Below are 110,411 nucleotides of genomic sequence, written 5' to 3'. Positions count from 1 at the left end.
CTGCAAATGCGTGAGCGGGGTTTGCCTGAACCTCGCGCGTGGGTGTCGTGAACGAACATGCTGCAACCACAAAAATGACAAGAAGGCGTCGGCAACTTCTGCTTTTGCTGCGGTGTCATAACTGGCAAAGGTAGCGCTGTCTGCGCGCTGAGGTGTTACATGAACAATCCCATCACCGCCCTGGTCATCATGGGCGTTGCCGGTTGCGGCAAAACCTGTGTCAGCCAGGCCCTGTGCCAGTTGAGCGGCGCCACCGCCATCGAAGGCGACACCTTCCACCCTGCGGCCAACATCCAGAAGATGAGCGCCGGTATTCCCCTGAACGACGACGACCGTGCCGGCTGGCTCGACAGCCTGTGCGACGAGTTGCGCCGCGTCGATGCCACCGGCGAACGTCCGGTGCTGACCTGTTCGGCCCTCAAGCGCAGTTATCGCGAACGTCTGCGCAGCGCCTTGCCGGGCCTGGGCTTCGTATTCCTCGAACTGACCCCCGAAGTGGCCGCCGACCGCGTGTCCCATCGTCCGGGCCATTTCATGCCGTCGACCCTGATCGACAGCCAGTTCGCCACCCTCCAGTCCCCTGTCGGCGAGCCCCTGACCCTGGCTCTGGACGCGTCCAGCCACAGCGTCGACGAACTGGCCCAGCAAGCCTACGCCTGGTGGTTGGAACACGGCTTGAAGCTGGCGAGCTGAGCCCCACTGTTTTGCGTCAGAAAGATAGCGCTGTCCCGACGGCTTACAACTAACTGCTTCAATAACAACAACAAATCAGGAGACACCCCTCATGTTTGGCATGTCCCACGAGACGTTCCTACTGCTCGATGCAGTGGTCACGGTGATCGGACTTATCCTCCTCATCACCCAGTTCAAACTCCACCCGTTCATTGCCCTGACCATCGCCGCCGCGTTTCTCGGCCTGACCTCGGGCATGCCGATCGGCACCATCATCAAGGCGTTCCAGGACGGCTTCGGGGGTGTGCTGGGCTTTGTCGGGATCATCCTGGCGCTGGGCACGATGCTCGGCAAGATGATGGCCGAGTCGGGCGGGGCCGACCAGATCGCCCAGACCCTGATCCGCGCGTTCGGCAAGGACAAGGTGCAGTGGGCCATGATGTTCGCCGCGTTCCTGGTGGGCATCCCGCTGTTCTTCGAAATCGGCTTCGTGCTGTTGATCCCGCTGGTGTTCATCGTGGCCCGGCGCACCGGCGTGTCGATTATCAAGATCGGCATCCCGCTGCTCGCCGGCCTGTCCGCCGTGCACGGCCTGGTACCGCCGCATCCGGGGCCGCTGCTGGCCATCGGCGTGTTCGGCGCCGACATCGGCAAGACCATCCTCTATGGGCTGATCGTTGCCTTGCCGACCGCCATCATTGCCGGTCCGATTTTCGGTACGTTCATCGCCAAGCACATTCCAGGTCACGCCAACCAGGAACTGGTTGACCAACTGGCCCGCGAACCCGATGCCAAGGAACTGCCGAGCTTCAGCATCACCCTGGTTACCGTGCTGCTGCCGGTGTTCCTGATGCTGCTCAAGACCTTTGCCGATGTGGTGCTGCCGGACGGTAACGTCTTTCGCACGTTCATGGACCTGATCGGCCACCCGATCTCGGCGTTGCTGCTGGCGCTGCTGCTGTCGCTGTACACCTTCGGGCATCGCCAGGGCATCGGTTCGAACCAGATCCTGAAGTTGCTCGACGCCAGCCTGGCGCCCACCGCCGCGATCATCCTGATCATCGGTGCCGGTGGTGGCTTCAAGCAGATGCTGGTGACCAGTGGCGTGGGTGATGTCATCGGCCATATGGCGGTGAATGCGCAGATCTCGCCGATCCTGCTGGCCTGGCTGGTGGCGGCAGTGATTCGTATCGCCACCGGTTCGGCCACCGTCGCGACCATCACCGGTGCTGGCATCGTGGTCCCCGTGGTGGGGATGATCCCGGGTGTGAACCGCGAGTTGCTGGTGCTGGCAACCGGCGCCGGTTCGTTGATCCTGTCCCACGTCAACGATGCAGGCTTCTGGCTGGTCAAGCAGTACTTCAACATGACCGTGGCCGAGACGTTCAAGACCTGGACCGCGATGGAAACCATCCTGTCCGTGGTGGGCCTGGGCTTTATCCTGTTGTTGTCGTTGGTGGTCTAAGGGCCGACACATAACAACTGTGGGAGCGAGCTTGCTCGCGATGGCGGAGTGTCAGTCAGTCTGAATGCAACTGACCTATCGCCATCGCGAGCAAGCTCGCTCCCACAGTTTTGAATGATATTGCCCACAAGTTCTGTGTCAGGCGTTGGTTTTTTGCACCCACCCATCGGCCCGGAACATCGCCCGAATGCCCCGCACTGCCTGACGGATCCGGTCCTGGTTCTCGATCAGCGCGAAGCGCACGTGATCATCCCCGTATTCACCGAACCCCACCCCTGGCGAGACGCAGACCTTGGCTTCGGCCAGCAGCTTCTTGGCGAACTCCAGCGAGCCCAGGTGCGCATACGCCTCTGGAATCTTGGCCCAGACGTACATCGAGGCCTTGGGGTTTTCCACCATCCAACCCAGTTCATGCAGGCCCTTGACCAGCACGTTGCGGCGTTGGCGGTACTGCTCGGCGATGTCGCGCACGCATTGCTGGTCGCCTTCCAGCGCGGCGATGGCGGCCACCTGCAAGGGCGTGAAGGTGCCGTAGTCGTGGTAGCTCTTGATCCGCGCCAGGGCGCTGACCAGTTCCGGGTTGCCGACCATGAAGCCGATGCGCCAGCCGGCCATGTTGTAGCTCTTGGACAGGGTGAAGAACTCCACCGCGATGTCCTTCGCGCCCGGCACCTGCATGATCGACGGGGCTTTCCAGCCGTCGTAGACGATGTCGGCGTAGGCCAGGTCGTGGATCACCAGCACGTCGTACTGCTTGGCGAGGGCGATGACCCGCTCGAAGAAATCCAGCTCGACGCATTGCGCCGTGGGGTTGGACGGGAAGCCCAGGATCATCATCTTCGGCTTCGGGATCGAGCCGCGAATGGCCCGTTCCAGTTCGTCGAAGAAGTCCACGCCCGGCACCAGTGGCACCGAGCGCACCTGGGCGCCGGCGATCACCGCGCCGTAGATGTGGATCGGGTAGCTGGGGTTGGGCACCAGCACGGTGTCGCCCTGGTCCAGGGTCGCCAGCATCAGGTGGGCCAGGCCCTCCTTGGAACCGATGGTGACGATGGCTTCGCTTTCCGGGTCGATGTCCACCTCATAGCGGTCCTTGTACCAGCGCGAAATGGCGCGGCGCAGGCGCGGGATGCCCTTGGAGGTGGAGTAGCCGTGGGTGTCTTCCCGCTGGGCGACGGTCACCAGTTTCTCCACGATGTGGGGAGGCGTGGCGCCGTCGGGGTTACCCATGCTCAAGTCGATGATGTCTTCGCCGCGCCGACGCGCAGCCATCTTCAGCTCGGCAGTGATATTGAAAACGTAAGGGGGGAGTCGATCGATGCGCGCAAAGCGGCGCGGCGAACCTTGTTCGGCCATTGTTGCCTCGAGATACGTGAGCGCCCGGAACCGTCCGAGCGACGTTGGCCACTGCGGTGGCCTGCGGCGCAAGATAATGGCCGCCGTGGCCGCTTGTCCAGTGGCGCCCCACAACTATTTTCGACGACACTGTCGACCCGCCCGCCGCACGCGTGCGGATAGTCGCAATTCGCCATACCTACTCGAACGGAACGATGATGGAATTTTCCAGCGGTTTTTTGCTGAGCCTCTCCCTGTGCCTGGACATCGGTGTCGCCAACATCGCGATGATCACCCTGGCCATGCAGCGCGGTTACTCCCAGGGGTTTGCCCTGGGCCTGGGTACGTGCGTGGGGGACCTGACCTATGCGGTGCTGGCCCTGGCGGGCATGACCGTGCTGTTGCAATACGAAACGGTGCGCTGGGTGCTGTGGATCGGCGGTTCGGCGTTATTGCTGTATTTCGCGGCGAAGATGATCCACGCGGCGATATATCACAGTGCCGTCCTGGCCGAGGCCGGCGAAGTGCGTGGGCAGTCCTCCCGGCAGGCGTTCCTGCGCGGGATTTTCCTGGCCATGTCGTCACCCAGCGCCATTTTGTGGTTCGCGGCGGTGGGGGGCACGCTCATTGCCCGTGCGGGCGGCGGGACCGTCCTCAGTTCGGCGCTGTTTCTCAGTGGTTTTCTCTGCGCCGGGTTGCTATGGAGCGCGGGCCTGTGCCTGGCGGCGACCCAGGGCGGCAAATTGCTGGGGGATAAGCTGTTGCGCTACTCCTACTGGGCATCCGCGGCGATCTTCTGCTATTTCGCCGTATACGTAATTGTTTCTGGCTACGACGAGTTCGTTGCAAAAACCGCCATGCCGGCCTTGCCGGGGTTCTGACGAGCGAAACGGTGCTGGCAATCACGTGTTGGCTTTCTATACTGCCAAGCCCGACTTCACGTTTTTCCGGAGTGTTGACGCATGGAAAAGCACGCACGCGATTACGCCGCCGAGCCACGCCTCGAACAAGGTCGCTTTCTACTGATTGCCGGTTTTGGCGCACGTTTTACCGCGTGCACGATGCAGGACATCCCGCTGGTCTGGGAGAAATTCCTGCCTTGGCTCGGCAAGGTGCCAGGGGCGAAGGATGAAGTCACCTACGGCGTGGGTTGCAACCCGGACGGGGAGGGCGGGTTCGAATACATCGCCGGCGTGGAAATCAGCCGGCTCGACGACTTGCCCGAACAATTCCGCTGGATCGAGATCCAGCCTGCCCGCTACGCGGTGTTCGAACACAAGGGGCCGCTGAAACAACTGCCGGAGACGTTTCGCTACATCTGGGATGTCTGGTTGCCCCAGTCAGGCCATACCGCGGCGGATGCCCCGGAATTCGAACGCTACAGCGAAGATTTCAACCCAAAGACCGGCGAGGGCAGCCTGGAGATCTGGATACCGCTCCAGCCGTGACCGGCGGCTAGAACCTCAACCCCATCCGCCGCTCATAACCGATACGGCCCCTGTATGCCTCGCCGCTGTCGACCCAGCCCAGTCGGGTGTACAGGCCGATGGCCGCTGCGTTATCGGCATCGACCGAAAGCTCCAGCCCCCTGATTTCCGGCCAGGCCGCCCGTGCCACGGCGGGCAGCGCCTCCAGGCAGGCTTTGCCGTAGCCCTGGCTCTGGACCCGATGATCGACCTGCAGGGCGTGCAGGGTGGCGCTGTGTTCATTGGCCCAGGCGGGCAGTACCGGCGGGCGCTTGAGCAGCAGGAAGGCCACGGGCACGTCGTTGGCCACCAGGGCAAAGCCCTTGACCCCGGGGCCGGGCTTGGACAGCAAGGTGTGCAGCGCACCGTGGATATCACCGGCGTACTGCACCTGTGCGGGGTGGATTTCGATGGCTTCGACCTGTTCGCGTTGCCGCGGGGTCAGGGCTTGGTAGGGTACGAGTCGGGCGGTCACAAAAACGTCCTTGGTTTGCCGGCAGTGTAGGGTCGGGATTCTAGCGTTTTTTTGCCTCGAATTATTTTTGCCAGGGTTGTCGATTCGCCGTTTCTCCAGACGACAAGGGGTGTCTTCCACAAAAAATGCGGAGAATCACCATGAATACCCAAGCCACCGAAACCACCGAAACCCAGATCCAGGCCTTGATCGACACCTATCGCGAGGCGGTCATGAGCAAGGATGTCGAAAAAGTCATGGCCCTCTATGACGAGGACATCGTCTCGTTCGATGCCATCCAGGCCCTGCAATTCAAGGGCAAGGCCGCCTACCGGGCGCACTGGCAGGCGTGCATGGAAATGTGCCCCGGGCCGCACAAGTTCGACTTCCATCAAGTCCGTATCACGTCCGCCGACGCCATTGCCTTCGCCCACTGGCTGGCCTATTGCGGCGGCACCAACGACAAGGGGGAGGAACAGGCCTGCTGGATGCGCGTGACGGCCTGCTACCGGCGCGTGGCCGGCCAATGGAAGATCGTCCACGAGCACTGGTCGGCACCATTCGACCCGATGGCCGGCACGGCGATCTTCGATTTGCAGCCCTGATCGTCGGTTTTTTCGCCAACGGTCTTTCTGCCGTCCATAGTTGATCCGTTCGATCACGGAGTTTGTCATGAAGTACTTATGCCTGGTCTACAGCAACGAACACACGCTGCACAACGCCCCCGACAGCCCTGAGGATGCCGAGTGCATGGCCTACGCCGAGTCGATCCAGGGCAGCGGACGGATGCTTGCCGCCGAGGCCCTGGCGTCGGTGCAGACGGCCACCACGGTGCGCATGCGCGGCGGCAAGCTGTCGATCACCGACGGCCCGTTCGCCGAGACCAAGGAGCAACTGGCGGGCTTCTACCTGATCGACGCGAAGGACTTGAACGAAGCCATCCAGGTCGCCGGCCATATCCCGGCGGCCCGGGTCGGCTGCGTCGAAGTGCGACCGGTACGTCAACTGAACCCCTGAACAACAATCACAAGACAGGATTTGACCCATGAACCTCAAGCCAGCCACTCATGCGTTGTCCATCAGCCGAATGATCGACGCGCCGTGCCAGAAGATCTTCCGTGCCTGGACCGAGCCGGCCTTGCTGGTGCAGTGGTGGGGGCCCCACGGCATGACGACGCCGGAGTGCGAAATGGACCTGTGGGTCGGTGGCCAGTTTCGCACCTTGATGCGCGCGCCGGACGGCAGTGAGTACCCGACCATGGGCGTGTTCCTGGAAATCCTTGCACCTCGACGGCTGGTGTTCACCGATGCATTCGTGCCGGGCTGGATACCGTCGGGCAAGGCTTTCATGACCGCCGAAGTGGTGCTCGAAGAGGTCGGTGACAAAACCCGCTACACCGCCCGGGCATTGCACTGGAGCGAGGAGGATCGCCAGGCGCACGAGGCGATGGGTTTCCATGACGGCTGGGGCCAGAGCCTGGACCGCCTGGAAACGCTGGTCACCCAAGGCATGCCCGACTGATGTCGGCCGAGGCGGTTCGGGCACGAGTCGAGCAGGTGTACCGGCAAGACTCGCGGCGCATCCTCGCCACGCTGATTCGCTTGCTGGGAGACTTCGACCTGGCGGAAGAGGCCTTGCACGACGCCTTTTTCATCGCCGTCGAACGCTGGCAGCGCGACGGCATACCGGACAATCCGCGGGCCTGGCTGGTGTCGGCCGGGCGGTTCAAGGCCATCGACAGCTTGCGCAGGCGTGCGCGCTTTGCCGCGTCCCGGCCTCTGTTGATCGCTCAACTGGAGGCGCTGGAGCAGGCCGACTGGAGTGATGAAGACGTGGAAGACGATCGCTTGCGGCTGATTTTCACCTGCTGCCATCCGGCCCTGGCCGCCGATGCACAGGTGCCGTTGACGCTGCGAGAAGTCTGCGACCTGAGCACCGAGCAAATCGCTCGTGCATTTCTTGCCGCCCCGGCGGCCATTGCCCAGCGCATCGTGCGGGCCAAGGCGAAGATCCGCGACGCGAAGATCCCCTATCAGGTGCCGTCCCGCGCGGAGTTGCCCGAGCGGTTGGACAGCGTGCTGCGGGTGATTTACCTGGTGTTCAACGAGGGTTATTCGGCCTCGATGGGCGCCGAATTGACCCGCGAAGACCTGACCCGCGAGGCCATTCGGCTCGGGCGATTGCTCCTGCAATTGTTGCCCGAGGCCGAGGTCATGGGCCTGTTGGCGTTAATGCTGCTGCACGAATCCCGGCGCCTGGCGCGCACGTCGTCCACCGGGGAGTTGATCTTATTGGACGAGCAGGACCGCACGGTGTGGGATGCCGAGCTGATTGCCGAAGGCTGTGCCTTGGTGGAAGCGGCGCTGGGCACCCGACGGTTCGGGCCGTATTGCCTGCAAGCGGCGATAGCGGCAGTACACGCCGAAGCGCCGACGGCCCTGGAAACCGACTGGCCGCAGATCGTCGGGCTCTATGACGTGCTGTTGCGCGCCATGCCGTCCCCCGTGATCGAACTCAACCGCGCCGCCGCCCTGGCCCAGCGCGATGGCCCGCTGGCAGGCTTGCGCTTGATCGACGCGATCCTGGGCCGTGGCGAACTGCAGGACTACCACCTTGCCCACTCGGCGCGGGCCGAATTCTGCCGCCAACTGGGGCGGGACGACGAGGCCAGGGCCGCGTACGAGCGCGCCCTTGAACTGACGCAACAATTACCGGAGCGGCGGTTTATCGAAGGGCGACTTGCGAAATTAGCCAAGCCATAGCCGGCCCGGTAAAAAGTCGGGTTTAACTCGGTCATTGTGGGAGCGGTGATCACCAATGCCAGCCCCGCCTTGGAACCCTGTGGGAGAGCTTGCTCGCGAAAGCACAGTACCAGTCACCATCGATGTCGAATGTGCCACCGCCTTCGCGAGCAAGCCCGCTCCCACAGTTGGCGTTGCGGTGATCACCAATGCCAGGTCCACCTTGGAACCCTGTGGGAGCGGGCTTGCTCGCGAAAGCGGTGGACCAGCCGACCGAGATGTTGACTGGCATACCGCAGTCGCAAGCAAGCCCTCACAAACCGCTCCGATTTCTCCAGGTACAAAAAAGGCGACCCGGGAGGTCGCCTTTTCAGTTTGCCGGCGTCGATCAGAACTCGTGATCGGCGTTGTCCGGGTTCAGGTCGCTGATGCCCAGTTTGCCGGCCGCTTGTTCGATCGAACCGGTCTGCTTGACCAGTGCGGCGATGGCGTCGCGCACGATCTGGTTACCGGCGGTGTTGCCGGCGGCGATCAGTTGATCGTAGTGCTCGCCCTTGTTGGCGTGATCGACCATGACCTGGATCTTGGCCTCGGTGTCGGCCAGGTCGGCCTTCAGCGCGGTGTCCGCCGCCGGGTCGGCCTTGGCGACCAGGGACGACAGGCTGGCGCCAGTCATCTTGGTGCCGTCGACGCGGGTGTATTCACCCAGGTACACGTTACGCACGCCCTTGGCGTCGTAGAAGTGCGAGTTGTGGGTGTTGTCGCTGAAGCAGTCCTGCTCGTCTTCTGGCGAGTTGGCTTCCAGGGACACCTTCATGCGCTCGCCCGCCAGCTCGCCGAGGGACAGGCTGCCCATGCCGAACAGCATCTTGCGCAGGCCGCTTTCGGCCGGTTCCGCTTCCAGGGTGGCGCGGTAGTTGTCAGCCACGTTCGGCTTCCAGTTGCCGACCATTTCTTCCAGGTCGCTGACCAGCAGTTGGGTCACGGACTTGAGGTAGGCACGACGGCGGTCATTGTGGCCACCGGTGGCGCCGGCGCCTTGCAGGTAGTCGGACGCCGGACGGTTGCCCGCACCCGGGCCGGTGCCGTTGAGGTCCTGGCCCCAGAGCAGGAATTCGATGGCGTGGTAGCCGGTGGCGACGTTGGCCTCGGAACCGCCCAGCTCGTTCAGGCTGGCGAGTTTTTCCGGGGTGATGTCCTTGACGTCGACCTTGTCTTCACCCACCTGGACTTGCGTGTTGGCGATGATGTTGGCGGTGGCGCCCGGGTTGCCCAGGGCGTGCTCGTAGGATTTGTCGACGTAGTCGATCAGGCCTTCGTCCAGGGGCCAGGCGTTCACCTGGCCTTCCCAGTCGTCGATGATGGTATTGCCGAAGCGAAACACTTCGCTCTGCAGGTACGGCACGCGTGCCGCGATCCAGGCAGTGCGGGCGGCGCCCAGGGTCTCGGCGTTCGGCTTGGCCAGGAACGCGTCGACGGCGGTTTGCAGGGTCTTGGCCGTGGATTCGGCATCGCTGTAGACGGCGTAGACGATGTCGGCGTAGTGCGCGACAACGGCCTTGGCGGCGGCTTCATCGACTTTGCCGGCGGCAGCAGGGGCGACCGGTGCCGCAGTGCTGGCGGCAGGCGTTGGCGCTTGCGGCGCGGCGGCCTTGTCTTTGCCTTCGCCGCAACCGGCGAGGGAAATAGCGATGGCCAGCAGACTGGCGGTAGCCAGAGGCATACGAATCATGGCGAACATCCTGCTTCGGAAATGGATGGGACAGGCGCGAGGGTGCGCAAAAACTGCGACATAATGCGAAAGATTTGCATTATGTGTAAAGGGTTGCGGCTGTAAATATTTCTTATTTAATCAATGCCGATCGCAGCCTCCGACCACTCCGACAGAACGGTTCGGAACCGTTGTAGGAAATGTCGAAGGCTGTGATGGATCAAGGAATCAGAGGATGGAGGCCTTGCTGCGCTCCGCCTGCTTCAGGTAAGCGCCCAGTTCCCGTGCCGGCAGCGGCTTGCTGTAGTAGTAGCCCTGACCTTCGTGGCAGCCCTCGGCGATGATGTAGGCTTCCTGCTCGACCGTCTCGACGCCTTCGGCGATCACCTGCATGCCCAGGCTTTTGCCGAGCTGGATGATCGCCCGGACGATGGTTGCGTCGTCTTCGTCTTCGAGCAGGTCCTGGACGAAGCTCTTGTCGATCTTGATCTTGTCCAGCGGCAGGCTCTTGAGATAGCTCAGGGACGAATAGCCGGTGCCGAAGTCGTCGATGGCGATCAGTGCGCCGGAGCGGCGCAGGCTCAGCAGGTGTTGGGCCGCGGTGGTGATGTCTTCCATCAGGCCGGTCTCGGTGACTTCCAGCTCCAGGCTGCGAGGCGGCAGCCGGTACATCTGCAGGAGGTTGTTGACCACCCGCGGCAGCTCCGCGTGGTGCAACTGCACCGTCGACAGGTTGACCGCCATGCGCAGTTGGGTGAAGCCCTGGTCATGCCATTCGCGCAGTTGCCGGCATGCCTGGTCCAGCACCCATTCGCCGATGGCGATGATGGTGCCGTTCTGTTCGGCCAGCGGGATGAACAGGTCCGGCGGCACCAGGCCGTGCTCGGGATGATGCCAGCGAATCAGGGCCTCGGTGCCCACCACCCGCAGGTCGCGGTAGCTGATTTGCGGTTGGTACACGAGGGTGAACTGCTCGCGGATCAGGGCCTCGCGCAGGTCTTTCTCCAGTTCGCGGCGCCGGCGCATCTCGCTGTCGACGCTGGCGATGTAGAACTGATAGCGATTGCGCGAGCGGCTCTTGGCCAGGGTCATGGTCTGCTCGGCTTTTTGCAGCAGCTTCTCGGTGCTGTCGCCGTCTTCGGGGAAGAGGGTGATGCCGATGGTCGCCCGCAGTCGGATCCCGTGGTCATCGAGGGCGAACGGCGCCTCCAGGTCGTCGAGGATGCTCTGGGCCAATTCGGCAGCCTCGTAGGGCTGTTCGATGTCGGCCTGGACCAGGGCGAACTGGTCGCCCCCCAGTCGCGCCAGGGCACCGAGGCGACCGCTGTGGGCGCGCAGTCGGTCGGCGAGGGCGAGCAGCAACTGGTCGCCGGTCTGATAGCTGAACTGCTCGTTGATGCCCTTGAAATCATCCAGCCCGACACACAGCACCGCCACCCGACGTTGCAGACGGCCGGCATCCACCAGGATCTTGTCCAGTTGCTGTTGCAATTGCTGGCGATTGGGCAGACCGGTGAGAAAGTCGTACTGGGCCATGCGCAACAGGCTGTCTTCCGCTTCGTGGCGCAGGTGCGTGTTGCGCTCGATGGATTCGAGCAACTGGTTGGCGGTATTGATCCACAGCCCCAGTTCGTTATGTTCGTGACCGCGCAGTTGCGGGATCTTGTGGGCGCTGGGGCGATCAGGGTTGATTTCGGTCAGGTGCTCGATGATCCGCGACAACGGCTTGGTCAGCAGCCAGTGGTAGACCAGGTACAGCACCAGGCCCATGGCCAGGGCCCGAAGCATGCCGGAAATGAAGATGATCACCGAACTGACGATGAAGCTCTCGCCATAGGTGGCGGTGTCGAGGGTAATGCTCAGGTCACCGTAGTATTCGCTGTAGGGCCCGCGCCCCACCAGTTGCGTGGTGAAGGTGCGCTCCTTGCCCAGGATCAGGTCGGTCAACCAGCGGCTTTCGGACGCCTGCAGGGCACGGCTTTTTTCGGCGAGCATGGTTTCGCGGGGATGGCCTATGGAGGCCATGCGTACGGCTTTGTCCTGGAACAGGCCTTCGATCACCTGCATGCCCATTTCCCGGTCCAGGCTGTAGACGGCCTGGGTCGACGGATCGCGGAACATGTCGAGGATACGCTGGGCGTCGTTGGCGACGGCCTGGTTGGTTTTGTAGGCATCGAACACGATCTGGGCGCAGCTCAAGAGCACGCCAACGATCAATGCCGAGAGGAGCACGACCCGGAGCAACTTCACAGACAAGCTGTTCTTGAGTTCCAGCTTCAAAGAGTGGTTCCTTGTTCCGTGCGGTAGCGTCAAGTTGCCATGAGTATTGGCAATCCTGTGATGTCAGTCAAAGGGACAATCAAACACCAGGGTTTTCGCCGATGAACATGGCCGATGGACGGTTCTTTCAGAGTGATTGCTCTATGCCCATTGTGTCGGTTGCAAGGGAGCGCAACTTGAGGCCTGGCGGGAATTTTTATTGGTGCTCAAGGCGCACGGTGTCCCCGGCACCGATCGATACCCCGCCATTGGCGCCGGGCACAAAAAACCCGGCAAGGTGCCGGGTTCTTTGGTCTGGCTACGGGCTTAGGCGGTGAAGGTCTTGCCTTCGAACTGCTCGGCCACGAATTTCCAGTTGACCAGGTTCCAGAACGCTTCGACGTATTTCGGACGAACGTTGCGGTAGTCGATGTAGTAGGCGTGTTCCCAGACGTCGCAGGTCAGCAGCGGGGTGTCGCCGCTGGTCAGCGGGTTGCCGGCGCCGATGGTGCTGGCCAGGGCCAGGGAACCGTCAGCCTTTTTCACCAGCCAGCCCCAGCCGGAGCCGAAGGTGCCGATGGACGTCTTGCTGAACTCTTCCTTGAACTTGTCGAACGAACCGAAGGCCTTGTTGATGGCTTCGGCCAGTGCGCCGGTAGGTTCGCCGCCGGCGTTTGGCGCCAGGCAGTTCCAGTAGAAGGTGTGGTTCCAGACCTGAGCGGCGTTGTTGAAGATACCGCCCGAGGAGGTCTTGACGATTTCTTCCAGGGTCTTGCCTTCGAACTCGGTGCCAGGTACCAGGTTGTTCAGGTTCACGACATAGGTGTTGTGGTGCTTGTCGTGGTGGTATTCCAGAGTTTCTTTGGAGATGTGCGGCTGCAGTGCATCGTGTGGGTAAGGCAGCGGCGGCAATTCGAAAGCCATGGTGATTCTCCTAATCAGGTCAGTTGCGGTGAGCGCAAGGCCGATCACGGGCGGCCCGACTTGCGCCGGGGAGTTTGTACTCTTTGCGGCGCAGGAGTCGGATCATAGCACCGGGGGTGCGGCATAACCACGCAACAACTGTGTGGGATAGAGGTTCCAGAGCGGTTTGGAATAATCAGCCACTGACGATCAATTGCCCGGCCACGGTGAACATCATCGCCGCGACCAGCAGGTCGAGGATCCGCCAGGTGGCGGGACGAGCCAGCCACGGGGCCAGCCGTGCGGCACCGAAGGCGAGGGTGAGGAACCACAACAGCGACGCACTCGCCGCGCCGATCACGTAGGCACCGGGCATGCTCTGCTGGGCGCCGAGGGAGCCGATCAACAGCACGGTGTCGAGGTACACGTGGGGGTTGAGCAGCGTCACCGCCAGGGCGCTGAGCAGCACTGCCCGCAAGGAGCGCACGGCCTGGTTCTCACCGTGTTGCAGGCTTTGTTTCGAACAGGCCCGGCGCAACGCCAGGCTGCCATACCAGAGCAGGAAGGCGGCGCCGCCCCAGCGGGCGATCGACAGCAGCAAGGGGCTTTGGGCCAGCAGCGTTGCCAGGCCGAAGACGCCTGCCGCGACCAGCAGCGCATCGCAGGTAATGCACAGGGCGGCCACCGGCAAGTGGTGCTCGCGGCGCAGGCTCTGGGCCAGGACGAATGCGTTCTGGGCACCGATGGCCATGATCAGCCCGAGGGCCATCAACAATCCGTTCACATAGCTTTGCCACATGTTCGTCACTCCCCGCTGGCGGCCAGTTGCCCCAGTACGTCCATGGCCCGCTCGGCGTCGTCACGGCCGACGAACAGATGGTCGTGGTAGTAGCCGGCAATCACGTTGCAACTGATCCCGGCATTGCCCAGGGCTGTGGCGAAGGCGGCGGTCAGGCCTACGGCTTGCAGCGCCGAGTGCACGTTGAGGGTGATCCAGGCGGCGACGTAGTCCCAGCCCAGGCCGGCCTGCTGTGCCTGGGATTTTTCCAGGATGACGGTCAGCCCCTCGCGTTCGAGAAAGCTGCCGATGATCTCGATGCCGGCCGGCACCTGGCCGTCGGGCAGGCAGCAGAACACGTAGTCGCCGTGATTGAGCTGCGGGCTCAGGCCGCGGATCAGGGTGGTCAATGATGTTTCGCCAGGCATGGCTCGCTCCTTCAAATGATGCTGGCCATTGTCCGGTGGGGCGCTGTATAAGAAAAACCAATCCTGCTGATTACTCATTAGGAAAACTGATGTTCGACTACAAATTGCTTTCCGCCCTGGCCGCCGTGGTCGAGCAGGCCGGTTTCGAGCGGGCGGCCCAAGTGCTGGGCTTGTCGCAATCGGCCATCTCCCAAAGGATCAAGTTGCTGGAGGCACGCGTCGGCCAACCGGTCCTGGTGCGTGCCACACCACCGGCGCCGACGGAGATCGGCCGGCGCCTGCTCAACCACGTGCAGCAAGTGCGTCTGTTGGAGCGAGACCTGCAAAGCCTGGTGCCGGCGCTGGATGAAGAAGGCCTGCCCGAGCGCTTGCGCATCGCCTTGAACGCCGACAGTCTGGCGACCTGGTGGGCGGCGGCGCTGGGCGATTTCTGCGCCCGGCAGCATGTGCTGCTCGACCTGGTGGTGGAGGACCAGACCGTTGGCCTCAAGCGCATGCGTGCGGGCGAAGTGGCGGCGTGCGTCTGCGCCAGCGAGCGTCCGGTGGCCGGTGCACGCAGCGTGCTGCTGGGTGCCATGCGTTACCGCGCGCTGGCCAGCCCGGCGTTCATCGCCCGGTACTTCCCCGACGGTGTGCGCGCCGATCAACTGGCCCACACCCCAGCCCTGGTGTTCGGCCCGGACGACTTCCTGCAACACCGCTACCTCGCGTCCCTGGGCGTCGAAGGCGGTTTCGAACACCATTTGTGCCCGTCGTCCGAAGGGTTCATTCGCCTTGCCGAAGCCGGTCTCGGCTGGGGCCTGGTGCCGGAATTGCAGGTGCGTGAACAGCTGGCCCAGGGCACGCTGGTGAACCTGCTGGCAGATAAACCGATCGATGTGCCGCTGTACTGGCATCATTGGCGCAATGGTGGGCAGTTGCTCGGTGCGTTGACCGAACAGTTGATCCGTTCCTCCCGGCAGTGGCTGGTGCCTTGGGCACCGTCCTAGACGTCAAGCAACAGGTCGCAAGCGACGCACAGTTAAATTGGCAGGTTGTTGTAGCTTGACGCTCGTAACCGCCCTTCCAAGGAGCATTCATGAAAATTCTGGTTACCGGCGCGAGCGGCTTCATCGGCGGGCGCTTTGCGCGTTTCGCCCTGGAGCAAGGCCTGGATGTACGGGTCAACGGTCGCCGGGCCGAGAGCGTGGAGCACCTGGTGCGTCGCGGTGCGCAGTTTGTCCAGGGGGACCTGAGCGATCCGCTGCTGGCGCGTGACCTGTGCGTGGATGTCGAGGCCGTGGTGCATTGCGCCGGGTCCGTAGGGCTGTGGGGGCGTTACCAGGATTTTCACCAGGGCAATGTCGAGGTCACGGAAAATATCGTCGAGGCTTGCCTCAAGCAGAAGGTCCGGCGCCTGGTCCACCTGTCGTCGCCGTCCATCTACTTCGACGGTCGTGACCACCTTGGGTTGACGGAAGAGCAGGTGCCCAAGCGCTTCAAGCACCCGTATGCCGCCACCAAGTACCTGGCCGAGCAGAAGGTGTTCGGTGCCCAGGAGTTCGGCCTCGAAGTACTGGCCCTGCGCCCGCGTTTCGTCACCGGTGCCGGCGACATGAGCATTTTCCCGCGCCTGCTGAAGATGCAGCGCAAGGGGCGGCTGGCCATTGTGGGCAACGGATTGAACAAAGTGGATTTCACCAGCGTGCAGAACCTCAATGAGGCGTTGCTCAGCAGCCTGCTCGTCACCGGTTCGGCCTTGGGCAAGGCCTACAACATCAGCAACGGCGCGCCGGTGCCGCTGTGGGATGTGGTCAATTACGTGATGCGCCAGATGCAAGTCCCACAGGTCAGGCGTTACCGTTCCTACAGGTTGGCTTATAGTGTCGCCGCCCTGAACGAAGGGGTCTGTACGTTATGGCCGGGCCGCCCCGAACCGACGCTGTCACGTTTGGGGATGCAGGTCATGAACAGGCACTTCACCCTGGACATCAGCCGGGCTCGGCAGTATCTCGATTACGACCCTCAGGTCAGCCTGTGGGCCGCGCTCGATGAGTTCTGTGCCTGGTACAAAGCCCAGGATGCCCGCTGATCGGCCCGTCATGAACCGAGTGCCGGGTTCGGGGTCAATCGGTGCGGCGGGCGAGGGGGTTATACTCGCCGCACCCAGTCATCACCGGTTTCCCAAAGGTTGAACCATGCCCATGCGTAACGATGCCAACGACGACTTCGACGATGTACCGAGCCTGCGGATGCGCGCCGACATCCCCGATGACGATGACTTCCCCACCCACCGCCCGGCCCACGCGCAGGCGCGGCCGGCAGCCGTTGCCGCAGCCAAGGTCAAGGGCCCCAGCACCGGGCCGTTGTGGGCGTTGATCGGCGCCTTGGTGTGTGCGTTCGGCTTCCTGGCCTGGTGGAGCTTCCAGCAGATTTCCCTGATGGAACAGCAACTGGTGGCGACCCAGGAAAGTTTTGCGCGCATCAGTGAGGATGCGGCAGGGCGGCTGCAGGATATTTCCGGCAAGGTGGTGGCTGGTCAATCCAATGTCATGAGCGACAGCGAAGCCTTGAAGCTGCAGATCAAGCAGCTGGAAGGCAAGCTCCAGGACCAGGCTCGGCAGTTCGACAGCAAGTTGCAGGAGCAGTACAAACTCCAGCAGGCCACGTTCGGTCCGTCCGCCGACCTGGACAAGGAGCTGGCCCAGCTCATTGCCCAGGCCACTGAGCAGCAGAACACCAGCACCCAGTTGCAGGCTGCCAACAAGGAGCTCCAGGCCCAGGTCAAGGCGTTGTCGACTGAAGTGACGGCCCTGAAGAACCAAGGCGAGGGCGGCGCCCTGGATGCCCAGCTCAAGAGTATCGGCGCCGACATCACGGCCCTCAAGCGAGCCACCTCCAACTCGGCCCTCGAACGCCTGGAACAGGACGTGATCGTTCTCAAGAGCCAGCAGGACAACGGCGGCAACACCGCCGAATTCGACGCCTTCCGCGGCCAGGTCACCCGCAACATCAACACCCTGCAAGCGCAGATCCAACACCTGCAACAGCAACTCAGCGCTCGGGCCCAGTAAAGCCTTCGCGAGCAAGCTCGCTCCCACAGTGGTCTTGTGGTGCTGGCGGGAATCAAGTCCACCTCCATCCCTTGTGGGAGCGGGCTTGCCCGCGAAAGCGTTGGATCAGTCACGAAGATGCTGGCTGGCCTGACGCTTTCGCGAGCAAGCCCGCTCCCACAGTGGTCTTGTGGTGCCGGCGGGAATCAAGTCCACCTCCATCCCTTGTGGGAGCGGGCTTGCCCGCGAAAGCGTTGGATCAGTCACGAAGATGCTGGCTGGCCTGACGCTTTCGCGAGCAAGCCCGCTCCCACAGTGGTCTTGTGGTGCTGGCGGGAATCAAGTCCACCTCCATCCCTTGTGGGAGCGGGCTTGCCCGCGAAAGCGTTGGATCAGTCACGAAGAAGTTGGCTGGCCTGACGCCTTCGCGAGCAAGCTCGCTCCCACAGTGGTCTTGTGGTGCCGGCGGGAATCAAGTCCACCTCCATCCCTTGTGGGAGCGGGCTTGCCCGCGAAAGCGCTGGATCAGTCACGAAGAAGTTGGCTGGCCTGACGCCTTCGCGAGCAAGCTCGCTCTCGCACGGTGTCGTGTTTGCACCGTGTTTTGCTGAATGCTTCCACATCAGCCCATGCCAGCTACTCTCTTGAAATACCCACAAGAACGAGGGCGCGCGTATGGGGTGTTTCCGCAAGATGGCCTGGCTGGGCGCAGTGTTGTTACTGGGGCTGACGCAAGTGCATGCCGCGACGCAAGAGGACGGCCAGGCGGCCCGGGCGTTGCTGGAGAAGGCCTTGGCCTATTACCACGATAACGGCGACAAGGCTTTTGCTGCGTTCAGTCGCCAAGGGGAATTCGTCGATCAGGACCGCTACGTCTTTGTGGTGGACACTCGGGGCGTGATGCTCGCCAGTGGCGGGCCTTCCTCGGCGCTGATCGGGCGGGACGTTTCCGAAATGCTCGGGCCTGACCTGCGCAAAGCGTTCAAGGATGCCCTGAAGACTCCCGAGGCCAGTGGTATCCAGCAGGCCGAGTATCGCTGGCAGAACTGGGCGGACGGCAAGGTCGAGCGCAAGCATGTGTACTTCCAGCGGGTTGGCGAGCGAATCCTCGCGGTCGGCTATTACTTGCCACGGGCCTCGGCCGATCAGGCCCGGGCGTTGCTGGACAAAGCCTCCAGCGACCTGCAGAAGGACGAGAAAGCCACGCTGACGGCGATCAACGCCCTCAAGGGTGGCTACTTGCAGGATGACCTGTATGTCTTCGTGGTGGATTTGGTAACCCAGCGCTATGTCGCCCACGGCACCAATCTGCGGTTGGTCAACACCGATTTCGCCAAGGTCAGGGATCCAGCAGGCAAGCCGGTGGGCGAACCGATCCTGGCCATGATCGGCAAGCAGCCGACCGGGGAGTACGCCTATCGCTGGAAGAACCCGGTCACTGGCAAGGTCGAGGACAAGCACGCGTACCTGAGGAAGGTCGGGCATTTCCTGGTGGCGGTGGGGTACTACAGCCCGTGAAACGAAGCGCTGGACATCGTGGCGAGGGCGCATGTCCTCGCTGGAGTGCGCAGCGCTCCCCAGGAAAGGGGGCCGCTTCGCAGCCCAGCGGGAGCAAGCTCCCTCGCCACAGGTGAATCCAGGCAGCCTTCAGCCAGTGGCAATCAACCTGCCACCAGCACCCGGATCGCTTCCAGGCGCAACGCCGCCTTCTCCAGCATCGCCAGTCCCTGTTCGCGCTGTTGGCGCAGCGCTACCAGCTCGCTGTCGCGCACGGTCGGGTTGACCGCTTGCAGGGCGCTCAGGCGTGCCAGTTCTTCGTCGGTATCGGCCGCCAGGCGGCGTTGGGCCTCGGCCACGCGCTCGGCGTGACGCGGGGCGACTTTCTCTTCACCGGCGTTGATCCGTGGCGTGAGCTGGTCGCGCTGGGCCTGGATGAACTTGTTGGCGCTGGCGCGAGGCACGCTTTCGAGCTGGTCGTTCAGGGTGTCGAACGAGACCCGGGCGGCCAGGTCGTTGCCGTTGGTATCGAGCAGGCAGCGCAGGGCGGCCGGGGGCAGGTAGCGGCCCAGTTGCAGCGAACGCGGGGCGACCACCTCGCTGACGTAGAGCAGCTCCAGCAGCACCGTGCCAGGCTTGAGCGCCTTGTTCTTGATCAGCGCCACGGCGGTGTTGCCCATGGAGCCCGACAGCACCAGGTCCATGCCGCCTTGCACCATCGGGTGCTCCCAGGTGATGAACTGCATGTCTTCGCGCGACAGCGCCTGGTTGCGATCGTAGGTGATGGTCACGCCTTCGTCGTCGCCGAGCGGGAAGCTGGCGTCGAGCATCTTTTCACTCGGCTTGAGGATCAGCGCGTTTTCCGAATGGTCCTCGCTGTCGATGCCAAAGGCGTCGAACAGGGTTTCCATGTAGATCGGCAGGGCGAACTGGTCGTCCTGTTCGAGAATGGCTTCCACCAGCGCGTCGCCTTCACCGGCACCACCGGAGTTGAGCTCCAGCAAGCGGTCGCGACCGGTGTGCAGCTCGGTCTCCAGGCGCTCGCGTTCGGCGCGGGCCTCGTCGATCAGCGTTTGCCACTGGCCATCGTCGGCCTCTTCCAGCAACGGCAGCAGGCGCGGGCCGAACTGGTGCTGCAGGGCGTTGCCGGTCGGGCAGGTGTTGAGGAAAGCGTTCAGCGCCTCGTGGTACCACTGGAACAGACGCTCCTGCGGACTGGTTTCCAGGAACGGCACGTGCAGCTCGATGGTGTGCTTCTGGCCGATCCGGTCGAGACGGCCGATCCGCTGTTCCAGCAGGTCGGGGTGGGAGGGCAGGTCGAACAGCACCAGGTGATGGGCGAACTGGAAGTTGCGCCCTTCACTGCCGATTTCCGAGCAGATCAGCACCTGAGCGCCAAACTCTTCGTCGGCGAAGTACGCGGCGGCACGGTCGCGCTCGAGGATGTTCATGCCCTCGTGGAACACCGTGGCCGGGATCCCGGAACGCACGCGCAGGGCGTCTTCCAGGTCCATGGCGGTTTCGGCGTGGGCGCAGATCACCAGCACCTTGGTGCGCTTGAGCATTTTCAGCTGGTCGATCAGCCACTCCACGCGCGGGTCGAACTTCCACCAGCGTTCTTCGTCATTGGCGTCCGGCTGCGCCTGGAAGCTGACTTCCGGGTACAGGTCGGCGTGATCGCCCAGCGGCAATTCGAGGTATTCGTCCGGGCACGGCAGCGGGTAGGCGTGCAGCTTGCGCTCCGGGAAGCCCTGCACGGCGGCGCGGGTGTTGCGAAACAGCACGCGGCCGGTGCCGTGGCGGTCCAGCAGTTCGCGCACCAGGCGGGCACTGGCTTGGACATCGCCATCGTTGACGGCGGTCAGCAAGGCTTCGCCTTCGTTGCCCAGGAAACCGAGGATGGTCTGGTGGGCTTGCGGCGAGAGACGGCCCTTGTCCAGCAGCTCCTGCACGGCTTCGGCCACCGGGCGATAGTTTTCGCTCTCGGCGCGGAAGGCCTTGAGGTCATGGAAGCGGTTCGGGTCCAGCAGGCGCAGACGGGCGAAGTGGCTGTCCTGTCCCAGTTGTTCCGGGGTCGCGGTGAGCAGCAGCACGCCGGGGATGGTTTCGGCCAGTTGCTCGACCAGCGCGTACTGCGGGCTGACCTGGTCCTCGTGCCACACCAGGTGATGCGCTTCGTCGACCACCATCAGGTCCCAGCCGGCGGCGAACAGCGCGTCCTGGGCCTTCTCGTCGTCCACCAGCCATTCCAGCGCCACCAGGGCCAGTTGGGTGTCTTCGAACGGGTTGCTGGCATCGCTTTCAATGAAGCGTTCTTCGTCGAACAGCGCGACCTGCAGGTTGAAGCGTCGGCGCATTTCCACCAGCCATTGGTGCTGGAGGTTTTCCGGCACCAGGATCAGGACACGGCTGGCACGGCCGGACAGCAGTTGACGGTGGATGACCAGGCCGGCTTCGATGGTCTTGCCCAGCCCCACTTCGTCCGCCAGCAAGACGCGCGGTGCAATGCGGTCGGCCACTTCGCGAGCGATGTGCAGTTGGTGGGCGATGGGTTGGGCGCGCACGCCGCCAAGGCCCCAGAGCGAAGACTGCAACTGGCGGCTGGTGTGTTCCAGGGTGTGGTAGCGCAGGGAGAACCAGGCCAGCGGGTCGATCTGGCCGGCGAACAGGCGGTCGCTGGCGAGGCGGAACTGGATGAAGTTCGACAGTTGGGTTTCCGGCAGGGTCACGACTTCGTTCTGCCCGTTGAGGCCGTGGTAGACCAGCAATCCATCGACATCGTCGACTTCACGTACGGTCATCTTCCAACCTTCGAAGTGAGTGATCACGTCGCCCGGCGAAAACCGTACACGAGTGAGGGGCGCATTCCGTAGCGCGTACTGGCGAGTGTCGCCAGTGGCCGGATAGAGCACGGTCAACAAGCGGCCATCCTGTGCCAGAACGGTGCCTAAACCCAGCTCGGCTTCGCTGTCACTGATCCAGCGTTGCCCCGGTTGATACTGCTGCGCCATGCTGCCTGACTCCCGCCTTGAAAAAGCCGGTTATCTTAACGGAATGATCCTTCAGACCAAAGGATTTACGTACACGGCCCCTCGACAGCAAGGCGATTTGTCACCTGACGGCAGGGAACTTAAGCGTGCTCAACGATCAAACAGGCTCGGCCCCGGCTTTTTGTTGCAATGCCAACTGGGTCACAAGTTTCGGACCGGCGGTTCAAGCTGCGGCGCACGCCGCCGACAACCTGAAGACAGGAGACCTTTATGTTGCTACCTACGCTCCCTTTGAGCACCGTGCCCGTCACCGCGCAGCAGGATCCGGTTCGTCCACGACCGGACATACCGCCCGTGGTCCCGGTGCAGCAGAGCTCCAGCGAGAGCACCATCGACCTGCAAAAGCGCGATCCGGAAGAGGGGGCGTTATTGCTGCGCGAGGAGCAACGTCGCCAGCAGGAACGCGACCGCCGTCGCCGCGAAGCCGACGAAGACCCCGAGGAACACCTGGCCGTACCGGGCACCGAGCTCAACGCCGATAACACCGTGCCCGTGGTGCCGCTGATGGAAGAAGAATCGCGCCAGGGCCTGTGGGTCGATATCCAGATCTGACCCAGCCATTGGCCGACGTACGCAGGCTGGTCAACGCCGCCAACAGCCCGCATCATGGGCGCATCCGACTTTCACTGCACGATGCCGACACGCCATGAGCCAAGACGCCAAACTGATCGACCTCAGCGCTGAGCGCGCCAAGCGCGTTCATGACCTCAACGACAAGCGCCTCAACGAAGTCCGCCAGGCTTTCGAGCAAGCGATGCCTTTGGCCAAGCCGAAGAAAAAGCCGAAAAACAAACCGAAAAAGCGTTGAACCCCTTCGATCCATTGATGCAGATCAGTTATTTCCCCACCTTTTCGCCCCGTTGCGGGCGTTATTGACCCCGGTCAATTTCCATCCAGGCCTGATTGGTTAACTTGAACCCATCGCAACAGGGACGAGACCAGGAGGCCAGTCATGTTTTTCGATAATGTGGTGTTTGCCGGAGTGTTGACGGTCGGCCTCATGTTCGTGTTCTTCGCAGGGTTTGGATTATTCATCTGGAAAGACGCCCACAAGCGCAAAAAACCATAGGTCTTTCCGGTTACAACGAGCACGCAAGGCATTTTGGGCGACTTCGGTCGCCCTTTTTTTTTTGCGCAAAATTCCCGCCCCATGCACCCGCTTCCACAGGGGATAACGTTTCAGGCAAAAAAAAAGGTGCGACCCGCCAGGATCGCACCTTTTTTTCAAGCCGCTGGAATCAGCTGCCCAAGGCTTTCGACGCCAGCCAGAACAACCCGGCCGACAGTGCCACTGTCGCGGGCAGGGTCAGCACCCAGGCCAGGAGGATGTTGCGCACCGTGCCACCTTGCAGGCCGCTCTTGTTGGCGACCATGGTGCCGGCCACGCCCGAGGACAGCACGTGAGTGGTGGAAACCGGCAGGCTGAAGATGTTCGCCATGCCGATCATGCACGCGGCGGTGATCTGTGCCGACATGCCCTGGGCGTAGGTCATGCCTTGCTTGCCGATCTTCTCGCCGATGGTCAGTACCACGCGCTTCCAGCCAACCATGGTACCCAGGCCCAACGCCAGGGCTACCGCCAGGATCACCCAGAACGGGGCGTATTCGGTGGTGGTCGTAAGGTCCTTGCGCAGCTTGTTCAGGTCGTCCTTCTCACGTGCCGCCAGGTTAGGCAACTTGCCCACCTTCTTCGCCGTGTCGTCCAGGCAGAGCAGGTAGCGACGTACTTCAATGCGGCTTTCCGACGGCAGCGAATGGTAGTCCGACACGCCCTTGAGGGTATCGAGCAGCGCGTTGATGGTCGGTTCTGTCTGCTGCGGGTTGCAGCGGAATTTCTCCGGCAGGTCGCCTTCCACGCTCTTGCCCAGGGCAAGGAATTCGCCCAGCGACTCACTGTTGCGTGTGTAGAACTGGCTCAGGTGCAAGGTCGCGTCGCGGGTCCGTTCGATCTGGTAGGTGGTGCTGCCCAGGTCGAGGACGAATTGCGCGGGCACGATGCCGATCAGCACCAGCATGATCAGGCCGATGCCTTTCTGGCCATCGTTGGAGCCGTGGACGAAGCTGACGGCCATGGCCGAGATCACCAGGACCAGGCGGTTCCAGAACGGCGGGTGCTTCTTGTCGTCGATCTTGCGGCGCTGTTCCGGCGTCTTGTGCATCTTCGACAGCGGGCGCCACCATTTCAGGCCGATCAGCACTAGGGCGGCTATCAGGAAACCGGCCATGGGCGAGAACACCAGGGACGCGGCGATATCGATCGCCTTCTGCCAGTTCACGCCGTCGGCCAGGGGGATATCGTTGATCAGCGCGTTGGCCAGGCCCACGCCGAGGATCGAGCCGATCAGGGTGTGGGAGCTGGAAGCCGGGATACCGAAGTACCAGGTGCCCAGGTTCCAGGTGATGGCCGCCGCGAGCAGCGAGAACACCATGGCCAACCCGTGGCCGGTGTTCACGTTGATCAGCAGCTCCACGGGCAGCAAGTGGACGATGGCGTACGCCACCCCCACACCGCCCAGCAGCACACCGAGAAAATTGAACACCCCGGAAAAGAACACCGCCAGGTGCGGCGGCATCGCTTTGGTGTAGATAACAGTGGCAACCGCGTTAGCGGTGTCATGAAAGCCGTTGATGAACTCGAAGGCGAGGACAAAAGCCAGGGCGAGCAAGAGGCTCACAAGCACCCAAGCATCCAGTCCGCTGAATAAATCGATCATGAAGGTTTTCTGACCCGGTCGTAAGGGGGCGCGATTATGCCAGAAAACCTCGGTAATCGATGCACTGCCTGCTCATCGGTAACATTCTTCAACGAAATAATTTGTAGGAAACCCTTCGGGACGAAGGGCCCCATGGGGGGCGCAACCCTTTGATTTCGGGGCGCAAAGCGCAGCGACGGGGGTGGCCGGAATGGTGAAACTCACCCCCAGAGCTGTATGAAATTTCTGAAAGAAGGTCGGCCTCGACCGCTCACGACCGGCGGTCGCGAGGCGCTGGCAGCCCGCTTGTGGCGGGCGTGCGGTATCAGCCTGCGGCCTGGGTGTGGGCCGCCATCCTTCGACAAACCCCTCAGGCGTCGGGCATCAAATGCTCTTCGGCCTTGAGTTCCTTTTCCATCTTTTGAAGTTCCTGGGTAAAAGCCTGGTCTTGAACGGTGGCGCGTTTACGCCAGGGTTTGCGTTCCGGTTCAGGTTGCGCGGCGTAGGTGGTGATTTCTCCGCCGTAAACTTCCTTGTAACGTTGTTCCTGGCGCTCAAGTTCCGCGCGCAGTTCGTCTTTCGTCACAGTTGTACCTAATTAATTGAAATTTATTCTGGTGATACGCACTGCATGTCGTCATGCAGACGGCCACGGCACCAGAGCTGACAGCTGACGTAGCATCAGGGGTTCGTGTTGTTGCCGTTACGGGGAAGCGGCCATCAGGCGCTTCGGGCACCGCAGCTTGGCTACAGTGCCGGCGGACGATAGCGGTTGAAAGCCGTACCGTCGCTGAAGCGCATTATAGCGGTCCCGTCGAATAACACTATCGGCAAAAGTTAAAGGGGGTTGTTCTAGTGTGAATCATTATTTGTAGAGGCAACTTAAACGCCGCGGGTTTTCCACAGGCGTCGATATCCTGACGCCGGCGGGTTCGACAAGTTCAATAAAACTCCTACCTGAAGAACGGCCCGCACTGTTTGCCAACTTTGTATCGGATCCGAAATGAAAGGACCGATCGACGACCGTGCATTGCGATTATCGGTCGCCGGTTCGATAATCGCACGCTGTTGGCGGCCGCCGCTTGCCGGCCTGTCAAGCTGCGGCTTGTAATAGCCCTCCACCCGGGGAAGGACCAGACATGAACGACCAATTGCGCAACGCCTTCACTTCAGTCGCGCCACCGATCGTGGCCTCTGCGGCCAAGCGGATCCAGGCCCTGACCGGTGACCCGGACTTCATGACCTCCCTGGCCCGTGGGCTGGCCGTGGTGCAGGCCTTCCAGGAGCGCAAGCGGCATCTGACCATCGCTCAGATCAGCCACCGTACGGAAATTCCCCGGGCGGCCGTCCGCCGCTGCCTGCATACCTTGATCAAGCTTGGCTACGCCACCACGGACGGGCGCACCTATTCACTGCTGCCCAAAGTGCTCACCCTCGGTCACGCCTACTTGTCCTCGACGCCCCTGGCCGTTTCCGCGCAGCCGTACCTGGACCGCATGAGCGAGCAGCTGCATGAAGCCTGCAACATGGCCACCCTCGAGGGCGACGACATCCTCTACATCGCCCGATCGGCCACCACTCAGCGATTGATCTCGGTGGACCTGTCGGTCGGCGGGCGGCTGCCGGCCTATTGCACGTCCATGGGACGGATTCTGCTGGCGGCGCTGGACGATGCGTCGCTGCGCGATTACCTCGATCATGCCGACCTGCAAGCCAAGACCAGCCGCACCCTGCACACCCCCCAGGCCCTGCTCGAATGCCTGCAACAGGTGCGGCAACAGGGCTGGTGCATTGTCGACCAGGAATTGGAGCAGGGCCTGCGCTCGATTGCCGTGCCGGTGTACGACGCTTCCGGCCAAGTGGTGGCGGCGTTGAACGTCAGCACCCATGCCGGGCGCGTCAGCCGCAACGAGCTGGAGCAACGGTTCCTGCCTGGTTTGCTGGGGGCCAGTCGCGACCTGAGCGCGCAGTTGTTCACCTAAGTGTTCGATAAACGCACACAGTCGCTTGCGGTGAATTGACGGTGTTTGTCCGGCCTCATTAATGTCGCGCCAGCGTCATCCGGCGTGCTGGAGCCTCCTGCTCCGGCCATGGGTGGGCGACTCGACACAATAATAATGAGAGACACGATGAACCAGCCACAGACCTCCGTAGGCCACTGCCTCGACGTGCAGTCCTTCATCAATGCCCAGCCCATCTCGCGCTACCAGTGGCGGGTAGTGATCCTCTGTTTCCTGATTGTTTTCCTCGACGGCCTGGACACGGCAGCCATGGGCTTCATCGCTCCGGCCCTGTCCCAGGATTGGGGAATCGACCGCGCCAGCCTGGGCCCGGTGATGAGTGCCGCGCTGATCGGCATGGTTTTCGGCGCACTCGGTTCCGGGCCCTTGGCTGACCGCTTCGGGCGCAAAGTGGTGCTGGTGGGCGCGGTCCTGCTGTTTGGCGCGTTCAGCCTGGCTTCGGCCTACAGCACCAACGTCGACCAACTGCTGGTGCTGCGCTTCCTCACCGGCCTGGGCTTGGGGGCCGGGATGCCCAACGCCACCACCTTGCTGTCCGAATACACCCCCGAACGCAAGAAATCGCTGTTGGTGACCAGCATGTTCTGCGGCTTCAACCTCGGCATGGCCGGCGGCGGGTTCATTTCCGCGAAGCTGATCCCGGCGTTCGGCTGGCACAGCCTGTTGCTGATCGGCGGGATCCTGCCGTTGCTGCTGACGGTCGTGCTGGTGTTCTGGCTGCCGGAGTCGGCGCGTTACCTGGTGGTGCGCAATCGCGGCACCGACAAAGTGCGCAAGACCCTGGCACCCATTGAGCCGCACACGGTTGCCCAGGCCGCGAGCTTCAGTGTGCCGGAACAGAAAACCGTGAAGGCGCGCAACGTGCTGGCGGTGATTTTTTCCGGGACCTACAGCGCCGGCACGCTGCTGCTGTGGCTGACCTATTTCATGGGGCTGGTGATCGTTTACCTGCTGACCAGTTGGCTGCCGACACTGATGCGCGACAGCGGCGCGAGCATGGAGCAGGCCGCGTTCATCGGCGCGTTGTTCCAGTTTGGCGGGGTGTTGAGCGCGGTGGGCGTGGGCTGGGCGATGGACCGGTTCAACCCGCACAAGGTCATCGGCCTGTTCTACCTGATGGCCGGGGTGTTTGCCTACGCGGTCGGGCAGAGCCTGGGCCACATCACTTTGCTCGCGACGCTGGTGCTGGTGGCCGGCATGTGCGTCAACGGCGCGCAATCGGCGATGCCGTCCCTGGCGGCGCGTTTCTACCCGACCCAAGGCCGCGCCACCGGGGTGTCGTGGATGCTCGGCATCGGTCGCTTCGGCGCGATCCTCGGAGCCTGGATGGGGGCGACCTTGCTGGGCCTGGGCTGGAACTTCGAACAGGTGCTGACCGCCCTGGTCATTCCCGCCGCACTGGCTACCACGGCGGTGGTGATCAAGGGGTTGGTCAGCCATGCGGATGCCACTTGAGCGGCTGCGTAAATCCCGGTGGTAATGACTGTGGGAGCGGGCTTGCCCGCGAAGGGGCCGGTACATCCAACATCTTTGCAAGCTGAGCCAGCGCTTTCGCGAGCAAGCCCGCTCCCACAGCAGTTCATCGTTGAACCAATCGTTAGCCAAACAACAATCTGTTCGATAAACGAACACTCAGTCGATTATCGGATTGTTTGGCGTTTTGTCGCGGCTTACTCTTGGGTCACTCCGGCGCTGAACCTCGCGCCTTTTTCTTCATGTCGGTCTACTGGAATACGGGAGCCTGCACCATGGCTGAAATCCTTTCGCTGCACGATGCGGTGAAGCAGTTCGTCAACGACGGCGATACCGTCGCGCTCGAAGGCTTCACTCACCTGATCCCGACCGCAGCGGGTCACGAAATCATTCGTCAGGGCAAGAAAGACCTGACCCTGGTGCGGATGACCCCTGACCTGATCTACGACCAGTTGATCGGTGCCGGTTGCGCGCGCAAGTTGATTTTCTCCTGGGGCGGCAACCCGGGCGTGGGATCGTTGCACCGGCTGCGCGATGCGGTGGAGAAGCAGTGGCCGCGACCGCTGGAGATCGAGGAACACAGCCACGCCGACCTGGCCAATGCCTACGTCGCCGGTGCCTCCGGCCTACCGTTCGCGGTCCTGCGGGCCTATGCGGGTTCCGACCTGCCCAAGGTCAACCCACTGATCAAGAGCGTCACTTGTCCGTTTACCGGGGAAGTGCTGGCCGCCGTGCCGTCGGTGCGCCCGGACATCACCGTGATCCACGCCCAGAAAGCCGACCGCAAGGGCAACGTGCTGTTGTGGGGCATCCTCGGCGTGCAGAAGGAAGCGGCCCTGGCTGCCAAGCGTTGCATCGTCACCGTGGAAGAAATCGTCGACGACCTGAATGCGCCGATGAACGCCTGCGTGCTGCCCACCTGGGCCCTCAGTGCGGTATGCCTGGTACCGGGCGGCGCGCATCCGTCCTACGCCCATGGCTACACCGAACGTGACAACCGTTTCTACCAGGCGTGGGACCCCATCGCCCGCGACCGTGAGACGTTTACCGCCTGGATCGACGAATTCATCCGTGGCACCCAGGATTTCACCGAATTCCAGGCCCGACTGGCTGCCGCTTCGGAGGCGAAACAATGACGTACTCCACCAACGAAATGATGACCGTGGCCGCGGCCCGTCGCTTGAAGAACAACGCCGTGTGTTTTGTCGGCATTGGCCTGCCGTCGAAAGCGGCCAACCTGGCGCGGCTGACGTCGGCACCGGATGTAGTGTTGATCTACGAGTCCGGCCCGATCGGCGCCAAGCCTGGCGTGCTGCCGCTGTCCATTGGCGACGGCGAGCTGGCGGAAACCGCCGACACCGTGGTGCCGACCGGTGAGATCTTTCGCTACTGGTTGCAGGGCGGGCGTATCGACGTCGGCTTCCTGGGCGCAGCCCAGGTCGACCGTTTCGGTAACATCAACACCACGGTGGTGGGGGATTACCACCAGCCCAAAGTCCGTCTGCCAGGTGCCGGTGGCGCACCGGAAATTGCCGGCTCGGCCAAGAGCGTGTTGATCATCCTCAAGCAGTCGGCGCGTTCGTTTGTCGACAAGCTGGACTTCGTCACCTCGGTCGGCCATGGTGAGGGCGGTGATTCACGCAAGCGCCTGGGCCTGCCGGGTGCGGGCCCCGTGGGCATCATCACCGACCTGTGCATCATGGAGCCGGAAGCCGACAGCCATGAGTTCGTGGTCACCGCCTTGCACCCTGGCGTCACCCGCGAGCAGGTCATTGCTGCGACCGGGTGGGCGATCCGCTTCGCCGACCAGGTGCACACCACCGCCGAGCCGACCGACGTGGAGCTGCGCGCCCTGCGCGATCTGGAAGCTCGCACGGCGGCGGCCCACGGCCAGGCACCGGGAGAAGCCTGATGCGCGACGTCTATCTCTGTGATGCGATTCGTACCCCCATCGGCCGCTTCGGCGGTGGCCTGGCCGCTGTGCGCGCCGATGACCTGGCGGCCGTGCCAATCAAGGCACTGATGGCGCGCAACCCGTCGGTGGACTGGGCGGCGGTGGACGAGGTCTTCCTCGGCTGCGCCAACCAGGCCGGCGAGGACAACCGCAACGTCGCGCGCATGGCGCTGTTGCTCGCAGGCCTGCCGGAGAGCATTCCCGGCGTAACCCTCAACCGTCTTTGCGCCTCGGGCATGGACGCCATCGGCACCGCGTTCCGCGCCATTGCCAGCGGCGAGATGGAACTGGCCATCGCCGGCGGCGTGGAGTCGATGTCTCGCGCACCGTTCGTGATGGGCAAGGCCGACGCGGCGTTCTCCCGCAACATGAAGCTGGAAGACACCACCATCGGCTGGCGCTTCATCAACCCGTTGATGAAAGCCCAGTACGGCGTAGACGCGATGCCGCAGACCGCAGACAACGTGGCCGATGACTACGCGGTGTCCCGCGAAGACCAGGATGCCTTCGCCCTGCGCAGCCAGCAGCGCACGGCGGCGGCCCAGGCGGCGGGCTTCTTCGCCGAAGAGATCGTGCCGGTACGGATCGCCCACAAGAAGGGCGAAACCGTGGTCGAGCAGGATGAACACCCGCGCGCCGACACCACGCTTGACGCCTTGGCCAGACTCAAGCCGGTCAACGGCCCGGACAAGACCGTCACCGCCGGCAATGCCTCTGGGGTGAACGACGGTGCGGCGGCGCTGATCCTGGCGTCCGCCGACGCGGTGAAAAAACATGGCCTGACCCCGCGCGCCAAGGTCCTGGGCATGGCCAGTGCCGGCGTGGCGCCGCGGGTCATGGGCATCGGCCCGGTGCCGGCGGTGCGCAAACTCACCGAGCGCCTGGGCCTGGCGGTCGCCGACTTCGATGTGATCGAACTCAATGAGGCCTTCGCCAGCCAGGGCCTGGCGGTGCTGCGCGAATTGGGGCTGGCCGACGATGCGCCTCAGGTCAACCCAAACGGCGGCGCCATCGCGCTCGGTCATCCGTTGGGCATGAGCGGGGCGCGGCTGGTGCTGACGGCGTTGCACCACTTGGAAAAGACCGGCGGCAAGAAAGGCCTGGCGACCATGTGTGTCGGCGTCGGCCAGGGCCTGGCATTGGCTATCGAACGCGTCTGACGCGTCGCACTACTAATAAGAAACCGAGGAATGCTTCATGACTGACAAGCCTGGTTATCGTCGCCCTCAAGCGGGCACCCAGCCGCAATACCTGCACCCGCCGTACCAGTCCACCAACTTGCGCTCGCCGTCCAAGCCGCTGGTGTTCCTGCCCCATTCGCTGTCGGAAATCACCGGCCCGACCGTCGGCGCCGACCGCGTGCAGGAGAAGGACAACGACCTCACCGCCCAGCATGCCGGCGAGCCATTGGGGGAGCGGATAATCATTCACGGGCGCGTGCTGGATGAGCACGGGCAGCCGGTGCCGGGCATCCTGGTGGAGATCTGGCAGGCCAACGCCGCCGGTCGCTATCACCATGACCGCGACAAGCACGATGCGCCGCTGGACCCGAACTTCACCGGCACCGGTCGCGCCATCACCGACGCCGACGGCTGGTATCAGTTCCAGACCATCAAGCCCGGCGCGTACCCCTGGGGCAACCACCACAACGCCTGGCGCCCGGCCCATATCCATTTCTCGCTGTTCGGGCCCAGCATCCTCACGCGTCTGGTGACGCAGATGTATTTCCCCGGCGACCCGCTGCTGGCCTACGATCCGATCTACAACTGCGTGCCGGACACCCGCGCCAAGGAACGTCTGATCGCCAGCTTCGACCTGGAAAAAACCATCCCTCACTACGCCCTCGGTTATCGCTGGGACATCGTCTTGCGCGGCCGCGATGCCACGCCGATGGAGAAATAAGATGACGCTCACCGCCACCACATCCCATACCGTCGGCCCTTACTACCACATCGGCCTGACCTGGCTGAACCGCGAAGACTTGACCGTCGCCGAAACCCTCGGCCAGCGCGTGGCGATCACCGGGCAGGTGATCGACGGCAATGGCGAGTTCGTCAACGACGCCATGCTGGAAGTCTGGCAGGCCAACGCCGCCGGCAAATATGCCCACCCCGAAGACGATCAGGACAAGCCCCTGGACCCCAGCTTCGACGGCTTCGGCCGGGTGCCGGTGGACGCCGAGGGGCGCTTTCGCTTCACCACCATCAAGCCGGGCACCGTACCGGGGCTGGGGGGCACGACCCAGGCGCCGCACCTGGTGGTGCTGGTGTTTGCCCGCGGCCTGGTCAAGCACCTGCTGACGCGCATCTACTTCGACGGCGAGCAGGCCAACGAAACCGATCCGCTGCTAGCTTGCGTACCCGAAGAGCGTCGCGCCACCCTCGTGACCAAGCCCGATGCGTCGGGGGTGTACCAATGGAATGTGGTGTTGCAGGGGACGGATGCCGAGACGGTGTTTTTCGATTATTGAGTTCACTGGAGACATCGCGAGCAAGCTCGCTCCCACAGGTGATCTGCATATTGTGTGGGAGCGAGCTTGCTCGCGATGGCGACGGTACAGGCGCTGCTGCTTGAAAGTCTGTTTGTGGAACGGGACTGTTACGAAGTGTGTCTAGACTTTGTCAGTCCCTAACGAGTGAATAACCCATGACCACCCCAACCAGCCACTACACCGGCGAAGAACGCAGCAAGCGCATTTTCGCTATCGTCGGCGCTTCGTCCGGCAACCTGGTCGAATGGTTCGACTTCTACGTCTACGCGTTCTGCGCGATCTATTTCGCGTCGGCGTTCTTTCCCTCGGACAACCCCACGGTGCAACTGGTCAACACGGCCGGGGTCTTCGCCGCCGGGTTCCTGATGCGACCCATTGGCGGCTGGATATTCGGCCGAGTGGCGGACCGTCATGGGCGTAAGAACTCGATGATGATCTCGGTGCTGATGATGTGCTTCGGCTCGTTGCTCATCGCCTGCTTGCCCACCTACAAGGACATCGGCGTCTGGGCGCCGGTGCTGCTGTTGTTCGCGCGTTTGCTGCAAGGCCTGTCGGTGGGGGGCGAGTACGGCACCACGGCCACCTACATGAGCGAAGTCGCCCTCAAGGGCCAGCGTGGCTTCTTTGCCTCGTTCCAGTACGTGACGCTGATCGGCGGGCAACTGCTGGCGGTGTCGCTGGTGGTGATCCTGCAGCAGTTCCTCAGTGAGGAAGAATTGCGTGCCTATGGCTGGCGGATCCCGTTCGTGGTCGGTGCCGTGGCCGCGCTGATCTCACTGTTCCTGCGTCGCTCCCTCAAGGAAACCAGCAGCAAGGAAATGCGCGAGAACAAGGACGCCGGCAGCATCGCCGCGCTGTTTCGCAGCCACAAGGCCGCGTTCATCACTGTGCTGGGCTACACCGCTGGCGGCTCGTTGATTTTCTACACCTTCACCACCTACATGCAGAAATACCTGGTGAACACCGCCGGCCTGCCGGCCAAGACCGCCAGCTACATCATGACCGGCGCGCTGTTCCTGTACATGTGCATGCAGCCGCTGTTCGGCATCCTGGCGGACAAGATCGGCCGACGTAATTCCATGCTCTGGTTCGGCGCCCTGGGGGCGTTGTGCACGGTGCCGATCCTGCTGACTCTCAAGAGCATCAGCAGCCCGTTCCTGGCGTTTATCCTGATTACCCTGGCCCTGGCGATCGTCAGCTTCTACACCTCCATCAGCGGCCTGGTGAAAGCCGAAATGTTTCCACCCGAGGTGCGCGCGCTGGGAGTAGGGTTGGCCTACGCGGTGGCGAATGCGATTTTTGGCGGTTCGGCCGAGTACGTGGCCTTGAGCCTGAAGGCCCAGGGCATGGAAAACGCCTTTTACTGGTATGTCACGGTCATGATGGTGGTGGCGTTCTTGTTCAGCCTGCGCCTGCCCAAACAACCGACGTATTTGCATCACGACCTTTGATTTCACCTGATCATTTGAGGCTTGTTTGATTCATTGTGGCCATAGGGCATCCACTTCCCAAGGATTGTTTATGAGCGAACGACCGGGCAATCAGCTGTTCGATGCCTATTTCACCGCCCGCGACATGCGCGAGGTGTTCTGCGATGCGGGCCGGGTCCAGGCCATGCTCGACGTCGAGGCGGCACTGGCTCGGGCTGAGGCGCGGGTGGGGGTGATTCCCGCCAGTGCGGTGGCGCCGATCGAGCAGGCCTGTCGCGCCCAGTGCTATGACTTTTCGGCGCTGGGTGAGGCCATTGCCAGTGCCGGCAACTCGGCCATCCCGTTGGTCAAGGCGTTGGGCAAGCGCATCGCCGCCACCGACGCCGAGGCTGAGCGCTATGTGCACCTGGGCGCCACCAGCCAGGACGTGATGGACAGCGGGCTGGTGCTGCAATTGCGCCAGGCGCTGACGTTGATCGAAGACGAACTGGCGCAGCTGGCCGACACCCTGGCCCGCCAGGCCGAGCATTACGTCGCCACGCCGCTGGCCGGGCGCACTTGGCTGCAGCATGCAACGCCGGTGACCCTGGGCATGAAAATCGCCGGTTGGCTGGGGGCGATCACCCGCAGCCGCCAACGGTTGAAAGAGCTGAAGCCGCGCTTGCTGGTGCTGCAATTCGGCGGCGCCTCGGGGACGCTCGCTGCGCTCGGCGAGCAGGCGTTGCCCGTCGCCCAGGCCCTGGCCGCCGAGCTGCAACTGAGCCTGCCGGAGCAACCGTGGCACACCCAGCGCGATCGCCTGGTGGAGTTCGCCGCGGTGCTCGGGCTGATCGCCGGCAGCCTTGGCAAGTTGGGCCGCGACATCAGCCTGCTGATGCAGACCGAGGCCGGCGAAGCGTTCGAGCCATCGGCACCCGGCAAGGGCGGTTCATCGACCATGCCCCATAAGCGCAACCCGGTGGGCGCGGCGGTGTTGATCGGTGCGGCGACGCGGGTGCCTGGCCTGGTCTCGACGCTGTTCAGCGCCATGCCCCAGGAGCATGAGCGCAGCCTCGGCCTGTGGCACGCCGAATGGGAGACCCTGCCGGAGATCTGCTGCCTGGTGTCCGGCGCCCTGCAACAGGCTCGGTTGCTGGCCGAAGGGCTGGAAGTGGACGCGGCGCGCATGGCCCGCAACCTCGAACTGACCCAGGGCCTGGTGCTGGCCGAAGCGGTGAGCATCGTCCTGGCCCAGCGGGTCGGGCGCGACACCGCGCACCATCTGTTGGAACAATGCTGCAAGCGCGCCGTCGCTCAGCAACGGCATCTGCGCGAGGTGCTGGGGGACGAACCCCAGGTCACTGCGCAGTTGTCCGCCGCCGAACTCGATCATTTGCTCAACCCCGCCCACTACCTCGGCCAAGCCCGCACCTGGGTTGCCCGAGCGGTGGCCGAACACCGTGCCTTGAAGGCCTGAAAGGAGACTGTTGTGGGATTCGTCAAACTCGCCGACGGCGAACTGAATTACCGTTTCGACGGGCGGCAAGACGCCCCCGTGCTGGTGCTCTCCAACTCCCTGGGCACCGATTTGCACATGTGGGACGACCAAGTGGCGGCGTTCGGCGAGTATTTTCGCGTGCTGCGTTTCGACACCCGGGGTCACGGTCAGTCGTTGGTCACCGAAGGCCCCTACAGCATCGAGCAGTTGGGCGGCGATGTGCTGGCGATGCTCGATGCGCTGGACCTCGACCAGGTACATTTCTGCGGATTGTCCATGGGCGGGCTGATCGGCCAGTGGCTGGGGATCAACGCGGGTGAGCGCCTGCGCAAGCTGGTGGTGTGCAACACCGCCGCCAAGATCGGCGATCCGTCGGTGTGGAATCCGCGAATCGAAACCGTGCTGCGTGACGGCAAGGCGGCAATGGTGGCGTTGCGTGACGCCTCGATCGCCCGCTGGTTCACCCCGGACTTCGCCGAGGCTCATCCAGAGAAAGCCAGAAAAATCACCGACATGCTCGCCGCCACCTCGCCCCAGGGCTACGCCGCCAACTGCGCCGCGGTGCGCGATGCCGACTTTCGCGAACAACTGGCGGCGATCCGCGTGCCGTTGCTGGTGATCGCCGGCACCGAAGACGCCGTGACGCCGCCGTCGGGTGGGCACTTTATCCAGGAGCGGGTCAGTGGCGCGCAATACGCCGAGTTCCGTGCCGCACACCTTTCCAATGTCCAGGCCGGTGCCGCATTCAGCGCTCGGGTGCTGGATTTCCTGCTCGGCGCCTGAGGAGTTTTCTGTGGACGAGAAACAACGTTACGACGAAGGCATGCAGGTACGCCGCGCGGTGCTGGGCGATGCCCATGTCGACCGCAGCCTCAATGCCCTGAGTGAATTCAACAGCGAATTCCAGGAGATGATTACCCGCCACGCCTGGGGCGACATCTGGACCCGCCCGGGCCTGCCGCGCCACACCCGCAGCCTGATTACCATTGCCATGCTGATCGGCATGAACCGCAACGAAGAGCTCAAGTTGCACCTGCGCGCCGCGGCCAACAACGGCGTGAGCCGCAGCGAGATCAAGGAAGTGATCATGCAGAGTGCCATCTACTGCGGCATCCCGGCGGCCAACGCCACCTTCCACCTGGCCGAGTCGGTGTGGGACGAGCTGGGCGTCGAATCACGGGAGTAGATTCACCGCAACCCCTGTGGGCGTGGGCTTGCTCGCGAAAGCGGTGGGGCAGCTTGCATCGATGTTGAATGTGATAACGCCTTCGCGAGCAAGCCCGCTCCCACACTGATCTTCAGCGGCCACAGGGATTTGCGTACAGCACAAATCCCTTGTGGGAGCGGGCTTGCCCGCGAAGACGGTAGTACCGTCACCACCTGAATCAGCAGACCCACCGCAACCGCCTTACAACAAGCTGATTGGGTAGCTGATGAAAATGCGGTTCTCATCGAACTCATTGGTGCTGAAATCCCTCCGCATCGTCGAGTTGCGCCATTTCACGTTGAGGCTTTTCAGCGCGCCGCTCTGTACGGTGTAGGCCAGTTCGGTTTCGCGGCCCCACTCCTTGCCATCGTCGACGGTGGCGGTGTGCACATTGTCGCCACTGATGTAGCGGTTCATCAGGGTCAGGCCCGGCACGCCGACGGCGGCGAAGTTGAAGTCGTGGCGCAGTTGCCAGGATTTTTCCTTGGCATTGTCATAACTGGAGTTGTAGCTGTCGTTGGCCAGGGTGCCGCCGCTGGTACCGTTGACGCGCATCCACGCGTCATCGCCGCCGACTTTCTGCAGGCCGACGTAAAAGGTGTTGCCGCCGTACTTGGCCGAGAGCATGGCGAACGCGGTTTTGTTGTCCAGGTCACCGGCCAGCGCGCTGCCGTCTTCCTTGCCGATGAAGTAGCCAAGGTTGGCGCCCAGGGTCCAATCGCCGATGGGCTGGCTGTGGGTCAGGTTGAAATACTGCTGCTGGTAGATGTCGGACAGCTCGGCGTACCAAACCCCGACCTGGGTGCGCTTTTCATTGAAGGCGTATTCGCCGCCGCCGAAGTTGAAACGGTCGGAGGTGAAGGCGCCCCGGCCGTTCATCGACATGTCTTCCATGCTCGCGTCGTTGCGCGGGCTGTTGCCGCGGAACTGGCCGCCGTAGAGGCTCAGGCCGTTGATTTCGGTGGAGGTCACCTGGCCGCCACGGAAGGTCTGCGGCAGGGAACGGCCGTCGTCGGAACGCAGGATCGGCAGCACCGGCATCCATTCGCCAACCTTCAGCTCGGTCTTCGACACCTTGGCCTTCAGGGCCACACCCAGGCGCCCGAAATCATCGGCGGGGCGGCCGTCATCGTGCACTGGCAGCAGTTGCGTACCCGCCGTGCCTTTGCCGCCGTCGAGCTTGACCGAGTACAGGCCCAGCACGTCCACGCCGAAACCGACCACGCCCTGGGTGAAACCGGACTTGGCGTCGAGGATGAAGTTCTGGGTCCATTCCTCGGCTTTGCCCTGGGCGTTATTCGGGTTGGTGAAGTTGCGGTTGAAATAGGCGTTGCGCAGGGTCAGCGTGGCCTTGGCATCGTCGATAAACCCTGGTTCTGCCGCCAGGACGGGCAGGGCGACGCTGGTCAGGGCGATGGCAATGAGGCTGGGGAACAAATGCTGTGTGGGCTTCATGAGCGTTGTCTCTTATTTTTTCTGGACGAAGCGGATCGTTGCCGCACTTTTTTTAGGTGCAAGCGGTAAGGGGGTAGCCAGGGTTGTTAGGGCGATTGGGGATCAGCCGGGCGAGGCGGGGCGCAGGGGCATGGCGTCGAACCTGTTGTTATTGGTTTTGTGGCAGCGATGGTGAAGGTCTGGGCTGGATCGATTCAATTACCGGTGGCGGGTTTTGGGCGATTATCGAACGGCAAAACCAATCGATAGACGCCATTCCTGTGGGAGCGAGCTTGCTCGCGATGGCTGTGTCATAGTCGACCTGGATTTCGGGTACATATCCATTTTTGCGGTAACGGCTGCTTAGGGTTCCGCCCTTACGGCGGGTCACTTTTGGCAAACGCCCCAAAAGTAACCAAAAGGTCTGTGCCCCACCACTGGGCACCTCGCCTAGGCTCGGTGTTCCCTCACTCCGGCATTGCTCCGTGGGGCCCGCCGCGAAGGGCCATCCATGGCCCAGCGCGGCTAACCCGGCATCCATGCCGGGTTGCCCACTACGCAATGCCTGCGTTCGGCCCTTGTGGTTAATGGGGCGCTCAAGATCAAAAGCCAAAGCCAAAGCCAAAGCCAAAGCCAAAGCCAAAGCCAAGCCGAAAACCTCAACTCAAGTTTTCACCGTCGTCGATACTCTCGACACCGAGTGCCTACTGGCGAATCTCAGCGAAACCCTGGCTTCGGCCAATGCCATGGTCAATGACCTGGCGTTCGATCTGGAAGGCTCGCGGCGGCATGTCGCATTGGGCGTGGCGCAGATGATTGAATTGAGTCAGTTGTTGGCTAATCGTGCCTTGGATATCGTCGACCCGCGTTAGCCATGTGGGGTTTATCCCCAAGCTGGGCTGTGGGAGCAAAGCTTGCTCGCGATGGCAGTACTCCAGTTGATCACCGTGCTTTGGCTTTGGCGGCTTTGGCGGCTTTGGCTTTTGATCTTCAATGCCCCATTAACCACGCTGGCCGAACGCAGGCATTGCGCAGTGGGCACCTCGGCATGGATGCCGAGGTAGCCGCGCTGGGCCATGGATGGCCCTTCCCGGCGGGCCCACGGAGCAATGCCGGAGTGAGGGAACACCTCGCTTGCGAGGTGCCGAGTGGGGGGGCAAAGCGTTTTTGGTTACTTTTTTGGCGTTTGAAAAAAGTAACCCGCCGTCAGGGCGGAACCGCCAGCAGCCGTTACCGCAGCAATGGATATGTACTCAATCCAAACCATAAACCGCTTTCGCGAGCAAGCCCGCTCCCACACACCCTGTAAAAACCCAAACAAAAAGCCCACCTTTCGGTGGGCTTCGTATTTCAGCGTTCAAACATCAAGTCAGAACAACTTCATCTTTGGCGCTTCTTCCTTCACCGGCTCGTTCTTGCCCGTCTCGGCATTCCAGCCACCACCCAACGCCTTGTACAGATTGACCTCACTGGTCAACTGCGCAAGGCGGTCGGTGATCAGCGATTGTTGCGCGCTGAACAGCTGGCGCTGGGCGTCGAGGAAGGTCAGGTTGCTGTCGACACCAATGCGGTAGCGACGCTCGGCCAGGCGGTAGTAATCCTGGTTGGCGGCGACGAAGTCGGTCTGGGCCTGCAACTGTTCGTTGTAGGTCTGGCGCGCCGCCAGGCCGTCGGAGACTTCCTGGAACGCGGTCTGAATCGACTTCTCGTACTGCGCGACGTTGATGTCTTTCTGGATCTTCGCGTAGTCCAGGCTCGCCCGCAGGCTACCGGCATTGAAGATTGGCAGGTTGATCTGCGGGGCGAAGGTCCAGGTGCCCGAGCCGCCCTTGAACAGGCCGGACAGGTCCGGGCTCAGGGTGCCGGCGTTCGCCGTCAGGCTGATGCTCGGGAAGAACGCGGCCCGTGCGGCGCCGATGTTGGCGTTAGCGGCGAGCAGGTTGCGTTCGGCCTGGAGGATGTCCGGACGACGTTGCAAGAGGTCCGACGGCAAACCGGCCGGCACTTCGCTCAGCAGGTCATCGCTCAGCGGTCGCGAGGCCAGGTTGGCCGGCAGGCCGGTGCCCAGCAGCAGGGTCAGGCTGTTTTCGTCCTGGGCGACCTGGCGGGTGTAGCGCGCCAGTTGCACGCGGGCGTTTTCCACGGCGGTGCGCGCCTGGCTCAGGTCCAGGGCCGAGGCCACGCCGACTTCGGCGCTGCGCGAGGTCAGCTTGAAGCTCTGCTCGTAGGCGCCAAGGGTTTCCTGGGTCAGCTTGAGCAGTTCCTTGTCGGCCTGCCAGGTCAGGTAGGCGTTGGCCACGTTGGCCACCAGGCTGATCTGGGTACTGCGGCGGGCTTCTTCGGTGGCGAAGTAGCTTTGCAACGCTTGTTCGCTCAGGCTGCGAACTCGGCCGAACAGGTCCAGTTCATAGGCGCTGACGCCCAGGGTGGCCGAATACGAACTGCTGATGGACGCTTCACCGGTCTGCGACGCCCGTGCCGGCACCCGCTGGCGGCTGCCCGAGCCGGTGGCCGAGACCGCCGGGAACAGGTCCGCCCGCTGGATGCGGTACTGCGCGGCGTAGGCATCGATGTTCAGCGCCGCGACCCGCAGGTCGCGGTTGTTTTCCAGGGCCACCTGGATCAATTGCTGCAACGCCGGGTCATGGAAGAACTGCTTCCAGCCTTGCTCGGCGGCGGCCTGGCCGGGGGCGTTGGCCGCCTCGTAGGCCGGCCCCTGCGGGTATTGCGCCGCGACCGGTGCTTCGGGCCGCTGATACTCGGGGATCAGCGAGCAACCGCTGAGCACGACGGCAGCGATGGTCAGGGAGAGTAGCGACTTGCTCATTGGCCAGCCTCTTTAGAAGTTTCAGGAGTGTCGTCCTGGTCGGCCTGTTTGCGGCGGCCTATCGACGACACGGTCACAAAGAACAACGGCACCCAGAAGATCGCCAGGACGGTGGCGGTCAACATGCCGCCGATCACACCCGTACCGATGGCGTGCTGGCTGCCCGAGCCGGCGCCGGTGGAAATCGCCAGCGGGACCACACCGAGGACGAACGCCAGGGACGTCATGATGATCGGTCGCAGACGCATCCGACAAGCTTCAATGGCGGCATCCATCAAGCTGCGCCCCTGTTCGTGGAGTTCCTTGGCGAACTCGACGATCAGGATGGCGTTTTTTGCCGCCAGGCCGATGGTGGTCAGCAGCCCCACCTGGAAGTACACGTCGTTGGACAGGCCGCGCAGGCTGGTCGCCAGCAGGGCACCGATGATCCCCAACGGCACCACGAGCATGACCGCGATCGGAATCGACCAGCTTTCATACAGGGCCGCCAGGCACAGGAACACCATCAGCAGCGACAGGGCGTACAAGGCCGGAGCCTGGGAACCGGACAAGCGTTCCTCGTAGGACAGGCCCGTCCAGGAAATCCCCACGCCGGATGGCAGTTTCTTGGCGATGGCCTCGACTTCGGCCATGGCTTCACCGGTGGAGTAGCCAGGCGCAGGCGAGCCGAGGATCTCCATCGCTTCCACGCCGTTGTAGCGGGCCAGTTTCGGCGAACCGAAGACCCACTCACCCTTGGCGAAGGCGCTGAACGGCACCATGGTCCCGGCGCTGTTGCGCACATACCACTTCTTCAGGTCCTCGGGGTTCATGCGCGCGCCTGGCTGGCCTTGCACGTACACCTTCTTCACCCGACCACGGTCGATGAAGTCGTTGACGTAGCTACTGCCCAGGGCAATCGACAGGGTGTTGTTGATGTCCGACAGGGTGATGCCCAGCGCGCTGGCTTTTTCGTCATCGATTTCCAGCTGGTACTGCGGTTCATCGTTCAGGCCGTTTGGACGTACCTGGGCCAGGACCTTGCTCTGGGACGCCATGCCCAGGAACTGGTTGCGGGCTTCCATCAGTTTCTCGTGACCGATACCGGCGCGGTCCTGCAGGAACACGTCGAAACCGGTGGCGTTACCCAATTCCATCACCGCCGGCGGGGCGAAGGCGAACACCATCGCGTCGCGGAAGGTGAAGAAGTGTTGCTGGGCACGGGCCGAGATCTTGAATACGGTGTTGTCGGCGTTACGTTCTTCCCACGGCTTGAGCATGATGAACGCCAGGCCGGAGCTCTGGCCACGACCGGCGAAGTTGAAGCCGGTCACGGTAAACACCGAGGCCACGCCATCGCCTTCGCCGCCGTCCTTGCCCGGACGCAGCAGGAATTCACGCATGTTGTCCACCACCACCTGGGTTCGCTCGGCGCTGGAACCGGCCGGGGTCTGCACCTGGGCAAACAGCACGCCCTGGTCTTCTTCCGGCAGGAAGGCGGTCGGGATGCGGGTGAACAGCCAGACCATGCCGACCACGATGATCAGGTAGGCCAGCAGGAACGGGGCCTTGTGCCTGAGCATGTTGCCCACGCCGCGCTCGTAGCTCCTGACGCCACGGTCGAACGTGCGGTTGAACCAGCCGAAGAAACCGCGCTTGGGCGTACCGTGCTCACCTTTGGGAATCGCCTTGAGCATGGTGGCGCACAGGGCCGGGGTGAAGATCAGTGCGACCAGCACCGACAAGGCCATGGCCGAGACGATGGTGATGGAGAACTGCTTGTAGATCACACCGGTGGAACCACCGAAGAACGCCATGGGCAGCAATACCGCCGACAGCACCAGGGCGATACCCACCAGGGCACCTTGGATCTGGCCCATGGACTTCTTGGTGGCCTCCTTGGGCGACAGGCCTTCCTCGCTCATCACCCGCTCGACGTTTTCCACCACGACGATGGCGTCGTCCACCAGCAAGCCGATGGCCAGCACCATGCCGAACATGGTCAGGGTGTTGATGCTGAAGCCGAACGCCGCGAGGATGCCGAACGTACCGAGCAACACCACCGGCACCGTCATCGTGGTGATGATGGTGGCGCGGAAGTTCTGCAGGAACAGGAACATCACCAGGAACACCAGCACGATCGCTTCGACCAGGGTCTCAACCACGCCCTTGATCGACTCGCTCACCACCGGCGTGGTGTCGTAGGGGAACACCACTTCCATGCCCGGCGGGAAGAACGGCTTGAGGTCATCCACGGTCTTGCGCAAGGCCTTGGCCGTGTCGAGGGCGTTGGCACCGGTGGCCAGCCGCACGGCCAGGCCGGAAGCCGGGGCACCGTTGAACTGAGCGTTGATGCTGTAGTTCTCACCGCCCAGGCCGACGTCGGCGACGTCGCCGACGCGCACCTGCGAACCGTCCGGGTTGACCTTGAGCAGGATGTTCTTGAACTGCTCGGCGGTCTGCAGGCGGGTCTTGCCGATGATCGTGGCGTTCAACTGCTGGCCGGGCAGGGCGGGCAGGCCGCCGAGCTGGCCGGACGAGACCTGGACGTTCTGCGCGGCAATCGCCGTGCGCACGTCCACCGGGGTCAGGTTGAAGTTGTTCAGCTTGGCCGGGTCGAGCCAGATCCGCATCGCATACTGGGCACCAAAGACCTGGAAGTCACCGACACCGGCGGTCCGCGAGATCGGGTCCTGCATGTTCGACACGATGTAGTTGGACAAGTCCTCACGGGTCATGCCGCCGTCGCGCGACACCACGCCGATCACCATCAGGAAGTTGCGCACCGACTTGGTCACGCGGATGCCCTGTTGCTGCACTTCTTGGGGCAGCAGCGGGGTGGCCAGGTTCAGCTTGTTCTGGACCTGGACCTGCGCGGTGTCGGAGTTGGTGCCTTGCTCGAAGGTCGCGGTGATGGTCATGCTGCCGTCGGAGTTACTTTCCGAGGACACATAACGCAGATTGTCGATACCGTTGAGCTGCTGCTCGATGACCTGCACCACGGTGTCCTGCACGGTCTGCGCGGACGCACCCGGATAGGTCACCTGGATCGCAATGGCCGGCGGGGCGATGCTCGGGTATTGGTTGATCGGCAACTTGAGGATCGACAAGGCCCCGACCAGCATGATCACCAGGGCGATTACCCAGGCGAAAATCGGACGGTCGATAAAGAATTTCGACATGGTTTACTCCCCTTTGCCGCCGGCTGCTTTATCAGCTGCCTGAGCGGGGGCCGGGTTCTTGTTGGCGACGTTGGTGGCTTCGGCGACCTTGACTTCCACCCCTGGCCGTATGAACTGCAGGCCTTCGGTGATCAGGCGATCGCCGGCCTTGAGGCCGTCTTCGATCAGCCACTGGCTGCCGACGGTGCGGGTGGCCTTGAGCTGGCGCAGCTCGACCTTGTTGTCCGGGCCCACCACCAATGCGGTTGGCGTGCCCTTGAGGTCGCGGGTCACGCCTTGTTGCGGGGCGAGGATCGCGGCGCTGTTCACACCAGCCTGCAACTGCGCGTGGACGAACATGCCCGGCAGCAGGGTGTGGTCAGGGTTGGGGAACACGGCGCGCAAGGTCACCGAGCCGGTGGTCTGGTCGACCGACACTTCGGAGAACTCCAGCTTACCCTCGTGTGGATACTGGCTGCCGTCTTCCAGGGTCAGCTTGACCGCGGCGGCGTTGTCGCCGGCCTTCTGCAAGCGACCGCTTTCCAGCTCGCGGCGCAGTTGCAGCAGTTCCACCGAGCTCTGGGTGACGTCGACGTAGATCGGGTCCAGTTGTTGGATGGTCGCCAGCGCGTCGGCCTGGCCGTTGCTTACCAGCGCCCCCTCGGTGACCGAGGAACGGCCGATGCGCCCGGAGATCGGCGCGTAGACCTTGGTGTAGCGCACGTTGATCTGGGCGGTCTGCAGGTTGGCTTCCGACTCCAGGCGATTGGCCACGGCGGTGTCGTATTCCTGGCGGCTGACGGCCTGTTCGTCCACCAATTGCTTGTAGCGGTCGGCAATCGACTTGGTGGAGCGCAGGTTGGCTTCGGCGCTCTTGAGGGTTGCCTCATACACGGCCGGATCGATCTGGTAGAGCTGCTGGCCGGCCTTGACGTCGGCGCCTTCCTTGAACAGGCGCTTGAGGATGATGCCGTTGACCTGCGGACGAACTTCCGCGACACGGAAGGCGCTGGTGCGGCCTGGCAGCTCCGATGTCAGGGTGAAGGGTTGGGTCTTGAGGGTTACGACGCCGACCTGAGGGATAGGGGCAGGAGGTGCCGCTTCTTCCTTCTTGCATCCGCTGAGCAGCGATGCCAGGGCGATGGCGGTAACCAGAGCGGTAACAGCTGGCTTGAATTGCATGGAAATCCTCGGGTCCAGGCGCGCAACAGGCGCACTCGAAAGTGGAAGGTTAAAAGGCAGCGTTATTCAATTAGTAGGATGCTAAGAAATATACTTACGTACATGGTTGTTTGTAAACAGCCAAATTGCGTACCATCCGACTTTACAAAAGCCTGACAAAGGCCGTGTAGGTCGGGGACGCGTTCCAAGGAAACGTGGCCCCCTTTTTATAGCCGATCCTTTAGCACTGCTGATGCGTCCTGATTGAGGTGTTTACTGCCATGGTTCGTCGTACCAAAGAGGAAGCCCTGGAGACTCGCAGCCAGATACTCGAAGCGGCCGAGAAAGCCTTTTTCGAACGGGGCGTCGCCCGCACGACGCTGGCCGATATCGCCAACTTGGCCGGTGTGACACGCGGCGCCATCTATTGGCATTTCAGCAACAAGGCGGACCTGCTCCAGGCGATGCTCGATACGTTGCATGAGCCTCTCGATGACTTGGCCCGGGCCAGTGAGAGCGAGCAAGAGCTTGATCCCCTAGGTTGCGTACGCAAGTTGTTGGTGCGCCTGTTCCAGCAGGTGGCCCTGGATCCGAAGACCCGACGCATTAATGAAATCCTGTTCCATAAGTGTGAATTCACCGATGAGATGTGCGACCTGCGCCAGCAGCGGCGCCAGGTCAGCCTGGACTGCAACGTGCGTATCGCGTTGTCGCTGCGCAACGCGGTGAATCGCGGCCAGTTGCCGGATGACCTGGACCCGGAGAGAGCGGCGGTCGCAATCCACGCTTACATCGACGGCATTCTGTACCAATGGCTGTTAGCACCCGACAGCTTTGCCCTGGCAGGTGATGCCGAGCGTTGGGTCGAGATTGGGCTGGACATGCTGCGCCTGAGCCCTAGCCTGCGCAAATGAAACAAAATGCGGAATTGCTTCGGTTTGTTTCATCCCAAGTGGTCGAAGCCGCTTTTATAAACTGAATGCCGTCGTGGTTGATAGGCGATCGTGAACAAAATTTGTAGGGGATTTGTTTCAGGATCACTGATGCTGCATCGGCCCCCAGGCCCGTGAACGTCATCATGCCGGGCAATGATGACGTGTCCATGTACAACGCCTGCACCCGCCGGCCTCTTACCGGCCAGGTTCGACGATGAGGCGCACGGTGTAGTGGAAGGGCGGCTCGAGCATCTTCCGGGAAATATCAGACCGGCACGTGTACTCGCCATTGCCTGTGTAAGTGGTCCTGCTCTTCCAGTCCGGCTTATAACGGGGTTCCAAGGCGCCCGGAACGATCGAGGCCTGGAATCGCGTCTGCATTTGGCATTCGAAGTTGAAGTTGCTCATTTCATAGTTGAGGACTATTTCAATTGGCTTGATTTTCTTTAGTGTCGGTTGCCAGCCCGTGCCGGGGTAAGTGTAGTTTCTGATGTGGCCGATACGCAGTTGGTAAGTTGATTGGGGGGCGATCTCGTGGGCGCCCGGGAAAAAGTCCTCGGCTTGAGGCGGGTCGGTTAACAGGCTGTTCATATTCAAGGTGCCGCGGGTGTGGTTGGCAATCTCCACGGTCACTTCGGTGTTAGCCAGGCTGTGGGTAATCAGCGCGGGGCCCAGCAGTAAGGCAAGTGTGAAGCTTTTCAGCGTATTCATGGTCCTTCATCTCGCATAGGTGTAAGGCTTGCCGGGATGGCCTGCAAGCGGAGTGTGTTGAGTTGAACAGTGATGAGTTTGTTAATAAAGGATTGTCGCCATGTGCAAGTAACCCGTCCGTTGGTTAAATGAGTGATGAGGCGGGAGGGATTATTAGCGCTGTCGGGCGGTTGAAGCCATGCTCGATAAGTGTCGTCTTGTTATTTGATGTTGCGGCTCAAGTTGCTTGAATCACACTTGGCATTTTGCGGGCATGAAAAAGCCCCGGCTCTTTCGAGTCGGGGCTTTTTTCAATCAAGTGTTTTTGAACTTACATCACCGGGTAATCAATGTAGCCCACCGGGCCTTTTCCGTAGAAGGTTTCCGGGTGCGGCTCGTTCAGCGGGGCGTCGGCTTTCAAGCGTGCCGGCAGGTCCGGGTTGGCAATGAATGGGACCCCGAACGCGACCGCATCGGCCTTGCCTTCGGCCAGCCAGGCGTTGGCGCTGTCCTTGGTGAAGCGTTCGTTGGCAATGTAGGGGCCGCCGAAGGCTTGCTTGAGTTGCGGGCCGATGCTGTCGTCGCCTTCCTTCTCGCGGGAGCAGATGAAGGCGATGCCGCGCTTGCCCAACTCGCGAGCGACGTAGCTGAAGGTTTCCAGGCGGTTTTCGTCGCCCATGTCATGGGAGTCGGCCCGAGGTGCCAAGTGCACGCCAACCCGGCCGGCGCCCCAGACTTCGATGGCGGCATCGGTCACTTCCAACAGCAGGCGGGCACGGTTTTCCAGGGAGCCGCCGTATTGGTCGGTGCGCTGGTTGGTGCTGCTTTGCAGGAACTGGTCGAGCAGGTAGCCGTTGGCGCCATGGATTTCCACGCCGTCGAAACCGGCGGCCTTGGCGTTCTCGGCACCCACGCGGTAGGCGTCGACAATGTCGGCGATCTCGGCGGTTTCCAGGGCACGTGGCGTCGGGTAGTCCGCCAGCGGACGCACCAGGCTCACATGGCCCTTGGGCTGGATGGCGCTGGGGGCCACCGGGGCTTCGCCGTTGAGGTAGGACGGGTGAGAGATCCGGCCAACGTGCCACAGTTGCAAGAAGATCTTGCCGCCGGCGCCGTGGATGGCCTTGGTCACGTTGGCCCAGCCACGCACCTGGTCGTTAGACCAGATGCCGGGGGTGTCCGGGTAGCCCACGCCCATTGGCGTCACGGAGGTCGCTTCGCTGAGGATCAGGCCGGCGGAGGCCCGTTGCACGTAATACTCGGCCATCAGCGCGTTGGGGACGCGGCCTGCGTCGGCGCGGCAGCGGGTGAGCGGGGCCATGATGATGCGGTTCTTCAGCTCGATGTCGCCGAGTTTGATGGGGTCGAAAATAGTTGCCATGGATTACAACCTCGAAATGGAAAGGGTAAAAGTCAACGCGTTGCCGGAGCCAGGTCGGGGTTAGCGCCCTGGCGGAAAGTGATCAGGGTGACCAGCAGCGCCAGCACGGCGAGCGCGCCGGCGGCCAGTGGAACGGTGGTCAGGCCCAGGCCGTGATCGATGACGCTGCCGCCAACCCAGGCGCCCAGGGCGTTGCCGATGTTGAAGGCGCCGATGTTCAGGGTGGACACCAGGTTCGGCGCGGCCTTGCCGAAGGTCACCACATTGACTTGCAAGGCGGGCACGGCGGCGAAGCAGGCGGTGGCCCAGAGGAACAGCGTGATTTCGGTGGGGATCAGCGCGACGCTGGTCCAGCTCAGCACCGTCGACACCACGGCCATGGTGATGAAGACGCCCATCAGCGTGTTCACCAGGCTCTTGTCCGCCAGCTTGCCGCCGATGATGTTGCCCAGGGTCAGGCCCAGGCCGATCAGCACCAGGGTCCAGGTCACGCCACGGGGCGATACGCCGGTGACCTCTCCCAGCAGCGGCGCGACGTAGGTGAACAGGGTGAACACCGAGGCGGAAAACAACGCGGTCATGCTCAGGGACAACCACAGGCCGGCTCCCTTGAGGGCGAGCAGTTCCGAGCGCATGTCGAGCTTTTCTTCATCGCGCTTGGCCGGCAGGAAACGCACCAGGCCGATCAATGCCACCACGCCGATGGCGGTCACCGCCCAGAACGTCGAACGCCAGCCGGCTTCCTGGCCCAGCGCGGTGCCCAGGGGCACGCCCAGCACGTTGGCCAGGGTCAGGCCGGTGAACATCAGGGCCACGGCCGAGGCGCGCTTGTTGGGCGCCACCAGGCCGGCGGCCACCACCGAGCCGATGCCGAAGAACGCGCCGTGGCACAGGGCAGTGATGACCCGGGCGAACATCAGCACGTTGTAGTCGCTGGCGATGGCGCAGAGCAGGTTGCCGATGATGAAAATGCCCATCAGCGCCACGAGGGCGGCCTTGCGTGGCAGCCGTGCGGTGGCGAGGGCCATGAACGGCGCGCCGATGGCCACGCCCAGGGCGTAGCCGGTCACCAGCCAGCCGGCGCCAGGTATCGAGACACCCAGGTCGGCCGCCACATCGGGCAGCAGGCCCATGATGACGAACTCGGTGGTGCCGATGGCGAAGGCACTCAAGGCCAGGATGAGGAGCGAGAGGGGCATGTCGGGGTCCTTGTCAGGTCAGAGCTCTTGGCTCATTTGCTGGAGGAACTGCTGGATCAGTTCCTCGTTGCGCTTGAAGAAATGCCACTGACCGACCTTCTGGCTGGTAATCAGCCCCGCCCGTTGCAATACCGCCAGGTGCGCCGACACCGTGGACTGCGAGAGGCCGCAGCGCTGGTCGATCTGGCCGGCGCAGATACCGAATTCATGGTTGTGCAACTGCTCGGGGAACTGGACCTTCGGGTCTTTTAGCCAGTTGAGGATGTCTCGCCGTACTGGGTGCGCCAGGGCTTTTATTATTTCGTCGAGGTCGAGGGTCATGGTGGCGGTTCGTAATGGGCTCAAGTGGATAAAACGCTATATCGCGATGAAGCGAACCTTAAATCGTTGCTTCGCGATATACCAATATGTATTTGTTCTGAAGACCGAATAAATCGCTATATCGGGTTATAACGATATGGGCACGACGGTGCTAAGCTGCCGACCATGAACTATCTCGCACACCTGCACCTCGGCGGTTCTGGCCGCGAACAACTGCTCGGCAGCCTCTACGGCGACTTCGTCAAGGGACCGCTGCAGGGCCAGTACACGCCGCAGATCGAAGCGGCCATTGCCCTGCACCGGCGCATCGACATGTACACCGACCGCCATCCGCTGGTGGATGGTGCCCTGTCGCGTTTTTCCGCGGTGCGCCGACGCTATGCCGGCATCGTGCTCGACGTGTTCTTCGATCACTGCCTGGCCCGGGACTGGGCGTTATATGGCGAGGGGCCGCTGATGGATTTCACCTCCCGCGTATATCACGTGCTCGGCACTGAACCGCAGTTGCCCGGACGCCTGGCGCAGATCGCGCCACACATGGTGGCGAATGATTGGTTGGGTTCTTATCAGGCGTTCGACGTACTCGAGCAGGTACTGCGCGGCATTTCCCGACGCTTGACCCGCCCCGAGGAACTGGCCGGGGCGATGGAGGAACTGACCAGGCTCTATGAGCCGTTGAGCGAGGATTTCCGGTTGTTTTATCCACAGCTTCAGGATTTTGCCCAGAGCCAGGTCACACCGAATAACTAAATGTGGGAGCGGGTTTGCTCGCGAAGGCGGTGGATCAGTCAACCTCTGTGTTGAATGTACTGCCGTCTTCGCGAGCAAGCCCGCTCCCACATGGGATCTGTACAGCGATTCGGATCAGGCCGCGATGGCGGGGCGCATCGGCACTGGCTGCTTTTCGGGCACGGCGCCGAACAACGCCTTGTGCACCGCTTGCTGCGCCTGGAACGCCAGGGCCGCGCGCTCCTGGCCGTGGCAGGCGATGGGTTGCAGCAGATGGATGTGCACGTCGCCCCGGTCGTTGGCGAACAACCGCATCAGGTGCGACAACAGGTCGTCGTCGCCAATGAACGGCGCCAGCGAATCAGGCTCGCCATTGCGCAGGTAACGGATCGCCACCGGCTGCAACGCCACGTCCGCATCGATGGCCGCCGACAGCAAGCGACCATGGAAGGTGCGCAACGAACGGCCATCGGTGGTGGTGCCCTCCGGAAACATCAGCAGCGGGTGGTCCTGTTCCAGATGACGGCTCATTTGCTTGCGGATCAACTGGCTGTCGCCCGAGCCGCGACGGATGAACAGGCTACCGGCCTTGGCGGCCAGCCATCCGGCGACCGGCCAGGTACGCACTTCGGCCTTGGACAGGAACGACAGCGGCGTGAGCATGCCCAGCAGCGGGATGTCGGTCCAGGACACGTGGTTGCTGACCCACAGCATCGGCCGTTGCGGCAGTTGACCGTGGACGGTGACGGAAAAGGGCAGGGCATTGCTTAGCCGTGCCATGAAAAAACGCGACCAACGCTGGCGCCGCACCATGGAGTTGGCAATCCCCAGGCGTTCGAACAGGCCGAAAATGCTCGCCATGCAAAGGCCCAGTGTCACCACCAGCAACACCCGCGCGATCCGCGCGTACACGCGCAACCGGCTCATCACACGGCTGCCTTGAAGTGGCGGGCGTAGCGCGGGCAGAGTTCGTCGCGCTTGAGCAGGATGAACACGTCGGCCACTTGGAAATCCTCGTCCCAGCAAGGCTCGCCGCAGATTTTCGCACCCAGGCGCATGTAGGCCTTCAGCAGCGGGGGCATCTCGGCGATGACGTTGGACGGCACGTCGAGGGTCGGCAGCGGTTTTTTTGGTACAGCCTGCAAGTGTTCGGTGCACAGGTAGCGTTCGCGCAGGCGTTGCATGATTGCCTGGGCCTGGATGCCGCCATCTTGCATCGGAATGCTCGCGCAGCCCATCAGGTAGCTGTAGCCGCCTTCGTTCAAAACTTCGGCCAGCTCGCCCCAGAGCACGGCGATGGTGCCGCCGTTGCGGTAGGCCGGGTCGACGCAGGTGCGGCCGATTTCCAGGATCGGGCCCTTGAGGTGGACCAGGCCATGGAGACTGAATTCTTCTTCGCTGTAGAACCGGCCCAGGCTGCTGGCGGCTTGGTGGTCGAGCAGGCGGGTGGTCGCCACGAGGCGGCCGGTGTTCAGGTCGCGTACGCCGATGTGGGCGCAGTGAACATCATAGTCGTCCATGTCCAGACCCATTTCCGCGCCTTTGAGCTTGGCGTTGAATTCGCCACTGAAGACGTTGAAGCGCAGGGCCTGGGCTTCTTGCAAGGCCTGGGCGCCGATCAGGCGTTCGGCTTGCAGGCGGCGTTCATTGCCGGTGTCGCTGATGCGGGCGATCTGGGTCATAGCGAATCTCCGTGCTGGCCGTCTTAAGGTTGCAGCCAATCAACTTTCTTTATGCAGCCATGTTGTGCAAAGTCAGGCTATGTAGCCCCGGTGTCATCGCCATGAAGCTTTGGTGATGCTTATATGACAGCCTTCGAGGAGCCGCCCATGCCCTGGCAAAACCTGATCGAACGCAGTGAACGCCTGCCCGCCCACCCGGACCTGGCCGAGGGTTACGCGACCTTGCGGCAGCGATTGGGGCCGGTGACGCCGTTCGAACTGGCGGTGGCCGGCGCACGGTTGATGGCGACGCCGGGGCTGGCGTTCCTGGTGGGCTATCAGGCGGCGTTGCGCGCGCTATGGCCCAGTGCGCCCCAGGGCCTGGGCGCGCTGTGTGCCACCGAGCAGCGCAGCCTGCGCCCGGCCGACCTGCACACCCGCCTCGACGACTTGCGCCTGAGCGGGCGCAAGGACTTCGTCACCGCCGGCGACGCCGCCGAGTGGCTGCTCATCGCCGCTCGCAGCGAAGCACCGGGGCAAACGCCGCGGCTGAGCCTGGCGGTGGTCTACCCCGGCGAGCCCGGGGTGAACCTGGAAACACTCCCGGCCATGCCCCTGATGCCCGACATCAGCCATGGTCGCGTATGCCTTGAGGGCGCGTTGTGCGAATTGCTCGCGGGCGATGGCTGGGACGCCTATGTGAAACCGTTCCGCACCCTGGAAGACCTTTACGTACTCAGCGCCATGACCGCCTGGCTGTATGGCGTGGGGCAAGAGTGCGACTGGTCCCAGGCGCTGCAACTGCGCTTGCTGGCGCTGCTCGCCGGGTGCGCGGAGGTGAGCCGGCACAACCCTTCCAGCGCCGCCGGGCATGTACTGCTGGGGGGCTTGTTCGTTCAGTTCCAGGGGTTGGAGGGGGAATTGAATGCCGCACTGGCCATCGGGCCGGCGCCGTGGCGCGAGATGTGGACGCGGGATAAAGCCGTGATGGACATGGCGGCGGGCGCGCGGGCCAAGCGGTTGGCCAAGGCGTTGGGCAGCACCGCTAAGTGACGCACCCCTGTGAGGGCGAGCAAGCTCCCACCCGGGATTTGGCGTGTACGCCGCCTTTGCATGCACCACCTGACCCTGTGGGAGCGGGCTTGCTCGCGAAGACGGCGGCACATTCAGCCTCTTCATGACAGACACGCCGCTTTCGCGAGCAAGCTCGCTCTCACCCCTCGCCCCGGCACTCAAACTGTCATCAAGCTCGATTAGGATCAGCAGGTTCAATCCTGTGAGCCCCAAGCATGTCCAAAGGCTGGTTGCTGATCCCGCTGCTGCTGCTGCTCAACCTGGGCGTCCATGCCGAAGACTGGCCTGGCGAGCAATGGCCCACCGGCCCCGCAACCAGTGGGCCGGCGGTTGAAGCCCTGGAGCAATACGCTTTCCCGGCTCGGGACGACGCCACTCGCCAAGGCATCCGCACCGACGCGCTGCTGGTGATCCAGGACGGTCGCCTGGTCTACGAACGCTACGCCGGGCCGAACAGCGCCGACACCCCGCACCTGACCTGGTCCATCAGCAAAAGCTTGCTGGCGACGCTGTTCGGCGTGGCCTACGGGGAGCGGTTGTTCGATCTGCAGGACCCGGCCGCGCGGTATTACCCGGCCCTGGACCAGCAGCCGACGATGACCCTGGCGGACCTGTTCCACTGGGCGTCCGGCCTGGACTGGCAGGAGGACTACGAATACGCGCCGCTCAATTCGTCGGTGGTGGCGATGCTGTACACCCGCGGACGCCACGACATGGCGGCGTTCACCGCACGGCATGAGCGCTACAGTCCACCGGGTCAGGCGTTCCGTTACTCAAGCGGCGACAGCAACCTGCTGGCGGCGGCGCTGAGGGACATTGTCGGGCCGCAGCGTTATCCCGATTACCCCTGGACGGCCCTGTTCGAACCGCTGGGCATTCGCCGCGCCACCTGGGAAAGCGACACCAGTGGCACGTTCGTCGGTTCGTCCTATGCCTACCTCACGGCGCGGGACCTGGCGCGGGTGGGGCTGTTGATGCAGCGCGACGGACGCTGGGGTGAGCGGCAACTGATCCCCAAGGCCTGGGTCGCGTTCAACCGCGAGCCTTTCGTCCACTTCCAGGCCGGCCAGGATGAAGCGGTTCCCGGAGGCCATTGGTGGCTCAATCGCGCCGCCGACCCGGCCATCCATCCTTGGCCCGATGCGCCCCCGGACACGTTCGCCGCGCTGGGCCATTGGGGCCAGGCGTTGTACGTCGTCCCCAGCGCGAGGTTGGTGATCGTGCGCTACGGTGACGACCGCGACGGCCTGTATCGCCATAACGAACTGCTCAAGCGCGTGATGGCGGCCTTTGCCGAAACGGTGCAGCCATGAAGCGGCGCAGGCTGCTCGTGCTGTTGGCGGTTCTGTTCGTGGCGCTGGCCAGTTGGCTCTGGCGCGAGCGAACGGCGCTGCGGGTCTTTCCGGACATCATCAGCGCCTACACCGCCAAGGAGTATTGCTCGTGCCGCTACGTGATGCTGCAACCGGCCGACTATTGCCGTGGCTATGTGAAACAGTCGGTGCCCGTCAGCGCATTCCTCGAAACCCCCGAGGCCAAACGCGTCACCGTCAGCGGCTTGGGCCGTAGCCACAGCGCGCGGTGGCTGGGAGAGCGGCAGGGGTGTCGGTTGGAGCCCTGAACGCTGATTCGGCGGTTGCCTTTTGTGGCGGGGGAACTTGCTTGCGCTCGAGTGTGCAGCGCTCGCAAATTCTTCAGTCGGTCGTAATCTTGGGGCTGCCTCGCAGCCCAGCGGGAGCAAGCTCCCTCGCCACGGAGTTTGTGAACAGCCGGTTCACTGTTGCAACAGACAGTTTGCAAGCGGCCCTGGCCCGGTTAAGGTTCGCCACAGGTTTATCTGTCTGCCGAGTGTGTATGTTCAAGCGGTCTCTCTCCCACGCCGTCGCCACCTTGCTACTGGCCTGCGCCGCGCTGCCGGCCCAGGCCAACTGGTACCTGGACGGCGAATCGTCGCGGCTGTCGTTCATCAGCAGCAAGAACGGCAATGTCTCCGAGGTCCAGCGGTTCCTGGTGCTTCACGGTCAAGTCCAGCCTAATGGGCTGGCGCGCCTGGAAGTGGAGCTCGACTCCATCAACAGCGGCATCCCCCTGCGGGACGAGCGCATGCGCGCCGAGTTGTTCGAGGTCAAGCAATTTGCCGAAGCGACGGCCACCGCGCAGATCGACCTGGCACCCATCCAGGACCTGGCCAACGGCGCACAACTGGAATTGCGCCTGCCGCTGACCGTGGACCTGCATGGCAAGCAACATGAATACAACGTCGAATTGCTGGCCACTCGCCTGGATGAACGCCGCTTCCAGGTGGTGACCCTGGAGCCGGTGGTACTCGACGCCGCGGATTTCGACCTGGCGCCGGGCCTGGAAAAACTGCGCCACCTGGCCGGGTTGTCGGCCATCAGCCTCTCGGTGCCGGTCAATGCGGTGCTGATCTTCACGGCGCGCTGACATGAGCGGCCCGGTCTTCCCCTGGCGTGACGGCAACCGCTTCGAGCTGCTGATCGACGGGCCGCAATTCTTCCCGCGCATGCTGGTGGAAATCGCCCGTGCCCAGGAACAGGTCGAGCTGGAACTGTACCTGGTGGAAGCGGGGCACTGTGCCGAGGCGATGGTCCAGGCCCTGGTGCAGGCGGCCGAGCGCGGCGTTCGCGTGCGGTGCCTGTTCGATGACTATGGCAGCCTGGCGTTTACCCTCAGCCTGCGCAATCGCCTGGTCGAGGCCGGGGTGGAGCTGCGTTTCTACAATCGCCTGAGCTGGCGGCGTTGGGTGCGCAATTTCTACCGTGACCACCGCAAGCTGTTGCTGGTGGACCAGCGCCTGGCGGTGGTGGGCGGCACCGGCGTGACCGATGAATTCTGGAACCCCCTGGATGATCGCAGCGAATGGCACGAGGTGATGGTGGAAATCGCCGGCCCGCTGGTGCTCGACTGGCAGTTGCTGTTTGACCGCCAGTGGCTCGCCAACCGTCATCGACGCGCCTGGAAGCCGGCTTCCAACTTCGGCTTGCCGCGCCTGCCACGTGTTCCGCCGGCGGGCGAGGGCATGGGCCGGGTGGCGTATGCCGACGCCCGCCAGCACCGCGACATCCTGCAATCATTGTCCCGGGCGCTGAACAGCGGCCAGAAACGCATCTGGATGGCGACACCGTATTTCCTGCCGACCTGGAACGTCCGGCGCTCCCTGCGCAAGGCGGCGGCCCGGGGCATCGACGTGCGCCTGCTGTTGACCGGCCCGCGCACCGACCACCCTTCCGTACGCTACGCCGGGCACCGCTACTACCCTCGATTGCTCAAGGCCGGGGTGAAGATCTTTGAGTACCAGCCCTGTTTCCTGCACCTGAAGATGGTGCTGGTGGACGACTGGGTCAGCATCGGCTCGTGTAACTTCGATCACTGGAACCTGCGCTTCAACCTGGAAGCCAACCTCGAAGCCCTGGACCCCGGGCTCAGCCAGGCGGTGGCGGCGAGTTTCGAGCGCGATTTCAGCCAGAGCCTGCAAGTCAGCCTCGACGCCTGGCGGCGCCGACCGCTGTGGAAGCGGTTCAAGCAGCGGCTGTGGGGATGGGTGGACCGGTTGGTGGTGAACCTGTTGGATCGGCGAGGCTAGCCTGAACACCCAGATACAACGGTGGGAGCGAGCTTGCTCGCGATGGCGGTCTGGTGTTCAACATCTGAGTTGAATGTTAAGCCGCCATCGCGAGCAAGCTCGCTCCCACATGGGTTTTGTGTTGCCTGGGGATCAGAGCAACTCAAAACTCTGTTGCTTCACATCCTGGGAGTCCAGGCCGATCTGCACATTGAACTTGCCCGGTTCGGCGGCGTACTTGAGCTGGGCATTGAAGAACTTCAGGTCATCCTCGCTGATGGTGAAGTGGACGACCTTCTTCTCGCCGGCCTTGAGCATCACCTTACGGAAATTCTTCAGCTCCTTCACCGGGCGGATGATCGAGCCGGTCACGTCCTGGATGTACAACTGCACCACGGTCTCGCCGTCACGCTTGCCGGTGTTCTCCACCGTCACGCTGGCGTCGAGCTTGCCGGTCTTGTTCAGCGTGGTCGACGACAGGGCCATGTCCGACAGGCTGAACTCGGTGTAGCTCAGGCCGTAGCCGAAGGGGTAGAGCGGGCCGGTGGTGTCGTCGAAGTATTGCGAGGTGTAGTTGCCTGGCTTGCCGGGTGTGAACGGCCGGCCGATGCTCAGGTGGTTGTAGTAGGTCGGAATCTGCCCAACCGAACGTGGGAAAGTGATCGGCAGCTTGCCCGATGGGTTGTAGTCGCCGAACAACACGTCGGCGATGGCATTGCCGCCCTCGGTGCCGCTGAACCAGGTTTCCAGGATCGCATCGGCCTGTTGCTGTTCTTCCAGCAACGACAGCGGACGGCCGTTCATCAACACCAGCACCAGCGGCTTGCCGGTGGCCTTCAGGGCCTTGATCAACTCGCGTTGGCTGGCCGGGATGTTCAGTTCGGTGCGGCTCGATGACTCGTGGGACATGCCACGGGATTCACCCACCGCGGCCACCACCACATCGGCGTCCTTGGCGGCTTTCACCGCTTCGTCGATCAGCACCTGGGCCGGACGCGGGTCGTCCACCACTTCCGGGGCATCGAAGTTGAGGAAGTTCAGGTAGTCGAGCACCTTCTTGTCGCTGGTGATGTTAGCGCCACGGGCGTAGACCAGCTTCGACTCGGCGCCCAGGGCGCGGGTCATGCCGTCGAACAGCGTGACCGACTGCGCAGGGCGTCCGGCGGCGGCCCAACTGCCCATCATGTCGATCGGCGCCTTGGCCAACGGGCCGACCAGGGCGATTTTCGCGCTCTTTTTCAGGGGCAGGGTCTGGTTGCGGTTCTCCAGCAACACCAGGCTGCGGCGTGCCACGTCACGGGCGTCGGCGCGGTGCAGGCGGCTTTCGGCGTAGGTGTCGGCCGGGTCATCCTCGGCCTTGCCGATGCGCAGGTACGGGTCCTTGAACAGGCCCATGTCGTACTTGGCAGCCAGCACTTCACGCACCGCGTTGTCGATGTCGCTCTGCTCGATCTCGCCGGACTTGAGCAGCCCCGGCAATTCCTTGCCATACAGCGAGTCGTTCATGCTCATGTCGATGCCGGCCTTGATCGCCAGCTTCGCCGCTTCGCGACCGTCCCGGGCGACGCCGTGCTTGATCAGTTCGAAGATCGCGCCGTGATCGCTCACGGCCAGGCCCTTGAAGCCCCACTCCTTGCGCAGCAGGTCGTGCATCAGCCAGGTGTTGGCCGTGGCCGGTATGCCGTTGATGGAGTTCAGCGCGACCATTACCCCGCCGGCGCCGGCATCGATGGCGGCGCGGTAGGGGGGCAGGTAGTCCTGGTACATTTTCACCGGGCTCATGTCCACGGTGTTGTAGTCCCGGCCGCCTTCCACGGCGCCGTACAGGGCGAAGTGCTTGACGCTGGCCATGATGCTGTCGGCGGCGTTGGCGCCGTTGCCCTGGAACGCCTTGACCATCACCCCGGCGATGCGCGACACCAGGTAGGTGTCTTCGCCAAAGCCTTCGGACGTCCGCCCCCAGCGCGGGTCGCGGGAGATGTCGACCATCGGCGCGAAGGTGATGTCCAGGCTGTCGGCAGCGGCTTCCTGGGCGGCGATGCGCCCGGAGTGGTAGATGGCGTCCATGTCCCAGCTCGACGCCAGGGCCAGGGGGATCGGGAAAATGGTGCGGTGGCCGTGGATCACGTCATAGGCGAAGAACATCGGGATCTTCAACCGGCTGCGCATGGCCGCGTCCTGCATCGGACGGTTTTCATCGCGAGTGATGGAGTTGAACGTGCCGCCGATGTTCCCTGCGGCGATTTCCTTGCGGATCATCTCCCGGGGCATTTCCGGGCCGATGCTGATCAGCCGCAACTGGCCGATCTTCTCTTCGAGGGTCATCTGCTTCATCAGGTTGCTGATGAAGGCATCCTTGTTCTCTATGGGGGCTGGCAGGTTGTCGGCTACTACGGATTGACTGGCCAGGGTGACAAACAGGCCCAGCAAACACAGCTTCTTCATGAATAGTTTTCTCGCAAGCCTAAAGGGCGGTGAGCACACGCCGGTCAGCCAAAATGTGAGGAGCGGCTATTGTTGTTCGGTCAAATACAGCACACTTTCGAGCCCGGTGGGCTGAACTTAGTTTCGCACCGCGCATCTTTTAGCCCATCGCCCTGATTCAATCCAGTGCGGCGGCAGATTATGCCCTAGACGCCGAGGCGATAGGTGGCCGCGTTTTCAATGTCATGCAAGGGAGAGCTTCACCCGATGAATCTACGACTGAACCACCGCAGCGGCTTACAGGTGCTGGCGCTGATGCTGTTTACCTCGCTGCTGGCCGGTTGCGGCATCAACAACATACCGACCCTGGACGAACAGGCCAAGGCCGCCTGGGGCCAGGTGCAGAACCAGTACCAGCGGCGTGCCGATCTGATCCCCAACCTGGTGGAAACCGTCAAGGGCTACGCCCAGCATGAACAGGAAACCCTCACCGCGGTGATCGAGGCCCGGGCCAAGGCCACGTCGATCCAGGTCGATGCCAGTACCCTGGACAACCCGGAAAAACTCAAGCAGTTCCAGCAGGCACAGGATCAGCTGTCCGGGGCATTGAGCCGGCTGATGGTGGTGTCCGAACGTTATCCGGACCTCAAGGCCAACCAGAACTTCCTGGCCCTGCAATCGCAACTCGAAGGCACTGAGAACCGCATCGCCGTGGCCCGTCGCGACTTCATCCTGGCGGTGCAGCAGTACAACACCGAGATCCGTACCTTCCCGGGACGCCTGTGGCACAGCGTGATTTACAGCGACCTGCCGATCCGCCAGACCTTCGAGGCCAGCAGCCCCGATGCCGAGAAAGCGCCCCAGGTGAAGTTCTGATCGGTACCCGGCGCCTACAGGAGTTCCAATGCGCGTGTTGAAATTTGGCCTGGTGCTGTTGCTCTGGGTGTTTGCAGTCACGGCCCAGGCCGAGTTGAAGTTTCCGGCGCTGACCGGGCGGGTGGTGGACACCGCCCAGTTGCTTGAGCCGGCGGTGCGCGAGCAACTGGATGCGCAGCTCAAGGCCCACGAGCAGGCGACCGGCGAGCAGGTGGTCGTCGTCACGGTGCCAGACCTGCAAGGCGCCAGGATCGAGGACTTCGGCTATCTGCTCGGGCGCCACTGGGGCATCGGGCAGAAGGATAAAAACAACGGCGCCCTGCTGATCGTCGCCCGGGATGACCGTAAACTGCGCATCGAGGTGGGCTACGGCCTGGAGGACCGCCTGACCGACGCCCAGAGTTCGGTGATCATCAACCAGGTGATCACCCCGGCGTTCAAGACCGGCAACTTCAACAAGGGCATCAGCGACGGCGTGTCGGCGATGCTGGTGGTGCTGGGTGGCAGCCCGCTGGATGAACCGGCGCCGGCGTACAGCACGGACGAGCAGCAGGAGGGCGATTTCGTCCAGCGGCACCCGTGGCTGTTCGTCCTGCTGGTGATGCTGTTTATCATCACCGTGATGGTGGGCCAGGTGCTGGGCATCTTGCCCGTGAGCGTCGGTAGCTCCAGCGGTTCCAGTAGCAGTGGTTCCAGTGGTGGTTTTGGCGGCGGTGACTCCAGCGACGGAGGGGGAGGCGGGGGCTTCAGCGGGGGCGGCGGCAGTTTCGGAGGCGGCGGTTCGTCGGGCGGCTGGTGACAATAATAATGAACGGGCATTTCTAACCATGGCATTACTGACTGAACACGAACAACGCAAGGTGGCCGAGGCCATTGCCCGGGTCGAGCAGGACACCGACGCCGAGCTGGTCACGGTGCTCGCCGCCCGTGCCGACGACTATGCCTACATCCCGCTGCTGTGGGCCAGTCTGCTGGCCCTGGTGGTGCCCGGCGTGGTGCATTACCTCACGGGCTGGCTGGCAATGCACAGTTTGCTGCTGGTGCAATGGCTCAGCTTCATCGGTTTGTGCCTGGTGTTTCGCATTCCCCGCATCACCACGCACCTGATCCCCCGTTCCGTACGGCATTGGCGCGCCTCCAACCTGGCGCGCCGGCAGTTCCTCGAACAGAACCTGCACCACACGGTGGGCGGCACGGGCATGTTGATCTTCGTCTGCGAAGCCGAGCGCTACGTGGAAATCCTGGTGGACGAGGGCATTTCCAAGCGCCTCGACAACAAGCATTGGGACGCCATCGTCGCCACGTTCACCCAGCAGGTGCGCCAGGGCCAGACGTTGCAGGGCTTCGTGAGCTGCATCGAAGCCTGCGGCACCTTGCTCAAGGAACACGTGCCGGTGACCCAGGCGCGCAATGAATTGCCGAACCGGTTGGTGGTGTTGGGCTGAGAGGGGCGCCCTTTGTAGCGCGGGATGTTTCTGTGGCGAGGGAGCTTGCTCCCGCTGGACTGCGAAGCGGTCCCCATCGCGCTGGCGGGTCTGCACGACGACTGCTTCGCAGCCGAACGGGAGCAAGCTCCCTCGCCACATACGCTTGAATCCTCGAACAGAAGGCGCGTCCGGGTTTTGCTCCGCTGGGGAAATTCCCCGTGCCCTCGAACCCCATCCCCCCTAAAATACCCACCACTCCCGTTTCGCCCCGCCCCGAGGCCGCTTGTTCATGTCCGTTACCGCCACCCCCGCCCGTCCCGCGCCGGATCATCACGCCCAGTTCATCGAGCTGTTGCGCACCAGCCTTGCGCAAAACGCTTTCATCAAACTGGTACTGGCCAAGCATGTCGGGGATGAAGCGGACCTCCAGCGGTTGATCATCAAGCCGCTGACGGTCAAGGAGCAGCCGTGCCTGTCCTTCGTCTACCGCTACAAGACCCGCGACATCACCAAGAATTTCCCATTGGCCGAAGGGGTGGACACCGTTGCTGCGCTCTTGCCGGCGTCGTTCAAGAATGCGCACCTGCTGGCGGTCACCGACGAAGCGCAGCTGGAATACAGCAAGAAGGGCAAGCCTTCGCTGTTCAGGAGCAAGCCCCAGCAGTTGCGTGAGGTGCCGTCCGGCGAGCACAACCGCGAGAAGAACCGCTTCCTCGACCTGAGCCGGCCGTTCCTTGCCGACCTGGGTGTGACCAACCACAAGCACGAGCTGATCCCCGCGATGTCGCGCAAGTGGAAGCAGATCAACAAGTTCATCGAAGTGTTCAGCCATGCGCTGACGTCTTCGCCCCTGGCCCTGGACAAGCCGGTACGGGTCTCGGATTTCGGCTCGGGCAAGGGCTACCTGACCTTCGCCATCCACGATTACCTGCGCAATACCTTGCAGGCCGAGGGCGTGGTCACCGGTGTCGAGCTGCGCGAAGACATGGTCAAGCTGTGCAACGAAGCGGCTGCGCGCCTGGAGCATCCGGGCCTGAGCTTCCAGCACGGTGACGTGCGCAGCGTCGCGCCGAGCGCGGTGGACGTGATGATCGCCTTGCACGCCTGTGACATCGCCACCGACTACGCGATCCACATGGGCATTCGCTCCGGCGCCTCGATCATCATGTGCTCGCCGTGCTGCCACAAACAGATCCGCCTGCAGATCCAGAGCCCAGCCTTGCTCAAGCCCATGCTGCAATACGGCCTGCACCTGGGCCAGCAGGCGGAAATGGTCACCGACAGCCTGCGGGCGCTGTTCCTCGAAGCCTGTGGCTACGAAACCAAGGTGTTCGAGTTCATCTCCCTGGAACACACCAACAAGAACAAGATGATCCTGGCGGTCAAGCGCGCCGAACCCATCGATACGACCGAACTGCTGCGCAAGATCCAGGAACTCAAGGCGTTCTATCACGTCACCGAGCATTGCCTGGAGACCCTGCTGCGCGCGGATGGACACCTCTGACGCCGCCCCTGTGGGAGCGAGCTTGCTCGCGAAAGCGGTACATCAGCCACATTGCCGTGGGCTGACACACCGCCTTCGCGAGCAGGCCTGTTTCTCTCTCGTCGTGCAGCCCGTCCGGTAATGCCGGGTTGGCGCTGCACGGCCGGCCCACCGGGCTACCTTTAATGCGTCCACCCTTCATGCATACAAAGGAGCTCAACCATGGCCGCCAAGAAAATCCTGATGCTGGTCGGCGATTACGTCGAAGACTATGAAGTGATGGTGCCGTTCCAGGCCTTGCAGATGGTCGGTCATGCCGTGCACGCGGTGTGCCCGGACAAGAGCGCCGGGCAGACAGTGCGCACGGCGATCCACGATTTCGAAGGTGACCAGACCTATAGCGAAAAGCCAGGGCACCTGTTTGCCCTCAACCATGACTTCGCCAATGTGGCCGCCGCCGACTACGACGCGTTGCTGATCCCGGGCGGGCGCGCGCCGGAATACCTGCGCCTGAATGAAACGGTGCTGCAACTGGTGCGAGATTTCGATCTGGCCGGCAAGCCGATCGCGGCGGTTTGCCACGGCGCGCAATTACTGGCGGCCGCCGGCATCCTCGAAGGGCGCGAATGCAGTGCTTACCCGGCCTGCGCCCCGGAAGTGCGGCTGGCCGGAGGCACCTACATCGACATTCCGGTGACCCAGGGCCATGTCCAGGGCAACCTGGCGACCGCTCCGGCCTGGCCGGCACATCCGAACTGGCTGGCGGGGTTCCTGACCTTGCTGGGCACGGCGATCACGTTATAGCCATGTCGCCAGGCATCGCCAGCGTCAAGGCCACGATGTGGGGGGCGCGGCGGTCAAATCTCCACCGGCACCGCCAGCTTCGGATCGCCCAGGGGATGGCTCTTGGCGTCGAAGAACCGCAGCTCCACCGCCAACCCCTTGAACACGTTGGTGTAGTGGCGCTTCTGGTGCTGGATGAATGCCTGGCTGCGCGGGTAGATCGAGATCGCCACGACCTTGGGGGCCGCCAGGCGAAGGGCGTCGACGATGTGCCGGTCCTGCTCGCCGAGGGCATGGCCGAACAGGCACAGGTTGTCGCCGTGATGCAGCAGCTGGTCGTAGCAGAATGACAGGTAGTCGGAGCTGCGGATGGTCTTGAGCTTGTCCTGGCTCGGGCCTTCATTGACGAACAGCGGCACATCGTCGAGGGTCTTGAGGGTGTTGTTGATGGCGAAGCTGCCCAGCAACGTGCCTTCGGTGGAGCTCAGCCTGCGCGCCATGCCGTCCTGGTTGCGCACCAGGTGCAGGCCACCGTGCAGGTACAGCAGGCGCGGTTTGTCGGTGCTCGCCTGGCTCAGGTCGAAATGGTGATCGCTGCCCGTGAACAGGTCGGTGAGGGTGCCCGGCGCGTACTGGATCGCCCAGTGATTGAGCAGGTCGTAGTTGGTGGTGAACACCGTACGGTAGCGGCTCAACGCCTGGTTGAGCGTCGCCAGCGTGGAAGGCTGCACCAGTCGCCAAGGGATGTGCACCGCGTGCACGGTATTGATCAGCGCTTCCTTGATCGCATAATAGCGATTGCGCGGGGCGGCGGAGCTGACGGCCAGGGCCTTGTTGATGCGGCTGGTGGTCTTGAGCGCGCCGAGCACCTGCTCGAAGCTGCGCGTCTGCATCGCATCGAACACACTCAACTCCGACGGGCTCAGGGGCTTTTCCTCGACGGTGCGGGCGTTTTCGAACAGTGAGTCGTAGCCGAAATCGTCCCACACCGCGCGGCTGGCACCATTGCCCAACAGCAGGCCGCTGAAGTCGGTGCTGGCCTGCAGGGCCGCCCAATCTTCAAGCCGGGCGTCGTATTCGTGGAAATCGGTCATCGCGAAGCTCATCCAAAACGTGGCAAAGGCAGGGCGCGACTTTATCACGACAAACTCTTGAGCCAGATCAAGGAACGCCGTGACTGATCGGTCAATCCTGTATGCCCCTATCGATCCGGCCTCTTCCAGGAGCGTGTCCCATGAGCAGCACCTTTTTCATTCCAGCCGTGAACATCATGGGCCTGGGTTGCCTCGACGAGGCGATGACCGCCATTCGCAACTACGGTTTTCGCAAGGCCTTGATCGTTACCGACGCTGGGTTGGCGAAGGCCGGCGTGGCCGGCAAGGTGGCTGAGCTGCTGGCGGTCCAGGATGTCGATGCAGTGATTTTCGATGGCGCCAAGCCCAATCCAAGCATTGCCAACGTCGAGCTTGGGCTGGGGCTGCTGAAGGAGAGCGGGTGCGACTTCGTCGTGTCGCTTGGCGGAGGTTCACCCCACGACTGCGCCAAGGGCATTGCCCTTTGCGCCACCAACGGCGGACAGATCCGTGACTATGAAGGCGTGGACCGTTCCAGCAAGCCGCAACTGCCACTGATCGCCATCAACACCACCGCCGGCACGGCCAGCGAGATGACCCGCTTCTGCATCATCACCGACGAGACGCGCCACGTGAAAATGGCGATCGTCGATCGCAACGTGACGCCATTGATGTCGGTGAACGACCCGGCGCTGATGGTGGCGATGCCCAAGGGCCTGACGGCGGCCACCGGCATGGATGCGCTGACCCATGCGGTCGAGGCGTACGTGTCCACCGCTGCCACGCCGATCACCGATGCCTGTGCCCTGAAAGCCGTCACCCTGATCAGCAACAACCTGCGCCTGGCCGTGCGCGACGGCAGCGATCTGGCGGCGCGGGAGAACATGGCCTACGCACAGTTTCTCGCCGGGATGGCGTTCAACAACGCTTCGCTGGGTTTCGTGCACGCCATGGCCCACCAACTGGGTGGCTTCTACGACTTGCCTCACGGGGTGTGCAACGCGGTGCTGTTGCCGCATGTGCAGAGTTTCAATGCCACGGTGTGCGCCGCTCGCCTGGCTGACGTGGGGCGGGCCATGGGCGTCGATGCGCCGGGGGCTACCCCGGAAGAGGGCGCGCAGGCCGCCATCGCGGCGATCCGCAGCCTGGCCCAGGACGTGGACATCCCCGCCGGCCTGCGTGAACTGGGCGTACGCCTCAATGACGTACCGGTCCTGGCCTCCAATGCGCTGAAAGACGCCTGCGGCCTGACCAACCCCCGAGCGGCGGACCAGCGCCAGATCGAGGAAATCTTCCGCAGCGCGTTCTAATCGCCCTGGGGCGGCATGGACCTCACGCAGACCATCGCCGCCACACCCAGCAAGGCGCACAACGTCGCCAGTGGCCAGGCCTGTTGGCTCAGTAACAGGCTGGCCACGGCACCGATCACCGAAGCCAGCAGTTGATGCAGGAACCCGCTCAACGCCATGGCATAGGCACCGGCCACCGGCGAGCCTTGGTTGGCCAGGGACAGGCTGATGGGGTAATTGACCGACTGGCCGAACACCGCAAAACAATAGGGCAGCCAGAACAGCAAGGCGACGTTGCTCAGCGCCAGGCTGCTGACCAACATGATCGTGCTGCCGGCCAACACCAGGGCTATGCCCCAGCCCATCATCCGCTGCTGGCCGGTGCGCAGCACGAACGCATTGACCGTCAGCGCTCCGAGCAGGTACGCCGCGCTGATCGGCCATCCCAGCAGCCCGTATTCGATGGGCGACCAGTCAAAGCCTTTCTGCAGAATCAACGGCGCTGCGGTATTGAAGGCAATGATCACGCCGTAACCCAGCCCGCCGGCCAATGCCGGCCGCAAAAAGTGACGATGCCTGAGTATCCGGGCGTAGATTCGCCAGGCCGATGGACTGTCCTGGTGCGGCGCCACCACCGGGAACCTGGCCTGGGAGATCGCCGCCGCCATGACCAGGCTGGTGGCGCCCAACCCTTGGAAAATCGCCTCCCAACCCAACGCGGCCTGGATCAACGAGCCCAGGTACTGACCGATGCCGAGGGCCACCACGAAGGCGATGGATATCCATGAAAGGGCCTTGGCCAGCAGGTCACCGCTGAAGCTGTCGCGAATCAGGACCCGCGCCATCACCGAGATACCGCTGGCGCCGATGCCCTGGATCAGCCTCATCGCCAGGAATGCCTCGGCGTTGCTGCCCATCGGCAGGGCCAGGTTGCTCAGACCGTAGAGCCCCAATGCCGCCAACAACACCACCTTGCGCCCCAGCCGCTGGCTCAGGCTCCCCCACCACAGCATCGGCAAGGCCATGCCGATCAGGTACGCCGCCAGGCCCCAGGACACCCGCGAGGCGTCGGTTCCCAAAGCCTGGGCGATGTCAGGCAGGGCCGGCAAATAGATGCTCATGCCCAGTTGTGCCAGGAACACGGTCGTGCAGGTGACGATCAGGGTGGTACGGTTGTTCATCAGGAGGCTCGTTTCATGGGCGGATGTCGCGTCCGTGGGCAGCCAGCAGTTGGGTGATGCCTTGGCAGAATTCGCTGATCACCTTTGGCTCCATATCGGCGCGCAGGGTAATACGGATCGCAGCCTTGCCTTGGGGCACCACCGGGAAAAAGACCGCCGAGGTGAAGTACCCCCGTTCGGCCAGTTCGGTCGCCAGGCTGTTCGCCAGGGTGGTTTCACCGCAAGGCACCAGTCGGATCGCCATGGGGCTGCCGTGCTGTTCGGTACGAACGAGGCTGTCGAAGAGGCGAATATTAGCCTGCAAACGCTCCTGCAAGCTGCCGAGCTCGCGGCTGTGGTGCAGGCGAATCGAAGCCATGCCGGCACCGATGGCTGCTGCGTTCAAGCTCTGGGACCAGTTGCTCGGCCCACCGTAGCGTTGCACCAGGGCCTTGTGCCGTTCGCTGCCGAACATCGCCAGCCCACCGCTGGCCCCGAAGGATTTCGCCAGCGAAGCGACGATCAGGGTGCGCTCATCCATGGCGAGCAGGCGCGAGCGGACCAGGCCCGCGCCGCGTTCCCCGACGGCCGACAGCGCGTGGGAATCGTCCAGATAGAGAAACAGACCGTACCGCTGCTTGAGGTACATCAGGCTGTCCAGATCCGCGAGGCCGCCCATGCTGTAGGCACCGTCGGCCACGTACGCCACGTTGCGCTGGCGCTTGCACACGTCCTCGATGAAATCCATGTCGTTGTGCGCACAGGTGAGCACCTGGGTTTCATCGGCGCAGGCCGCCTTGATGTGATTCATCGAGTAATGGGCCTGCTTGTCGAACACCATGACAGGCGATCGATTGTCCGAGAAGGCACCGCTGGCCAGCAGCGGCAGGATCCCGGCACTCGCCGCGCTGCACGACAGCGCACTGAGGCAACTGGCGCCGAACAGCTCCGACAATTGGGTCTCGTACTGCGCAAGGATCGCCAGCTTGCAGCGGTTCCTGGAGTTGGCGACCCGCAAGGTCCCGGTTTCCCACAGGGCGGTCATGGCGCCGTCCAGCAATGCCGGGTGGTAATCCAGGCCCAGGTAGGACGTGGTGCAGAAGTGATGGAGGGTACGGCCATATTGGTCGACCAGGACATTGGGCGTCTTGACCTCGACATTGAGCCCTGAGATTTTTCCGGCTTCAGCGCATTGCCAATCCTGATCTGCGAGGGAAATGACTTTACGGTAGTGGGTGAAGCGATGGGTGGGGTGTGCAGTCTGGTTCATGGTTCGATCACATTCCTTGATTCACGACGCTGTCCGTGGCGTGTTTCGTCGCCGTGTTTCCAGACTTTACAGCGCAGGGCCATAGGCTTTGAATCGGTCGTTTCCGGCATGTTTGAGTGTTACTGGAGACTTCTGCGTAGGAGTTTGCCTAGGAACCTGGACGGCAAATCCATTTGCGAAGGCGAGGTGCCGGCAGGTTATGCTCTGCGGGCTGGGGGGCTCTATTCTTTAATGGGGGGCGTGGCTTGCGCCTCGGTCACCTGCGCTATCCTCATCATGACTTTCGCCCCTTTACCGCTGCACTCACCCGGATGACTCCAGCACCATGGACACCCGAAGCCACACGCCGCTGGCCAGCTACATCGACCTGATGCTGGACGCCGTGTGCGCGGTCGATGGCCAGGGGCGCTTCGTGTTTGTCAGTGCTGCCTGCGAGCGCATTTTCGGCTACACCCCGCAGGAATTGATGGGGCAGGCGATGATCGACCTGGTGCACCCCGCCGATCGCCAGCGTACCCTCGAGGCCGCGCGGGAGATCATGAACGGGGAGCCCAAGCTCAATTTCGAGAACCGCTACCTGCACAAGGATGGCCGGGTGGTGCACATCCTCTGGTCGGCGCGCTGGTCGCCGGTGGACCAATTGCGGATCGCCGTGGCGCGCGACATCACCGAGCGCAAGCTGGCAGAGTCGCGCCAGGCGGCGTTGTATGCGATTTCCGAGGCCGCCCATGCGGCGGCGGACCTGCTGGCGCTGTTCAAGCGCGTCCACCAGATCATCGGCGAATGGCTGCCGGCGTTGAATTTTTCGGTGGCGCTGTACGACGAGCAATGCGCGCAGTTGAACTTCGCCTATCACGTCGACGACCTGGAGCAGCAGCCCGAGCTTCCCGGCACGATGACCGGGCGTTTGTGCGCCGAGGTGATCCGCAGCGGCCAGCCGATCCTGTTGACGCCCGGTTGCAGCTCACTGCCGTCTGGGTTTGGCGACCTCGTGGCGCAGCCGGGCGCGCCTTGTTGGCTCGGCGTGCCGTTGAACTCGCAGAACGGCACGATCGGGGCGCTGATCGTCAAGAGTGCCCCGGACAACGAGCGCTACACCGAGCAGGACAAGGACCTGCTGCAATACGTCTGCGCTCAGATCACCATCGCCATCGAACGCCAGCAATTGCATGCCCGGTTGCAGCACATGGCGCAATACGATCAGTTGACCCAGGTGCCCAACCGCGAATTGCTGCGTGACCGGTTCAAGGCTGCACTGGCCAGCGCCCGTGCCGTGTCGGGGCGCATGGCCTTGCTGTACATCGACCTCGATCGCTTCAAACAGATCAACGACACCTACGGCCACGGTGTAGGCGACCTGTTGTTGCAAGCGGTGGCCAGCCGTCTCAAGGGCTGTATACGGGATGTCGACACCGTGGCGCGCATCGGCGGGGACGAGTTCGTGGTGCTGCTTCATAGCATCCAGGCGTTGGACGATGCCCACCGCGTGCAGGAAAAAATCCGCCAGGTGCTGAGTCAGCCGCTGCGGCTGGACGGCTATTGCCTGAGCATCGAGCCGAGCATCGGGGTCGCTTGTTTTCCCGACCATGGGGTCGAAGATGTGGCGTTGTTCCGTCATGCCGACGAGGCGATGTACGCCGCCAAGCGTCAGAACCATCGGGCATTCAGCAACTGAGCGTAGGTCGCCGTTCGTCGCGGCGAGGCACTTGAATCAAACTTTTCAGCCCTTTTGCCTTTCGAAACCCTGGCAGGTCCCGTGGTGGGGCCGCTGCCGAATGTTCAATTGAGGAGGGCGCGACCATGAACCGGATGGCCACCTTTTTTCGCACCACCAGCCTCGTCGTGTTGATGGGCCTGGGTGCCAACAGTGCCTGGGCCCAATCGCCTGCCGAATTCATCAACGACGCTTCCGCCAAGGGCATGGCCGACATCGAGGCCAGCCGCATGGCCCATGGCAAGGCTGAATCCAGGGAGGTCAAGGACTACACCATCATGGTGATCAACGACCGTACCACCGCCAACCAACATCTGGCGAAGATCGCGAAGAAGCTCGACTTGCCCGTCGCGCCTCGGGAGGAAATGGCTGACAAGGCCAAGACCCTGATGCCGCAGGTGCAGGAGGGCGAGTCGTTCGAGGCCGCCTATGCCGCCAGCCAGGTCAAGGCCACGGAGGAGGCCATTACCCAGATCCAGGAGCAGGCCCAGACCACCGAAGTGCCGGAGATCAAGGCCTTCGCCGATGAGACCCTGCCCAAGTTGCAAACCCATCTGGAGATGGCCAGGGCGTTGCAAGCCAGCCGCTGAGTCGCTACACCTTTTGGCGTGACGGGCGGCAATCCATTGCCCTGACGGTGGCAGTGAAGACGCGAGGGGCATCACGCCCCTCGCGTCTTCGTATCAGCACTGATTCAAGTCAACGTTGCTTTTTTGCTCAAGGCCTTCAAGGTTCTTGACCTCGCCCTGGCCCATGGTCTGGTAGTGCTTCCTCAGTGCCTCCAGTTGCTTGAGGTCCAGCGATTCGAGCCCGAGCATCGCGTTCTGCGCCTCCGCCGTGGCTCGCAACAACTCATCGATTTTCAGGTGCAAGATGTCTGTGTCGCGGTTCTGCGTGTTCTGAATCAGAAATACCATCAGGAAGGTGATGATCGTCGTCGACGTGTTGATGATCAGCTGCCAGGTGTCGTTGAACTGGAAAAAGGGTCCGCTGATCGCCCAAAGCGCCAGTAATACAATGGCGCCCAAGAACGTCTTCGGGCTTCCCGCCCATAGAGCCAGCTTCTGTGCGATTTTTGCGAAGTTCATTGCCGTGTTCCTTAATGGGATTCACCTGTCTGGTGAGACAGCAACGACGCGTTGAAAATTCTGCTTACATTTGCACCGGGCGCCGTGTGGGAGCCTGCTTGCGAAGCATCGCCCAGGGCACATCACTGTTGTAGGCGGCTTGCGCGAGAGTTGGTTGCGTTCGGATTCTGCCTACAAGCCAAGCGAAAGTTGTCTGCTATCCAAAGTGAGGGAGCATAGGAAATAGTGCTTCGCGTAACGGAGTGCACGATTGCTGATGATCGAGTGACGTTCGGCGGTTTCGCCGACTTGATCGGTTCGTCTCTCGGCAGGACGTCAGGTGCGGAGTAAAGCCTTCATTTTTGGTATCACGGTGTAATACCATGAACAACAGACAGCTCAGTACACTCAGGGCCCTGTTCTCTCGGCCATCACCTTCTACGTTGGAGTGGGTTCGTATTGAGTCACTGTTTGGTGCGGTGGGCGCGAAGACCATTGAAGGCAGCGGATCGCGCGTACGGTTCGAATTGCACGGCGTGGTCGCGACGTTCCACCGGCCCCATCCAGACAAAGAAGCAAAGCCTTATCAAGTACGTGATGCTCGGGCTTTTCTTGAGCAAGCAGGAGTTACCCCGTGAACGTTATGAATTATCAAGGCTACGCCGCTCGGATTGACTACAGCGATGAGGACGGTCTGTTTGTAGGCCATATCGCTGGTATCAAGGATGTCGTCGGGTTTCACGGCGAGTCTGTCAGCGAACTTCGAGCTGCGTTCAAGGAGGCGGTAACTGATTACCTGGAGACGTGCGCCAAGCTGGGGCGCGCACCGCAGAAGCCTTATTCAGGCCATCTCAGCCTACGCCTGCCCCCTGCGCTCCATGCAACCGTCGCCGTAAAGGCCCAGCTCGCCCACAAAAGCATCAACCAGTGGGTGAGTGATTTACTGGATCGTGAGGTGCGCGCCTGAAGAAAAGCTGCGGCGATGAGCGGATTATGCGGGATGTCACTGGAGTGCGCGCTTGAGGAAAAACAGGTTCAGCGCTTTGGGTTGCAGGCATTCCCGGACTTGGATATCCAGGGAAAGTAAATGTGGAGCGGGTGAAGGGAATCGAACCCTCGTTATCAGCTTGGGAAGCTGGAGTAATGCCATTATACGACACCCGCTCAGAGCGGCTGACTTTGTACCAGATGTGGGCGAGGATTTGAAGTTTTTCTTTGCCTGATGCGCGTGCGCTCGTCTACGCAGGCCTTGGATCAAAGCGGTCGTTCGCGGGCAAGCCCCGTTTTGCTGGCGCGGGGCGGGGCTTGCTCGCGAGGGCTCGTTTCAGATTGCCAGTGCATGGTAGTCCTGCACGAAGCTGTAGCGCGGACGGCTTTCGCGGTGTGTCGGAGTGAGGAAGTTCATCAAGGCGTTGCGACTGTCGCGGCAGGCGGCCTTGTGTTCCATGTCCAGAAAGTGCCCGGTGGCTTGCAGCGTGCCGAAGGTGCTGTGCTGGACGTGATGGGCGAAAAGCCTGGCGTCGTCGGCCGAGGTGTATTCATCCCATTCGCCGTTCAGGAACAGCACCGGCACGTTGATTTTTTTCGCCGCGTTGACGTAGCACTGCTGGTCGCTCTGCAGCACGTCGGTGATGTGAAAGTGCATCTGACCGTATTCATGCTCGGCCAGGCTGCTGACGTGGCGATAGTTGAAGCGCTTGAACAGCGGCGGCAGATGCTTGCCGATGGTGCTGTTGACCAGGTGGCCGACACGATCGCGGTCCAGGTTGCCCAGGTAATCCACGCCGCGCTCCAGGTAATCGCGCATCGGCGCGTTGAGCACCGGCGAGAACGAACTGATCACTGCCTTTTCAATCCTCCGTGGGCGCTGGGCCAGGGCGCTCAAGGTGGCGGCGCCGCCCCAGGAAAACGACAGCACGTGCTCGGCGGCAAAGTGATCGATCAGCTCCAGGAGGATCTGTCCTTCAATCTCCTTGGTGAGCATTTTCTCGTGCCGGTTGTGGGCCTTGGACTTGCCCGCGTAGGGCTGGTCGTACAACACGACGTTGAATTGCGGATGGAGGTTTTTGACGGTCTGTGCAAACGACGCAGTAGTGGCCATCGAGCCGTTGACCATGATGATGGTCTTTTGTGCGGCGTCTGCGCGATAGAACTCCGTGTAAACCCGATACTGACCCTGTATATCCAGCACAGCGATTTCTGGCCTCATGTCATAAGACTCCTGGCAAGCGGGTATGCGCGCAATGAGATTGCACGGGCAATGTGACAGGTAGGCATACGCCTGGAAGATAAGGCCCATGTCGATCCATGAGAGCGGTCGACGGGTGTTGTTATAGGCGGGCAGTTTGCCGGAGGGATACGGCGGAACCTGGGGGTTCTGGCCGGCAAAAAGTTTCTTGGAAGTATGTTGTGACTAATCGGTCACATTTTGGCCGACGGTTTGATTCAAGCAGGGGGACGACGGATGCGCAAGTACCGATGGGAAAATTGTTCGACACTTCTGCCCGGCGGTAACGGCCTCAGATCAGGCTGATTTCGTCCGGGCCCAGGGCGCGGTACTGGCCCGGTTCAAGTGCGGGGTCCAGCAGCAGGGGGCCCATGCGTTCGCGATGCAGGCGCAGCACCTTGTTGTCGAAGTGGCCGAACATGCGCTTGACCTGGTGGTAGCGCCCCTCGACGATGCTCAGGCGCGCCGTGGTCGGACCCAGCAGTGTCAATCCTGCCGGCTGGGTGGTGAGATCTTCGAAGGCGAAATACAGGCCCCGCGCGAAGGTGTCGGCGTACTCGGCGGTGATGGTGCGTTCGGTTTCGACGTAATAGACCTTGGGCAGTTTGGTCTGCGGTTGGGTCAGTCGTCGCGACCAACTGCCGTCGTTGGTGATCAGCATCAGGCCGGTGGTATTGAAGTCCAGGCGCCCGGCGATGTGCAGGTCGTCCTTGTCGGGCTCATCGAGCCAATCGAGCACGGTGGGGTGTTGCGGGTCGCGAGTGGCGCTGACGCAGCCGGGCGGCTTGTTGAGCATGAAGTACCGCGCCGGCCGGCCCGCTTGCAGCACTTCGTCATCGACTTCGACGCGGCTGAATTCACGCACCTGGGCGTGCGGGTCGGTGACGGTCTGGCCGTCGATCTGCACCCGGCCCGCCACCAGCAACAGGCGTACCTGCTGGCGATTGAGACGGGGCAGATTACTGAGGAAGCGGTCAACGCGCATGGGGCAGTTCAGGCCAGGAAGAGGGCGCGCATCTTACGCGATCGGCCCGGTCTTGGCGTGCAGTTGGGCTTCAACCTGTGCACAGCGTGGGCACAGGCAGGCTTGATCGCGCAGCTCTGCCGGCAGCGCTTCGAGTACGGCCGGGTCGATGCTCACGCCAAAACACCAGCAGGCTCGGTCGACGGTTCTCGGATCGGCCAGCGAGCAGTCGTTGCTGCCACCGCAGGCAGGGCAAAGGTCGGGTTTATTCATAGCTGGAGTGAGGCATTTCCACACAGGTTCGATTGCGGCCGGTTTGCCGGGCGCGTTGCAGTGCATGATCGGTCCGGGACAGCAGGCTGTGCAAGGTGTCTTCGTCCTGCACCGTGGTCAGTCCGATGCTGACCGTGACCAGCAATTGTTTCCCGCTGCAGAAATAGCGCTGTTTTTCCATGTGCTGACGAATTTTCTCAGCGATTTTCAGACCGGTCTGTCCATCGGTGTCCTTGAGCAGGACGACAAAGGCATCGGTGCTCCAGCGACAGACGATGTCCGAATGCCGCAGGCTTTGCGTCAGGTCGCGGGCGAAGCCGCTCAGCAGTTGGTCGCAGGCTATATGGCCGTGGATACTTTCCAGTTGCTTGAAGTCGTCCAGCTCCAGCAACACGGCGGTCAATGGCCTGGGTTCGCGTTGGGCTTCGTGCAGGGCCTGCACGGCCAGCAGATCGAAGCCCCGGCGGTTGGGCAGTTCGGTCAGGCTGTCGAGGGTTGCCTGGGCATCGATACGGCGCTGGTACTGGTTGAGTAACCGATAGAAGATCCATAGCGTGGCCAGCGTCACGAGCAGGCCGATCAGCAGGTTCACGTACAGCGTCTTGAGGAGGCTTTCTCGCGCCGAGGCGTGGGCAGCGTAATAGCCCAGCAATGAAACGGTCAGGAAGCCTGTTCCCAGCAACGCCATTACCATCAGCAACGGCCTGCGTTGGGTATACAACGACGAACGGAGCGACATGGCGATTCCTTTGGCGCAGACCCAATGCAATCAGTTTAGTAATCCTTGTAGGAAAAGGTGCGGCTGGATTCGCTTGTTTGTAAACGAGGCGGCCGGTTGCTCGCGCCGCTTGTCTGGAAAGGCAGCTTTACCTTTCAGGGGCGCTGCACAACTCGGCGCGAGTCAGCGCCCTCGCCACGGTTTCTGAAGGTGAATGTTGGCAGAAAGCTACATGTTTCCAGTTGTTGCCATATCGCACCAGATTCCGATTTTGCTGTCTGAATATTCGTCAGTCATCCAAAGACGACTGCCGCCCATCAGCGTCGCTGATGTGGCCCATTCGCGGTCCAGGAGGCCGCCATGTATCGACGACTGCTGCTCCTTGCGTTTCTCGGTTTGACTCTTTCGGCCTGCGTGCCCTACTACGACGGAGACTCGAGCTACTACCGTTCAGAGGTCTACACTTCACCCGCGCCGGTCTACTACGGGGGCGCAGGTTATTATTCGGTCCCACGTGGCTATTACGCACCGCGGTATTACCAACCGGCGCCGCGCTACTATTCGGCCCCGCGCTACTACCAACAAGGCCCGCGCTATTACGCGCCACCGCGGGCCGCCTACCGGCCTTATCCGAACCGGGGTGGCTGGGATGGCTGGGGCGGTCGCGACCGGGGCGGCTGGAATGACGATCGAGGTGGACATGATCATCGAGGACGCGGTGATCATGACGGACGAGGCAGAGGCGGCCACCGCTGATCCCCTGGCAATAAGAAGCGGCGCATCGAGCGCCGCTTTTTTTTGCCTGGCTTACACCCACGTTGTGGCCCGCACTGACAGGGCTCGTTCAACGCCTATTCGTTGGACAAGTCCGCCAACGGGTGCCGACCTTCCCAAGCCTTGTGGAAATGCGCTTGCACCACGGCTTCCGGAATATGGTTGATGTCCGGCCAGTGCCAATGGGGCTTGTGATCCTTGTCGATCAGCCGTGCCCGTACGCCTTCGCTGAATTCCGGATGGCGGCAGCAGTTGAGGCTCAAGGTGTATTCCATTCGGAACACACCGGCCAATGACAGGTGTCGGGCGCGGAGGATCTGCTCCCAGACCAGGTGCGCGGTCAGGGGCGAACCTTCAGTCATTGTCCGGGCTGCCCGAGCGATCAGCGGGTCCTGGTGGTCCACCAGCAGGCTCAGTGCTTTCCAGGCGCAGCGCACATCGCTGACGTCCAGCCACTCATCGATTTTTTGCCGGCGCGGCAGCCATTGGGCTTCGGGCAGTTGCGCGACGGCTTCCTGCTGCAAGGCCTTGAACAGGCTGTTGAGCTGCATCTGGGTCTGTTCCTGCCAGTTGAGCTGCAACAAGCCTTCGATCAGGTCGTCCTGTTGTTCGTCCAACAGGAAACGGTCGGCCAGGCCCAGGTCGAGGGCATCCCGAGCGTTCATGTGGGCGCCGGTCAGGCCGAGGAACAAGCCGAGCTTGCCCGGCAGGCGCGACAGGAACCAACTGGCGCCGACGTCCGGGTACAAGCCGATGCTGATTTCGGGCATCGCCAAGCGACTGCTGGGCGTGACGATGCGCGTGCTGGCGCCTTGCAGCAGGCCCATGCCGCCACCCAATACGTAGCCATGGCCCCAGCACAGCAAGGGCTTGGGGTAGGTGTGCAGGTTGAAGTCCAGTCGGTATTCCGCCGCGAAGAACTGCGCGGCCAGCGGCGGTACTTCACCCGGGGCGGCCCGACAGGCCTCCACCAGGCTGCGGACTTCACCGCCGGCGCAGAAGGCCTTGGCGCCGTTGCCACGCAGCAGCACGCAGACGATTTGCGGTTCTCTGGCCCAGGCATCGAGACGGTCACGCAGGGCGTTGATCATCGGCAAGGACAGGGCGTTCAGGTTTTTTTCGGCATCCAGGGTGGCGACGCCGATGCGTGCTCCTGTGATACCCGTCAGTTCTTCGAAGTGCAGATTCATCGTGACCTCGATCCGAAATTTGAATGTTCAGTATGACCGTTGCGTGGGAAAGTGCCGGTTCTGTGTCAGATCAATTGACAAGCCATGTAGGCTTTCCTAGGGTGCGCCCATTGTTTCTACCGGGTGCAATCATGACTGCTGATGACCGTATCAAACTCGAACCGAGCTGGAAGCAGGCACTGCGTGCCGAGTTCGACCAGCCCTACATGGCAGAGTTGCGCGAATTCCTGCGTCGGGAGTACGCCGCCGGCAAGGAGATCTACCCACCGGCATCGCTGATCTTCAACGCCCTCAACTCCACGCCGCTGGACAAGGTCAAGGTGGTCATCCTCGGCCAGGACCCGTATCACGGCCCGGGCCAGGCCCACGGCCTGTGCTTCTCGGTGCAGCCGGGCGTGCCGACGCCACCTTCGCTGGTGAACATCTACAAGGAGTTGAAGCGCGACCTGAACATAGACATTCCCAACCATGGCTACCTGCAAAGCTGGGCCGACCAAGGGGTGCTGCTGCTCAACACCACCATGACCGTGGAGCGCGCCAATGCCAACGCCCACGCGGGCAAGGGCTGGCAGCATTTTACCGACCGGGTCATCGAAGTGGTCAGCGAGCACCAGCCGCACCTGGTGTTCCTGTTGTGGGGTGCCCATGCGCAAAGCAAGCAGAAACTGATCGACGCGACCAAGCACCTGGTGCTGACCTCAGTGCACCCGTCGCCGTTATCGGCGTATCGGGGTTTCCTGGGGTGCGGGCATTTCAGCCGCACCAACAAGTTCCTCGAACAGCACGGCGAGGCGCCGATCGACTGGCGATTGCCGCCGGTCTGAGTGTTCGTCCTCGGGGCCTGTTCGCCAGCAGGCTCGCGAAGAAAACACCGCTGGCAATCAGGCCTGCCCCTGGCGCCGTATCCAGTAACGGAACAACGGTTCTGCCAGAAACAGCACGAACAACAGTCGCATGACCTGCAACGCCGTCACCAACGGCACCGACAATTGCAGCGTCTCCGCCGTCAGGCTCATTTCCGCGATGCCGCCGGGCATCATGCCGAGGGTCAGTGAGCGCAGGTCCAGGTGGGTCAGTGTGCTCAGGCCCAGGGCCGCCAGGCTGGCGATCAGCATCGTCAACACGGTGCCGATCAGGGTGCGCCCCATGAACGACGGCGCCCGCCGGAAGAACTGTCGGTTGAAATGACAACCCAGGCCGCTGCCGATCAGCCATTGGCCAATCTGGCTGGCGCCGTGGGGCAAGCCGATGTGCAGGTCCCAGCCGATGCTCACCGCCGCGCTCACCAGCAGCGGCCCGAACAGCCACGGGTTGGGTTGGCGCAGGCGCTCCCAGATCCAGGCGAGCAGGGCGCCGGCTGGAAACAGCAGCGCCAGCCAGAGCCAGTCCACGGTCGTGGCGTGTTGTACCGGGGAGCCTTCGCCCAACAGGTACTTGAATGCTGCGGGCACGCACAGCACCACCACCAGCACCCGCAAGCTCTGGCCCGCGGCGACGCGGCTCAGATCGGCGCCGTTACGGGCGCCGAGGTTGACCATTTCGCCGGAGCCGCCCGGCATGCTGGAAAAGAAAGCGGTGGCGCGGTCCTCGCCGGTGCGGCGCATCAGCCAGACACTCACCCCGCTGGACACGCTGGTGATCAGCGCGCCAAAAAAAATCAGGCCGAAGTGGCCCAGGACCTGCTCCATCACCAGGGGCGTGAAGTGCAGGCCGATTCCGATACCCACTACCCATTGGCCGCATTTGCGGCCGCCGGGGATTTCCTTCAATTGCCAGGGGGTCAGGCAGCGCACCAGGATGATCGCCAGCAACGAGCCGACCATCCAGGGCAAGGGCCAGCCAACCAGGCTGGCCAGGTAACCGCCGGCCAGGCCGACCAGCGGTGTTCCCCACCATTGTCTGAAAGTCGCCTCAGACATTGGCCAGGGCACGTCGTTGGGCGGCGCGACGACGCCAGATCCGCAACAATGGCATGAACAGCATGATCGCCGTCAGGATCCAGCAACCGAAGGTGATCGGGCTCGACCAGAGGATCTCCAGTGCACCGTTGGAAATCGACAACGCACGGCGCAGGTTCTGCTCCATCAGGCCGCCCAGGATAAAGCCCAGCAGCACCGGTGAGAGCGGGAAGTCCAGTTTGCGCAGGATGTAGCCGAAGATGCCGATGCCGATCATCAGGAACAGGTCGAACGTGGTGGCGTGCACCGCATAGACACCGATGCCGGTGATGATGGCGATGACCGGTACCAGCGCCCAGTTCGGTACCGCCAGGATGCGGGTGAACACGCGGATCATCGGGATGTTGAGGATCACCAGCATGACGTTGGCGATGAACAACGACGCGATCAGGCCCCAGACGATGTCCGGCTGTTGCTGGAACAGCAACGGGCCAGGGGTGATGTTGTACAGCGACAGCGCGCCGATCATCACCGCCGTGGTGCCCGAACCGGGAACGCCGAGGGTCAGCATCGGCACCAGCGCACCGCAGGCCGCGCCACCGATGGCGGTTTCCGGCGCGGCAAGACCACGCTTGTCACCCTGGCCGAACGTGCCGCTGGCACCGGCGATGCGCTTCTCGGTCATGTAGGCCACGGCACTGGCGAGGGTCGCGCCGGCGCCCGGCAACACGCCCATGATGAAACCGAGTAGGCCGCAACGCAGGTTCACGACAAACACCGATGCCGCTTCCTTGAAGTTGAACATCATCCGCCCGGTGGCTTTCACCGCTTCCTGGCCGCGGTGGGTTTTCTCCAACAGCAACAGGATCTCGCTGATGGAAAACAGGCCGAGCACCAGCACGACGAACTGGATCCCGTCGGTCAGGTGGATGTTGTCACCGGTGAAGCGGTACACGCCGCTGTTGGCATCGATCCCGACACTGGACAGGAACAGGCCGATCAGCGCTGCGATAAACGTTTTGAGGGGACGGTCGCCGGCCATGCCACCCAGACAGACGATGGCGAACACCATCAGGACGAAATACTCCGCCGGTCCGAAGGCAATTGCCCATTTGGCCAGCAGCGGGGCAAACAGGACCATGCCGCAGGTGGCGATGAACGCACCGATGAACGAACTCCACGCCGACAGTGACAACGCCACTCCGGCCAGGCCTTGGCGCGCCATCGGGTAGCCGTCGAGGGTGGTCATCACGGTGGAGGCTTCGCCCGGGATGTTGAGCAGGATCGAGCTGATGCGCCCGCCATATTCGCAACCCAGGTACACGGCGGCCAACAGGATAAGCGCCGACTCCGGCGGCAGCCCAAGGGCGAATGCAATCGGGATCAGCAGTGCCACGCCATTGATCGGGCCCAGACCCGGCAACAAACCGACCACGGTGCCGATCAAGGTGCCGGTCAATGCGGTGACGAGGTTGTAAGGCGTCAGTGCCACGCCAAAACCCTGGCCGAGATAATTCAGGGTATCCATATCAATTCTCCAGGACGTCGAGCAGGCCGAGGGGCAGGGGGACGTCCATCAGCTTGTCGAACAACAGATACAGACCAATGGCCATCAGGCTGATGATCACCACGCTCGGCACCCAACGGCCGCCATACAGGCGTGCCATCGGCACTCCGACCAAAATGCTGGCGAGGATGAAGCCCAAAGGTTCGAAGGTGCCGGCGAACACCAGCAGCAGTGCTATGCAGATGCCGATTTTCTGCAGGGTTTCGCGGTCCAGTTGCGGGTCTTCGTCGCTGTGTACGACCGGTGCGGGACGAAACAGCATGTACAACAAAGCCAGGCCCATCAGCCCAAGCATCAGCAGGGGAAAGGCTCGTGGGCCAACGGGTTCATAAGAAAAAGCCGCCTGGTAAGGCCAGGCCATCAGTGCCAGGCCAATACAGGCCAGCAACAGCACCGCGGCAAAAATACGTTGAAGGGTGAGCATGACTAACTCCTGGGCAGCGCCGGGGGAGCCGACGCCGCCGCGCGAACAGAGACGGTTACTGGATCAGGCCGAACTCTTTGGCCAGCACCTTGTAATCGGCGACTTGCTTTTTCACGTAGGTGTCCAGTTCCTGGCCGGTCATGGCGAACGGGAACAGCTCGCGCTGGTCACGCAGCTTGGCGAACTCTTCGGAGGCCAGCAGCTTGTCGAAGGCGTCTTTCCACCAGGCGTAGTCTTCGTCGCTGACCTTTGGCCCGAGGTAGAAGCCGCGCACCACCGGCCAGACGATGTCGTAGCCTTGTTCCTTGGCGGTCGGGATGTCTTTCATTTCCGGTTCGTCGATGCGTTTTTCGGCGAACACGGCCAGCAGGCGCATGTCACCGCTCTGGATATGGGGCATGGAGTCGGAGATGTCGGTACTGCCGACCTGGATGTGCCCGCCGAGCAGGGCAGTAGCGATTTCACCGCCGCCTTCGAGGGCCACATAACGCAGGTCGCGAGGGTTGATCCCGGCGGCCTTGGCGATGAGTGCGGTCTGCATCCAGTCCTGGCTGCCGACGGTGCCGCCGGAGCCGATGACCACTGAGCCTGGATCTTTCTTCAGGGCTTGTACCAGGTCATCGAGGGTCTTGTAGGGCGAATCACTCTTCACTGCGATGGCGCCATAGCTGGTACCGACGGCGGCCAGCCAACGCACGGCGCTTTCGTCGAAGCGACCGAACTTGCCCTGGGCCAGGTTCAACAACGAGCCGCTGGACCAGGCCACCAGGGTGCCGGCGTCCGCCGGGCGCTGGGCGACCACGGCGTTATAGGCCACCGCGCCAACGCCACCGGGCATGTAGGTGACGCGCATCGGCTTGGTCAGCAGCTTCTGGTTGACCAGCGCGCTTTGCGCAAGCTTGCACGTCAGGTCGAAACCGCCGCCGGGGGAAGCCGGTGCGATGCATTCGGGGCGCTTGGGTTCGGCGAGCAACTGCCCGGCGAACATCAGGCAGCCGGCGGCCAGGACGACTTTACGCAGTGATAGGCTCATTATTGTCTCCACAGGAGTTGTTGTTGTGTGTGGTACGAAGGGGGCGATGCCGGCTCCTTGCCTTGCTCATCGAGGATGGCCGACACAGGTCGTGGCAGGGAGGGGCGCGATGGAACAACGGCAGGCCGGGCAGCAGTGAAGCTGGCCAGGACGGTCTGTTGGAAGCGGGAAAGGTGGGCTGGCACGGTGGCCTGACGCTGCATGGACAGCATGGTGAACACTCCGCTTTTATTGTTCTTATCGGCGAAAACGCTTCGAGGCGTTTTTCGTTCGCGATCGGCATCGCGACCGGCAGTCGAAACTGTCCGTCCTCGGACTCTAACGGCCCAACCTTTCGCTAACCTTTCAATACCTTTGAGACTGTTTTTTGGCTTCACAGTGGGCGTTGCGGCTGTAAACTCCGCGCCAAAGAATGGCGTCGGCCATCCCTGAATCGAGGAATAACCCATGCGTGTTCTGCTCGTCGAAGACCATCTGCAGCTTGCCGAAAGCGTTGCCCAGGCGCTCAAGAGCGCCGGTTTGACCGTCGATGTGCTGCACGATGGCGTGGCCGCAGACCTGGCCTTGAGCAGCGAGGAGTACGCCGTGGCCGTCCTCGATGTCGGGCTGCCGCGCATGGACGGTTTCGAAGTGCTGGCGCGCCTGCGGGCTCGCGGCAAGACCCTGCCGGTGCTGATGCTAACCGCCCGCAGCGACGTCAAGGATCGCGTCCATGGCCTGAACCTGGGGGCTGACGATTACCTGGCCAAGCCCTTTGAGCTGACTGAACTGGAGGCCCGGGTCAAGGCGCTGTTACGGCGCAGCGTCCTGGGCGGCGAACGCCAACAGCGCTGTGGTGGGCTGGTGTATGACCTGGACACCCGCCGCTTTACCCTCGACGATGAACTGCTGACGCTGACATCTCGCGAGCAGGCGGTGCTGGAGGCGTTGATCGCCCGGCCGGGGCGGGTGATGAGCAAGGAGCAGTTGGCCGCCCAGGTGTTTGGCCTGGACGAGGAGGCCAGCGCGGATGCCATCGAGATCTACGTCCACCGGCTGCGTAAGAAACTCGATGGCCATGCCGTCGCCATCGTGACGTTCCGTGGCCTGGGCTACCTGCTGGAAAACCGCGATGCATAAGCCCGACAGCCTGCGCTGGCGGTTGCTCTGGAACCTCGCATTGCTGTTGGTGGTGCTGATGCTCGCCAGCGGCCTGAGCGCCTACTGGAACGGTCGTGAAGCCGCGGATACCGCCTATGACCGCACGCTGCTGGCCTCGGCCCGAACCATCGCCGCGGGGCTTTCCCAGCGCGATGGCAGCCTGAGCGCGGACGTGCCCTATGTGGCCCTGGACACCTTCGCCTATGACAGCGCCGGGCGCATTTATTATCAGGTCAATGACATCAACAAGCAGTTGATCTCTGGCTATGAAAACCTTCCCGGCCCGCCGCCCGGTACGCCACGCACCGACGATTACCCGGCCCTGGCGCGCTTCTACAACGCCAGTTACCAGGGCCAGAACGTGCGGGTGGTGAGCCTGCTCAAAGCCGTGAGCGAGCCGAACATGAACGGCATGGCGGAAATTCGCGTCGCGGAGACCGAAGAGGCGCGAGTCAGCATGGCCCGCAGCCTGATGGCCGACACCCTGCTGCGCCTCGGGATGCTGGCCGTGGGGGCGTTGCTGCTGGTGTGGTTTGCGGTCAGTGCCGCATTGCGTCCACTGGAGCGCTTGCGTACGGCGGTGGAGGAGCGCCAGCCGGACGATCTGCGCCCGCTGCCGCTGGTGGAAGTCCAGCATGAGCTCTGGCCCCTGGTGCGGGCCCTCAACCACTTCACCGAGCGGCTGCGCGGGCAGTTCGAGCGCCAGGCGCAATTCATTGCCGATGCCGCCCATGAACTGCGCACACCGTTGGCCGCGCTCAAGGCCCGCCTGGAGCTGGGCTTGCGCGCCAGTGAGCCGGCGACCTGGCGTGAAACCTTGGAAACCGCCGCCCAAGGCACCGACCGCTTGACCCATCTGGCGAATCAGCTGTTGTCCATGGCCCGCGTCGAAAACGGCGCCCGCGCCATCGCCGAGGGCGGCGCGCAGTTGCTCGACATGAGTCAGCTGGCCCGGGAGCTGGGCATGGCCATGGCGCCGCTGGCCCATGCCCGGGGTGTGGCGTTGGCGCTGGAAGCCGATGAGCCGGTGTGGCTGCGGGGCGAGCCGACCTTGCTCAACGAGCTGCTGAGCAACCTGGTGGACAACGCACTGGCGCATACCCCATCGGGCGGCAACGTGATCCTGCGGGTCACCGCGCCGGCGGTGCTGGAAGTTGAGGACGACGGCCCTGGCATTCCCTTGCACGAGCGCGATCGGGTGTTCGAGCGCTTCTATCGACGCAACCAGCAAGTGGCCGGCTCGGGCCTGGGTTTGGCGATCGTCGGCGAGATCTGCCGCGCTCACCTGGCGCAGATCACCCTGCACGATGGGCAGGAGCGGGGGTTGAAGGTGCGGGTGAGTTTTGTACCGGGCTCGGACTGATTCCAGTGCGCTTCGGCGCACCCGGCTCGCTAGGCTCTGTTTGAAAAGTCTTGAGACGAAGGTCAGGCAAGGCGAAAACCGGCGAGGAAGCGGAGTTTACTGGAGTAAATGAGCATTCCGAGCCGATTTTCAACGCAGCATGAACGAGTATCAAGGCTTTTCAGACAGAGCCTAGTAAAACATCGACCGCGCTTCTTCGATGTGCGCGCAGCGATCCTTGTTGTCCAGGTCGATGCCCAGCTTCTTGAAGGACGGCACCGCAAACACATCGATCTTGCCGAGAGGGTGGTCGGTGTCTCTGTAGCAATACAGCGCAGCGACCTGCACCAAGTCGACATAATCGACCTGCCGGGTATTCCGGGTGAAATCCAGGTACAAGCCCGGCAGTTTCACCAGCCTTTCTGGAAACTCCCAGACACTGAGCAACTTGTCCCCCAGCACCGGATGAATCGTCTCGATGACATGGTTGAGGCTGACGGGATCGGACAACAACTCGTTGTTGTCTTGCGCGTACGTCAGGATCGGCAGCACGCCGATCTGGTGCACCAGCCCACCGAGGGCCGCCTGGTCGGGTTTGAGCTGCGTGTAGCCGCGGCACAGCGCATAGCTGACACCGGCGATCTCCAGGCTTTTGCGCCAGACTTCACGCATTTTCTGTTCGACCACCTCGGAGCGGGCATGGAAAATCTGCTCCATGACCAGGCCGATGGCCAGGTTACTGCTGTAGTTGACGCCAAGCCGGGTGATGGCCGTGTGCAGGTCGGTGACTTCCTGGGTGGCGCGAAGCAGCGGGCTGTTGACCACTTTTATCAGGCGAGCCGAAAGTGCCGTGTCGCGACCGATCACTTTGCTCAGGTTGCTCACGCTGATTTCCGGGTCTTCAGCGGCCCGGCGAATCTGCAGGGCCACTTCCGGTAATGTTGGCAACACCAGGTCATCGTTATCGATGGCCTCCACCAAATCCCGTTGGACCTTCTCCGCCAAATCGCTCATTTCGGTTCTCTAGGGTGTTGCGACAAAGGCTGCGATCAGCGCTGGATCTCGCGGTCGCGGTCCAACTCGTAAGGCAAGTCGAGCAACTGCAGGGTCGGGCCCTCCAGGGCGCCCAGGTGCAGGTTGCCATCCTCCGCTGCTTCGGCCTGCAACACCGCCAGCAGTTCAATGTTTTGCTCGGCTCGCGCAGCCATCACCACTTCGCCGATGGAGCTGCCGTGGGTCGGGGAAAACAGCGCCGTGCCCGGTTCCGGCAGTTCGCTGGCGTCCAGTTGCAGGCGATACAGGCGCCGCTTGAGCTTGCCCAGGTACTGCATGCGGGCGACGATTTCCTGGCCGGTGTAGCAACCTTTCTTGAAACTCACGCCGCCAACGGCTTGCAGGTTGAGCATCTGCGGGATGAACAGCTCACGGGTGGCCGGCATCACCTGGCCGATACCGGCGCGGACCTGACCCAGTAGCCACGGGTTCAGGTCTGTCTCGGCGAGTGCCGCGGCCAGTTGGCTCCTGAGCGCTGGCGCCTGCTCGGCGCGGGCCCAGAGTTCAGCGCGGCCGGGGGAAACCCGCACGGCGATCAGCGACTCATGGCGAACCACACTGTCGGTGTCGGCCGGCAGTTCGAGGCCCAGGCCGGCGAGCACGTCATCGGCGTTTTCCAGGCCGAAGCGAACCCAGGCCAGGCTTTCGTCGGTGAGCTTGGATTTGGAGAACACGGCGTATTTTTTCAGGTCCGCCAGTTGTGGCTCGAGCAGCTCGCTGGCCATCGCCATCAGCACGCCGTCGCCTTCGAGCAGAATGCGGAAGCTCGATTGCATCCGGCCTTTCTGGGTGCAGCGGGCACCGAGGCTGGCACGGTTGTCGCTCAAGTAGTTGAGATTGCAGGTCAATTGACCTTGCAGGAATTTGCCGGCATCCACGCCGCGGACCGCGAGAACGCCTTCGTGGGACAGGGTGCAGAAAAAAGCGGAATCAGCCATGGGACATCGCAGGGTAAAAAGTCTGGTGGACATCATAAGGGGGCGCCCTTGAAATGGGTAGTTCACAAAGGAACGGTCGTGGCCGACCAATGCTGTCTGTTCCACCACGGCGGGGCCTGTATACTTGCGCTCTATTTGAGGAGCGCTCCATGGTCGAAGATGTTGAACTGAATCGCCTCTACTGGCACAGCCGTCGCGGCATGCTTGAGCTGGACGTGTTGCTGGTGCCGTTCGTGAAAGAGGTCTATCCCCATCTCAATGAAACGGACCGCGCGTGCTATGTCCGCCTGCTCGAATGCGAGGACCAGGACATGTTCGGCTGGTTCATGGAACGTAGCGAATCCGACGATCCAGAGCTGCAGCGCATGGTTCGGATGATTCTGGACCGTGTCCAGCCAAAGTAACCGCTTCGAATGCCGCTGGCAGGCCTCCAGGCAACTGCTGGCGGCCTACCTGCTGGCCCAGGCGGTCGCCCTGGGTTCGTTGTCTCTCCTGTCGGTCCCTTTCCCGTTGGCAGCGCTTGGCGTGGTGCTGTGTCTGGCCCATGGCGCCTGGGTCCTGCCGCGACAGCTCTTGTTGACCCATCGACAGGCCTTCAGTGGTCTGCGTTATGACGCTGCCGGTTGGCACCTGTGGAGCCCGGCTCACGGCTGGCGGGCGGTGCAGTTGCGCCCCGACAGCCTGGCATTGCCGATGATCGTCGTGCTGCGTTTTCGCCTGCGGGGCGAGTGGCGGGTCCGCTCGCTGTGCGTGCCGCGCGACGCACTGGCGCCGGATACTCATCGGCGCCTGCGGGTGCGGCTCAGGTTCAGTCGGCGTAGGTGGGCGGCACCAGGATAGTGTCCAGTGCCTCGGGCAGCAGATCCGGGTAGTCGAGGGTGTAGTGCAGTCCCCGGCTTTCCTTGCGCTCCATGGCCGAACGGATCATCAGTTCGGCCACCTGGGCCAGGTTGCGCAGCTCGATCAGGTCGCGACTGACTTTGTAGTTGCTGTAGAACTCGTCGATTTCATCCAGCAGCAGGCGCACCCGGTGCTGGGCCCGTTGCAGGCGCTTGTTGGTGCGCACGATCCCCACGTAGTCCCACATGAAACGCCGTAGTTCGTCCCAGTTGTGGGCAATGATCACGTCTTCGTCCGAATCGGTGACCTGGCTGGCGTCCCATGAGGGCAGGGCGGCAGGGATGGCGACCTGTGGCAACTGTTGCAGGATGTCGGCCGCCGCCGAGCGGGCGTAGACGAAGCATTCCAGCAGCGAGTTGCTGGCCATGCGGTTGGCGCCGTGCAGGCCGGTGAAGCTGGTTTCGCCAATGGCGTACAGGCCCGGCACGTCGGTGCGGCCCTGCTGGTCGACCATCACGCCGCCGCAGGTGTAGTGCGCCGCCGGCACCACCGGGATCGGTTGCCGGGTGATGTCGATGGAAAACTCCAGGCAACGCTCGTAGACGGTCGGGAAATGGCTCTTGATGAAGGCTTCGGGCTTGTGGCTGATGTCCAGGTAGACGCAATCGATGCCCAGGCGCTTCATTTCATGGTCGATGGCTCGGGCGACGATGTCCCGGGGCGCCAGTTCGGCACGCGGGTCGAAGCGCTGCATGAAGCGTTCACCGTTGGGCAGCTTCAGGTGTGCCCCTTCGCCACGCAGGGCCTCGGTCACCAGGAAACTCTTGGCCAGCGGGTGGTAAAGGCAGGTTGGGTGGAACTGGTTGAATTCCAGGTTCGCCACCCGGCAGCCCGAGCGCCATGCCATGGCGATGCCGTCGCCGCAGGCGCCGTCGGGGTTGCTGGTATAAAGGTAGACTTTCGCGGCCCCGCCGGAGGCCAGGATGACGAAGCGCGCGCCGTAGGTGTCGACTTCGCCGGTGCCGCGATTGAGCACGTAGGCGCCCAGGCAACGATCACCCTCCAGGCCCAGGCGCTTTTCGGTAATCAGGTCGACCGCGACGCGCTGCTCCAGCAACTCGATGTTCGGCCGCTGCCGGGCCTGGGCGAGCAATGTCTTGAAGATCGCCGCGCCGGTGGCATCGGCCGCGTGGATGATCCGTCGATGGCTGTGACCGCCTTCGCGGGTCAGGTGAAATTCGAAACCGCCGTCTTCGTTGCCGGAATGCTCGTCACGGGTAAATGGCACGCCCTGGTCGATCAGCCACTGGATGGCTTCCCGGCTGTGCTCGACGGTAAAGCGCACTGCGTCCGGATGACATAGGCCGCCACCGGCGTTGAGGGTGTCGTCGACATGGGACTCGACGGTATCGGTATCGTCCAGGACGGCCGCGACGCCGCCCTGGGCCCAGAATGTCGAGCCGTTGGCCAGGTCGCCCTTGCTCAGCACGGCAATGCGCAAATGCTCCGGCAAGGTCAGGGCAAGGCTCAAACCGGCGGCTCCGCTGCCGATTACCAGAACATCATGTTGGAACTGTTGGCTCATTCGAATGGTTTCCGCTCAAGGCGACCCGGGTCGGGGTTGGCGCAGGACGCCGTTTCATCGGGTCACGCAGCCACGCAGCCCACTAGTATATAGAGGGGGGGACCGGCACAATAGCCGGGCGAATCATGGCAATGTGGTACCAGTGTGGTAGAACAGCGGCACGTTTCGTCGGATCGCGGTTTTGAATGGGCAGGCAACAAGGCGGCCGTTTCGAGGACAGAGCGTGGTTTATCCCGTCACGGTTGGCCAATGTCTACTTCACAGCGCGATAAAATAGAGGGAACTTTTGCCAGGCGCCTACGTTCAATAGACGGTTGTCTGCAAAAGGGAGCAGCGTTGGGTGTGCAGGATTTCGATTGGAGTCCTTGCCGACAGGCCCGGCGATAGATTATTCGCGCAGCCGGGGAATCTCGTGCTGCGTTTTTCGTGCGTGCCGAGATCAGAGCGCGCAGGAAACTTGCTTGGAAGGGGGAGAACTTTTGCGAAAAGCCCGAGTCTATGTTTGCAAGCCCGGACAATTAGTAATGCAAGCCTCCTTCGAGCTTATCGAGGAGTGTTCATGCTAACCCAGGAAGAGGATCAGCAGCTGGTTGAGCGCGTACAACGCGGCGACAAGCGAGCTTTCGATCTGCTAGTGCTGAAATACCAGCACAAAATTCTCGGGTTGATCGTGCGGTTCGTGCACGACACCCATGAAGCGCAGGATGTTGCTCAGGAGGCCTTCATCAAGGCCTACCGTGCACTTGGTAATTTTCGCGGCGACAGCGCGTTCTACACGTGGCTTTACCGCATCGCCATCAACACGGCGAAAAACTATCTGGTTTCACGCGGCCGCCGGCCGCCGGATAGCGATGTAAGTTCTGAAGATGCAGAGTTCTACGATGGCGATCACGGCCTCAAGGACCTCGAATCCCCGGAACGCGCATTGCTGCGGGATGAGATCGAGGGCACTGTCCACCGAACCATCCAGCAACTGCCCGAAGATTTGCGTACGGCTTTAACTTTACGCGAGTTCGACGGTCTGAGTTATGAGGACATTGCGAGCGTCATGCAATGTCCGGTGGGCACCGTGCGCTCCCGGATCTTCCGCGCTCGGGAGGCCATCGATAAAGCCCTGCAACCGTTGTTGCAGGAAAACTAAAGACAGCGGCGATAGCCAAGAGAGGAACGCCATGAGTCGTGAAGCCCTGCAGGAATCGCTGTCCGCAGTGATGGATAACGAAGCGGACGAACTGGAATTGCGTCGGGTATTGAATGCCTTTGACGATGTTGAAACCCGTGAGACCTGGGCTCGTTACCAGATCGCTCGGGCTGTAATGCACAAGGACCTGCTGCTTCCGCGCCTGGACATCGCTGCGGCCGTTTCTTCTGCATTGGCTGACGAAGCCGTACCGGCAAAAGCCTCTCGCGGACCATGGCGCAGCCTGGGTCGCCTGGCCGTTGCCGCTTCGGTCACCGTCGCCGTACTGGCCGGTGTGCGCCTGTACAACCAGGATGAGATTGCCGGCGTGCAAATGGCACAGCAGTCCACCCAGCCTGGCTTGGCCGCTCCACAGGTCAAGGGCCCGGCAGTGCTGGCCGGCTACAGCGAAGGTTCGGAAGCTGCAGGTCCGATGACCAACGGTGTGCTGCAAGGCCAACCTGGCTGGCACGACCAGCGTCTGCCTAACTACCTGCGTCAGCATGCCCAGCAAGCTGCCTTGAAGGGTACTGAAAGCGCGCTGCCCTATGCCCGTGCAGCCAGTATGGAAAACCGTTAATTAAGGACGACCATTGCGCGCCATACCTTTATTCGCGCTGTTGCTGGGAGGCTGGTGTACGGTTCCAGCCTATGCCGATGAGGCTCAGGACTGGTTGAACCGCCTGGGCCAGGCCGAGCAGCAGCAAAGCTTCCAGGGCACTTTCGTTTACGAGCGCAACGGTAGTTTCTCTACCCACAACATCTGGCATCGTGTACAGGATGGCAAGGTCCGCGAGCGGCTACTCCAGCTCGACGGCTCGGCACAGGAAGTCGTGCGCATTGATGGGCGGACTCAATGCGTCAGCGGCTCCCTGATCGCGGGGTTGGGCAATACGCCAGACGGCACTGCACGGGCGCTCGATCCGCAAAAACTCAAGAATTGGTATGACCTTGCCGTCATTGGCAAGTCGCGTGTGGCTGGGCGTCCGGCGGTCATCGTGGCGTTGACGCCCAAGGACCAGCATCGCTACGGCTTCGAACTGCACCTGGACAAAGAGACGGGTTTGCCGCTCAAGTCCTTGTTGCTCAATGACAAGGGGCAACTGCTCGAACGGTTCCAGTTCACGCGCATGAACGTTGCCGCGCCGGCGGAGGCCGATCTGCAGGCCTCGGCTGATTGCAAGGTGGTCGCGCAGGACCCGGACAAGGCCGCTGCGGTAAAAGCCGCCTGGCACTCGGACTGGCTGCCGCCGGGTTTCGAGTTGGCCAGCAGTATCGCGCGCAAGGACCCGGACACCAAGGTCCTGGTCAACAGCCTGATGTACGACGATGGCTTGGCGCGCTTCTCGGTGTTCCTTGAGCCATTGAATGGCGCCAACGCCACCGATACCCGCACTCAGCTCGGCCCGACGGCCGCCGTCTCCCGTCGACTCACCACGCCTCAGGGCGAAATGATGGTCACGGTGGTTGGCGAGATTCCCATCGGTACGGCGGAGCGGATCGCGCTGTCCATGCGTTCCGATGTCACGGCGACCCAGTAGCGTATTGGCTGGGTGGCCTGCATGCGCGAAAGGCTGATGGCGCCGGGGTCTGATCGAAATGCCGAAACTTCCTGTCAGCATTTTCATTTGCAAAAACACGGTTTTTTTTCTATTAGGTCAGAGCCGCTCGGCCCTGGCCTTGTCTGTTTGCGGAACAAAAATACCGGCGTATCTTTCCCTGGTATTGCTTGCTCCATATCGCTTAACCATGCTCGTCGTAACGGGAGCCGTATGTCGATACCACGCTTGAAAACCTATCTCTCCATCTTTGCCACCGTGCTTGTGCTCGGCCAGGCTGTCCCTGCCGTGGCAGCCGAGTTGCCTGACTTCACGCAGTTGGTCGAGCAGGCGTCGCCCGCAGTGGTGAACATCAGTACGACCCAGAAGTTGCCGGATCGTCGGGTATCGGACCAGCAGATGCCGGACCTCGAAGGCCTGCCGCCGATGCTGCGCGAGTTCTTCGAACGCGGGATGCCGCCGCAGCCACGTTCGCCAGGTGGCGGTCGCCAGCGTGAGGCGCAATCCCTGGGTTCCGGCTTCATCATTTCGCCTGATGGCTACATTCTGACCAACAACCACGTGATCGCCGACGCCGATGAAATCCTGGTGCGCCTGGCCGATCGCAGTGAGCTCAAGGCCAAGTTGATCGGTACCGACCCACGCTCCGACGTGGCCTTGCTGAAAATCGACGGCAAGGACCTGCCCGTGCTCAAGTTGGGCAAATCCCAGGACCTGAAGGCCGGCCAGTGGGTCGTGGCCATCGGTTCGCCGTTCGGTTTCGACCACACCGTGACCCAAGGCATCGTCAGCGCCATCGGGCGCAGCTTGCCGAACGAGAACTACGTGCCCTTCATCCAGACCGACGTGCCGATCAACCCGGGTAACTCCGGTGGCCCGCTGTTCAACCTTGCCGGTGAAGTGGTGGGTATCAACTCGCAGATCTACACCCGGTCGGGCGGCTTCATGGGCGTGTCTTTCGCCATCCCGATCGACGTGGCCATGGACGTGTCGAGCCAGCTGAAAAGCGAAGGCAAGGTCAGCCGCGGCTGGCTGGGCGTCGTCATCCAGGAAGTGAACAAGGACCTGGCCGAGTCGTTCGGGCTGGAAAAACCAGCCGGTGCGCTGGTGGCGCAGATCCAGGAAGGCGGGCCGGCGGCCAAGGGCGGCCTGCAAGTGGGTGACGTTATCCTGAGCATGAACGGCCAGCCGATCATCATGTCCGCCGACCTGCCGCATCTGGTAGGTGCTCTCAAGGCCGGTGCCAAGGCCAATCTGGAAGTGATCCGCGAAGGCAAGCGCAAGAATGTCGAACTGACCGTCGGAGCCATTCCCGAGGAAGGCAAGGAGCTGGATTCGCAGACCAAATCCGGTGTCGAGCGCAGCAGCAATCGACTGGGTGTGGCAGTGGCCGAGCTTACCGAAGAGCAGAAGCGCACCCTGGAGCTTCAGGGTGGCGTGGTGATCAAGGAAGTGCAGGACGGTCCTGCGGCCCTGATCGGCTTGCAACCGGGCGACATCATCACTCACCTGAACAACCAGGCCATCGGTTCGGCCAAGGAATTCACCGATATCGCCAAGGCTCTGCCGAAGAATCGCTCGGTGTCGATGCGGGTCCTGCGTCAGGGACGTGCGAGTTTCATCACCTTCAAGCTGGCCGAATGATCGGTTAGCGCCGCAATGAAAAAACCGCCTCGAGAGAGGCGGTTTTTTTATGCGTGGTGAATTTGCCTGCCGCGCCGATGGGTGACGAGCCCATGACCCCTGTGGGAGCGGCTTGCTCGCGAAAGGGTCAGCACCTTCAACATCATTGCAAGCTGACCCACCGCTTTCGCGAGCAAGCCCGCTCCCACAAGGGATCTGTGCTGGGCCGTAAACCTGGCGTCGCAGCTTTATCCCATCATGTCCTTGACCATGCGCTCCTGTTCCATGAGCTCCCGTTGCCGGGCGTCGATGCGTGACGACAGTGGGAAGTTGGTGCCGGCGCGACGTTTGGCGAAGTCCAGTTGCTGGATGGCCTGGCGGTAATCGCCAACCAGCGCGAAGTACTCGGCACGCGCCTGGTGCAAGCCAATGATGTTGCCCGACAAGCCGCGAGTCTCGGCCACCATGTACCACACGTCCGGATCGTCCGGGCGGGACTTGAGCAGCGTTTCCAGGGCTTTCTCGGCGTCGGCGGGGCGGTTCTGCTTGAGCAGCAGGTCGACCCGTACCTGGTTGAGGGGGTAGTTGCCTGGGTATTGCGTCAGCATTCGGTCGACGCGCGATTGTGCGTCGGCCAGCTTGTTGCTGGTGATGTCCAGGTCAACCTGGGCCAGGTTGTAGATGATTTCGTCGGGGGATTTGGCCAGTAGCGGCTTGAGGTTTTCCCGCGCCTCGTTCAATTGGCCGCCCTTGATCTGCGCGATCGCCAGGCCATAGCGCGCTACGTCGTTCTTCGGGTTCTCATCCAACTGCGCCCGGAAGCGCTTGGCGCCCAGGCCCGGGGTTTCTTCGTAGATCAACTGGACGCGTGCGCGGATCAGTTGATAACGCACGCTGTCCTCGATGCCGCCCGGCTTGGCCTGCTCGGCGCGGTTGCGGGTGTCAGCGATCCGGGATTCGGTCACCGGGTGAGTCAGCAGGAACTCCGGCGGCCGGGCGTCGAAGCGGTACTGGCGCATCAGTCGCTCGAACATGGTCGGCATGGAGCGCGGATCGTAGCCGGCCTTCTCCAGGTTCAGGATGCCGATACGGTCGGCTTCCTGTTCATTCTGGCGGGAGAAGCGCCGCTGTTCCTGGATGGCGGCTGCCTGGGTCCCGGCGATGGCGGCGATGCCGGCGTCACCGCCACCGGCGGCGGCGATCACGATGCCGGTCAGCAACGCCGCCATCATCGGCACTTGCATGCGCTGCTGGGCTTCGACGCCGCGGGCGAAGTGGCGTTGCGACAAGTGCGCCAGTTCGTGGGCCATCACCGAAGCGTATTCGCCTTCGGTCTGGGCGTTGAGGAACAGGCCACCGTTGACCCCGACGATCCCGCCCGGCGCGGCGAAGGCGTTGAGTTGCGGGCTGTTGATCAGGATGAACTCCAGGCGCCGGTCATTGACCTGGCTGGTTTCCACCAGCTTGTAGACGCTGGTTTCAACATAATCCTTGAGCTGTGGATCGTTGAGTTGGGACACCTGGCTGCGCAACAGGGCCAGCCAGGCGCGACCCAGCTGGTGTTCCTGTTCCGGCGAGACGATGGCAGAACTGGCGTCGCCAAGTGACGGCAGGTCGTCGGCGAAGCCCGGTGAGGCAAGCAGGCAAGCGAGCGTCAGCAGGGTGGGGCGCAGAAATGTCATGCACGAAGCCTTAGTCGACAAAGACCTTACTGTAGCCGGACACCGGGCCCGGGACCAGATATTCTAGGCGGCTCAACGACCTGCCGCGGAGTGAACCGATGACCGATGCTGTAGCCCACGATGCCGAACTGGACGCCAGCGGCCTGAACTGTCCGTTGCCGTTGCTCAAGGCCAAGCTGGAACTCAATCGGCTGGCCAGCGGCGCGGTGCTCAAGGTGACCGCCACGGATGCGGGTTCCCAGCGTGATTTCCGCACCTTCGCTCGGTTGGCCGGTCATACGCTGCTGCGTGAAGAAGACGATAACGGCGTTTACCGTTACTGGCTGAAAAAGGCCTGAGCAATCGATGACGCTTCTTAAGGATTTTTAATGTTCAAGGTGTTACGCGACTGGATTCAACGCTACTTCTCCGATGAGGAGGCGGTGGTCCTGGCTGTCCTGCTGTTCCTGGCCTTCACCGCCGTGCTCACCCTGGGCGGCATGCTGGCACCGGTGCTGGCGGGGATGGTGCTGGCTTACCTGATGCAGGGCCTGGTCACCACCCTGGAGCGCATGCGTCTGCCGGGTGCCGTGGCCGTCGGCTTGGTGTTCGCCCTGTTCATGGGCTTGCTGGTGCTGTTCATCGTGGTGATCGTGCCGCTGCTCTGGCACCAGTTGGTGACGCTGTTCAACGAGTTGCCGGGGATGCTCGCCAAATGGCAGTCGCTGCTGTTGCTGCTGCCCGAGCGTTATCCGCACCTGGTGTCCGACGAGCAGGTCCTGCAGACCATCGAGGTGGTGCGCGGGCAGATTGGCAAGTTCGGTCAGTGGGCGCTGACGTTTTCACTGTCCAGCCTGCCGCTGCTGGTCAACATCATGATTTATCTGGTGCTGGTGCCGATTCTGGTGTTCTTTTTTCTCAAGGACCGGGAAATGATCGGCCGCTGGGTCCGGGGCTACCTGCCTCGCGAGCGCACGCTGATCACTCGGGTGGCCCAGGAAATGAACCGCCAGATCGCCAACTACATTCGCGGTAAAGTCATCGAGATTTTCATCTGCGGCGGCGTGACCTACATCGGCTTCGTGGCTTTGGGGCTCAACTACGCGGCGCTGTTGGCCTTGCTGGTGGGTGTTTCGGTGGTGGTGCCGTACGTGGGCACCGTCGTCGTCACCGTGCCGGTGGCGCTGATTGCGCTGTTCCAGTGGGGCTGGAGCGATCAGTTCATTTACCTGATGGCGGTCTATGGGATCATCCAGACCCTGGATGGCAACGTATTGGTGCCGCTGCTGTTTTCCGAGGCGGTGAACCTGCACCCGGTAGCGATCATCTGCGCGGTGCTGCTGTTCGGCGGATTGTGGGGGTTCTGGGGCGTGTTCTTCGCCATTCCCCTGGCGACGCTGTTCAAGGCCGTGCTGGATGCGTGGCCGAGCAAGGAGCCGGTGGTGGCGCCGTTGTTGTAGCGGTCACATCTGAATGAGTCGGTGAGGCTGATGGCGCCATCGCGAGCGAGCTCGCTCCCACAGGGATTGATTAACACCACCAATCCAGTGTGGGAGCGAGCTTGCTCGCGATGGCGCCAGTGCAGGGCAGCGAGAACCTCAGGCCTTGTCGAGCGCCTGGGCCGCCGCCAGCACCGCATCCACATGCCCCGGCACTTTCACGCCGCGCCACTCCTGACGCAGTACACCGTCCTTGTCGATCAGGAAGGTGCTGCGATCCACGCCCAGGTATTCCTTGCCATAGAGCTTTTTCAGTTTGATCACATCGAACAGCTGGCAAACGGCTTCGTCCTTGTCGCTGATCAGCTCGAACGGGAATTCCTGTTTGCACTTGAAGTTCTCGTGGGACTTGAGGCTGTCCCGGGAGACGCCGAACACCTCGGTGTTGGCGGCCTGGAACTGCGGGTACAGGTCACGGAACCCCTGGCCTTCGGTGGTGCAGCCTGGCGTGCTGTCCTTCGGGTAGAAGTAGATCACCACCTGCTTGCCTTTCAGGGCCGCGAGGCTGATGGTCTGCCCGCTGGTGGCGGGTGCCTGGAAATCGGTAACCGGTTGGTCGACGGCAACGGCCATGAACGCTTCCTTACATTGGGTTTTGTGGACGCCACGGTTCGATCAGCGCATCCAGGTTCATCGCGTCGGCGAAGTCCAGGAACTGATCGCGCAGCCAGCTGATCTGGGTGCCGGCCGGCAGGGTCACGGTGAACGTGGCATTGAGCATGGTGCCGCCGGTCTGGGGTGCCTGGTAGGTGTCGCAGGTCAGGTTTTCCAGCTCGACGTGGTGGTCCATGAAGAACTGGCACAGCTCGTTGATGATGTCCGGGCGGTAGGCCGAGCTCACGTAGGCCACGTAGGGCAGGGCCTGGGGACGGTTCTCCAGCGCGGCGCTGCGCACCACGTTGACGGTGAAGGCGTGCTTCTTCGCCAGCACGGGGAGACTGCCTTCCAGGCGAGCGAGGGCGTCCCAGCTGCCGGAAATTTCCAGCACGAGCGCACTGCATTCGCCGTGACGGGTCAGGCGTGAGGTCACGACGGCGCAGCGATTTTCATGGCTGGCGCGGCACAGGACGTTAGTCAGCTCCATGGGGTTGGCGCCAAGGGCACTGATAACAAGGAATTGTTCGCGGACTGTGGGGGTGGACATGCAGCATTCCTAAAGCGATGAGCGGTCGGTACTTTTTATAGCCCGGTACGGCGCCAGGCCCCGAAAAAGCGCACGGCTCAGGCCCAGTGTCCGGGCTTGCGCCGTGTTCCGCGATGGCAGCAACGGACCGGGGCAAACGCAGGATCGGGGCTTGTGGCGACGAAAACGGAGGCTGGAAACCGGCGTACGAGCTTATCGGTACCGATCAAAGCCTGAAGGGTAGCGAAAACCATCGCCAAGGGGAATGGTAGTTCGCTTGTACAAGCATCTTGGCGCCAGTACCATTACCGCTCTCTTTTTCCGGCAGGAGCGGTTTCATGATTGCGGGCAGTATGGTGGCACTGGTCACACCCATGGATGCACAAGGGCATCTTGACTGGGCCAGCCTCAGCAAACTCGTGGACTTCCACCTTGAAAACGGCACCCATGCCATCGTCGCCGTCGGCACCACCGGCGAGTCGGCCACCCTCGACGTCAACGAACACATTGAAGTCATCCGGGCCGTGGTCAAGCAGGTCAACGGCCGCATCCCGGTCATCGCCGGCACTGGCGCCAACTCCACCCGCGAAGCCGTCGAACTGACCCGCAATGCCAAGGAAGCCGGCGCCGACGCCTGCCTGCTGGTTGTCCCGTACTACAACAAGCCGACCCAGGAAGGCCTGTACCAGCACTTCAAGCACATTGCCGAAGCCGTCGACATCCCGCAGATCCTCTATAACGTTCCCGGCCGCACCTCCTGCGACATGCAGGCCGAGACGGTGATCCGCCTGTCCACCGTGCCGAACATCATCGGCATCAAGGAAGCCACAGGCGACATGAAGCGCGCCAAGGCCATTCTCGATGGCGTGAGCGAGGATTTCCTCGTGCTGTCCGGTGACGACCCGACCGCCGTCGAGCTGATCCTGCTGGGTGGCAAGGGCAACATTTCCGTGACTGCCAACGTCGCCCCGCGCGAAATGGCCGACCTGTGCGAGGCCGCGCTCAAGGGCGACGCCGAGACCGCCCGGGCCATCAATGAAAAACTGATGCCACTGCACAAGGACCTGTTCATCGAGGCCAACCCGATTCCGGTGAAGTGGGCCTTGGTCGAAATGGGCCTGATGCACGAGGGTATCCGCCTGCCACTGACCTGGCTGAGCAAAACCTGTCATGAACCGCTGCGGCAGGCCATGCGCCAGTCCGGCGTCCTGGTTTAATTGAGGAAGTACAACGCATGAAGCGAATGGCCGGACTTTCCGCACTTGCCTTGATTATCTCCAGCACCAGCGGCTGCGGATGGATCTGGGGGCCGGAAGGTTACTTCCGCGACCGTGGTAGCGATTACCTGCAGGCGCAACAGACTGCACCGATGCAATTGCCGCAAGACGTCAACGTCGCCAAGCGTCTGGATCCGCTGCTGCCGATCCCGCGCAATGTCGCCGACGACACCGCCAAGGGCGAATACGTTGTCCCACGCCCGCAGCCGCTGTCGGCCGTGGCCGAGGCCAGCGACTACACCTTGCAGAAAAGTGGCGATTCCAGCTGGGTCATGGGCCAGCATCCACCGGCTGAAGTCTGGCCCGTGGCAATCCAGTTCTTCCAGGACAACGGTTTCCGCCTGGATGAACAACGCCCGCAGACCGGCGAATTCACCACCACCTGGCAGCGCGCCGATGAACTGTCCGCGGCCATGGGCAAGCGCCTGAGCGCCGCCGGTGTCGCATCCGACGCCGAAACCCGCGTGCGGGTGCGCATCGAGCCTGGCGTGCAGCGCAACACCAGTGAAATCTATGTCGTCAGCGCCGAGCGTCCAGCCGGCAGCACCGCCGACGTGGCCTTCACCAATCGTTCGGTCAACACGGGCCTCGACGCAGCACTGGTCGACGACATGCTGGCCAGCATGAGCCGTACCGCCGAGCAGGGTGGTTCGGTTTCGATGCTCGCCACCCGCGACTACGACACGCCAAGCCGTGTCAGCCTGAGCGAAGACGGCAGTGGCAACCCGGTGCTCAACGTCGGCTCCGACCTGGACCGTGCCTGGTCGAGCGTTGGCCGTGCGCTGGAGCAGGGCGAATGGCGGGTTGAGGACATCAACCGCAGCCTGGGCCTGTACTACATCAACCTCGCCGAAAAAGCCGAGAAGAAAGACGAGAAGCCTGGCTTCTTCAGTGGCCTGTTCGGCAGCAAGCCGGACAAGGAAGAAGTTGAAGCCCGTGCCGAGCGCTATCAGGTTCGCCTGAGCAAGGTGGGTGACAGCGTCCAGGTGACCGTCGAGAAGAACATCAACACCGTGGCGCCGGCCGAAGTGGCTCGTAAAGTGTTGAGCGTGATTCAGGACAACCTGGGCTGATCCGATGCGTTTTGCCGTTCTCGGTAGCGGGAGCCAAGGGAACGGCACGCTGGTCGCCAGTGCCGGTACGTATGTGCTGGTCGATTGTGGTTTCTCCCTGCGGGAAACCGAGAAGCGCCTGTTGCGCCTGGGTGTGCATCCGGCGCAGTTGAGCGCGATACTCGTGACCCACGAACATGCCGACCACGTGCATGGCGTGGGTTTGCTGTCTCGGCGCTACAATCTGCCGGTGTACCTGAGCCGTGGGACCCTCGGCGGCCTGCGCAAGCCCATCGAACCGGCGGGGTTCGTGGCCGGTGGCGAGCAATTGCGCATCGGCTGCCTGGACATCAATGTGGTCAGCGTGGCCCATGATGCCCGTGAGCCGACGCAATATGTGTTCAGTGACGGCGAGCGGCGCTTTGGCTTGTTGACCGACCTGGGTTCGTATTGCGACAGGGTGATGGACAGTTACCGCGACCTCGATGCCTTGATGATCGAGTCCAACCACTGCCGTGACATGTTGGCGCGCGGGTACTACCCGTACTTCCTCAAGCAGCGGGTCGGCGGGGAGCACGGACATTTGAACAACCACCAGGCCGCGTTCCTGGTGGCCGAGTTGGGTTGGCAAGGCCTGCAACACCTGGTCCTGGCCCATCTGAGCAGCAAGAACAACCTGCCGCAGCTGGCCCGGCAATGTTTTGTCGACACCCTTGGGTGCGACCCGGACTGGCTGCAACTGGCCGATCAAGATTCAGGGCTCGACTGGCGACATATCGCCTAGCCCACTACTTAGCAAGCGGAGCCCATCATGGAAAAACGTGAAGAACTCTACCGCGGCAAAGCCAAGTCGGTTTACAAGACCGACGACGCCGACCGTTTGATCCTGCTGTTTCGCAACGACACCTCGGCGTTCGACGGCAAGCGCATCGAACAGCTGGACCGCAAGGGCATGGTGAACAACAAGTTCAACGCCTTCATCATGCAGAAGCTCGAAGCCGCCGGCGTGCCGACCCAGTTCGACAAGCTGCTGGGCGACAACGAATGCCTGGTCAAGAAGCTGGACATGATCCCGGTCGAGTGCGTCGTACGTAACTACGCCGCCGGCAGCCTGGTCAAGCGCCTGGGCGTGGAAGAGGGCATGAAGCTCAACCCCTACACCTTCGAACTGTTCCTGAAGGACGACGCCAAGGGCGACCCGTTCATCAACGAATCCCACGTCGTGGCATTCGGTTGGGGCACCGCCGAGCAACTGGCGCGCATGAAGGAACTGTCCCTCAAGGTCAACGAGGTGCTGAGCAAGCTGTTCGACGACGCCGGCCTGCTGCTGGTGGACTTCAAGCTCGAGTTCGGCGTATTCAGCGACGGCTCCATCGTCCTGGGTGACGAATTCAGCCCGGACGGCTGCCGCCTCTGGGACAAGGCCACCAAGAAGAAAATGGACAAGGACCGCTTCCGCCAAGGCCTCGGTGACGTCATCGAAGCCTACGAAGAAGTCGCCCAACGCCTGGGTGTGCCGCTGTAAACGACGCAAGCATCTGATAGCACGGAAAAAATTTCGCTCGGGGGTTCGCTTCCGGCGAATGTGCTGGTATGATGCGCGCCACTGGAGAGATGCCGGAGTGGCCGAACGGGACGGATTCGAAATCCGTTGTACTGGCGACAGTACCTAGGGTTCAAATCCCTATCTCTCCGCCATTATTTAAAAAGCCCTGTAATTCAATGAGTTACGGGGCTTTTTGTTTTTAAGTTGTACTACTCGTTTGTACTACTCATCACGTCCCGACATTCGTCACTCCTATCCAAATCCCTTCGCTGTTTCGTTTATGTTCGTTCCGTCAGCACATTATCCTTCGATAACTACCCTTAGTCAGTACGCACCAGTACCCGTGGAGAGAGTTCTAAACCACCGTCGTGTATGGCAAAGTGACGCCTAACCTCTTTATCGACATGGATGACGCATGAATATCCCGCAAGAAATGCTACAGGCTGCACGCGACAACCCAACTGAGGGGGCTGCGGAAATATGCCGCTTCGCGCTGGAAGAGACAAATCATGATCTGTTCGATCCCGAATGGAGTGATCATGACCACACTCTCTTGATGGCGGCGGTAGCAGTCGTTCTGACTCTCGAAGAGCAAAACCTGATTGAGCATCAGCAGAATACTCCAGACGTCGATGATGTCGCTCAAACGGTGTGCCCACGCTTCCGACAGTTTCTTGGTGCTGTCCATCGGGATTTGTCAGCGACGATATCTAAGAACAAATTTGACAGTTTCCGAAAGCATTTCGCTGTCACCCTAGTTGAAAACTTTGGGTACGAGTTCACCGATGGCGACTTGAAGCGTATCCAGCAACTGATAAATGAGTTGCGTGAGATGGTGAGTGCCAACACTGAACTGGACGACGGCCACAAACGACGCATGCTCAAGCGTCTTGAGAAGATGCAGTCGGAGCTACACAAGAAAATGTCCGACATCAGTCGCTTCTACGAGTTGATGGGGGATGCTGGTGTGGCTCTAGGTAGGCTAGGTGAGGGTGCCAAGCCGTTTGTGGATAGGATAAAAGAGATAGTTGATATTGGCTGGAAGTCGCAGGCTCGTGCGGAGCAGTTGCAATCAGATGCCGAAAATCCAATGCTCGGGCATGAATCAGAGCCAAAGCTTCTAGACTGATGCACGCCAATGTTTCTGTCTCGTAGCCCCGATAACGTCGTGCCACCACACGCCAAGAGAATCATCATGAAGGTGTGGATTGGGTCGATTGTCCTGTTGGCTCTGGGAGGATGTGCCAACCACCCTTTGGACTGCTCGATGGGTGTGGCACTGGACGACTGCCTTCCTGGCACCAACGGTTATGCGAGCAGACAGGAAAGATCGAACAACCTTACAGCGGCGAAAGAACTGCAAGCGGCCAAAGACGATGCACACTGTCAGTCATACGGAGCAGCCCCCGGTTCCGATGCTTACGTGAACTGCGGTGTGCAGTAAGGTCGCGACAGACCAATTAGCACAAGCAGAAAAAGAAAGGCGTCAGCGTATCGGGCAGATGCTGAAGTCATAGAGCCAGCAATACCAGCAACCAGTACCGCAACCCTACGTGATGCCAAAGCAAATACACTGCACTTCCACGGCTTACGGCCAGATAGTGAGCACCAACTGCTGCTAACGCATTCAGGATACTTCCATGAAGGCAAGGATGGTTTGGTATTCAACAGTGAGTTCGGAATCGCTCAAGGACAGATTGTGAATAAATTTCGTTGGATATTCGCCCCCATACTAACCATCGTCAGCGTGACCAGTTTCGCATCATCACCTTCCTACGAAACACCAGAGTTCAATGATAAGAATGACCACCTTTCGATGGTGTATGTTTGTGGAGTTATTGGGGAGAAAGGTGGTTTTGACTCTGGAGCAATAGCTATAGTTGCCGCAGCGACATCAAAGATGGGTATTCCTGCAAAGAAGTCAGGCCAGCTTATGGGAGACGCCTTAACGTGGTGGGAAGCTAATCATGAGCGATATGATATTGCAGGAATGTGGGAAGGAACGTGCAAGGAACCGATCAACAATATAAGGCGGATGTACCTCAGCAAATAGTGGAGGGCGCCATATGCACATCAACGGACGTATGAGTGAAGCAATGGCAGATTTTCAGTACCTTGAAACGGAATTCAACACACTGTTAGAAAAGATAAGCGCCCTTGCTATTCACAAAGTGAGGGCGCAGGATATCTATGACAGAGAATTCAAAAGAATCCATGATTACTACGAGCAGCCCCCAGATTGGAGTGGTCGGAGGGAAAAGGGTCACTGGTCATACTTTCGCTTCACTTCTCCTTCAACAGGAGAAGAAACAACGCACCAATCCAAGCCTCTAAAGCTGGCTGACCAGATAGAGCTTAACGAACTTCAAAAGCTTAAGACGTATCACTGGCTTCTAGCTGAAGCCTATGAAGCGTTCGAAGATTTCATCGAGAGAGTTTACGCGTACTGTGGCCTAGTACGTAACAGATTCTGGGTCCAGCCTGATAACTGGGCGCACGGAGAATCCAGGGACTTCAAGCACTACTATAACCCTAAAAACAAAAGCAAAGGTACACCTTATAGGCAACTAGAAATACTGAGACAACAATCGCAGCACTTGTCAATGTATTAAGTAAAGCCCTGCAAAAATTTGAGAGTTGTGTGCGTGCTGGTTGAAAAGCTCCGCCACATCATTGTGCATAAGGGCGGGTATAGCGATGACTTCAAGGGACTGAAGGGGAAGATATATAGCGAGCTGAAAGGGATGAGCACAAAAAACGTGCATTCGTACGTTGACTCATATTTCATGACGCATAAAGGTGACAAACTAATTGATCTATTCGAGTTTCCTGTCGAAGATGGCGTGGGAGCCAGAGTTGGGGCATATCATGACTCTATGATAGGATTCTTAAGAGCACTTGTGGAATACGCACAGTTGATCAGGGAAAGCATTGAGTTGGATGAGGGTATGGATTTCTGAGCTTGGTTCCAAATTCCCATCGTTGGCTTGATTGATATTACAGCAGGTATGCCCGAGAAGGATTGCCATGAAATTATGAAAGGGCTGCTAATTAGCCTAGACTTGCGTGCTGAAAAACTCTAGGGGAATTAATAGATGAGGCGTGTAACAGTGGGGGCTAGCACCAGAAAAAACAACAACCCAATCAAGAGCTGGGCACCTATCGCTATCATTGCATTGATCGCCTGTACAACGGCTGTAGCTGCCCCTTGGCTCTGGCAATTCTCTGCATCCGATTTGAGCACAAGCCCTGGTGATTGGGGCGTGTTTGGTGACTACTTCGGGGGCGTGCTATCAACTTTAATCTCCGCCCTTGGGTTCATCGGCATCATAGCCACCATAAAAACTCAATCAGACACCATTTCTACACAGCTCTCTGGTATCGCTCAGGAAAAAGAAATTCGAGACGATGAGGTGTATAGCAAACAATCTCTCGAATGCTTGAATGAAGCCCTAGAAAAGCTCAAAAGTCCTATCGATGGCAAACTGTATAGAAGTCGCCTTGCGTGGCTGGAGTCTGCACGCCTGATTATCATTGCACAGAATCTGGCTGAGAGAATCAAGAGCGACAGCATGCAGCATACCTATAAGGCAGCTGAGAAGGTGATTCGCTCCAGATTCAGCACACTGCTCAACCCTGACAAAAGCCCAGAGACTATGCAGCCCAGCTACTTCTATCATATGGAATGGGATAGTTGGATTACAGGTCAAAGGCAAGAGCCAATACACGAAACCTCAGCTTATGTAATCTATAAATTTGCCAGCTGGCAGAGTGATAGACTTGATGAGCTGGACGCTGTGGGGAAGATTGATTTCCACCATGTCAATGAAAGGTACTTTGGTGCCCGTCAGTTCCTCGAACATGGCAAGGTTGAAAAGTAGTCTAAAACCCTGGCCCGCGCCGCGGGAAACGGCCTCATCTTTATTAAGTTTAATTTTTCAGGCTGGAATATAAGCCGGGGCGTTTCCCCTGAAATTCTGTGTGAAAGCTAGTGCTATCAAGCAACGAACAGCGGCTTCAGTAAGATCGGCCCAGGCGGAACCATAAATAACATTCGAGTTGTTAAAGAGCGGTGTCACAACGTCCTCGGCAATGGGAGGGCTTGCAACGTGGTTGTGGGAGCATCATCTTTTCTCTTGGATTGTCAGCACTGCGTTGATGAAATGTGTTTGTCACTTGCTTACCGCTGACGCTCTAGGCTTTTGCCTGACCAAGAACGTATGTCCCTGTGGGCTTGCTTACCACCATCACTCTGTTCCAGTGACGCTTCACGGTGGCAATGCCAATACCAAGCTTCTCGGCTACCTCAGACTGGCTGCAACCCTGCTCCTTGAGTTCGAGAACATCACGAGTGGTTGATAGAGCTTCCGGCCTACCAAGCTTCTTACCTTCCTTCTTGGCACGCTCCAGACCTGCTTGTGTGCGCTCGATCAAAAGGTCACGTTCGAACTCAGCCACAGCCCCAAGCACCTGCATGGTCATCTTTCCTGCTGCTGATGTCAGGTCTACCCCGCCCAATGCCAGACAGTGAACACGGATGCCACTAGCTGTCAGATGTTCAACCGTTTGACGTACATCCATGGCGTTGCGGCCTAGGCGGTCCAGCTTGGTGACTATCAACACATCTCCGCTCTCCATACGATCCAGCAACTTCTGAAAGCCGGGGCGTTCCGTAGCAGCGATGCTGCCCGAGATGGTTTCCTCAACTACCCTGCCTGCCTGTACGTCGAAGCCTGCGTTCTTCACTTCCTGCACTTGGTTCTCTGTGAACTGGCTGGAGGTGCTGACGCGGCAGTAGAGAAATGTGCGGGACATGGTGGGCGGCTCCTTGCTGGTATCGGTTAATGTGGGATCACGATACCTTGGTATCACTATCTCGTCAACACTAATTTAATGATGCTAGTTAGCGGGTCTTCTGGCTCGTATCGTTTAACGGTCCGTTTGTTGATGCCTATGATTGGCGCACTTGGTGATGGCAACCGTGAGGACCTTGGCGTTCAAGTCCAGCACCTCCAAAGCTGCCAATGCGTTTTCAGCAGCGACGGTGCCTCCTTGACTGGAAATCCAACCGGCGAGTTCTTCAAGCGCGGCGGCTATTCCATGCTGCTGACTCAGGAGCAGAGTTAACGCGTCAGCCATTGCTACGGCCTGATTCTGGGAGGTCATTGGTAGTCATCCTTGGGTGATGTGGGGGAGCCTCGCGACTCCCTCACAGAAACGCTACTTCTTTTTGGGGCCGCTAGGTGGCTTCTTCGGCTTGTCTGTTTCCTTTACCGACTCTCGCGGATTTTTCTTGGCTTCTTTCTCAGTGATGTACTCACCAGTCACTGCGTCACGATATCTCGTAGGCATGCTCGCTCCTTAATAGCCTATCGCCACGTCGGCGACACCATCAAATTAGCCGAAGGAGGTTTTTCCGCAAGGAGCTGGGGGGTAGAAGTGCTTTCTGGCGAAAACTGGCGATTCCGGTGCAAAACTGCCGTTTGGTGCGGAAACCTCAAGTTGAAGCGTTCTCACCTAATCGAGCTTGGTCTACTTTCAGCCCAAGGTCTCTAAACACTGGCTTATAGTTCATTCCTATCTAAACTCCAATCCTGATAGGTCAATTTGACGGCGGGGTTGGAGTGGAGATTTACCCTAGTTGTTTGGCGGAGGTTATTTCTTTGGTTTGGTGGGAGCCGTTGCCGTGATGCAATGGCATATTGCCGTGCCAAGCTTCACGCCACCCTGTAGCTGCAATGTGGACAACCCCTTCTGCTTCACCGCCTCGATTAAGCCACCAGCGTTCCTGTCATTCATCTTGATCATTCCATTGATGAAGGTTTCAGCAGCAGCATCGGACGCGTAAACCAATGTCATGTTGTCGGGTAACAGATGATTGCCGTAGTAGGGCTTCGTTCTGGCGTTGATTGCTACATGGTCTCCCAGCTCGCTATCAACTATTACACCTACACGCTGCGTTCGGAGAAACGGAGTATTGATGTGTACTGTTGCCACCAGGTGCCAGCCTAGAAGTTCGGCGTTTCCTTCGTCGCCAGAATCAAGGATCAAGTAGGCGGCAAGGTGTTCGTAGGGTGTGGTTTCTGTGACTGATGCTAGTGGGACATTAATGGAACAGATGCAACATGCACTCACCTTGTAGCCATCGACGCGGGTCAACTCAGTGTTTGTATCAACTGCAATAAGGTAATCAAACTGCTTACGCAAACTATCAATAAAGCTTTCACCCAGAGCAGCAAATCCATCAGTGGGCGAAGAGGTGAGCACTTTGTCTGTTGTCTTACGGGCGTAGGATATCTGGCTGCGTAACGATGTTGGGTCAAGCTCCAGGACGCTAGGAATACCGGTGATGGGGTCAATGGCGAATGTCAGCTCTGACACGTTCCCAGCAGTGTGCCCAACTACGAAGTGGTCTCGTGGAACTGTAGGGCCATCGCCTTTCTTCTTGGACATCCGTATCACCTCAGCGTGAGAGTGGTGCTGACTTCGCCACTAGGTGGTCGCACCGAAAAGAGACACACGATCTGTGTAAACTGGCCCACTAGAACGAAGTGACCCGGCCACCGGTGAGGGCTGCATTTCCGACTTGCAGCACGTAAGCGCAATGCTTCAAATCGTATTTCGAGCTTATGGATTTCAGGATCATTTCGATGGCAGCCTTGATTTCAACCTCCGACAGATTACCTACATGGACGCATTCGTAGGTGGAGGCGATAAAAACAGAACGCTGCCAACCGTGCCGCAATAGCTCTGCATCTACTTCCTGCACTCGGTCATTGGAGGTCTCGTTGCCAAACTCTACTGACAAGCTCACGTACTGCTTCTTTTCGTCTGCCACCTGATACCTCACTTTTCACGTAAAAAGGAACGCTAACCGCATCCCAGAGGAACATCAATCGTGTGGTGGGATGTTAATCCCAAGGTAGAGGCTGTTCGGACGCCGAAACAAACTAGCTACCCACTCCCGTCCTCTTGCAGCGCCCCTTCAAATTCCGCAATCAAGCCTGTGAGACCTATCCCCAGGACTTTGCACAAGTCGCGAAGCTGCACGATATCCAAGCGGCGTGTCCCACTCTCAACGTCACTCATGAAGGACTGTGGACGCCTCAGAGCCTTTGAACACTGTACTTGAGTCAGGCCAGCCGCCTTCCTGTGTTTCTTCAGTAGGGTCAGCAGGACCGCGTGTTCGGGTTTGTAGATCGTCTTTGGCATGGCTGGGCAACTGCGAGATGAGCAGCTTCCAACCTATATCTGGTTTTCAGATATCTGAATTTGGGATATTATTGCCGCTACCTGCCATACCCAAGGAACGCTTGATGCACACGATTACTCGCTTGCTATGCCTGCTGCCCATGATCTCGTCTGCTGCTGCTATGGCTGACACGTACCCTAAGCGAACGCTCGTTGCTGGTTCGATGGTTTGCTACAAAGCTGGTGACTGGACAAAGATGGTGGAGGCGTCGCTTGATCAGGACGAAGATGAGGCTGAACGCTTGATCGGCTCGGGGAAGTGCCGAACGATTTCAACAGCCACCAAGGTGAGCTTCATCGAAGGCCCCAAGGATGGCGACAAGTCTGCACTGATTCAGCTTCCCAGCGGGAAAACTGCCATGACTGCCAACGGCTGGTTACGTTGATCATTGCCGGAACGAAAAGCAGCAGATCGCATCACCGTTTCGTGATGGACATGCGTGCGGGAGCGTTAGCGTTTATAGCTATCGCTCTTGGGCACGTTAGTGCTGATATTGAAGCGTTGGAACCATCGCGTCAGCATTGGAGCGAAGTCGATCAACATATTTGAGCAATGCTCGCACCACTCTTAGGTCGGGTGCTACCTCTCGCAGATAATCACAAAGGTGATCTTCGATTGTTTCAGCCTTCAATCTCTGCCAGTCACAGTGGGCATCCATTGCACTCGTTCTCCATTCCCCTATCTGTTTGGAACCTTTGTGCGTGATCTCTGCTTGGAATCCGCCACCAAATACGGTGGTGCCCGAGTAACCTGATCGGGGCATTTGGACTGGCCCCAACAAAACCGGACACCGCCACCCCGTTAACTTGATGCCGTTTTCATGCGCCTGAACTCTCTGGGAGAGCGGTATTTCAGCGCGCTGTGTGGATGCTGCTCGTTGTAATGTTCGAAAGCGATTGCCAGGTTACGTAGCGCCGTTTCGCGGTTCGGACGAGGCATGTGGGCCACGTAGTCGCGTTTGATGGTCTTCACGAAGCTCTCGGCCATGCCATTACTCTGCGGGCTGCGAACCGGCGTCGTGACAGGCTGCAAGCCGATTTGCTGTGCAAAGAGCCGAGTCTGCTCTGCGATATAGGCCGAGCCATTATCGCTCAGCCACTGCACAGGCGTGCTGGGCAGCTGATCGCCAAACCGCTTCTCCACGCTTTCCAGCATCAAGTCGCGAACATCGTCGCCACTGTAGCCTGTCGGGCTGGCGACCCAGCCAATCGCCTCTCGGTCGCAGCAGTCCAAGGCGAAGCTCACACTCAACTTGGCGCCGTCGTCGCAGCGAAATTCAAACCCATCGGAACACCATCGGGTGTTGCTAGTAGCAACAGCAACGCGACCTTCATGCTTTCGAGCAACACCAGGCTGTTTTACACGACGTGCCAACAAACGTCGGTGGTCACGCATCACCCGGTAGACCCCCCTCAAATTGATTGTAGGCAGTGC

Annotated in this window: 112 protein-coding genes, 2 tRNA genes and 1 pseudogene; 67 read left to right on the top strand and 48 right to left on the bottom strand. The window is 61.7% G+C overall.

The features are described 5' to 3' along the window. Window positions 1-159: 159 nt before the first annotated feature. Window positions 160-693, top strand: coding sequence for a gluconokinase (locus AD664_RS14355; protein WP_042729862.1), 534 nt, complete (start codon window positions 160-162; stop codon window positions 691-693). 91 nt (window positions 694-784) lie between these two features. Next, complete coding sequence (locus AD664_RS14350; protein WP_042729861.1) at window positions 785-2,137, top strand: GntP family permease; 1,353 nt, start codon at window positions 785-787, stop codon at window positions 2,135-2,137. 138 nt (window positions 2,138-2,275) lie between these two features. Here AD664_RS14350 and alaC read toward each other — a convergent pair whose 3' ends face one another. Beyond that, on the bottom strand, window positions 2,276-3,493 hold the full coding sequence (alaC, locus tag AD664_RS14345; protein WP_053147426.1) for an alanine transaminase: 1,218 nt from the start codon (window positions 3,491-3,493) through the stop codon (window positions 2,276-2,278). A 197-nt stretch (window positions 3,494-3,690) separates the two neighbouring features. On the opposite strand from alaC, the gene AD664_RS14340 reads away from it, so the two are divergent. Beyond that, the gene (locus tag AD664_RS14340) at window positions 3,691-4,353 is read left to right on the top strand and encodes a LysE family translocator (protein WP_053147424.1); all 663 of its coding nucleotides are present in this window, start codon (window positions 3,691-3,693) and stop codon (window positions 4,351-4,353) included. An 81-nt stretch (window positions 4,354-4,434) separates the two neighbouring features. Continuing rightward, window positions 4,435-4,920 carry a GyrI-like domain-containing protein gene (locus AD664_RS14335; RefSeq protein WP_053147422.1) on the top strand — a complete coding sequence of 162 codons (486 nt, stop codon included), beginning with the start codon at window positions 4,435-4,437 and terminating at the stop codon, window positions 4,918-4,920. Between the two features lie 7 nt (window positions 4,921-4,927). Here the strand turns inward: AD664_RS14335 and AD664_RS14330 are convergent, their stop codons facing one another. Next, a complete protein-coding gene (locus AD664_RS14330) occupies window positions 4,928-5,413 on the bottom strand; it encodes an N-acetyltransferase (RefSeq protein ID WP_053147420.1) in 486 nt (161 codons plus the stop codon). Window positions 5,414-5,553: 140 nt separating this feature from the next. Here AD664_RS14330 and AD664_RS14325 point away from each other — a divergent pair, with 140 nt between their 5' ends. The 4 genes from AD664_RS14325 to AD664_RS14310 all read left to right on the top strand — a co-directional run bounded on the left by AD664_RS14325 (window position 5,554) and on the right by AD664_RS14310 (window position 8,155). Next, complete coding sequence (locus AD664_RS14325; protein WP_053147419.1) at window positions 5,554-5,997, top strand: SgcJ/EcaC family oxidoreductase; 444 nt, start codon at window positions 5,554-5,556, stop codon at window positions 5,995-5,997. 67 nt (window positions 5,998-6,064) lie between these two features. Further along, window positions 6,065-6,409: a YciI family protein gene (locus AD664_RS14320; protein WP_042729855.1), complete on the top strand. Its 345-nt coding sequence runs from the start codon at window positions 6,065-6,067 to the stop codon at window positions 6,407-6,409. 28 nt (window positions 6,410-6,437) lie between these two features. Next, window positions 6,438-6,914, top strand: a complete 477-nt coding sequence (locus AD664_RS14315; protein WP_053147417.1) for an SRPBCC family protein — start codon at window positions 6,438-6,440, stop codon at window positions 6,912-6,914. After that, a complete protein-coding gene (locus AD664_RS14310) occupies window positions 6,914-8,155 on the top strand; it encodes an RNA polymerase sigma factor (protein ID WP_053147415.1) in 1,242 nt (413 codons plus the stop codon). The genes AD664_RS14315 and AD664_RS14310 overlap by 1 nt, the downstream gene beginning before the upstream one ends. Window positions 8,156-8,522: 367 nt before the next feature. On the opposite strand, the gene AD664_RS14305 is transcribed toward AD664_RS14310, so the two are convergent. The 5 genes from AD664_RS14305 to AD664_RS14285 form a co-directional block, all read right to left on the bottom strand. Further along, a complete protein-coding gene (locus AD664_RS14305) occupies window positions 8,523-9,866 on the bottom strand; it encodes an imelysin family protein (protein ID WP_053147413.1) in 1,344 nt (447 codons plus the stop codon). Window positions 9,867-10,073: 207 nt separating this feature from the next. Further along, the gene (locus AD664_RS14300) at window positions 10,074-12,125 is read right to left on the bottom strand and encodes a bifunctional diguanylate cyclase/phosphodiesterase (protein WP_047736886.1); all 2,052 of its coding nucleotides are present in this window, start codon (window positions 12,123-12,125) and stop codon (window positions 10,074-10,076) included. A 306-nt stretch (window positions 12,126-12,431) separates the two neighbouring features. Beyond that, window positions 12,432-13,028 (bottom strand): superoxide dismutase, encoded by a 597-nt coding sequence (locus AD664_RS14295; protein WP_042729851.1) that lies wholly within the window; start codon window positions 13,026-13,028, stop codon window positions 12,432-12,434. Window positions 13,029-13,203: 175 nt separating this feature from the next. Continuing rightward, entirely contained in the window at window positions 13,204-13,806 is a 603-nt protein-coding gene (locus AD664_RS14290) for a LysE/ArgO family amino acid transporter (RefSeq protein ID WP_042729850.1), read from the bottom strand. Window positions 13,807-13,811: 5 nt separating this feature from the next. After that, complete coding sequence (locus tag AD664_RS14285) at window positions 13,812-14,213, bottom strand: ACT domain-containing protein (RefSeq protein WP_053147412.1); 402 nt, start codon at window positions 14,211-14,213, stop codon at window positions 13,812-13,814. Between the two features lie 89 nt (window positions 14,214-14,302). Between AD664_RS14285 and AD664_RS14280 the strand changes: the two genes are divergently transcribed. From AD664_RS14280 to AD664_RS14265, 4 genes are all read left to right on the top strand, one after another. Beyond that, a complete protein-coding gene (locus tag AD664_RS14280) occupies window positions 14,303-15,202 on the top strand; it encodes a LysR family transcriptional regulator ArgP (protein ID WP_042729848.1) in 900 nt (299 codons plus the stop codon). A gap of 89 nt (window positions 15,203-15,291) precedes the next feature. After that, window positions 15,292-16,284, top strand: coding sequence for an NAD(P)-dependent oxidoreductase (locus tag AD664_RS14275; protein WP_053147410.1), 993 nt, complete (start codon window positions 15,292-15,294; stop codon window positions 16,282-16,284). A gap of 106 nt (window positions 16,285-16,390) precedes the next feature. After that, window positions 16,391-17,266, top strand: coding sequence for a hypothetical protein (locus AD664_RS14270; protein WP_053147408.1), 876 nt, complete (start codon window positions 16,391-16,393; stop codon window positions 17,264-17,266). Between the two features lie 654 nt (window positions 17,267-17,920). Next, window positions 17,921-18,763 carry a cache domain-containing protein gene (locus AD664_RS14265; RefSeq protein WP_053147405.1) on the top strand — a complete coding sequence of 281 codons (843 nt, stop codon included), beginning with the start codon at window positions 17,921-17,923 and terminating at the stop codon, window positions 18,761-18,763. 143 nt (window positions 18,764-18,906) lie between these two features. Here AD664_RS14265 and rapA read toward each other — a convergent pair whose 3' ends face one another. Next, window positions 18,907-21,753, bottom strand: coding sequence for an RNA polymerase-associated protein RapA (gene rapA, locus AD664_RS14260; protein ID WP_053147403.1), 2,847 nt, complete (start codon window positions 21,751-21,753; stop codon window positions 18,907-18,909). Window positions 21,754-22,002: 249 nt separating this feature from the next. Here rapA and AD664_RS14255 point away from each other — a divergent pair, with 249 nt between their 5' ends. From AD664_RS14255 to ccoM, 3 genes are all read left to right on the top strand, one after another. After that, the gene (locus tag AD664_RS14255) at window positions 22,003-22,344 is read left to right on the top strand and encodes a hypothetical protein (protein ID WP_042731790.1); all 342 of its coding nucleotides are present in this window, start codon (window positions 22,003-22,005) and stop codon (window positions 22,342-22,344) included. 94 nt (window positions 22,345-22,438) lie between these two features. Continuing rightward, on the top strand, window positions 22,439-22,600 hold the full coding sequence (locus AD664_RS27660; RefSeq protein ID WP_172679726.1) for a hypothetical protein: 162 nt from the start codon (window positions 22,439-22,441) through the stop codon (window positions 22,598-22,600). Between the two features lie 144 nt (window positions 22,601-22,744). Further along, the gene (ccoM, locus tag AD664_RS28035; protein ID WP_025212288.1) at window positions 22,745-22,861 is read left to right on the top strand and encodes a cytochrome c oxidase subunit CcoM; all 117 of its coding nucleotides are present in this window, start codon (window positions 22,745-22,747) and stop codon (window positions 22,859-22,861) included. A gap of 169 nt (window positions 22,862-23,030) precedes the next feature. On the opposite strand, the gene AD664_RS14245 is transcribed toward ccoM, so the two are convergent. Continuing rightward, window positions 23,031-24,506 (bottom strand): inorganic phosphate transporter, encoded by a 1,476-nt coding sequence (locus tag AD664_RS14245; RefSeq protein WP_042731789.1) that lies wholly within the window; start codon window positions 24,504-24,506, stop codon window positions 23,031-23,033. 349 nt (window positions 24,507-24,855) lie between these two features. Further along, a complete protein-coding gene (locus AD664_RS14240) occupies window positions 24,856-25,071 on the bottom strand; it encodes a hypothetical protein (RefSeq protein ID WP_053147401.1) in 216 nt (71 codons plus the stop codon). 553 nt (window positions 25,072-25,624) lie between these two features. Here AD664_RS14240 and pcaR point away from each other — a divergent pair. From pcaR to pcaC, 11 genes are all read left to right on the top strand, one after another. Continuing rightward, complete coding sequence (gene pcaR, locus AD664_RS14235) at window positions 25,625-26,467, top strand: pca regulon transcriptional regulator PcaR (protein WP_042731787.1); 843 nt, start codon at window positions 25,625-25,627, stop codon at window positions 26,465-26,467. A gap of 147 nt (window positions 26,468-26,614) precedes the next feature. Continuing rightward, a complete protein-coding gene (locus AD664_RS14230) occupies window positions 26,615-27,961 on the top strand; it encodes an MFS transporter (protein WP_053147399.1) in 1,347 nt (448 codons plus the stop codon). A gap of 293 nt (window positions 27,962-28,254) precedes the next feature. Then, window positions 28,255-29,115 carry a CoA transferase subunit A gene (locus AD664_RS14225; RefSeq protein WP_053147397.1) on the top strand — a complete coding sequence of 287 codons (861 nt, stop codon included), beginning with the start codon at window positions 28,255-28,257 and terminating at the stop codon, window positions 29,113-29,115. After that, on the top strand, window positions 29,112-29,891 hold the full coding sequence (locus tag AD664_RS14220) for a CoA-transferase subunit beta (RefSeq protein ID WP_053147395.1): 780 nt from the start codon (window positions 29,112-29,114) through the stop codon (window positions 29,889-29,891). The genes AD664_RS14225 and AD664_RS14220 overlap by 4 nt, the downstream gene beginning before the upstream one ends. Beyond that, window positions 29,891-31,093: a 3-oxoadipyl-CoA thiolase gene (gene pcaF / locus AD664_RS14215; protein ID WP_053147393.1), complete on the top strand. Its 1,203-nt coding sequence runs from the start codon at window positions 29,891-29,893 to the stop codon at window positions 31,091-31,093. Before AD664_RS14220 ends, pcaF begins: the two co-directional genes overlap by 1 nt. A gap of 37 nt (window positions 31,094-31,130) precedes the next feature. Continuing rightward, window positions 31,131-31,835 (top strand): protocatechuate 3,4-dioxygenase subunit beta, encoded by a 705-nt coding sequence (gene pcaH, locus AD664_RS14210; protein WP_053147391.1) that lies wholly within the window; start codon window positions 31,131-31,133, stop codon window positions 31,833-31,835. Between the two features lies 1 nt (window position 31,836). Then, window positions 31,837-32,403 (top strand): protocatechuate 3,4-dioxygenase subunit alpha, encoded by a 567-nt coding sequence (gene pcaG / locus AD664_RS14205; RefSeq protein WP_053147389.1) that lies wholly within the window; start codon window positions 31,837-31,839, stop codon window positions 32,401-32,403. Window positions 32,404-32,579: 176 nt separating this feature from the next. Beyond that, a complete protein-coding gene (locus AD664_RS14200; RefSeq protein WP_042732687.1) occupies window positions 32,580-33,875 on the top strand; it encodes an MFS family transporter in 1,296 nt (431 codons plus the stop codon). A 70-nt stretch (window positions 33,876-33,945) separates the two neighbouring features. Further along, entirely contained in the window at window positions 33,946-35,310 is a 1,365-nt protein-coding gene (locus tag AD664_RS14195; RefSeq protein ID WP_053147387.1) for a 3-carboxy-cis,cis-muconate cycloisomerase, read from the top strand. A gap of 12 nt (window positions 35,311-35,322) precedes the next feature. Further along, entirely contained in the window at window positions 35,323-36,114 is a 792-nt protein-coding gene (pcaD, locus tag AD664_RS14190; protein ID WP_053147384.1) for a 3-oxoadipate enol-lactonase, read from the top strand. A 10-nt stretch (window positions 36,115-36,124) separates the two neighbouring features. Continuing rightward, window positions 36,125-36,517, top strand: coding sequence for a 4-carboxymuconolactone decarboxylase (gene pcaC / locus AD664_RS14185; RefSeq protein ID WP_042732684.1), 393 nt, complete (start codon window positions 36,125-36,127; stop codon window positions 36,515-36,517). 222 nt (window positions 36,518-36,739) lie between these two features. On the opposite strand, the gene AD664_RS14180 is transcribed toward pcaC, so the two are convergent. Further along, the gene (locus AD664_RS14180; protein ID WP_053147382.1) at window positions 36,740-37,993 is read right to left on the bottom strand and encodes an OprD family porin; all 1,254 of its coding nucleotides are present in this window, start codon (window positions 37,991-37,993) and stop codon (window positions 36,740-36,742) included. Window positions 37,994-38,559: 566 nt separating this feature from the next. Between AD664_RS14180 and AD664_RS27525 the strand changes: the two genes are divergently transcribed. Then, on the top strand, window positions 38,560-38,844 hold the full coding sequence (locus tag AD664_RS27525; protein ID WP_371260957.1) for a DUF6124 family protein: 285 nt from the start codon (window positions 38,560-38,562) through the stop codon (window positions 38,842-38,844). A gap of 11 nt (window positions 38,845-38,855) precedes the next feature. Here AD664_RS27525 and AD664_RS27070 read toward each other — a convergent pair whose 3' ends face one another. From AD664_RS27070 to AD664_RS14155, 4 genes are all read right to left on the bottom strand, one after another. Then, entirely contained in the window at window positions 38,856-39,050 is a 195-nt protein-coding gene (locus AD664_RS27070; RefSeq protein WP_083454203.1) for a hypothetical protein, read from the bottom strand. Between the two features lie 291 nt (window positions 39,051-39,341). After that, on the bottom strand, window positions 39,342-40,799 hold the full coding sequence (gene adeC, locus AD664_RS14165) for an AdeC/AdeK/OprM family multidrug efflux complex outer membrane factor (protein ID WP_053147378.1): 1,458 nt from the start codon (window positions 40,797-40,799) through the stop codon (window positions 39,342-39,344). After that, window positions 40,796-43,960, bottom strand: a complete 3,165-nt coding sequence (emhB, locus tag AD664_RS14160; RefSeq protein ID WP_042730863.1) for an efflux RND transporter permease subunit EmhB — start codon at window positions 43,958-43,960, stop codon at window positions 40,796-40,798. Before emhB ends, adeC begins: the two co-directional genes overlap by 4 nt. A 3-nt stretch (window positions 43,961-43,963) precedes the next feature. After that, entirely contained in the window at window positions 43,964-45,121 is a 1,158-nt protein-coding gene (locus tag AD664_RS14155; protein ID WP_042730864.1) for an efflux RND transporter periplasmic adaptor subunit, read from the bottom strand. 260 nt (window positions 45,122-45,381) lie between these two features. On the opposite strand from AD664_RS14155, the gene AD664_RS14150 reads away from it, so the two are divergent. Then, window positions 45,382-46,014: a TetR family transcriptional regulator gene (locus tag AD664_RS14150; protein ID WP_053147376.1), complete on the top strand. Its 633-nt coding sequence runs from the start codon at window positions 45,382-45,384 to the stop codon at window positions 46,012-46,014. A 216-nt stretch (window positions 46,015-46,230) separates the two neighbouring features. On the opposite strand, the gene AD664_RS14145 is transcribed toward AD664_RS14150, so the two are convergent. The 4 genes from AD664_RS14145 to AD664_RS14130 form a co-directional block, all read right to left on the bottom strand. Next, window positions 46,231-46,746, bottom strand: a complete 516-nt coding sequence (locus AD664_RS14145; protein WP_053147373.1) for a hypothetical protein — start codon at window positions 46,744-46,746, stop codon at window positions 46,231-46,233. Between the two features lie 310 nt (window positions 46,747-47,056). Continuing rightward, on the bottom strand, window positions 47,057-48,106 hold the full coding sequence (locus tag AD664_RS14140) for an alkene reductase (RefSeq protein ID WP_053147371.1): 1,050 nt from the start codon (window positions 48,104-48,106) through the stop codon (window positions 47,057-47,059). A gap of 32 nt (window positions 48,107-48,138) precedes the next feature. Further along, a complete protein-coding gene (locus tag AD664_RS14135; protein ID WP_053147368.1) occupies window positions 48,139-49,305 on the bottom strand; it encodes an MFS transporter in 1,167 nt (388 codons plus the stop codon). A gap of 18 nt (window positions 49,306-49,323) precedes the next feature. After that, on the bottom strand, window positions 49,324-49,626 hold the full coding sequence (locus tag AD664_RS14130) for a helix-turn-helix transcriptional regulator (RefSeq protein ID WP_042730869.1): 303 nt from the start codon (window positions 49,624-49,626) through the stop codon (window positions 49,324-49,326). Between the two features lie 165 nt (window positions 49,627-49,791). On the opposite strand from AD664_RS14130, the gene AD664_RS14125 reads away from it, so the two are divergent. Next, window positions 49,792-50,376 (top strand): ACP phosphodiesterase, encoded by a 585-nt coding sequence (locus AD664_RS14125; RefSeq protein WP_053147366.1) that lies wholly within the window; start codon window positions 49,792-49,794, stop codon window positions 50,374-50,376. A 114-nt stretch (window positions 50,377-50,490) separates the two neighbouring features. Here AD664_RS14125 and AD664_RS14120 read toward each other — a convergent pair whose 3' ends face one another. After that, window positions 50,491-51,282 carry a lysophospholipid acyltransferase family protein gene (locus AD664_RS14120; protein ID WP_047738489.1) on the bottom strand — a complete coding sequence of 264 codons (792 nt, stop codon included), beginning with the start codon at window positions 51,280-51,282 and terminating at the stop codon, window positions 50,491-50,493. Next, window positions 51,282-52,037 (bottom strand): L-ornithine N(alpha)-acyltransferase, encoded by a 756-nt coding sequence (gene olsB / locus AD664_RS14115; protein WP_003198679.1) that lies wholly within the window; start codon window positions 52,035-52,037, stop codon window positions 51,282-51,284. Before olsB ends, AD664_RS14120 begins: the two co-directional genes overlap by 1 nt. Before the next feature lie 147 nt (window positions 52,038-52,184). Here olsB and AD664_RS14110 point away from each other — a divergent pair, with 147 nt between their 5' ends. The 5 genes from AD664_RS14110 to AD664_RS14090 all read left to right on the top strand — a co-directional run bounded on the left by AD664_RS14110 (window position 52,185) and on the right by AD664_RS14090 (window position 56,694). Further along, window positions 52,185-53,069 (top strand): acyl-CoA dehydrogenase, encoded by an 885-nt coding sequence (locus AD664_RS14110; protein WP_053147364.1) that lies wholly within the window; start codon window positions 52,185-52,187, stop codon window positions 53,067-53,069. A 236-nt stretch (window positions 53,070-53,305) separates the two neighbouring features. Continuing rightward, entirely contained in the window at window positions 53,306-54,403 is a 1,098-nt protein-coding gene (locus AD664_RS14105) for a serine hydrolase (protein WP_053147362.1), read from the top strand. Next, window positions 54,400-54,711: a hypothetical protein gene (locus AD664_RS14100; protein ID WP_053147360.1), complete on the top strand. Its 312-nt coding sequence runs from the start codon at window positions 54,400-54,402 to the stop codon at window positions 54,709-54,711. The genes AD664_RS14105 and AD664_RS14100 overlap by 4 nt, the downstream gene beginning before the upstream one ends. A gap of 233 nt (window positions 54,712-54,944) precedes the next feature. After that, complete coding sequence (locus AD664_RS14095) at window positions 54,945-55,535, top strand: YceI family protein (RefSeq protein WP_053147358.1); 591 nt, start codon at window positions 54,945-54,947, stop codon at window positions 55,533-55,535. Window position 55,536: 1 nt separating this feature from the next. Further along, entirely contained in the window at window positions 55,537-56,694 is a 1,158-nt protein-coding gene (locus tag AD664_RS14090; RefSeq protein WP_053147356.1) for a phosphatidylserine/phosphatidylglycerophosphate/cardiolipin synthase family protein, read from the top strand. 132 nt (window positions 56,695-56,826) lie between these two features. On the opposite strand, the gene bglX is transcribed toward AD664_RS14090, so the two are convergent. After that, window positions 56,827-59,118 (bottom strand): beta-glucosidase BglX, encoded by a 2,292-nt coding sequence (bglX, locus tag AD664_RS14085; protein WP_042731083.1) that lies wholly within the window; start codon window positions 59,116-59,118, stop codon window positions 56,827-56,829. A gap of 246 nt (window positions 59,119-59,364) precedes the next feature. Here bglX and AD664_RS14080 point away from each other — a divergent pair, with 246 nt between their 5' ends. The 5 genes from AD664_RS14080 (at window position 59,365) to AD664_RS14060 (ending at window position 63,687) form a co-directional block, all read left to right on the top strand. Further along, window positions 59,365-59,973 (top strand): LemA family protein, encoded by a 609-nt coding sequence (locus tag AD664_RS14080; protein WP_053147354.1) that lies wholly within the window; start codon window positions 59,365-59,367, stop codon window positions 59,971-59,973. Between the two features lie 28 nt (window positions 59,974-60,001). Beyond that, window positions 60,002-60,772, top strand: a complete 771-nt coding sequence (locus tag AD664_RS14075; RefSeq protein ID WP_053147353.1) for a YgcG family protein — start codon at window positions 60,002-60,004, stop codon at window positions 60,770-60,772. A 28-nt stretch (window positions 60,773-60,800) separates the two neighbouring features. Then, complete coding sequence (locus AD664_RS14070; RefSeq protein ID WP_053147351.1) at window positions 60,801-61,418, top strand: TPM domain-containing protein; 618 nt, start codon at window positions 60,801-60,803, stop codon at window positions 61,416-61,418. Between the two features lie 271 nt (window positions 61,419-61,689). Further along, window positions 61,690-62,904: an SAM-dependent methyltransferase gene (locus AD664_RS14065; RefSeq protein ID WP_047738497.1), complete on the top strand. Its 1,215-nt coding sequence runs from the start codon at window positions 61,690-61,692 to the stop codon at window positions 62,902-62,904. A gap of 201 nt (window positions 62,905-63,105) precedes the next feature. Then, window positions 63,106-63,687: a DJ-1/PfpI family protein gene (locus tag AD664_RS14060; RefSeq protein ID WP_053147349.1), complete on the top strand. Its 582-nt coding sequence runs from the start codon at window positions 63,106-63,108 to the stop codon at window positions 63,685-63,687. Between the two features lie 53 nt (window positions 63,688-63,740). On the opposite strand, the gene AD664_RS14055 is transcribed toward AD664_RS14060, so the two are convergent. Continuing rightward, a complete protein-coding gene (locus AD664_RS14055) occupies window positions 63,741-64,760 on the bottom strand; it encodes a DUF4917 family protein (RefSeq protein WP_053147347.1) in 1,020 nt (339 codons plus the stop codon). A 140-nt stretch (window positions 64,761-64,900) separates the two neighbouring features. Between AD664_RS14055 and yiaY the strand changes: the two genes are divergently transcribed. Further along, on the top strand, window positions 64,901-66,049 hold the full coding sequence (gene yiaY / locus AD664_RS14050) for an L-threonine dehydrogenase (protein WP_053147345.1): 1,149 nt from the start codon (window positions 64,901-64,903) through the stop codon (window positions 66,047-66,049). Here the strand turns inward: yiaY and AD664_RS14045 are convergent. Both AD664_RS14045 and AD664_RS14040 read right to left on the bottom strand, forming a co-directional pair. Further along, window positions 66,046-67,209 carry an MFS transporter gene (locus AD664_RS14045; RefSeq protein WP_053147344.1) on the bottom strand — a complete coding sequence of 388 codons (1,164 nt, stop codon included), beginning with the start codon at window positions 67,207-67,209 and terminating at the stop codon, window positions 66,046-66,048. The two genes, yiaY and AD664_RS14045, sit on opposite strands and share 4 nt — an antisense overlap. Before the next feature lie 13 nt (window positions 67,210-67,222). Then, window positions 67,223-68,458: an aminotransferase class I/II-fold pyridoxal phosphate-dependent enzyme gene (locus AD664_RS14040; protein ID WP_053147342.1), complete on the bottom strand. Its 1,236-nt coding sequence runs from the start codon at window positions 68,456-68,458 to the stop codon at window positions 67,223-67,225. Window positions 68,459-68,783: 325 nt separating this feature from the next. Between AD664_RS14040 and AD664_RS14035 the strand changes: the two genes are divergently transcribed. Beyond that, window positions 68,784-70,133, top strand: coding sequence for a diguanylate cyclase domain-containing protein (locus tag AD664_RS14035; protein WP_053147340.1), 1,350 nt, complete (start codon window positions 68,784-68,786; stop codon window positions 70,131-70,133). Window positions 70,134-70,258: 125 nt separating this feature from the next. Beyond that, a complete protein-coding gene (locus AD664_RS14030) occupies window positions 70,259-70,762 on the top strand; it encodes a DUF4142 domain-containing protein (RefSeq protein ID WP_042731456.1) in 504 nt (167 codons plus the stop codon). A 93-nt stretch (window positions 70,763-70,855) separates the two neighbouring features. On the opposite strand, the gene AD664_RS14025 is transcribed toward AD664_RS14030, so the two are convergent. Beyond that, complete coding sequence (locus AD664_RS14025; protein ID WP_042731455.1) at window positions 70,856-71,260, bottom strand: low affinity iron permease family protein; 405 nt, start codon at window positions 71,258-71,260, stop codon at window positions 70,856-70,858. A 362-nt stretch (window positions 71,261-71,622) separates the two neighbouring features. Here AD664_RS14025 and AD664_RS27065 point away from each other — a divergent pair, with 362 nt between their 5' ends. Continuing rightward, on the top strand, window positions 71,623-71,877 hold the full coding sequence (locus AD664_RS27065; RefSeq protein ID WP_083454202.1) for a type II toxin-antitoxin system HicA family toxin: 255 nt from the start codon (window positions 71,623-71,625) through the stop codon (window positions 71,875-71,877). Further along, a complete protein-coding gene (locus AD664_RS14020) occupies window positions 71,874-72,206 on the top strand; it encodes a type II toxin-antitoxin system HicB family antitoxin (protein ID WP_053147338.1) in 333 nt (110 codons plus the stop codon). The genes AD664_RS27065 and AD664_RS14020 overlap by 4 nt, the downstream gene beginning before the upstream one ends. Before the next feature lie 123 nt (window positions 72,207-72,329). Here the strand turns inward: AD664_RS14020 and AD664_RS14015 are convergent. From AD664_RS14015 to AD664_RS13995, 5 genes and pseudogenes are all read right to left on the bottom strand, one after another. Further along, window positions 72,330-72,403, bottom strand: a tRNA-Gly gene (locus tag AD664_RS14015). 160 nt (window positions 72,404-72,563) lie between these two features. Then, window positions 72,564-73,448: an alpha/beta fold hydrolase gene (locus AD664_RS14010; protein WP_053147336.1), complete on the bottom strand. Its 885-nt coding sequence runs from the start codon at window positions 73,446-73,448 to the stop codon at window positions 72,564-72,566. 310 nt (window positions 73,449-73,758) lie between these two features. Beyond that, window positions 73,759-74,451, bottom strand: a complete 693-nt coding sequence (locus tag AD664_RS14005) for a pseudouridine synthase (protein WP_053147335.1) — start codon at window positions 74,449-74,451, stop codon at window positions 73,759-73,761. Between the two features lie 33 nt (window positions 74,452-74,484). Then, window positions 74,485-74,703, bottom strand: coding sequence for a cysteine-rich CWC family protein (locus tag AD664_RS14000; RefSeq protein WP_053147333.1), 219 nt, complete (start codon window positions 74,701-74,703; stop codon window positions 74,485-74,487). After that, window positions 74,696-75,325, bottom strand: a pseudogene (locus AD664_RS13995) (GGDEF domain-containing protein); the annotation flags it as partial. The gene AD664_RS14000 and the pseudogene AD664_RS13995, both read right to left, overlap by 8 nt. A gap of 456 nt (window positions 75,326-75,781) precedes the next feature. Here AD664_RS13995 and AD664_RS27890 point away from each other — a divergent pair. Continuing rightward, window positions 75,782-76,177, top strand: coding sequence for a hypothetical protein (locus tag AD664_RS27890; protein WP_083454201.1), 396 nt, complete (start codon window positions 75,782-75,784; stop codon window positions 76,175-76,177). A 95-nt stretch (window positions 76,178-76,272) separates the two neighbouring features. On the opposite strand, the gene AD664_RS13990 is transcribed toward AD664_RS27890, so the two are convergent. After that, the gene (locus AD664_RS13990; protein ID WP_053147329.1) at window positions 76,273-77,385 is read right to left on the bottom strand and encodes an enoyl-CoA hydratase/isomerase family protein; all 1,113 of its coding nucleotides are present in this window, start codon (window positions 77,383-77,385) and stop codon (window positions 76,273-76,275) included. 128 nt (window positions 77,386-77,513) lie between these two features. On the opposite strand from AD664_RS13990, the gene ung reads away from it, so the two are divergent. Next, window positions 77,514-78,209 carry a uracil-DNA glycosylase gene (gene ung / locus AD664_RS13985; protein ID WP_161796124.1) on the top strand — a complete coding sequence of 232 codons (696 nt, stop codon included), beginning with the start codon at window positions 77,514-77,516 and terminating at the stop codon, window positions 78,207-78,209. Window positions 78,210-78,266: 57 nt separating this feature from the next. Here ung and AD664_RS13980 read toward each other — a convergent pair whose 3' ends face one another. Genes AD664_RS13980 through AD664_RS13965 form a run of 4 tightly spaced genes read right to left on the bottom strand, consistent with a single transcriptional unit; the run spans window position 78,267 to window position 82,307 of the window. Further along, window positions 78,267-79,304, bottom strand: a complete 1,038-nt coding sequence (locus tag AD664_RS13980) for an AbrB family transcriptional regulator (protein WP_053147327.1) — start codon at window positions 79,302-79,304, stop codon at window positions 78,267-78,269. Beyond that, window positions 79,297-80,811: a tripartite tricarboxylate transporter permease gene (locus tag AD664_RS13975; RefSeq protein ID WP_047739245.1), complete on the bottom strand. Its 1,515-nt coding sequence runs from the start codon at window positions 80,809-80,811 to the stop codon at window positions 79,297-79,299. The genes AD664_RS13980 and AD664_RS13975 overlap by 8 nt, the downstream gene beginning before the upstream one ends. Before the next feature lies 1 nt (window position 80,812). Continuing rightward, entirely contained in the window at window positions 80,813-81,274 is a 462-nt protein-coding gene (locus AD664_RS13970; protein ID WP_053147325.1) for a tripartite tricarboxylate transporter TctB family protein, read from the bottom strand. A gap of 55 nt (window positions 81,275-81,329) precedes the next feature. Then, window positions 81,330-82,307 carry a tripartite tricarboxylate transporter substrate binding protein gene (locus AD664_RS13965; protein ID WP_042732116.1) on the bottom strand — a complete coding sequence of 326 codons (978 nt, stop codon included), beginning with the start codon at window positions 82,305-82,307 and terminating at the stop codon, window positions 81,330-81,332. A 447-nt stretch (window positions 82,308-82,754) separates the two neighbouring features. On the opposite strand from AD664_RS13965, the gene AD664_RS13960 reads away from it, so the two are divergent. Together AD664_RS13960 and AD664_RS13955 are read left to right on the top strand one after the other, a co-directional pair. Beyond that, window positions 82,755-83,426 (top strand): response regulator, encoded by a 672-nt coding sequence (locus tag AD664_RS13960; RefSeq protein ID WP_053147323.1) that lies wholly within the window; start codon window positions 82,755-82,757, stop codon window positions 83,424-83,426. Beyond that, window positions 83,419-84,810 (top strand): sensor histidine kinase, encoded by a 1,392-nt coding sequence (locus AD664_RS13955; protein ID WP_042732114.1) that lies wholly within the window; start codon window positions 83,419-83,421, stop codon window positions 84,808-84,810. The genes AD664_RS13960 and AD664_RS13955 overlap by 8 nt, the downstream gene beginning before the upstream one ends. A gap of 171 nt (window positions 84,811-84,981) precedes the next feature. On the opposite strand, the gene AD664_RS13950 is transcribed toward AD664_RS13955, so the two are convergent. Beyond that, window positions 84,982-85,803 (bottom strand): HDOD domain-containing protein, encoded by an 822-nt coding sequence (locus AD664_RS13950; RefSeq protein ID WP_053147321.1) that lies wholly within the window; start codon window positions 85,801-85,803, stop codon window positions 84,982-84,984. A gap of 35 nt (window positions 85,804-85,838) precedes the next feature. Continuing rightward, complete coding sequence (locus tag AD664_RS13945; RefSeq protein WP_053147319.1) at window positions 85,839-86,780, bottom strand: folate-binding protein YgfZ; 942 nt, start codon at window positions 86,778-86,780, stop codon at window positions 85,839-85,841. A gap of 149 nt (window positions 86,781-86,929) precedes the next feature. Between AD664_RS13945 and AD664_RS13940 the strand changes: the two genes are divergently transcribed. Both AD664_RS13940 and AD664_RS13935 read left to right on the top strand, forming a co-directional pair. Then, window positions 86,930-87,184 (top strand): succinate dehydrogenase assembly factor 2, encoded by a 255-nt coding sequence (locus AD664_RS13940; protein ID WP_042732111.1) that lies wholly within the window; start codon window positions 86,930-86,932, stop codon window positions 87,182-87,184. After that, the gene (locus AD664_RS13935; RefSeq protein WP_053147317.1) at window positions 87,168-87,620 is read left to right on the top strand and encodes a protein YgfX; all 453 of its coding nucleotides are present in this window, start codon (window positions 87,168-87,170) and stop codon (window positions 87,618-87,620) included. Before AD664_RS13940 ends, AD664_RS13935 begins: the two co-directional genes overlap by 17 nt. On the opposite strand, the gene nadB is transcribed toward AD664_RS13935, so the two are convergent. Beyond that, complete coding sequence (nadB, locus tag AD664_RS13930) at window positions 87,589-89,205, bottom strand: L-aspartate oxidase (protein WP_053147315.1); 1,617 nt, start codon at window positions 89,203-89,205, stop codon at window positions 87,589-87,591. The two genes, AD664_RS13935 and nadB, sit on opposite strands and share 32 nt — an antisense overlap. A gap of 559 nt (window positions 89,206-89,764) precedes the next feature. Here nadB and rpoE point away from each other — a divergent pair. The 4 genes from rpoE to AD664_RS13910 all read left to right on the top strand — a co-directional run bounded on the left by rpoE (window position 89,765) and on the right by AD664_RS13910 (window position 93,588). Continuing rightward, window positions 89,765-90,346 carry an RNA polymerase sigma factor RpoE gene (gene rpoE, locus AD664_RS13925; RefSeq protein WP_003172477.1) on the top strand — a complete coding sequence of 194 codons (582 nt, stop codon included), beginning with the start codon at window positions 89,765-89,767 and terminating at the stop codon, window positions 90,344-90,346. 31 nt (window positions 90,347-90,377) lie between these two features. Beyond that, entirely contained in the window at window positions 90,378-90,965 is a 588-nt protein-coding gene (locus AD664_RS13920; RefSeq protein WP_042732348.1) for a sigma-E factor negative regulatory protein, read from the top strand. A 13-nt stretch (window positions 90,966-90,978) separates the two neighbouring features. Continuing rightward, window positions 90,979-91,926, top strand: a complete 948-nt coding sequence (locus AD664_RS13915; RefSeq protein ID WP_053147313.1) for a MucB/RseB C-terminal domain-containing protein — start codon at window positions 90,979-90,981, stop codon at window positions 91,924-91,926. A 231-nt stretch (window positions 91,927-92,157) separates the two neighbouring features. After that, complete coding sequence (locus tag AD664_RS13910; protein WP_042732346.1) at window positions 92,158-93,588, top strand: DegQ family serine endoprotease; 1,431 nt, start codon at window positions 92,158-92,160, stop codon at window positions 93,586-93,588. Window positions 93,589-93,815: 227 nt separating this feature from the next. On the opposite strand, the gene AD664_RS13905 is transcribed toward AD664_RS13910, so the two are convergent. Further along, window positions 93,816-95,249 (bottom strand): M48 family metalloprotease, encoded by a 1,434-nt coding sequence (locus AD664_RS13905; RefSeq protein WP_053147311.1) that lies wholly within the window; start codon window positions 95,247-95,249, stop codon window positions 93,816-93,818. A 98-nt stretch (window positions 95,250-95,347) separates the two neighbouring features. Here AD664_RS13905 and AD664_RS13900 point away from each other — a divergent pair, with 98 nt between their 5' ends. Together AD664_RS13900 and AD664_RS13895 are read left to right on the top strand one after the other, a co-directional pair. Next, window positions 95,348-95,587 (top strand): sulfurtransferase TusA family protein, encoded by a 240-nt coding sequence (locus tag AD664_RS13900; RefSeq protein ID WP_025212368.1) that lies wholly within the window; start codon window positions 95,348-95,350, stop codon window positions 95,585-95,587. 30 nt (window positions 95,588-95,617) lie between these two features. Next, window positions 95,618-96,688, top strand: a complete 1,071-nt coding sequence (locus AD664_RS13895; protein WP_053147309.1) for an AI-2E family transporter — start codon at window positions 95,618-95,620, stop codon at window positions 96,686-96,688. A 138-nt stretch (window positions 96,689-96,826) separates the two neighbouring features. Here the strand turns inward: AD664_RS13895 and AD664_RS13890 are convergent, their stop codons facing one another. Beyond that, entirely contained in the window at window positions 96,827-97,300 is a 474-nt protein-coding gene (locus tag AD664_RS13890) for a peroxiredoxin (protein WP_042731972.1), read from the bottom strand. Window positions 97,301-97,310: 10 nt separating this feature from the next. Further along, entirely contained in the window at window positions 97,311-97,871 is a 561-nt protein-coding gene (locus AD664_RS13885) for a glycine cleavage system protein R (RefSeq protein WP_003184325.1), read from the bottom strand. 317 nt (window positions 97,872-98,188) lie between these two features. Between AD664_RS13885 and dapA the strand changes: the two genes are divergently transcribed. The 10 genes from dapA (at window position 98,189) to AD664_RS13845 (ending at window position 105,606) form a co-directional block, all read left to right on the top strand. After that, complete coding sequence (gene dapA, locus AD664_RS13880) at window positions 98,189-99,067, top strand: 4-hydroxy-tetrahydrodipicolinate synthase (RefSeq protein WP_053147307.1); 879 nt, start codon at window positions 98,189-98,191, stop codon at window positions 99,065-99,067. A 17-nt stretch (window positions 99,068-99,084) separates the two neighbouring features. Further along, window positions 99,085-100,200: an outer membrane protein assembly factor BamC gene (gene bamC, locus AD664_RS13875; RefSeq protein WP_042731974.1), complete on the top strand. Its 1,116-nt coding sequence runs from the start codon at window positions 99,085-99,087 to the stop codon at window positions 100,198-100,200. Window positions 100,201-100,204: 4 nt separating this feature from the next. After that, on the top strand, window positions 100,205-100,963 hold the full coding sequence (locus AD664_RS13870; RefSeq protein ID WP_053147305.1) for an MBL fold metallo-hydrolase: 759 nt from the start codon (window positions 100,205-100,207) through the stop codon (window positions 100,961-100,963). A gap of 27 nt (window positions 100,964-100,990) precedes the next feature. Next, window positions 100,991-101,704: a phosphoribosylaminoimidazolesuccinocarboxamide synthase gene (purC, locus tag AD664_RS13865; protein WP_016963914.1), complete on the top strand. Its 714-nt coding sequence runs from the start codon at window positions 100,991-100,993 to the stop codon at window positions 101,702-101,704. 83 nt (window positions 101,705-101,787) lie between these two features. After that, window positions 101,788-101,877 (top strand) — tRNA-Ser (locus AD664_RS13860). 263 nt (window positions 101,878-102,140) lie between these two features. Beyond that, window positions 102,141-102,854, top strand: coding sequence for a hypothetical protein (locus tag AD664_RS13855; RefSeq protein ID WP_053147303.1), 714 nt, complete (start codon window positions 102,141-102,143; stop codon window positions 102,852-102,854). A gap of 570 nt (window positions 102,855-103,424) precedes the next feature. Then, entirely contained in the window at window positions 103,425-103,778 is a 354-nt protein-coding gene (locus AD664_RS27520) for a hypothetical protein (protein ID WP_157061570.1), read from the top strand. 13 nt (window positions 103,779-103,791) lie between these two features. Further along, the gene (locus AD664_RS27885; RefSeq protein ID WP_256207102.1) at window positions 103,792-104,337 is read left to right on the top strand and encodes a hypothetical protein; all 546 of its coding nucleotides are present in this window, start codon (window positions 103,792-103,794) and stop codon (window positions 104,335-104,337) included. Window positions 104,338-104,370: 33 nt separating this feature from the next. After that, window positions 104,371-104,685: a hypothetical protein gene (locus AD664_RS27880; RefSeq protein ID WP_256207101.1), complete on the top strand. Its 315-nt coding sequence runs from the start codon at window positions 104,371-104,373 to the stop codon at window positions 104,683-104,685. Window positions 104,686-104,820: 135 nt separating this feature from the next. Then, window positions 104,821-105,606, top strand: a complete 786-nt coding sequence (locus tag AD664_RS13845) for a hypothetical protein (RefSeq protein ID WP_157061569.1) — start codon at window positions 104,821-104,823, stop codon at window positions 105,604-105,606. Window positions 105,607-105,919: 313 nt separating this feature from the next. Here the strand turns inward: AD664_RS13845 and AD664_RS13840 are convergent, their stop codons facing one another. The 5 genes from AD664_RS13840 to AD664_RS13820 all read right to left on the bottom strand — a co-directional run bounded on the left by AD664_RS13840 (window position 105,920) and on the right by AD664_RS13820 (window position 108,937). Beyond that, a complete protein-coding gene (locus AD664_RS13840) occupies window positions 105,920-106,540 on the bottom strand; it encodes a recombinase family protein (protein ID WP_053147299.1) in 621 nt (206 codons plus the stop codon). Window positions 106,541-106,654: 114 nt separating this feature from the next. Then, a complete protein-coding gene (locus AD664_RS13835; RefSeq protein WP_053147297.1) occupies window positions 106,655-106,891 on the bottom strand; it encodes a hypothetical protein in 237 nt (78 codons plus the stop codon). Between the two features lie 489 nt (window positions 106,892-107,380). After that, on the bottom strand, window positions 107,381-108,178 hold the full coding sequence (locus tag AD664_RS13830; protein WP_053147296.1) for a hypothetical protein: 798 nt from the start codon (window positions 108,176-108,178) through the stop codon (window positions 107,381-107,383). An 88-nt stretch (window positions 108,179-108,266) separates the two neighbouring features. After that, complete coding sequence (locus AD664_RS13825; RefSeq protein WP_053147294.1) at window positions 108,267-108,563, bottom strand: hypothetical protein; 297 nt, start codon at window positions 108,561-108,563, stop codon at window positions 108,267-108,269. A 116-nt stretch (window positions 108,564-108,679) separates the two neighbouring features. Then, window positions 108,680-108,937, bottom strand: coding sequence for a helix-turn-helix transcriptional regulator (locus AD664_RS13820; RefSeq protein WP_053147291.1), 258 nt, complete (start codon window positions 108,935-108,937; stop codon window positions 108,680-108,682). 104 nt (window positions 108,938-109,041) lie between these two features. Here AD664_RS13820 and AD664_RS13815 point away from each other — a divergent pair, with 104 nt between their 5' ends. After that, window positions 109,042-109,362 (top strand): hypothetical protein, encoded by a 321-nt coding sequence (locus AD664_RS13815; protein WP_053147290.1) that lies wholly within the window; start codon window positions 109,042-109,044, stop codon window positions 109,360-109,362. Between the two features lie 416 nt (window positions 109,363-109,778). On the opposite strand, the gene AD664_RS13810 is transcribed toward AD664_RS13815, so the two are convergent. Then, a partial coding sequence (locus tag AD664_RS13810) for a DDE-type integrase/transposase/recombinase (protein WP_053147288.1) occupies window positions 109,779-110,411 on the bottom strand: 633 nt, incomplete at its 5' end.

This window comes from Pseudomonas sp. P97.38 (assembly GCF_001269745.1).
Lineage (GTDB): Bacteria > Pseudomonadota > Gammaproteobacteria > Pseudomonadales > Pseudomonadaceae > Aquipseudomonas > Aquipseudomonas chlororaphis_E.
Note: the sequence above shows the minus strand (reverse complement) of the source record. Positions and strands in the feature narration are given on the sequence as shown.

What these genes read in the sequence shown, in the direction of transcription:
- AD664_RS14090 (WP_053147356.1), top strand. Translation starts at nt 55,537, where the DNA reads ATGAGCGGCCCGGTCTTCCCCTGGCGTGACGGCAACCGCTTCGAGCTG.
- AD664_RS14065 (WP_047738497.1), top strand. Translation starts at nt 61,690, where the DNA reads ATGTCCGTTACCGCCACCCCCGCCCGTCCCGCGCCGGATCATCACGCC.
- AD664_RS14220 (WP_053147395.1), top strand. Translation starts at nt 29,112, where the DNA reads ATGACGTACTCCACCAACGAAATGATGACCGTGGCCGCGGCCCGTCGC.
- AD664_RS13820 (WP_053147291.1), bottom strand. Translation starts at nt 108,937, where the DNA reads ATGCCAAAGACGATCTACAAACCCGAACACGCGGTCCTGCTGACCCTA.
- purC (WP_016963914.1), top strand. Translation starts at nt 100,991, where the DNA reads ATGGAAAAACGTGAAGAACTCTACCGCGGCAAAGCCAAGTCGGTTTAC.
- AD664_RS14335 (WP_053147422.1), top strand. Translation starts at nt 4,435, where the DNA reads ATGGAAAAGCACGCACGCGATTACGCCGCCGAGCCACGCCTCGAACAA.
- AD664_RS14035 (WP_053147340.1), top strand. Translation starts at nt 68,784, where the DNA reads ATGGACACCCGAAGCCACACGCCGCTGGCCAGCTACATCGACCTGATG.
- pcaR (WP_042731787.1), top strand. Translation starts at nt 25,625, where the DNA reads ATGAACGACCAATTGCGCAACGCCTTCACTTCAGTCGCGCCACCGATC.
- AD664_RS27525 (WP_371260957.1), top strand. Translation starts at nt 38,560, where the DNA reads ATGGGGCGCTCAAGATCAAAAGCCAAAGCCAAAGCCAAAGCCAAAGCC.
- AD664_RS13830 (WP_053147296.1), bottom strand. Translation starts at nt 108,178, where the DNA reads ATGTCCAAGAAGAAAGGCGATGGCCCTACAGTTCCACGAGACCACTTC.
- adeC (WP_053147378.1), bottom strand. Translation starts at nt 40,799, where the DNA reads ATGAGCAAGTCGCTACTCTCCCTGACCATCGCTGCCGTCGTGCTCAGC.
- AD664_RS13845 (WP_157061569.1), top strand. Translation starts at nt 104,821, where the DNA reads ATGAGGCGTGTAACAGTGGGGGCTAGCACCAGAAAAAACAACAACCCA.
- AD664_RS14070 (WP_053147351.1), top strand. Translation starts at nt 60,801, where the DNA reads ATGGCATTACTGACTGAACACGAACAACGCAAGGTGGCCGAGGCCATT.
- nadB (WP_053147315.1), bottom strand. Translation starts at nt 89,205, where the DNA reads ATGAGCCAACAGTTCCAACATGATGTTCTGGTAATCGGCAGCGGAGCC.
- AD664_RS27065 (WP_083454202.1), top strand. Translation starts at nt 71,623, where the DNA reads ATGAACAACAGACAGCTCAGTACACTCAGGGCCCTGTTCTCTCGGCCA.
- AD664_RS14105 (WP_053147362.1), top strand. Translation starts at nt 53,306, where the DNA reads ATGTCCAAAGGCTGGTTGCTGATCCCGCTGCTGCTGCTGCTCAACCTG.
- AD664_RS14200 (WP_042732687.1), top strand. Translation starts at nt 32,580, where the DNA reads ATGACCACCCCAACCAGCCACTACACCGGCGAAGAACGCAGCAAGCGC.
- AD664_RS13940 (WP_042732111.1), top strand. Translation starts at nt 86,930, where the DNA reads ATGGTCGAAGATGTTGAACTGAATCGCCTCTACTGGCACAGCCGTCGC.
- AD664_RS14180 (WP_053147382.1), bottom strand. Translation starts at nt 37,993, where the DNA reads ATGAAGCCCACACAGCATTTGTTCCCCAGCCTCATTGCCATCGCCCTG.
- AD664_RS13900 (WP_025212368.1), top strand. Translation starts at nt 95,348, where the DNA reads ATGACCGATGCTGTAGCCCACGATGCCGAACTGGACGCCAGCGGCCTG.
- AD664_RS14030 (WP_042731456.1), top strand. Translation starts at nt 70,259, where the DNA reads ATGAACCGGATGGCCACCTTTTTTCGCACCACCAGCCTCGTCGTGTTG.
- AD664_RS13910 (WP_042732346.1), top strand. Translation starts at nt 92,158, where the DNA reads ATGTCGATACCACGCTTGAAAACCTATCTCTCCATCTTTGCCACCGTG.
- AD664_RS14305 (WP_053147413.1), bottom strand. Translation starts at nt 9,866, where the DNA reads ATGATTCGTATGCCTCTGGCTACCGCCAGTCTGCTGGCCATCGCTATT.
- AD664_RS14155 (WP_042730864.1), bottom strand. Translation starts at nt 45,121, where the DNA reads ATGCAATTCAAGCCAGCTGTTACCGCTCTGGTTACCGCCATCGCCCTG.
- AD664_RS14000 (WP_053147333.1), bottom strand. Translation starts at nt 74,703, where the DNA reads ATGAATAAACCCGACCTTTGCCCTGCCTGCGGTGGCAGCAACGACTGC.
- AD664_RS14280 (WP_042729848.1), top strand. Translation starts at nt 14,303, where the DNA reads ATGTTCGACTACAAATTGCTTTCCGCCCTGGCCGCCGTGGTCGAGCAG.
- AD664_RS13815 (WP_053147290.1), top strand. Translation starts at nt 109,042, where the DNA reads ATGCACACGATTACTCGCTTGCTATGCCTGCTGCCCATGATCTCGTCT.
- AD664_RS14225 (WP_053147397.1), top strand. Translation starts at nt 28,255, where the DNA reads ATGGCTGAAATCCTTTCGCTGCACGATGCGGTGAAGCAGTTCGTCAAC.
- AD664_RS13855 (WP_053147303.1), top strand. Translation starts at nt 102,141, where the DNA reads ATGAATATCCCGCAAGAAATGCTACAGGCTGCACGCGACAACCCAACT.
- pcaF (WP_053147393.1), top strand. Translation starts at nt 29,891, where the DNA reads ATGCGCGACGTCTATCTCTGTGATGCGATTCGTACCCCCATCGGCCGC.
- AD664_RS13835 (WP_053147297.1), bottom strand. Translation starts at nt 106,891, where the DNA reads ATGACCTCCCAGAATCAGGCCGTAGCAATGGCTGACGCGTTAACTCTG.
- AD664_RS13840 (WP_053147299.1), bottom strand. Translation starts at nt 106,540, where the DNA reads ATGTCCCGCACATTTCTCTACTGCCGCGTCAGCACCTCCAGCCAGTTC.
- AD664_RS14295 (WP_042729851.1), bottom strand. Translation starts at nt 13,028, where the DNA reads ATGGCTTTCGAATTGCCGCCGCTGCCTTACCCACACGATGCACTGCAG.
- AD664_RS14005 (WP_053147335.1), bottom strand. Translation starts at nt 74,451, where the DNA reads ATGCGCGTTGACCGCTTCCTCAGTAATCTGCCCCGTCTCAATCGCCAG.
- AD664_RS14040 (WP_053147342.1), bottom strand. Translation starts at nt 68,458, where the DNA reads ATGAACCAGACTGCACACCCCACCCATCGCTTCACCCACTACCGTAAA.
- AD664_RS14245 (WP_042731789.1), bottom strand. Translation starts at nt 24,506, where the DNA reads ATGATCGATTTATTCAGCGGACTGGATGCTTGGGTGCTTGTGAGCCTC.
- AD664_RS14350 (WP_042729861.1), top strand. Translation starts at nt 785, where the DNA reads ATGTTTGGCATGTCCCACGAGACGTTCCTACTGCTCGATGCAGTGGTC.
- AD664_RS14100 (WP_053147360.1), top strand. Translation starts at nt 54,400, where the DNA reads ATGAAGCGGCGCAGGCTGCTCGTGCTGTTGGCGGTTCTGTTCGTGGCG.
- AD664_RS27885 (WP_256207102.1), top strand. Translation starts at nt 103,792, where the DNA reads ATGCACATCAACGGACGTATGAGTGAAGCAATGGCAGATTTTCAGTAC.
- olsB (WP_003198679.1), bottom strand. Translation starts at nt 52,037, where the DNA reads ATGACCCAGATCGCCCGCATCAGCGACACCGGCAATGAACGCCGCCTG.
- pcaG (WP_053147389.1), top strand. Translation starts at nt 31,837, where the DNA reads ATGACGCTCACCGCCACCACATCCCATACCGTCGGCCCTTACTACCAC.
- AD664_RS14320 (WP_042729855.1), top strand. Translation starts at nt 6,065, where the DNA reads ATGAAGTACTTATGCCTGGTCTACAGCAACGAACACACGCTGCACAAC.
- AD664_RS14060 (WP_053147349.1), top strand. Translation starts at nt 63,106, where the DNA reads ATGGCCGCCAAGAAAATCCTGATGCTGGTCGGCGATTACGTCGAAGAC.
- AD664_RS14270 (WP_053147408.1), top strand. Translation starts at nt 16,391, where the DNA reads ATGCCCATGCGTAACGATGCCAACGACGACTTCGACGATGTACCGAGC.
- AD664_RS14025 (WP_042731455.1), bottom strand. Translation starts at nt 71,260, where the DNA reads ATGAACTTCGCAAAAATCGCACAGAAGCTGGCTCTATGGGCGGGAAGC.
- AD664_RS27890 (WP_083454201.1), top strand. Translation starts at nt 75,782, where the DNA reads ATGTATCGACGACTGCTGCTCCTTGCGTTTCTCGGTTTGACTCTTTCG.
- yiaY (WP_053147345.1), top strand. Translation starts at nt 64,901, where the DNA reads ATGAGCAGCACCTTTTTCATTCCAGCCGTGAACATCATGGGCCTGGGT.
- AD664_RS14045 (WP_053147344.1), bottom strand. Translation starts at nt 67,209, where the DNA reads ATGAACAACCGTACCACCCTGATCGTCACCTGCACGACCGTGTTCCTG.
- AD664_RS13980 (WP_053147327.1), bottom strand. Translation starts at nt 79,304, where the DNA reads ATGTCTGAGGCGACTTTCAGACAATGGTGGGGAACACCGCTGGTCGGC.
- AD664_RS27660 (WP_172679726.1), top strand. Translation starts at nt 22,439, where the DNA reads ATGAGCCAAGACGCCAAACTGATCGACCTCAGCGCTGAGCGCGCCAAG.
- bglX (WP_042731083.1), bottom strand. Translation starts at nt 59,118, where the DNA reads ATGAAGAAGCTGTGTTTGCTGGGCCTGTTTGTCACCCTGGCCAGTCAA.
- alaC (WP_053147426.1), bottom strand. Translation starts at nt 3,493, where the DNA reads ATGGCCGAACAAGGTTCGCCGCGCCGCTTTGCGCGCATCGATCGACTC.
- AD664_RS13990 (WP_053147329.1), bottom strand. Translation starts at nt 77,385, where the DNA reads ATGAATCTGCACTTCGAAGAACTGACGGGTATCACAGGAGCACGCATC.
- AD664_RS27070 (WP_083454203.1), bottom strand. Translation starts at nt 39,050, where the DNA reads ATGGCCCAGCGCGGCTACCTCGGCATCCATGCCGAGGTGCCCACTGCG.
- rpoE (WP_003172477.1), top strand. Translation starts at nt 89,765, where the DNA reads ATGCTAACCCAGGAAGAGGATCAGCAGCTGGTTGAGCGCGTACAACGC.
- AD664_RS13975 (WP_047739245.1), bottom strand. Translation starts at nt 80,811, where the DNA reads ATGGATACCCTGAATTATCTCGGCCAGGGTTTTGGCGTGGCACTGACG.
- AD664_RS14230 (WP_053147399.1), top strand. Translation starts at nt 26,615, where the DNA reads ATGAACCAGCCACAGACCTCCGTAGGCCACTGCCTCGACGTGCAGTCC.
- AD664_RS13920 (WP_042732348.1), top strand. Translation starts at nt 90,378, where the DNA reads ATGAGTCGTGAAGCCCTGCAGGAATCGCTGTCCGCAGTGATGGATAAC.
- AD664_RS13870 (WP_053147305.1), top strand. Translation starts at nt 100,205, where the DNA reads ATGCGTTTTGCCGTTCTCGGTAGCGGGAGCCAAGGGAACGGCACGCTG.
- AD664_RS14255 (WP_042731790.1), top strand. Translation starts at nt 22,003, where the DNA reads ATGTTGCTACCTACGCTCCCTTTGAGCACCGTGCCCGTCACCGCGCAG.
- AD664_RS14195 (WP_053147387.1), top strand. Translation starts at nt 33,946, where the DNA reads ATGAGCGAACGACCGGGCAATCAGCTGTTCGATGCCTATTTCACCGCC.
- AD664_RS14315 (WP_053147417.1), top strand. Translation starts at nt 6,438, where the DNA reads ATGAACCTCAAGCCAGCCACTCATGCGTTGTCCATCAGCCGAATGATC.
- AD664_RS14080 (WP_053147354.1), top strand. Translation starts at nt 59,365, where the DNA reads ATGAATCTACGACTGAACCACCGCAGCGGCTTACAGGTGCTGGCGCTG.
- dapA (WP_053147307.1), top strand. Translation starts at nt 98,189, where the DNA reads ATGATTGCGGGCAGTATGGTGGCACTGGTCACACCCATGGATGCACAA.
- AD664_RS14290 (WP_042729850.1), bottom strand. Translation starts at nt 13,806, where the DNA reads ATGTGGCAAAGCTATGTGAACGGATTGTTGATGGCCCTCGGGCTGATC.
- AD664_RS14355 (WP_042729862.1), top strand. Translation starts at nt 160, where the DNA reads ATGAACAATCCCATCACCGCCCTGGTCATCATGGGCGTTGCCGGTTGC.
- AD664_RS14325 (WP_053147419.1), top strand. Translation starts at nt 5,554, where the DNA reads ATGAATACCCAAGCCACCGAAACCACCGAAACCCAGATCCAGGCCTTG.
- AD664_RS14135 (WP_053147368.1), bottom strand. Translation starts at nt 49,305, where the DNA reads ATGCCCCTCTCGCTCCTCATCCTGGCCTTGAGTGCCTTCGCCATCGGC.
- AD664_RS13945 (WP_053147319.1), bottom strand. Translation starts at nt 86,780, where the DNA reads ATGGCTGATTCCGCTTTTTTCTGCACCCTGTCCCACGAAGGCGTTCTC.
- AD664_RS14310 (WP_053147415.1), top strand. Translation starts at nt 6,914, where the DNA reads ATGTCGGCCGAGGCGGTTCGGGCACGAGTCGAGCAGGTGTACCGGCAA.
- pcaH (WP_053147391.1), top strand. Translation starts at nt 31,131, where the DNA reads ATGACTGACAAGCCTGGTTATCGTCGCCCTCAAGCGGGCACCCAGCCG.
- bamC (WP_042731974.1), top strand. Translation starts at nt 99,085, where the DNA reads ATGAAGCGAATGGCCGGACTTTCCGCACTTGCCTTGATTATCTCCAGC.
- AD664_RS13885 (WP_003184325.1), bottom strand. Translation starts at nt 97,871, where the DNA reads ATGTCCACCCCCACAGTCCGCGAACAATTCCTTGTTATCAGTGCCCTT.
- AD664_RS14120 (WP_047738489.1), bottom strand. Translation starts at nt 51,282, where the DNA reads ATGAGCCGGTTGCGCGTGTACGCGCGGATCGCGCGGGTGTTGCTGGTG.
- AD664_RS13955 (WP_042732114.1), top strand. Translation starts at nt 83,419, where the DNA reads ATGCATAAGCCCGACAGCCTGCGCTGGCGGTTGCTCTGGAACCTCGCA.
- AD664_RS13905 (WP_053147311.1), bottom strand. Translation starts at nt 95,249, where the DNA reads ATGACATTTCTGCGCCCCACCCTGCTGACGCTCGCTTGCCTGCTTGCC.
- AD664_RS13965 (WP_042732116.1), bottom strand. Translation starts at nt 82,307, where the DNA reads ATGAGCCTATCACTGCGTAAAGTCGTCCTGGCCGCCGGCTGCCTGATG.
- AD664_RS13890 (WP_042731972.1), bottom strand. Translation starts at nt 97,300, where the DNA reads ATGGCCGTTGCCGTCGACCAACCGGTTACCGATTTCCAGGCACCCGCC.
- AD664_RS14110 (WP_053147364.1), top strand. Translation starts at nt 52,185, where the DNA reads ATGCCCTGGCAAAACCTGATCGAACGCAGTGAACGCCTGCCCGCCCAC.
- AD664_RS14145 (WP_053147373.1), bottom strand. Translation starts at nt 46,746, where the DNA reads ATGAATACGCTGAAAAGCTTCACACTTGCCTTACTGCTGGGCCCCGCG.
- AD664_RS14095 (WP_053147358.1), top strand. Translation starts at nt 54,945, where the DNA reads ATGTTCAAGCGGTCTCTCTCCCACGCCGTCGCCACCTTGCTACTGGCC.
- AD664_RS14010 (WP_053147336.1), bottom strand. Translation starts at nt 73,448, where the DNA reads ATGAGGCCAGAAATCGCTGTGCTGGATATACAGGGTCAGTATCGGGTT.
- AD664_RS13950 (WP_053147321.1), bottom strand. Translation starts at nt 85,803, where the DNA reads ATGAGCGATTTGGCGGAGAAGGTCCAACGGGATTTGGTGGAGGCCATC.
- AD664_RS14150 (WP_053147376.1), top strand. Translation starts at nt 45,382, where the DNA reads ATGGTTCGTCGTACCAAAGAGGAAGCCCTGGAGACTCGCAGCCAGATA.
- AD664_RS14075 (WP_053147353.1), top strand. Translation starts at nt 60,002, where the DNA reads ATGCGCGTGTTGAAATTTGGCCTGGTGCTGTTGCTCTGGGTGTTTGCA.
- AD664_RS14275 (WP_053147410.1), top strand. Translation starts at nt 15,292, where the DNA reads ATGAAAATTCTGGTTACCGGCGCGAGCGGCTTCATCGGCGGGCGCTTT.
- AD664_RS14130 (WP_042730869.1), bottom strand. Translation starts at nt 49,626, where the DNA reads ATGACCCTCGACCTCGACGAAATAATAAAAGCCCTGGCGCACCCAGTA.
- AD664_RS14340 (WP_053147424.1), top strand. Translation starts at nt 3,691, where the DNA reads ATGGAATTTTCCAGCGGTTTTTTGCTGAGCCTCTCCCTGTGCCTGGAC.
- emhB (WP_042730863.1), bottom strand. Translation starts at nt 43,960, where the DNA reads ATGTCGAAATTCTTTATCGACCGTCCGATTTTCGCCTGGGTAATCGCC.
- AD664_RS14265 (WP_053147405.1), top strand. Translation starts at nt 17,921, where the DNA reads ATGGGGTGTTTCCGCAAGATGGCCTGGCTGGGCGCAGTGTTGTTACTG.
- AD664_RS14285 (WP_053147412.1), bottom strand. Translation starts at nt 14,213, where the DNA reads ATGCCTGGCGAAACATCATTGACCACCCTGATCCGCGGCCTGAGCCCG.
- AD664_RS14140 (WP_053147371.1), bottom strand. Translation starts at nt 48,106, where the DNA reads ATGGCAACTATTTTCGACCCCATCAAACTCGGCGACATCGAGCTGAAG.
- ccoM (WP_025212288.1), top strand. Translation starts at nt 22,745, where the DNA reads ATGTTTTTCGATAATGTGGTGTTTGCCGGAGTGTTGACGGTCGGCCTC.
- AD664_RS14055 (WP_053147347.1), bottom strand. Translation starts at nt 64,760, where the DNA reads ATGACCGATTTCCACGAATACGACGCCCGGCTTGAAGATTGGGCGGCC.
- AD664_RS13960 (WP_053147323.1), top strand. Translation starts at nt 82,755, where the DNA reads ATGCGTGTTCTGCTCGTCGAAGACCATCTGCAGCTTGCCGAAAGCGTT.
- AD664_RS14125 (WP_053147366.1), top strand. Translation starts at nt 49,792, where the DNA reads ATGAACTATCTCGCACACCTGCACCTCGGCGGTTCTGGCCGCGAACAA.
- AD664_RS13895 (WP_053147309.1), top strand. Translation starts at nt 95,618, where the DNA reads ATGTTCAAGGTGTTACGCGACTGGATTCAACGCTACTTCTCCGATGAG.
- rapA (WP_053147403.1), bottom strand. Translation starts at nt 21,753, where the DNA reads ATGGCGCAGCAGTATCAACCGGGGCAACGCTGGATCAGTGACAGCGAA.
- AD664_RS13970 (WP_053147325.1), bottom strand. Translation starts at nt 81,274, where the DNA reads ATGCTCACCCTTCAACGTATTTTTGCCGCGGTGCTGTTGCTGGCCTGT.